At 64.5% G+C, this 110,294-nt stretch carries 114 protein-coding genes and 2 pseudogenes (2 of these 116 only partly in view); 63 read left to right on the forward strand and 53 right to left on the reverse strand.

What is annotated here, in order from left to right:
- Together shn_RS12690 and shn_RS12695 are read left to right on the forward strand one after the other, a co-directional pair.
- Positions 1-287 carry the 3' portion of a helix-turn-helix transcriptional regulator gene (locus tag shn_RS12690; protein WP_064330728.1) on the forward strand. The gene continues 19 nt to the left of window position 1, outside the view, so the window shows 287 of its 306 coding nt (coding positions 20-306); the start codon falls outside the window, past its left edge; its stop codon occupies positions 285-287.
- An 86-nt stretch (positions 288-373) separates the two neighbouring features.
- Positions 374-1,495, forward strand: coding sequence for an alkene reductase (locus shn_RS12695; RefSeq protein ID WP_064330729.1), 1,122 nt, complete (start codon positions 374-376; stop codon positions 1,493-1,495).
- Positions 1,496-1,625: 130 nt separating this feature from the next.
- Here shn_RS12695 and shn_RS12700 read toward each other — a convergent pair whose 3' ends face one another.
- Both shn_RS12700 and shn_RS12705 read right to left on the reverse strand, forming a co-directional pair.
- Positions 1,626-1,871, reverse strand: coding sequence for a hypothetical protein (locus tag shn_RS12700; RefSeq protein WP_064330730.1), 246 nt, complete (start codon positions 1,869-1,871; stop codon positions 1,626-1,628).
- A 252-nt stretch (positions 1,872-2,123) separates the two neighbouring features.
- Positions 2,124-3,326, reverse strand: coding sequence for a pyridoxal phosphate-dependent aminotransferase (locus tag shn_RS12705; protein ID WP_064332583.1), 1,203 nt, complete (start codon positions 3,324-3,326; stop codon positions 2,124-2,126).
- 325 nt (positions 3,327-3,651) lie between these two features.
- On the opposite strand from shn_RS12705, the gene shn_RS12710 reads away from it, so the two are divergent.
- The 5 genes from shn_RS12710 (at position 3,652) to shn_RS12730 (ending at position 7,436) form a co-directional block, all read left to right on the forward strand.
- Positions 3,652-4,560, forward strand: coding sequence for an EAL domain-containing protein (locus tag shn_RS12710; protein ID WP_064330731.1), 909 nt, complete (start codon positions 3,652-3,654; stop codon positions 4,558-4,560).
- Positions 4,561-4,732: 172 nt separating this feature from the next.
- Positions 4,733-4,933: a hypothetical protein gene (locus shn_RS12715; protein WP_064330732.1), complete on the forward strand. Its 201-nt coding sequence runs from the start codon at positions 4,733-4,735 to the stop codon at positions 4,931-4,933.
- A 74-nt stretch (positions 4,934-5,007) separates the two neighbouring features.
- Positions 5,008-6,180, forward strand: coding sequence for a PQQ-dependent sugar dehydrogenase (locus shn_RS12720; protein ID WP_064330733.1), 1,173 nt, complete (start codon positions 5,008-5,010; stop codon positions 6,178-6,180).
- A gap of 445 nt (positions 6,181-6,625) precedes the next feature.
- Entirely contained in the window at positions 6,626-6,841 is a 216-nt protein-coding gene (locus shn_RS12725) for a cold-shock protein (protein ID WP_064330734.1), read from the forward strand.
- Between the two features lie 133 nt (positions 6,842-6,974).
- Positions 6,975-7,436, forward strand: a complete 462-nt coding sequence (locus shn_RS12730) for a BA14K family protein (protein WP_084437969.1) — start codon at positions 6,975-6,977, stop codon at positions 7,434-7,436.
- A gap of 58 nt (positions 7,437-7,494) precedes the next feature.
- Here the strand turns inward: shn_RS12730 and shn_RS12735 are convergent, their stop codons facing one another.
- The 3 genes from shn_RS12735 to shn_RS12740 all read right to left on the reverse strand — a co-directional run bounded on the left by shn_RS12735 (position 7,495) and on the right by shn_RS12740 (position 9,054).
- Positions 7,495-8,136, reverse strand: a complete 642-nt coding sequence (locus shn_RS12735; RefSeq protein WP_145926009.1) for an MBL fold metallo-hydrolase — start codon at positions 8,134-8,136, stop codon at positions 7,495-7,497.
- A 157-nt stretch (positions 8,137-8,293) separates the two neighbouring features.
- A complete protein-coding gene (locus shn_RS36400; protein ID WP_162852931.1) occupies positions 8,294-8,458 on the reverse strand; it encodes a hypothetical protein in 165 nt (54 codons plus the stop codon).
- Positions 8,459-8,595: 137 nt separating this feature from the next.
- Positions 8,596-9,054 carry an Lrp/AsnC family transcriptional regulator gene (locus shn_RS12740; protein WP_064330736.1) on the reverse strand — a complete coding sequence of 153 codons (459 nt, stop codon included), beginning with the start codon at positions 9,052-9,054 and terminating at the stop codon, positions 8,596-8,598.
- A 129-nt stretch (positions 9,055-9,183) separates the two neighbouring features.
- Here shn_RS12740 and hppD point away from each other — a divergent pair, with 129 nt between their 5' ends.
- Positions 9,184-10,287, forward strand: coding sequence for a 4-hydroxyphenylpyruvate dioxygenase (gene hppD, locus shn_RS12745; protein WP_064330737.1), 1,104 nt, complete (start codon positions 9,184-9,186; stop codon positions 10,285-10,287).
- A gap of 246 nt (positions 10,288-10,533) precedes the next feature.
- Complete coding sequence (locus shn_RS12750; protein WP_064330738.1) at positions 10,534-10,803, forward strand: hypothetical protein; 270 nt, start codon at positions 10,534-10,536, stop codon at positions 10,801-10,803.
- A gap of 54 nt (positions 10,804-10,857) precedes the next feature.
- Here the strand turns inward: shn_RS12750 and shn_RS12755 are convergent, their stop codons facing one another.
- On the reverse strand, positions 10,858-11,745 hold the full coding sequence (locus tag shn_RS12755; RefSeq protein WP_064330739.1) for a branched-chain amino acid aminotransferase: 888 nt from the start codon (positions 11,743-11,745) through the stop codon (positions 10,858-10,860).
- A gap of 270 nt (positions 11,746-12,015) precedes the next feature.
- On the opposite strand from shn_RS12755, the gene shn_RS12760 reads away from it, so the two are divergent.
- The 4 genes from shn_RS12760 (at position 12,016) to shn_RS12775 (ending at position 15,409) form a co-directional block, all read left to right on the forward strand.
- On the forward strand, positions 12,016-12,492 hold the full coding sequence (locus shn_RS12760) for a MarR family winged helix-turn-helix transcriptional regulator (RefSeq protein ID WP_245337409.1): 477 nt from the start codon (positions 12,016-12,018) through the stop codon (positions 12,490-12,492).
- Between the two features lie 32 nt (positions 12,493-12,524).
- Positions 12,525-13,232 (forward strand): response regulator, encoded by a 708-nt coding sequence (locus shn_RS12765; RefSeq protein WP_064330740.1) that lies wholly within the window; start codon positions 12,525-12,527, stop codon positions 13,230-13,232.
- A gap of 133 nt (positions 13,233-13,365) precedes the next feature.
- On the forward strand, positions 13,366-14,748 hold the full coding sequence (locus tag shn_RS12770) for an ATP-binding protein (RefSeq protein WP_064330741.1): 1,383 nt from the start codon (positions 13,366-13,368) through the stop codon (positions 14,746-14,748).
- Positions 14,749-14,824: 76 nt separating this feature from the next.
- Entirely contained in the window at positions 14,825-15,409 is a 585-nt protein-coding gene (locus shn_RS12775) for a DUF1349 domain-containing protein (RefSeq protein ID WP_064330742.1), read from the forward strand.
- A gap of 151 nt (positions 15,410-15,560) precedes the next feature.
- Here the strand turns inward: shn_RS12775 and shn_RS35800 are convergent, their stop codons facing one another.
- From shn_RS35800 to shn_RS35810, 3 genes and pseudogenes are all read right to left on the reverse strand, one after another.
- Positions 15,561-16,175: a hypothetical protein gene (locus shn_RS35800; RefSeq protein ID WP_145925916.1), complete on the reverse strand. Its 615-nt coding sequence runs from the start codon at positions 16,173-16,175 to the stop codon at positions 15,561-15,563.
- Between the two features lie 62 nt (positions 16,176-16,237).
- A pseudogene (locus shn_RS35805) lies at positions 16,238-16,995 on the reverse strand (IS5 family transposase).
- Positions 16,925-18,589: a hypothetical protein gene (locus shn_RS35810; protein WP_145925917.1), complete on the reverse strand. Its 1,665-nt coding sequence runs from the start codon at positions 18,587-18,589 to the stop codon at positions 16,925-16,927. The pseudogene shn_RS35805 and the gene shn_RS35810 overlap by 71 nt, the downstream one beginning before the upstream one ends.
- Positions 18,590-18,608: 19 nt before the next feature.
- Here shn_RS35810 and shn_RS12800 point away from each other — a divergent pair, with 19 nt between their 5' ends.
- Entirely contained in the window at positions 18,609-19,820 is a 1,212-nt protein-coding gene (locus shn_RS12800; protein WP_064332381.1) for an IS256 family transposase, read from the forward strand.
- 52 nt (positions 19,821-19,872) lie between these two features.
- Here shn_RS12800 and shn_RS35005 read toward each other — a convergent pair whose 3' ends face one another.
- From shn_RS35005 to shn_RS12815, 4 genes are all read right to left on the reverse strand, one after another.
- On the reverse strand, positions 19,873-21,633 hold the full coding sequence (locus shn_RS35005) for a hypothetical protein (protein WP_206362173.1): 1,761 nt from the start codon (positions 21,631-21,633) through the stop codon (positions 19,873-19,875).
- Between the two features lie 120 nt (positions 21,634-21,753).
- A protein-coding gene (locus shn_RS12805; RefSeq protein WP_145925869.1) for an IS3 family transposase occupies positions 21,754-22,973 on the reverse strand; the annotation gives its coding sequence in 2 pieces (ribosomal slippage) (positions 21,754-22,637 and positions 22,637-22,973; 1,221 coding nt in all).
- A gap of 135 nt (positions 22,974-23,108) precedes the next feature.
- Entirely contained in the window at positions 23,109-23,396 is a 288-nt protein-coding gene (locus tag shn_RS35815) for a hypothetical protein (RefSeq protein WP_145925918.1), read from the reverse strand.
- Between the two features lie 442 nt (positions 23,397-23,838).
- On the reverse strand, positions 23,839-24,315 hold the full coding sequence (locus shn_RS12815) for a helix-turn-helix domain-containing protein (RefSeq protein WP_064330745.1): 477 nt from the start codon (positions 24,313-24,315) through the stop codon (positions 23,839-23,841).
- Between the two features lie 75 nt (positions 24,316-24,390).
- Between shn_RS12815 and shn_RS12820 the strand changes: the two genes are divergently transcribed.
- From shn_RS12820 to shn_RS37030, 6 genes are all read left to right on the forward strand, one after another.
- A complete protein-coding gene (locus shn_RS12820) occupies positions 24,391-25,725 on the forward strand; it encodes a YbfB/YjiJ family MFS transporter (protein WP_245337288.1) in 1,335 nt (444 codons plus the stop codon).
- Between the two features lie 20 nt (positions 25,726-25,745).
- Positions 25,746-26,678 (forward strand): LysR family transcriptional regulator, encoded by a 933-nt coding sequence (locus tag shn_RS12825; protein ID WP_371328562.1) that lies wholly within the window; start codon positions 25,746-25,748, stop codon positions 26,676-26,678.
- A gap of 319 nt (positions 26,679-26,997) precedes the next feature.
- Entirely contained in the window at positions 26,998-27,231 is a 234-nt protein-coding gene (locus tag shn_RS12830; protein WP_064330747.1) for a hypothetical protein, read from the forward strand.
- A 12-nt stretch (positions 27,232-27,243) separates the two neighbouring features.
- Positions 27,244-28,113 (forward strand): recombinase family protein, encoded by an 870-nt coding sequence (locus shn_RS37020; RefSeq protein WP_245337289.1) that lies wholly within the window; start codon positions 27,244-27,246, stop codon positions 28,111-28,113.
- Positions 28,095-28,499 carry a zinc ribbon domain-containing protein gene (locus shn_RS37025; protein ID WP_245337290.1) on the forward strand — a complete coding sequence of 135 codons (405 nt, stop codon included), beginning with the start codon at positions 28,095-28,097 and terminating at the stop codon, positions 28,497-28,499. Before shn_RS37020 ends, shn_RS37025 begins: the two co-directional genes overlap by 19 nt.
- 16 nt (positions 28,500-28,515) lie before the next feature.
- Positions 28,516-28,917: a hypothetical protein gene (locus shn_RS37030; RefSeq protein ID WP_245337291.1), complete on the forward strand. Its 402-nt coding sequence runs from the start codon at positions 28,516-28,518 to the stop codon at positions 28,915-28,917.
- An 88-nt stretch (positions 28,918-29,005) separates the two neighbouring features.
- Here shn_RS37030 and shn_RS12840 read toward each other — a convergent pair whose 3' ends face one another.
- The 4 genes from shn_RS12840 to shn_RS12855 form a co-directional block, all read right to left on the reverse strand.
- Positions 29,006-29,347, reverse strand: a complete 342-nt coding sequence (locus shn_RS12840; RefSeq protein ID WP_064330748.1) for a tRNA-binding protein — start codon at positions 29,345-29,347, stop codon at positions 29,006-29,008.
- Between the two features lie 189 nt (positions 29,348-29,536).
- Positions 29,537-30,355, reverse strand: coding sequence for a pyrroline-5-carboxylate reductase (gene proC / locus shn_RS12845; protein WP_064330749.1), 819 nt, complete (start codon positions 30,353-30,355; stop codon positions 29,537-29,539).
- A gap of 2 nt (positions 30,356-30,357) precedes the next feature.
- Entirely contained in the window at positions 30,358-30,858 is a 501-nt protein-coding gene (locus shn_RS12850; protein WP_064330750.1) for a YbjN domain-containing protein, read from the reverse strand.
- 391 nt (positions 30,859-31,249) lie between these two features.
- The gene (locus shn_RS12855) at positions 31,250-31,507 is read right to left on the reverse strand and encodes an accessory factor UbiK family protein (protein WP_064330751.1); all 258 of its coding nucleotides are present in this window, start codon (positions 31,505-31,507) and stop codon (positions 31,250-31,252) included.
- 241 nt (positions 31,508-31,748) lie between these two features.
- Here shn_RS12855 and lgt point away from each other — a divergent pair, with 241 nt between their 5' ends.
- The 7 genes from lgt to shn_RS12890 all read left to right on the forward strand — a co-directional run bounded on the left by lgt (position 31,749) and on the right by shn_RS12890 (position 38,318).
- Entirely contained in the window at positions 31,749-32,561 is an 813-nt protein-coding gene (gene lgt / locus shn_RS12860) for a prolipoprotein diacylglyceryl transferase (RefSeq protein WP_064332586.1), read from the forward strand.
- Positions 32,562-32,573: 12 nt separating this feature from the next.
- Entirely contained in the window at positions 32,574-33,674 is a 1,101-nt protein-coding gene (locus shn_RS12865; protein ID WP_064330752.1) for a class I SAM-dependent methyltransferase, read from the forward strand.
- Between the two features lie 103 nt (positions 33,675-33,777).
- Positions 33,778-34,569 (forward strand): peptidoglycan editing factor PgeF, encoded by a 792-nt coding sequence (gene pgeF, locus shn_RS12870; RefSeq protein WP_064330753.1) that lies wholly within the window; start codon positions 33,778-33,780, stop codon positions 34,567-34,569.
- 35 nt (positions 34,570-34,604) lie between these two features.
- Positions 34,605-35,756: a Xaa-Pro peptidase family protein gene (locus tag shn_RS12875; protein WP_064330754.1), complete on the forward strand. Its 1,152-nt coding sequence runs from the start codon at positions 34,605-34,607 to the stop codon at positions 35,754-35,756.
- A 115-nt stretch (positions 35,757-35,871) separates the two neighbouring features.
- Positions 35,872-36,630, forward strand: a complete 759-nt coding sequence (locus shn_RS12880) for a hypothetical protein (RefSeq protein WP_064330755.1) — start codon at positions 35,872-35,874, stop codon at positions 36,628-36,630.
- A gap of 125 nt (positions 36,631-36,755) precedes the next feature.
- Positions 36,756-37,688, forward strand: a complete 933-nt coding sequence (locus tag shn_RS12885; RefSeq protein ID WP_064330756.1) for a ribose-phosphate pyrophosphokinase — start codon at positions 36,756-36,758, stop codon at positions 37,686-37,688.
- A gap of 75 nt (positions 37,689-37,763) precedes the next feature.
- Complete coding sequence (locus shn_RS12890; protein ID WP_084437971.1) at positions 37,764-38,318, forward strand: Kazal-type serine protease inhibitor; 555 nt, start codon at positions 37,764-37,766, stop codon at positions 38,316-38,318.
- A gap of 173 nt (positions 38,319-38,491) precedes the next feature.
- Here shn_RS12890 and shn_RS12895 read toward each other — a convergent pair whose 3' ends face one another.
- The 3 genes and pseudogenes from shn_RS12895 to shn_RS12905 form a co-directional block, all read right to left on the reverse strand.
- Positions 38,492-38,866: a DUF779 domain-containing protein gene (locus tag shn_RS12895; protein WP_064330757.1), complete on the reverse strand. Its 375-nt coding sequence runs from the start codon at positions 38,864-38,866 to the stop codon at positions 38,492-38,494.
- Positions 38,867-38,993: 127 nt separating this feature from the next.
- Positions 38,994-40,502, reverse strand: coding sequence for an aldehyde dehydrogenase (gene adh / locus shn_RS12900; protein ID WP_064330758.1), 1,509 nt, complete (start codon positions 40,500-40,502; stop codon positions 38,994-38,996).
- A 150-nt stretch (positions 40,503-40,652) separates the two neighbouring features.
- A pseudogene (locus tag shn_RS12905) lies at positions 40,653-41,611 on the reverse strand (helix-turn-helix domain-containing protein).
- Between the two features lie 235 nt (positions 41,612-41,846).
- Between shn_RS12905 and shn_RS12910 the strand changes: the two are divergent.
- Positions 41,847-43,037, forward strand: a complete 1,191-nt coding sequence (locus tag shn_RS12910; protein ID WP_064330759.1) for a benzoate/H(+) symporter BenE family transporter — start codon at positions 41,847-41,849, stop codon at positions 43,035-43,037.
- 3 nt (positions 43,038-43,040) lie between these two features.
- Here shn_RS12910 and shn_RS12915 read toward each other — a convergent pair whose 3' ends face one another.
- On the reverse strand, positions 43,041-44,495 hold the full coding sequence (locus tag shn_RS12915) for a hypothetical protein (protein ID WP_145925919.1): 1,455 nt from the start codon (positions 44,493-44,495) through the stop codon (positions 43,041-43,043).
- Between the two features lie 247 nt (positions 44,496-44,742).
- On the opposite strand from shn_RS12915, the gene shn_RS12920 reads away from it, so the two are divergent.
- The 4 genes from shn_RS12920 (at position 44,743) to pth (ending at position 49,533) form a co-directional block, all read left to right on the forward strand.
- Positions 44,743-45,351 carry a 50S ribosomal protein L25/general stress protein Ctc gene (locus shn_RS12920; protein ID WP_064330761.1) on the forward strand — a complete coding sequence of 203 codons (609 nt, stop codon included), beginning with the start codon at positions 44,743-44,745 and terminating at the stop codon, positions 45,349-45,351.
- 234 nt (positions 45,352-45,585) lie between these two features.
- Positions 45,586-47,973, forward strand: a complete 2,388-nt coding sequence (locus tag shn_RS12925; RefSeq protein WP_064332588.1) for an EAL domain-containing protein — start codon at positions 45,586-45,588, stop codon at positions 47,971-47,973.
- Positions 47,974-47,995: 22 nt separating this feature from the next.
- The gene (locus tag shn_RS12930; RefSeq protein WP_064330762.1) at positions 47,996-48,745 is read left to right on the forward strand and encodes an ABC transporter substrate-binding protein; all 750 of its coding nucleotides are present in this window, start codon (positions 47,996-47,998) and stop codon (positions 48,743-48,745) included.
- Between the two features lie 71 nt (positions 48,746-48,816).
- The gene (gene pth / locus shn_RS12935; RefSeq protein ID WP_064332589.1) at positions 48,817-49,533 is read left to right on the forward strand and encodes an aminoacyl-tRNA hydrolase; all 717 of its coding nucleotides are present in this window, start codon (positions 48,817-48,819) and stop codon (positions 49,531-49,533) included.
- A 2-nt stretch (positions 49,534-49,535) separates the two neighbouring features.
- On the opposite strand, the gene shn_RS12940 is transcribed toward pth, so the two are convergent.
- A complete protein-coding gene (locus shn_RS12940) occupies positions 49,536-49,919 on the reverse strand; it encodes a hypothetical protein (RefSeq protein ID WP_064330763.1) in 384 nt (127 codons plus the stop codon).
- Positions 49,920-49,959: 40 nt separating this feature from the next.
- A complete protein-coding gene (gene clpS, locus shn_RS12945; RefSeq protein WP_064330764.1) occupies positions 49,960-50,271 on the reverse strand; it encodes an ATP-dependent Clp protease adapter ClpS in 312 nt (103 codons plus the stop codon).
- A 159-nt stretch (positions 50,272-50,430) separates the two neighbouring features.
- Here clpS and ychF point away from each other — a divergent pair, with 159 nt between their 5' ends.
- The 3 genes from ychF to shn_RS12960 are packed head-to-tail and all read left to right on the forward strand — an operon-like array spanning position 50,431 to position 52,471.
- Positions 50,431-51,534: a redox-regulated ATPase YchF gene (ychF, locus tag shn_RS12950; RefSeq protein WP_064330765.1), complete on the forward strand. Its 1,104-nt coding sequence runs from the start codon at positions 50,431-50,433 to the stop codon at positions 51,532-51,534.
- A 6-nt stretch (positions 51,535-51,540) separates the two neighbouring features.
- On the forward strand, positions 51,541-52,017 hold the full coding sequence (locus tag shn_RS12955; RefSeq protein ID WP_064330766.1) for a MaoC family dehydratase: 477 nt from the start codon (positions 51,541-51,543) through the stop codon (positions 52,015-52,017).
- Positions 52,004-52,471, forward strand: a complete 468-nt coding sequence (locus shn_RS12960; RefSeq protein ID WP_064330767.1) for a MaoC family dehydratase — start codon at positions 52,004-52,006, stop codon at positions 52,469-52,471. Before shn_RS12955 ends, shn_RS12960 begins: the two co-directional genes overlap by 14 nt.
- A gap of 207 nt (positions 52,472-52,678) precedes the next feature.
- Here shn_RS12960 and shn_RS12965 read toward each other — a convergent pair whose 3' ends face one another.
- The 5 genes from shn_RS12965 to shn_RS12985 form a co-directional block, all read right to left on the reverse strand.
- Entirely contained in the window at positions 52,679-53,221 is a 543-nt protein-coding gene (locus shn_RS12965) for an adenine phosphoribosyltransferase (RefSeq protein ID WP_064330768.1), read from the reverse strand.
- 107 nt (positions 53,222-53,328) lie between these two features.
- On the reverse strand, positions 53,329-54,210 hold the full coding sequence (locus shn_RS12970; RefSeq protein ID WP_064330769.1) for a cytochrome c1: 882 nt from the start codon (positions 54,208-54,210) through the stop codon (positions 53,329-53,331).
- A 27-nt stretch (positions 54,211-54,237) separates the two neighbouring features.
- Complete coding sequence (locus shn_RS12975) at positions 54,238-55,506, reverse strand: cytochrome b N-terminal domain-containing protein (protein ID WP_064330770.1); 1,269 nt, start codon at positions 55,504-55,506, stop codon at positions 54,238-54,240.
- A 14-nt stretch (positions 55,507-55,520) separates the two neighbouring features.
- Positions 55,521-56,099, reverse strand: coding sequence for a ubiquinol-cytochrome c reductase iron-sulfur subunit (petA, locus tag shn_RS12980; protein WP_084437973.1), 579 nt, complete (start codon positions 56,097-56,099; stop codon positions 55,521-55,523).
- Positions 56,100-56,363: 264 nt separating this feature from the next.
- Positions 56,364-58,232 carry an ABC transporter ATP-binding protein gene (locus tag shn_RS12985; RefSeq protein ID WP_064330772.1) on the reverse strand — a complete coding sequence of 623 codons (1,869 nt, stop codon included), beginning with the start codon at positions 58,230-58,232 and terminating at the stop codon, positions 56,364-56,366.
- Between the two features lie 111 nt (positions 58,233-58,343).
- On the opposite strand from shn_RS12985, the gene shn_RS12990 reads away from it, so the two are divergent.
- Both shn_RS12990 and shn_RS12995 read left to right on the forward strand, forming a co-directional pair.
- Positions 58,344-58,643 carry a type II toxin-antitoxin system RelE/ParE family toxin gene (locus shn_RS12990; protein ID WP_064330773.1) on the forward strand — a complete coding sequence of 100 codons (300 nt, stop codon included), beginning with the start codon at positions 58,344-58,346 and terminating at the stop codon, positions 58,641-58,643.
- Position 58,644: 1 nt separating this feature from the next.
- A complete protein-coding gene (locus tag shn_RS12995) occupies positions 58,645-58,935 on the forward strand; it encodes an addiction module antidote protein (RefSeq protein ID WP_064330774.1) in 291 nt (96 codons plus the stop codon).
- Between the two features lie 39 nt (positions 58,936-58,974).
- Here the strand turns inward: shn_RS12995 and shn_RS13000 are convergent, their stop codons facing one another.
- Positions 58,975-60,828, reverse strand: a complete 1,854-nt coding sequence (locus shn_RS13000) for an ABC transporter ATP-binding protein (RefSeq protein WP_064330775.1) — start codon at positions 60,826-60,828, stop codon at positions 58,975-58,977.
- 451 nt (positions 60,829-61,279) lie between these two features.
- Here shn_RS13000 and shn_RS13005 point away from each other — a divergent pair, with 451 nt between their 5' ends.
- A complete protein-coding gene (locus shn_RS13005; RefSeq protein ID WP_064330776.1) occupies positions 61,280-61,741 on the forward strand; it encodes a tRNA (cytidine(34)-2'-O)-methyltransferase in 462 nt (153 codons plus the stop codon).
- A 76-nt stretch (positions 61,742-61,817) separates the two neighbouring features.
- Here the strand turns inward: shn_RS13005 and shn_RS13010 are convergent, their stop codons facing one another.
- Both shn_RS13010 and shn_RS13015 read right to left on the reverse strand, forming a co-directional pair.
- The gene (locus shn_RS13010; protein ID WP_084437978.1) at positions 61,818-63,026 is read right to left on the reverse strand and encodes an MFS transporter; all 1,209 of its coding nucleotides are present in this window, start codon (positions 63,024-63,026) and stop codon (positions 61,818-61,820) included.
- Positions 63,023-63,595 (reverse strand): NADPH-dependent FMN reductase, encoded by a 573-nt coding sequence (locus shn_RS13015; protein ID WP_064330777.1) that lies wholly within the window; start codon positions 63,593-63,595, stop codon positions 63,023-63,025. The genes shn_RS13010 and shn_RS13015 overlap by 4 nt, the downstream gene beginning before the upstream one ends.
- Before the next feature lie 71 nt (positions 63,596-63,666).
- On the opposite strand from shn_RS13015, the gene soxR reads away from it, so the two are divergent.
- Positions 63,667-64,128, forward strand: coding sequence for a redox-sensitive transcriptional activator SoxR (gene soxR / locus shn_RS13020; RefSeq protein ID WP_064330778.1), 462 nt, complete (start codon positions 63,667-63,669; stop codon positions 64,126-64,128).
- A gap of 37 nt (positions 64,129-64,165) precedes the next feature.
- On the opposite strand, the gene shn_RS13025 is transcribed toward soxR, so the two are convergent.
- The gene (locus shn_RS13025; RefSeq protein WP_064330779.1) at positions 64,166-65,446 is read right to left on the reverse strand and encodes a hemolysin family protein; all 1,281 of its coding nucleotides are present in this window, start codon (positions 65,444-65,446) and stop codon (positions 64,166-64,168) included.
- A 112-nt stretch (positions 65,447-65,558) separates the two neighbouring features.
- A complete protein-coding gene (locus shn_RS13030) occupies positions 65,559-66,431 on the reverse strand; it encodes a LysR substrate-binding domain-containing protein (protein WP_064330780.1) in 873 nt (290 codons plus the stop codon).
- Positions 66,432-66,526: 95 nt separating this feature from the next.
- On the opposite strand from shn_RS13030, the gene shn_RS13035 reads away from it, so the two are divergent.
- On the forward strand, positions 66,527-66,919 hold the full coding sequence (locus shn_RS13035) for a tautomerase family protein (protein WP_064330781.1): 393 nt from the start codon (positions 66,527-66,529) through the stop codon (positions 66,917-66,919).
- A gap of 6 nt (positions 66,920-66,925) precedes the next feature.
- Here shn_RS13035 and shn_RS13040 read toward each other — a convergent pair whose 3' ends face one another.
- Positions 66,926-67,183 (reverse strand): hypothetical protein, encoded by a 258-nt coding sequence (locus shn_RS13040; protein ID WP_064332591.1) that lies wholly within the window; start codon positions 67,181-67,183, stop codon positions 66,926-66,928.
- A gap of 172 nt (positions 67,184-67,355) precedes the next feature.
- On the opposite strand from shn_RS13040, the gene hemF reads away from it, so the two are divergent.
- From hemF to shn_RS13055, 3 genes are all read left to right on the forward strand, one after another.
- Entirely contained in the window at positions 67,356-68,267 is a 912-nt protein-coding gene (hemF, locus tag shn_RS13045) for an oxygen-dependent coproporphyrinogen oxidase (RefSeq protein ID WP_064330782.1), read from the forward strand.
- Positions 68,268-68,351: 84 nt separating this feature from the next.
- Positions 68,352-68,600 carry a hypothetical protein gene (locus tag shn_RS13050; protein ID WP_064330783.1) on the forward strand — a complete coding sequence of 83 codons (249 nt, stop codon included), beginning with the start codon at positions 68,352-68,354 and terminating at the stop codon, positions 68,598-68,600.
- Positions 68,601-68,765: 165 nt separating this feature from the next.
- Positions 68,766-68,957 (forward strand): DUF1059 domain-containing protein, encoded by a 192-nt coding sequence (locus shn_RS13055; protein ID WP_023516291.1) that lies wholly within the window; start codon positions 68,766-68,768, stop codon positions 68,955-68,957.
- Positions 68,958-69,091: 134 nt separating this feature from the next.
- On the opposite strand, the gene shn_RS13060 is transcribed toward shn_RS13055, so the two are convergent.
- The 3 genes from shn_RS13060 to shn_RS13070 are packed head-to-tail and all read right to left on the reverse strand — an operon-like array spanning position 69,092 to position 71,594.
- Positions 69,092-70,351 (reverse strand): CCA tRNA nucleotidyltransferase, encoded by a 1,260-nt coding sequence (locus tag shn_RS13060; protein WP_064330784.1) that lies wholly within the window; start codon positions 70,349-70,351, stop codon positions 69,092-69,094.
- The gene (locus shn_RS13065) at positions 70,348-70,980 is read right to left on the reverse strand and encodes a CoA pyrophosphatase (protein ID WP_064330785.1); all 633 of its coding nucleotides are present in this window, start codon (positions 70,978-70,980) and stop codon (positions 70,348-70,350) included. Before shn_RS13065 ends, shn_RS13060 begins: the two co-directional genes overlap by 4 nt.
- Complete coding sequence (locus shn_RS13070) at positions 70,977-71,594, reverse strand: DUF1285 domain-containing protein (RefSeq protein WP_064330786.1); 618 nt, start codon at positions 71,592-71,594, stop codon at positions 70,977-70,979. Before shn_RS13070 ends, shn_RS13065 begins: the two co-directional genes overlap by 4 nt.
- Positions 71,595-71,788: 194 nt before the next feature.
- Between shn_RS13070 and shn_RS13075 the strand changes: the two genes are divergently transcribed.
- The 5 genes from shn_RS13075 (at position 71,789) to shn_RS13095 (ending at position 79,332) form a co-directional block, all read left to right on the forward strand.
- Positions 71,789-72,802 (forward strand): MoxR family ATPase, encoded by a 1,014-nt coding sequence (locus tag shn_RS13075; protein WP_064330787.1) that lies wholly within the window; start codon positions 71,789-71,791, stop codon positions 72,800-72,802.
- A gap of 14 nt (positions 72,803-72,816) precedes the next feature.
- A complete protein-coding gene (locus shn_RS13080) occupies positions 72,817-73,734 on the forward strand; it encodes a DUF58 domain-containing protein (RefSeq protein ID WP_064330788.1) in 918 nt (305 codons plus the stop codon).
- Positions 73,731-76,538, forward strand: a complete 2,808-nt coding sequence (locus shn_RS13085) for a DUF4159 domain-containing protein (RefSeq protein ID WP_064330789.1) — start codon at positions 73,731-73,733, stop codon at positions 76,536-76,538. Before shn_RS13080 ends, shn_RS13085 begins: the two co-directional genes overlap by 4 nt.
- 1 nt (position 76,539) lies before the next feature.
- Positions 76,540-78,612, forward strand: a complete 2,073-nt coding sequence (locus tag shn_RS13090; RefSeq protein ID WP_064330790.1) for a hypothetical protein — start codon at positions 76,540-76,542, stop codon at positions 78,610-78,612.
- Positions 78,613-78,798: 186 nt separating this feature from the next.
- A complete protein-coding gene (locus tag shn_RS13095; RefSeq protein ID WP_064330791.1) occupies positions 78,799-79,332 on the forward strand; it encodes a glyoxalase superfamily protein in 534 nt (177 codons plus the stop codon).
- A 9-nt stretch (positions 79,333-79,341) separates the two neighbouring features.
- On the opposite strand, the gene shn_RS13100 is transcribed toward shn_RS13095, so the two are convergent.
- Positions 79,342-79,866 (reverse strand): GNAT family N-acetyltransferase, encoded by a 525-nt coding sequence (locus shn_RS13100; RefSeq protein ID WP_064330792.1) that lies wholly within the window; start codon positions 79,864-79,866, stop codon positions 79,342-79,344.
- A gap of 288 nt (positions 79,867-80,154) precedes the next feature.
- On the opposite strand from shn_RS13100, the gene shn_RS13105 reads away from it, so the two are divergent.
- Positions 80,155-81,141 carry a glutathione S-transferase family protein gene (locus shn_RS13105; protein WP_064330793.1) on the forward strand — a complete coding sequence of 329 codons (987 nt, stop codon included), beginning with the start codon at positions 80,155-80,157 and terminating at the stop codon, positions 81,139-81,141.
- Positions 81,142-81,143: 2 nt separating this feature from the next.
- Here the strand turns inward: shn_RS13105 and shn_RS13110 are convergent, their stop codons facing one another.
- Entirely contained in the window at positions 81,144-81,641 is a 498-nt protein-coding gene (locus tag shn_RS13110; protein WP_064330794.1) for an NUDIX domain-containing protein, read from the reverse strand.
- Between the two features lie 110 nt (positions 81,642-81,751).
- Between shn_RS13110 and shn_RS13115 the strand changes: the two genes are divergently transcribed.
- From shn_RS13115 to shn_RS13130, 4 genes are all read left to right on the forward strand, one after another.
- A complete protein-coding gene (locus tag shn_RS13115) occupies positions 81,752-82,654 on the forward strand; it encodes a metallophosphoesterase (protein WP_064330795.1) in 903 nt (300 codons plus the stop codon).
- 225 nt (positions 82,655-82,879) lie between these two features.
- Positions 82,880-83,497 carry a tetratricopeptide repeat protein gene (locus shn_RS13120; RefSeq protein WP_064330796.1) on the forward strand — a complete coding sequence of 206 codons (618 nt, stop codon included), beginning with the start codon at positions 82,880-82,882 and terminating at the stop codon, positions 83,495-83,497.
- A 197-nt stretch (positions 83,498-83,694) separates the two neighbouring features.
- The gene (locus shn_RS13125) at positions 83,695-84,213 is read left to right on the forward strand and encodes an RNA polymerase sigma factor (protein ID WP_024270476.1); all 519 of its coding nucleotides are present in this window, start codon (positions 83,695-83,697) and stop codon (positions 84,211-84,213) included.
- Positions 84,213-85,070, forward strand: a complete 858-nt coding sequence (locus tag shn_RS13130) for an anti-sigma factor (RefSeq protein ID WP_064330797.1) — start codon at positions 84,213-84,215, stop codon at positions 85,068-85,070. The genes shn_RS13125 and shn_RS13130 overlap by 1 nt, the downstream gene beginning before the upstream one ends.
- 94 nt (positions 85,071-85,164) lie before the next feature.
- Here shn_RS13130 and leuA read toward each other — a convergent pair whose 3' ends face one another.
- Positions 85,165-86,874: a 2-isopropylmalate synthase gene (gene leuA, locus shn_RS13135; protein WP_064330798.1), complete on the reverse strand. Its 1,710-nt coding sequence runs from the start codon at positions 86,872-86,874 to the stop codon at positions 85,165-85,167.
- A 426-nt stretch (positions 86,875-87,300) separates the two neighbouring features.
- Entirely contained in the window at positions 87,301-87,879 is a 579-nt protein-coding gene (locus tag shn_RS13140; RefSeq protein WP_064330799.1) for an ATP-dependent Clp protease proteolytic subunit, read from the reverse strand.
- A gap of 265 nt (positions 87,880-88,144) precedes the next feature.
- On the opposite strand from shn_RS13140, the gene shn_RS13145 reads away from it, so the two are divergent.
- Entirely contained in the window at positions 88,145-88,723 is a 579-nt protein-coding gene (locus tag shn_RS13145) for a HupE/UreJ family protein (protein ID WP_064330800.1), read from the forward strand.
- Positions 88,724-88,754: 31 nt separating this feature from the next.
- On the opposite strand, the gene queF is transcribed toward shn_RS13145, so the two are convergent.
- The 3 genes from queF to shn_RS13160 all read right to left on the reverse strand — a co-directional run bounded on the left by queF (position 88,755) and on the right by shn_RS13160 (position 92,447).
- Positions 88,755-89,219 (reverse strand): preQ(1) synthase, encoded by a 465-nt coding sequence (gene queF, locus shn_RS13150; RefSeq protein ID WP_064330801.1) that lies wholly within the window; start codon positions 89,217-89,219, stop codon positions 88,755-88,757.
- Positions 89,206-90,126 (reverse strand): cation diffusion facilitator family transporter, encoded by a 921-nt coding sequence (locus tag shn_RS13155; RefSeq protein WP_371328563.1) that lies wholly within the window; start codon positions 90,124-90,126, stop codon positions 89,206-89,208. Before shn_RS13155 ends, queF begins: the two co-directional genes overlap by 14 nt.
- 131 nt (positions 90,127-90,257) lie before the next feature.
- Complete coding sequence (locus shn_RS13160; RefSeq protein WP_064330803.1) at positions 90,258-92,447, reverse strand: anthranilate synthase; 2,190 nt, start codon at positions 92,445-92,447, stop codon at positions 90,258-90,260.
- A gap of 392 nt (positions 92,448-92,839) precedes the next feature.
- Between shn_RS13160 and shn_RS13165 the strand changes: the two genes are divergently transcribed.
- The 3 genes from shn_RS13165 (at position 92,840) to shn_RS13175 (ending at position 94,591) form a co-directional block, all read left to right on the forward strand.
- The gene (locus shn_RS13165) at positions 92,840-93,148 is read left to right on the forward strand and encodes a hypothetical protein (RefSeq protein WP_064330804.1); all 309 of its coding nucleotides are present in this window, start codon (positions 92,840-92,842) and stop codon (positions 93,146-93,148) included.
- Between the two features lie 316 nt (positions 93,149-93,464).
- On the forward strand, positions 93,465-93,980 hold the full coding sequence (locus shn_RS13170; protein ID WP_245337410.1) for an extensin family protein: 516 nt from the start codon (positions 93,465-93,467) through the stop codon (positions 93,978-93,980).
- Between the two features lie 104 nt (positions 93,981-94,084).
- On the forward strand, positions 94,085-94,591 hold the full coding sequence (locus tag shn_RS13175) for a DUF1993 family protein (protein ID WP_064330806.1): 507 nt from the start codon (positions 94,085-94,087) through the stop codon (positions 94,589-94,591).
- Positions 94,592-94,791: 200 nt separating this feature from the next.
- Here shn_RS13175 and shn_RS13180 read toward each other — a convergent pair whose 3' ends face one another.
- From shn_RS13180 to shn_RS13220, 9 genes are all read right to left on the reverse strand, one after another.
- Positions 94,792-96,471: a formate--tetrahydrofolate ligase gene (locus shn_RS13180; protein WP_064330807.1), complete on the reverse strand. Its 1,680-nt coding sequence runs from the start codon at positions 96,469-96,471 to the stop codon at positions 94,792-94,794.
- 244 nt (positions 96,472-96,715) lie between these two features.
- Positions 96,716-97,864: a DUF2333 family protein gene (locus tag shn_RS13185; protein WP_064330808.1), complete on the reverse strand. Its 1,149-nt coding sequence runs from the start codon at positions 97,862-97,864 to the stop codon at positions 96,716-96,718.
- Positions 97,857-99,158, reverse strand: a complete 1,302-nt coding sequence (locus tag shn_RS13190; RefSeq protein ID WP_064330809.1) for a DUF6638 family protein — start codon at positions 99,156-99,158, stop codon at positions 97,857-97,859. Before shn_RS13190 ends, shn_RS13185 begins: the two co-directional genes overlap by 8 nt.
- Positions 99,155-99,559, reverse strand: a complete 405-nt coding sequence (locus shn_RS13195; RefSeq protein ID WP_064330810.1) for an endonuclease domain-containing protein — start codon at positions 99,557-99,559, stop codon at positions 99,155-99,157. Before shn_RS13195 ends, shn_RS13190 begins: the two co-directional genes overlap by 4 nt.
- Before the next feature lie 156 nt (positions 99,560-99,715).
- Entirely contained in the window at positions 99,716-101,626 is a 1,911-nt protein-coding gene (locus shn_RS13200) for an AAA family ATPase (protein ID WP_064330811.1), read from the reverse strand.
- A 165-nt stretch (positions 101,627-101,791) separates the two neighbouring features.
- A complete protein-coding gene (locus shn_RS13205; RefSeq protein ID WP_064330812.1) occupies positions 101,792-102,940 on the reverse strand; it encodes a hypothetical protein in 1,149 nt (382 codons plus the stop codon).
- Positions 102,941-103,129: 189 nt separating this feature from the next.
- On the reverse strand, positions 103,130-104,218 hold the full coding sequence (locus tag shn_RS13210) for a hypothetical protein (protein WP_064330813.1): 1,089 nt from the start codon (positions 104,216-104,218) through the stop codon (positions 103,130-103,132).
- 173 nt (positions 104,219-104,391) lie between these two features.
- Positions 104,392-104,769 carry a cytochrome c family protein gene (locus shn_RS13215; protein WP_064330814.1) on the reverse strand — a complete coding sequence of 126 codons (378 nt, stop codon included), beginning with the start codon at positions 104,767-104,769 and terminating at the stop codon, positions 104,392-104,394.
- Between the two features lie 29 nt (positions 104,770-104,798).
- Positions 104,799-105,386: a thymidine kinase gene (locus shn_RS13220; protein ID WP_064330815.1), complete on the reverse strand. Its 588-nt coding sequence runs from the start codon at positions 105,384-105,386 to the stop codon at positions 104,799-104,801.
- A gap of 229 nt (positions 105,387-105,615) precedes the next feature.
- On the opposite strand from shn_RS13220, the gene shn_RS13225 reads away from it, so the two are divergent.
- From shn_RS13225 to shn_RS13250, 6 genes are all read left to right on the forward strand, one after another.
- Complete coding sequence (locus shn_RS13225) at positions 105,616-106,575, forward strand: choline ABC transporter substrate-binding protein (RefSeq protein WP_064330816.1); 960 nt, start codon at positions 105,616-105,618, stop codon at positions 106,573-106,575.
- Positions 106,576-106,725: 150 nt separating this feature from the next.
- Positions 106,726-107,598 (forward strand): choline ABC transporter permease subunit, encoded by an 873-nt coding sequence (gene choW, locus shn_RS13230; RefSeq protein WP_064330817.1) that lies wholly within the window; start codon positions 106,726-106,728, stop codon positions 107,596-107,598.
- Positions 107,595-108,635: a choline ABC transporter ATP-binding protein gene (gene choV, locus shn_RS13235; RefSeq protein ID WP_064330818.1), complete on the forward strand. Its 1,041-nt coding sequence runs from the start codon at positions 107,595-107,597 to the stop codon at positions 108,633-108,635. Before choW ends, choV begins: the two co-directional genes overlap by 4 nt.
- Positions 108,636-108,714: 79 nt before the next feature.
- On the forward strand, positions 108,715-109,479 hold the full coding sequence (locus shn_RS13240; RefSeq protein ID WP_064330819.1) for a HugZ family protein: 765 nt from the start codon (positions 108,715-108,717) through the stop codon (positions 109,477-109,479).
- A gap of 184 nt (positions 109,480-109,663) precedes the next feature.
- Positions 109,664-110,002 carry a helix-turn-helix transcriptional regulator gene (locus tag shn_RS13245; RefSeq protein ID WP_064330820.1) on the forward strand — a complete coding sequence of 113 codons (339 nt, stop codon included), beginning with the start codon at positions 109,664-109,666 and terminating at the stop codon, positions 110,000-110,002.
- A 178-nt stretch (positions 110,003-110,180) separates the two neighbouring features.
- On the forward strand, positions 110,181-110,294 hold the 5' end (the start) of the coding sequence (locus tag shn_RS13250) for an aspartate aminotransferase family protein (protein ID WP_064330821.1). The gene runs 1,212 nt beyond the window's last position; only the first 114 of its 1,326 coding nucleotides appear in the window; it begins with the start codon at positions 110,181-110,183; its stop codon lies off the right edge, out of view.

Genomic DNA, 110,294 nt, shown 5'->3' on the forward strand with positions numbered 1-110,294 from the left:
ACGAAATCCTCAAGGCCCTCGCCCATCCCAAGCGGCTGGAGATTCTCGCCTGGCTGAAGGAGCCGCAGAGCCATTTTCCCGGCCAGGAGCACCCGCTGGACTTCGGCGTCTGCGCCGGTCAGATCGAAAAGCGCTGCGACCTCTCGCAGTCCACCGTCTCCGCCCATCTTGCCACCCTGCAGCGCGCCGGCCTCGTGACGACGCGCAAGGTCGGCCAGTGGGTGTTCTTCAAACGCGACGAAGACAAGATCGCGGCCTTTCTCCACCACATCAACGGCGCTCTCTGAGCAATTCCAGGAAAAGCGTGAAACGGTTTTCCGTCCGGAATTGCGAAAGACAAAGAGCGCTTCCCAAGCCAGAAGAAGGACTATCCATGACCTCGCTCTTCGACCCTCTCAAGATCGGCGACATCCAGCTTGCCAACCGCATCGTCATGGCGCCGCTGACGCGCAACCGTTCGCCGGGCGCCGTGCCGAACACGCTGAACGCCGCCTATTACGAGCAGCGCGCCAGCGCCGGCCTGCTCATCACCGAAGCGACCGCCATCAGCCACCAGGGCCAGGGCTATGCCGACGTGCCGGGCCTCTACAAGCCGGAAGCGCTGGAAGGCTGGAAGGAAGTCACCGATGCCGTGCACAAGGCCGGCGGCAAGATCGTCGTGCAGATGTGGCATGTCGGCCGCATCTCCCATGACACGCTGCAGCCGGGCGGCGGCAAGCCGGTCGCCCCCTCGGCGATCCGCGCCAAGTCGAAGACCTATCTCGTCAATGCCGACGGCAGCGGCAGCTTCGCCGAGACCTCCGAGCCGCGCGCGCTGGAGAAGGCCGAGCTTCCGGGCATCGTGGAAGACTATCGCCGCGCCGCCCGCGCCGCCATCGATGCCGGTTTCGACGGCGTCGAGATCCACGCCGCCAACGGCTACCTGCTCGACCAGTTCCTGCGCTCGGGCAGCAACGTCCGCACGGACGAATATGGCGGCTCGATCGAGAACCGCGCCCGCCTGCTCTTCGAGGTCGTCGATGCCATCACCGGGGAGATCGGCGCGGGCCGCACCGCGATCCGCATCTCGCCGGTGACACCCGCCAACGATGCCTTCGACCCGAACCCGCAGCCGCTCTTCACCCATGTGGTCGAAGGTCTGGCCAAGCATGACCTTGCCTATATCCACATCATCGAAGGCGCGACGGGCGGGGCGCGGGACCACCAGCAGGGCGACAAGCCCTTCGACTATGCGGCGCTACGCGCGGCCTATCACGCCGCCGGCGGCAAGGCGGCCTGGATGGTCAACAACGGCTACGACCGGGCGCTCGCCATCGACGCCGTGGAAAGCGGCAAGGCCGACCTCGTCGCCTTCGGCAAGCTGTTCATCGCCAACCCGGACCTCGTCGAGCGGCTGAAGAACGACACCGTGCTGAACGCGCCGGACAAGGACACGTTCTACGGCGGCGGCGCCAAGGGCTACACGGACTATCCGATCCTCGAAAACGTCGCCTGACATTCGCACCGGGGCGCTGCGCAATCCAGCACCCCGGCGCCGCCTCCCCGAGGGAGGACAGAAACGCCCGCGGCTTCCTCCCCGCGGGCGTTTTCCTTTTGCATGGCCTTCCGCCCCTGATGACCGGGTTTCAGGGGCGGTCGTATTCGCGGGTCAGGCCCTTGTAATACTCGCCGGGATCATAGCGCAGGGTGCGGGACTTGCCCGGATTGTTGAAGAAATAGTCGTAGAACGACATGTACTGCGCCCGCTCGCTGACGACGATGCTGCCGCGCGGCGCCCGCTCGTCGCCGTTCTTGTAACCGTCCGCAGCAAGGGCGGGCCCAGCAACGACAAGGATCGCCAGGACGGCGACGGCAAGTGACTTCCTTTTCATGGTCCTGCTCCAGGATTGGCTTTCCCCCCAATATCGGCAACGAAAGCGGAAATTTCACGGGGGGCGGCAATAAAAAACCCGCCGTCGCCGGCGGGCCGGATTGCTGAACGTTGGCCTCGCCGGACCTGAGCCGGCCATCCATGCCCCGGATGCGGCACCGGGTCCTCGGCTCTAGGCCGAGGATGGCGGCGGCGGGTGGGGGCAAGGTTTGTCGTCCCTGCCTCCCCCTCGCCGGCGGGCTTTGCCCGCCGCTTACTTGCAGGCCGCGCAGAAGCGCTGGATGCGCTTGCAGGCTTCCTCGAGCTGGGCTTCCGACGTCGCATAGGAAATGCGGAAGTTCGGGCCGAGGCCGAAGGCCGAGCCATGCACGACGGCGACGCCTTCGGCTTCCAGAAGCTCCGAAACGAAATCCTCGTCCGTCTCGATGACCTTGCCCGAGGGGGCGGTCTTGCCGATCAGCCCCTTGCAGGACGGATAGACATAGAAGGCGCCTTCCGGCGAGGGGCACTCGATGCCCGTGGCCTGGTTGAGCATGGAGACGACGAGGTCGCGGCGGCCTTCGAAGATCTTCTTGTTTTCCGGGATGAAATCCTGCGTGCCGTTCAGCGCCTCGACGGCCGCCCACTGGGCGATCGAGCAGGCGCCGGAGGTCTGCTGGCCCTGGATCATGTCCATCGCCTTGATGAGGGCGAGCGGGCCGGCCGCATAGCCGATACGCCAGCCGGTCATCGCATAGGCCTTGGAGACGCCGTTCATCGTCAGCGTGCGGTCGTAAAGGCCGGGCTCGACCTCGACCGGGGTCGCGAACTTGAAATCGCCATAGGTCAGGTGCTCGTACATGTCGTCCGTCAGCACCCAGACATGCGGGTGGCGCATCAGGACGTCGGTCAGCGCCTTCAGCTCGTCATGGCTATAGGCGGCGCCCGACGGATTGGACGGCGAGTTGAAGATGAACCACTTGGTCTTCGGCGTGATCGCCTTTTCCAGGTCCTCGGCCTTCAGCTTGAACTTGTTTTCCTGCGTCGTGGCGACGAAGACCGGCGTGCCGCCGCACAGCGACACCATTTCCGGATAGGACACCCAGTAGGGCGTCGGGATGACGACTTCATCGCCCGGATTCATCGTCGCCATGAAGGCGTTGAAAAGAATCTGCTTTCCGCCCGTGCCGACGATCGTCTGCGCGGCCGTGTAGTCGAGACCGTTCTCGCGCTTGAATTTTTTCACGATCGCTTCGCGCAGTTCGGGAATGCCGGAGACCGGCGTGTACTTCGTCTCGCCGCGGTTGATCGCGTCGATGGCGGCCTTCTTGATATTGTCCGGCGTATCGAAATCCGGCTCGCCAGCGCCAAGCCCGATGACGTCACGGCCTTTGGCTTTCAGTTCACGCGCTTTCTGGGAAACGGCGATGGTGGCGGAAGGCTTCACACGGGAAAGGGCGTCGGCAAGAAAGGCCATGATGGAGATGTCCTCATCGGGTTCAAAGACGGCTTGGCGCCATGGACCCGGAGCGCCGGGCTCCATAGCGGTTAGGTCTATGTCGAATGTGGGCGGGTCTTGCAAGCGCGAAGGCGGAAAAAAGCGGGAAAACCAGGCTTCGGCGCAAAAAATCATGAACCCCATCAGCGGAGGGAATGGATTGAAAGCCCGCCCGGAAGAAAATACACTAAATGGTTGAATCGAAGGGAAACACCGAAGATTTTTACGCGAAGGATTAAGCCAACATTAACAGGTGTCGTCTATAGTAACGCGGATCGGGACGTTCCAGCGGATGGTACGCTGCATGAGCGAAAGAAGCATCTTCTCCAATCTCGTCCGGCAGCCGGACGGCGCCTTCGGCGCAGTCTATGGCTCCTTTTTCCTGCAAACCGCCCTCCAGCCGATCTTTCGCGAAGGCGCGGACGGCCGCTTGCAGATCGCCGCCTTCAAGGGGCTGATCCGGGCCAGCGCGGGAAACATGCCCTGCTCCCCGGCGGAATTCTTCGAGCGCGTGCCGGAAGAAGAGCGCATGGCGGTGGACGGCCTTTGCCGCAGCCTGCACATCCTCAATACCGGCGCGCTCGGCCGGCGCGAGGCCGCGCTCGTCATCAATTTCCACGCCGGCCTCTACACGACGCCCCAGGCGATCCGCCAGGAGGTGGAATGGCTGCGGCTTGCCGCACACGAGGCAGGCCTGCCGCCGGCACGCATCGCCTGCGAGATCCGGGAGCACCCGCGGGACGACCTCGATACGCTCGTGCCCTTCGCCGCGCGCCTGCATGACAGCGGCTTTGCCATCGCCATCGACAACTATACCGGCGAAGACCGCGACCTCGAGCGGCTGGAGCGCCTGAAACCGCAATTCGTGACCTTCGATACCGCCTGGCTGCGCAGTTTCGTCGAAAATTCCGCCGGCCTCGCCCTCCTGCGCGTCGTCATCGGCCAGTTCGCGGCAAAGGGCATCCGCGCCATCGTCGGCGGCATCGAGGAACCGGAGATGATCGCGCTGTGCCGCGACATGGGTGGACCATTGATGCAGGGCTACCTGCTCGCCCGGCCGGAACCGGCCCCGACGAGCTTCAACGTCACTTTCCCCGAAGGCGACGACGCGCCGGCACAGACGCCTGCCGCCACGGCCGCAACGGCGGGTTCCGTGCCCGCGGAAAGCCGCGCCGCACGCCCCGTCCGCCAGTTCGGCCGCAGAGGGATCTAGGACGGCGGAACCGTGCGGTCTATTCGGCCGAATGCACTGGAAATCCAGCTTTTTTACCTTGCCATCTTTTTGCCACAATAAATGCCGGGCCTTGCCGCAATTCGGTCCTTCTCGCGCCGATTTCGGCGGGCTTTTTCGTTGCCAAGGCAAGCGAGGGACCGGAGGGAAAACGATGTTTCTGGATGAGGACAAGATCGGCAGGAAGCCCAAGGCACGCGAGTCCCGTGCGATGTTCCTGATCGCGATGACGGCGCTCGCCGCCTGCGTCGCCATGGTGATCAGCCTGATGTCGCCGCCCGCCGTCGCGCTCGACACGATCAAGACCTCCGGCATCGAAAAGACGACCTCTCACATCGGGCCCACGCAAAAGTGAGCCGCCGTCCCGGGCGCCGCCCTTGAAAGCCGCTCGCCTGTGGGCCAGTTAACGGCAGAAGACAGGAGACGGCGATGCGACAGGACAATCGGCCCTTGAAAGACATTCTGGCGGGCGCTGCCGCGACGCTCCTCCTGGCCGCGACGCTGCCGGCCTCCCCCGCATCCGCCGCCGAAACCCGCGAAATCCCCAGCAAGAAGGCCGCGCTCGTCGTCGAGACGCTGGCGACGGGCCTGAAGCAGCCATGGTCCGTCGAGGTCCTGCCCGACGGCGCCCATCTCGTTTCCGAAAAGGGCGGCACGCTCCGCCTGATACGCGACGGCAAGGTATCCGCCCCTCTTCGCGGCGTGCCGGAAGTCTCCACCACCGGCCAGGGCGGCCTGCTCGACATCGCACTCGCCCCGGATTTCGCCACCAGCCGCACGCTCTACCTGACCTACAGCGCCCGCGGCAATGGCGGCTCCGGTACGGCAGTGGCCAAAGCGAGGCTTTCGGCGGACGGCACGGCCCTGGAAGAAACGACGCGCATCTTCCTCATGAACCGCCTCACCTCGCGCGGCCAGCATTTCGGTTCGCGCATCGCCATCGCCAGGGACGGCAGCCTGTTCTTCGGCATCGGCGACCGCGGCGACGGCCCGCGCGCGCAGGATCCGCGCGACCATGCCGGCGCCATCCTGCACATCAACCCGGACGGCAGCCCGCATGCCGACAACCCCTTCCTCGGCAGCAGCGAGGGACTGGCGGAGATCTGGTCGAAGGGCCACCGCAATCCGCAGGGCCTCGCCATCGACCCGAAGGACGGCACGCTGCTCACCGTCGAGCATGGCGCGCGCGGCGGCGACGAGATCAACGTCCCGCAGCCCGGCCGCAACTACGGCTGGCCGCTCGTCTCCTTCGGCCGCCATTATTCGGGTGCGGAGTTCGACCTCGGTTCGGCGGCGAAAGGGTACGAACAGCCACTCTATTATTGGGACCCCTCCATCGCGCCGGGCGCCATCGCCGTCTATCACGGCGACATGTTCCCGGAATGGGAGGGCAACCTGATCGTCGCCGCGCTCAAGTACCAGCTCATCACCCGGCTGGAGCGCGATGAGAGCGGCGCTATCGTTTCGGAAGAGCGGATGTTCGATGGCGAATTCGGCCGCATCCGGGACGTGATCGTGGCGCCCGATGGCGCGCTGTTGCTGCTGACGGACGATACGAACGGCGCGCTGCTGCGCGTCTCGCGCTCGACCACGATGGACTGACGCCACGCGGCCGCGGCCGCCGAAGTATGACGGCCTCCCGCGCGCACCGCGCTTCCTTCGGCAGCGCAATATAAATCATACGAAAACTGCAAAGCCCCGCAAAGCCTGCGGGTTTTTTCGGCAATCGCCCGGAATTTGACCAAAGTGAGGCGCATCAAACCCGCGCCAAAACTTTTGCTTGCCAATTTAACGCAAACACATCACTCTTGCGCCGTTCGGGCAATTTGCGAACACGGGAAGACCTTGAATAAAAGCGCGCCGGAGACGCGAAACAATTCCGGGCAGCCAAGATCCGGACAGTCCACGGGACTATCTGGCTGGCTGGCTGCGGTGAAAACAGGACCCTTTCCTCAACCTCGAGAACTGCCTGCCTAACGCCCCTCGGGGCAAAACTGATATGCTGCCCGCCGCCAAATATACGGGCAGAGAGAAAAGGACCTGACGTATGGCCGAAACTGGCACCGTAAAATTCTTCAACACCGAGAAGGGCTTTGGCTTCATCAAGCCCGACAACGGTGGTGCGGATATCTTCGTACACATTTCCGCTGTGCAGGCTTCCGGCCTGAACGGCCTTTCCGAGAACCAGAAGGTAAGCTTCGACACGGAACCCGATCGCCGCGGCAAAGGCCCGAAGGCGGTTAACCTGCAGATCGCCGGCTGATCCGGCGCCTTACAGGATTTTCAGTTGGAGCCCGGCAGAGATGCCGGGTTTTTTCGTTCAGCCACCGTTCAGCCGCGTTTGTCTAGTTTCCTCGCCATCAGCCGGTATTGGACCGGAACCTGGGAAAGACGCCATGAACAAAGTCCTGAAAACCCTTGTCTTGTCTGCCGCCGTCGCTGCGACGACCCTCACCGCCACGGCCGGCGTCGTTGAAGCGCGTGATCGCAACCGCGATGGCTACTGGCGCGAAGGCGATACCTACGAGTACCGCAAGCCGCGCCGCCATCACCGCGACCGCGACCATGGCCGCGACGCCGTCGTCGGCGGAGCGCTCGGCCTTGCCACCGGCCTGATCATCGGCGGCGCCATCGCCAGCCAGCCGCGCTATGAGGAACGCCGCGTCTATGTCGAGCCGGACTACTATCCGGAACCCGAGCCGCGCGTGATCTACCGCCAGCCCATCGTCGTGCCGAGCTACGAGCCCTGGACCCAGTCCTGGTACGATTACTGCGCGCGGCGCTACCGCTCGTTCAACCCGAACAGCGGCACCTTCATCGGCTATGACGGCCGCGAGCACTTCTGCACCGCAGGCTGAGAGCTATCCGGACCGACATCGAGAGGCGGGCGTCACGCGGCGCCCGCCTCTCTTGCGTTTACAGACCGCGCAGGAACGGATTGGTACGCCGCTCCTCGCCGATCTTGCCGCCCGGACCGTGACCGCAGAGGAAGCCGACCTCGTCGCCGAGCGGGAACACCTTGTCGCGGATGGAGTCGAGAAGCTGCTGGTGGTTGCCGCCCGGCAGGTCCGTGCGGCCGATCGAGCCCTGGAAGAGCACGTCGCCGAGATGGGCGAAGCCCTGGCCGCGGTGGAAATAGATGACGTGGCCGGGCGCGTGGCCGGGCGTGTGATAGACCTCGAACGTATGGTCGCCGAAAGACACCGTGTCGCCGTCCTCCAGCCAGCGGTCCGGCACGACATTGCTCACCTTCATCGGCACGCCGAACATCGAGGCCTGCGCCTCCAGCCGCTGCAGCAGCGACAAGTCGTCCTTGTGCGGCCCGATGATGTCGACGCCGAGCGCCTCCTTCAGTTCCCTGGCGCCGCCGGCATGATCGATATGGCCATGCGTCAGCCAGATCGCCTTCACCGTGATGCCGTTCTCCTGGAGCGTGTTGAGGATCGCCTCGACATCGCCGCCGGGATCGACGACCACGCCCTCCTTCGTCTCGCTGTCGAAGAGAATGGTGCAGTTCTGCTGGAAGGGGGTGACGGGGATGATGCCCGCCTGAAGCATGCCCATGGGGGTCCTCGCTCGAAATGCCGCGTTGCGCCTGATATAGCCATTCCAGCGCCGCGCGCAAAGCATGCTGCAGGACATCAGCTCTTCCGTATAAGCCCTTCAACCGACTCCGGGATTTCTGCGACGAACCACGCGAAGACCGGATGCCGGCTCAGCGCAGGCTGGCGATCTCCTGTGCGGGACCGGTCGCCAGTGTCGGCGAGACGGTGGAAAAAAGCAGCGCCACGACGGCGATGTTGACCGCGGCATAGAGGTAGACGACCGGACGAAGGCGGTTGGCGACCGGGTTATCCTGTTTCGGGCTGTTCGTCTGCATGATCCTGTTTCCTGACTGTCGGCCGCGTTCGGCGCTGTCTCATCCGTTGTGATCGCTTTCTACAACGGCGGCAGAGTCGGGCGTGTTCCTGCGGGAACAGGGCAACGGGGATGACTGTTGCGCGCCGGCAACAGTGCTCAGAGCGGCAGCGCCATCGTCTCCTTCAGCGTATCGAGCACGATGGCGGTCTTCACATGCGAAACGGATTCGTGCGGCAACAGCACGTCGTTGACGAAGGCCGAGAGCGCCTTGAGGTTCGGGACGACGACCTTGATGATGTAGTCCATCTCCCCCGTCAGCGAGAACGCTTCCAGCACTTCCGGCAGGTTGGAGATCAGCCGCGCGAAGCGCACCGCATTGTCGCGGTTGTGCGTCGAGAGCGTCACCGTGACAACGATGACGATGCCGAGATCGAGCTTTTCCCGGTCGAGTTCCGCCCGGTAGGCGCGGATGATACCCTCCTCCTCCAGCCGGATGCGCCGGCGCGAGCATTGCGAGGGCGAAAGATGGATGCGCTCGGACAGTTCGTTGTTGGTCAGGCGCGCATCCTCCTGCAAATGCGCGAGCAGTTTACGGTCGAAGTCGTCCAGTTGCACGGATTAGCCTCCAAATCCCAACATGATGCACGAACATCGCATGAAATTACCAAAGCGCAAGCACTATGCACGCACATTGCATGGAAGACGCGTCATACTTCCCGCCATCACCATCGAGGAGGACGAAGGATGGGCCCTTTCCCGCATGACGCACCGCCGGCGCTGATCACCGCCGACAACCCGGCCGGGACCGACGGGTTCGAGTTCGTCGAATTCGCCCATCCCGAGCCGGAAAAGCTGGAAGAGCTGTTCGCCCGCATGGGCTACAGCAAGGTCGCGACCCACCGCACGAAGGCGATCTCCGTCTGGCGCCAGGGCGACATCAACTATGTCGTCAATGCCGAGCCCGGCTCGCACGCCATGACATTCGCCGGCCTGCACGGCCCGTGCGCCGCCTCCATGGCCTGGCGCGTGGTCGATGCGAACCATGCCTTCGCCCATGCCGTCTCCAAGGGCGCGACGCCCTATGAAGGCAATGACAAGGCGCTCGACGTGCCCGCCATCGTCGGCATCGGCGGCTCGCTGCTCTACTTCGTCGAGAAATACGGCGCCAAGGGCTCCGCCTATGACGCGGAATTCGACTGGACGGGCGAACGCGACCCGAAACCGGTTGGCGTCGGCTTCTATTATCTCGATCACCTCACCCACAATGTCTATCGCGGCAACATGGACAAGTGGTGGGACTTCTACCGCGAGCTGTTCGGCTTCAAGCAGATCCATTTCTTCGACATTGACGGCCGCATCACCGGCCTCGTCTCGCGCGCCATAACCTCGCCCTGCGGCAAGATCCGCATTCCGCTCAACGAATCGAAGGACGAGACGAGCCAGATCGTCGAATACCTGAAGAAGTACAAGGGCGAAGGCATCCAGCACATCGCCGTCGGCACGGACGCGATCTACGACGCCACCGACAGGCTGGCCGACAACGGCGTCAAGTTCATGCCCGGCCCGCCGGACAATTACTACGACCGCTCCTATGTGCGCGTCGTCGGCCATGAAGAGCCGGTCGAGCGCATGAAGAAGCACGGCATCCTGATCGACGGCGAGGGCGTCGTCGACGGCGGCATGACGAAGATCCTGCTCCAGATCTTCTCGAAGACCGTGATCGGCCCGATCTTCTTCGAATTCATCCAGCGCAAAGGCGACGAAGGCTTTGGCGAGGGCAATTTCCGGGCGCTCTTCGAATCGATCGAGGAAGACCAGATCCGCCGGGGCGTCATCGCAGCAGAATAACAACCGCGGCAACCAAGCCACTGCGGGGAAGGAAGAGGCGGTCGCATTGCGGCCGCCTCTTTACGTTCCAAAACTCCGGTGCAGGACGCACACGGGCAAATTGACTTATCCCAATTTTGTCCGCACGTTGCGGATGCCGAGTCTTTCGGCAACGGGCGCGCGGGCTTCAAGCCGCGCCCCGGTAGCGAGGCAAGTGTCCGGCTCGGATCACTCTCCATTCCGGGCGGACCTTTCGGAGGGGAAGTCATGGAAGCATTGATGCCCATCATCACGCAGCTCATCGCCGGTGCCATCGGCGGCAACGTGGCCGGCGCCGCCCTGAAACAGGCGGCCGTGAGCGCGGTCGTCCGCACCATCGTCGGCGCCATCGGCGGTGTCGGCGGCGGCTTTCTCCTGCAGATGCTGGGCGGGGAAGCCGGCCTCTCGGGCCTTGTTGCCGACGGCATCGGCGGCCTCGTCGGCGGCGGCGTGCTGACGGCGATCGTCGGCGCGGTGCTGGGCAAGAAGCCCGCCTGAGCAAACGAAAGGCGGCCCGAAAGGGCCGCCCGGTTCATCACCCGGATTTGCCGCTCACTCCGCAGCGGCGGCGACGGGGTAAACTTCCTTCATGTAGTCGTTCATCAGCGTTTCGCAGATCGTGCCCGGCGTGAAGCGGTAGGGGCCGATTTCCGAGACCGGCGTCACTTCCGCCGCCGAGCCCGTCAGGAAGCATTCGGAGAAGTCCGACAGCTCTTCGGGCAGGATCGCCCGCTCGACCACCTCATAACCGCGGCGCTTGGCAAGCTCGATGACCGTGCGGCGCGTGATGCCGTCGAGGAAGCAGTCCGGCACCGGCGTATGGATGACGCCGTCCTTGACGAAGAAGATGTTGGCGCCCGTGGCTTCCGCCACCCGGCCGCGATAGTCGAGCATCATCGCATCCGCATAGCCCTTGGCTTCGGCGGCGTGCTTGGAGATCGTGCAGATCATGTAGAGGCCGGCAGCCTTCGACTTCGAGGGCGCGGTCTTCGGGTCGGGACGGCGGTACTCGGCGATGTCGAGGCGGATGCCCTTCAGCTTCTCGGCCGGGTTGAAATAGCTGCCCCATTGCCAGATGGCGATGGCAACGTTGATGCGGTTGTTCTGCGCCGAAACGCCCATCATCTCCGAGCCGCGCCAGGCGATCGGCCGCACATAGGCTTCGGAAAAGCCCTGGCGCTTCAGGAGCTCGATGCTCGCCGCGTCCAGCTCTTCCACGGAATAGGGGATCTTGAAGCCGAGAATCTCGGCGGACGTGTGCAGGCGCTGGTTATGCTCGGTCAGCTTGAAGATGCGCCCGCCATAGGCACGCTCGCCTTCGAACACGGCGCTCGCATAGTGCAGGCCGTGCGTCAGCACGTGGATCTTCGCGTCCTTCCAGTCGACGAATTCGCCGTTGAACCAGATTTGCCCATCCAGTTGATCGAAAGGAACTGCCATCGTCTCATCCTCCGGCGCGTCCGCGCCATTCTTTCAAGTTGATTGTTTCGCCTGTTACGGTCTAACCAGAAACGGGCCTGGAGTATCCAACCACGATCGTAATCCGGATTGGGGATCGGAAAAACACCGGATTTCTTCGGCGCCCGGGAACCGCACATTGCGCGGGACCCTAACAAGGGTGGAAAAATATGTCAACAAAGCTGACATATCTTGCTATAAATTACGCGGGGACGGCAAGGCATGAAAGGAAATGACAACGTGGCGCGACAGATGCCGGACAGGAACGGCGTGAGCGAGCTGCACCACGACGCCATGACGGGCGACGGCCGCATCGATTTCGAGATCATCGAGGGCTTCTTCTTCGCCTATCGCGACTTCATTTCCGATCCCGACGCGATCCTGGAAAAGAGCGGCTTCGGCCGCGCCCATCACCGGGTCGTGCACTTCGTCAACCGCGAGCCCGGCATGACGGTCGCCGACCTGCTCGACACGTTGAAGATCACCAAGCAGAGCCTGGCGCGCGTCTTGAAGCAGCTCATCGATTCCGGCTATATCCAGCAGGTGGCCGGCCCCGAGGACCGCCGCCAGCGCAAGCTCTATCCGACGCGGGCCGGACGGGAGCTGGCACTGGCGCTCGCCGAGCCGCAATCCCGCCGCATCGCCCGTGCATTTGAGGCGATGAGCGCGGACGAGCGCCAGGTGGTGATCCAGTTCCTCACCGGCATGCAGAACACCAAGAGCGAATGAACGACTGACAAGCAGAAAAGGCAGGACAGACGATGACCGCTGCCGGCACGCCCTCCGACGACGCATCCCATCTCCTCGTCGTCGACGACGACACCCGCATCCGCGATCTCCTCAACCGCTACCTGATGGGCGAGGGTTTTCGCGTCACCGTGGCCGGCGATGCGGACGAGGCGCGGCGCAAGCTGCGCGGGCTCGACTTCGACCTCATCATCATGGACGTGATGATGCCGGGCGAGAGCGGCCTGTCGCTGACGAAGAGCCTGCGCGAAATCCGCCCCGTGCCGATCCTGATGCTGACGGCGCTCGCCGAATCGAAGGCCCGCATCGAGGGCCTGGAGGCCGGCGCCGACGACTATCTCTCCAAGCCCTTCGAGCCGCGCGAACTGGTGCTGCGCATCAACAACATCCTGAAGCGCAACGCCGCGCCGGTGACGCCGAAGATCGAACAGGTCATGTTCGGGCCCTACACCTTCTCCATCGTGCGCAAGGAACTGAAGCGCGGCAGCGACGCCATCCGCCTCACCGACCGCGAGCAGGAGATCATGCTGCTCTTCTCGCTGCGCGCCGGCGAGACCATTCCGCGCCACGAGCTGATCGGCGAAGAAACAGAAGTGGGGGAACGCACAATCGACGTGCAGATCAATCGCTTGAGGCGTAAGATCGAGGACGACCCGTCCAACCCGGTGTGGCTGCAGACCGTACGCGGCATCGGCTATCGATTGAGCGTGGAGCAAGGCTGACCGTGCGCTGCCAGGTGCAATTCAAGCAGAGGTTCAACACGGGTTTCCGTGCGCATCCGCATGAAGGTCTTGCGGCAAGGTCTTGGCGCGACTCGCACAATCGCGGCTGCACCTTCGCGGAAAATCCGCTCCCATGACCACGTTCGAGACCTTCAAGCGGGATATCGAGCGCGCGCCGGTGGCCGGCTGGAAGCGCCTTGCCCGCTGGCTGCGCCGGCAGATGCCGACGGGTCTCTATGCCCGCTCGCTGCTCATCATCATCATCCCGATGGTGCTGCTCCAGTCGGTCGTCGCCTTCGTCTTCATGGAGCGCCACTGGCAGCTCGTCACCCAGCGCCTTTCGACGGCCGTCACCCGCGACATCGCCGCCATCATCGATCTCATCGACACCTATCCGCAGGATGCCAACTATTCCGAGATCACGCGCATCGCGCGCGAGCGGCTGGAGCTCAACATCGCCATCGAGCCGGGCACGGAACTGCCCGCCCCGCGCAGCAAGCCCTTCTTCAACATCCTCGACGAGATCCTGAGCGAGGAAATCGTGCGGCAGATCCGCCGTCCGTTCTGGATCGATACGGTCGGCGAAAGCAACCTCGTCGAAATCCGCATCCTGCTCGACAACAAGATCCTGCGCGTCTATGCGCGGCGCAACCAGGCCTATGCCTCGAACACGCATATCTTCCTGCTCTGGATGGTCGGCACCTCGCTGGTGCTGATCACCATCTCGATCCTCTTCCTGCGCGGCCAGATCCGGCCGATCCTGGCGCTGGCGCAGGCGGCGGAGAGCTTCGGCAAGGGCCAGAAGATGCCCGAGGACTTCGCGCCGCGCGGAGCGGACGAGGTGCGCCGCGCCGGCCTTGCCTTCATCCTCATGCGCGAGCGCATCGAGCGGCAGATGGAGCAGCGCACGGCCATGCTGACCGGCGTCAGCCACGACCTGCGTACCATCCTCACCCGCTTCAAGCTGCAGCTCGCGCTTGCCGGCGACAATCCCGACCTGCAGGGCCTCAACAAGGATGTTGCGGACATGCAGACCATGCTCGAAGGATACCTCTCCTTCGCGCGCGGCGACGTGGAGGAGGACGTCGGCCGGCTGCGGCTCACCGACCTCTTCGACAAGTTCGCCATGGAAGCGGAGTTGCACGAACGCGCCTTCTCCAGCGAGATCGACGGCGAGGACGAGGTCATGGTGCGGCCGAACGCCTTCAGCCGCCTCGTCGGAAACCTCGTCTCCAATTCCATGCGCTATGCCAAGACCGTGCATGTCGAGGCGCGCCACCGCTCCAAATGGCTGACCATCACCGTCGACGACGACGGCCCCGGCATTCCCGAACGCTCGCGCGACGATGTCTTCAAGCCCTTCTTCCGGCTCGACGAGGCGCGCAATCTCGATGCATCGGGCACCGGCCTCGGCCTTGCCATCGCCCGCGACATCGCCCGCAGCCACGGCGGCAATGTCACGCTGTCGGACAGCCCGATGGGCGGCCTTCGCGCGACGATCCGCATTCCCGCATAGGGCATTTCCAGCGGAGGTGACGCCGCTTCAGCGCCGAACAATGCGGTAAGAACAGGAACCGAGAAGAGCCAAGCCTATGAGCATATCCACTTTCGACGGCCTGACCTGGCTCAACCCGCCGGCCGAAAGCGCGATCCGCGACGGCCGCCTCCACGTCCGCACCGGTCTTGAGAGCGATTTCTGGCAGCGCACCTACTACGGCTTCCAGCCGGACAGCGGCCATTTCCTGCACCGCCCCTGGACCGGCGACTTCACGCTGGAGACGGCCTTTTCCGGCCGCTACGAGACGCTCTACGACCAGGCCGGCCTGATGATCCGCCACGACGAGACGACCTGGATGAAATGCGGCATCGAGTTTACCGATGGCGCGAAACATTTCAGCGTGGTGGTGACGCGCGGCCATTCCGACTGGTCCGCCTTCCGCATCGATCACGACTTCAAGGCGATGTCCGTGCGCGTGACGCGCAACGCCGACGCACTTTTCATTCAGTACAAGACGGATGCCATGACCGAATGGCGCATGGCGCGCCTTGCCTATTTCCCGCCGGAGCTTTCGGACCTTTCGGTCGGCCTGATGGCCTGCTCGCCGCAGCGCGAGGGCTTCGAGGCGGAATTCACGGAATTCCGGCTGGGCCCGCCCCTGTCGCGGGACATCCACTAGGTCGGAGGCTGCCGCTTAGGGTTCCGGCCTGTCCTGGGCCAAGTCTCCGAACCGCCCGCTAGACCAAAGGCCTCCAGCCTCTCCTCCGTCATGCTCGGGCAGGTTTTGACCGAGATAGACATTTGTTGGAGGTGGAGATTTGAAGCCTCATTTATGGATGCCAACGCTCTCCTACCGCCGCCCGCTCGTCCTCGCGGCGAGCGTCCCATTCGTAGCCTTTGGCAATCGAGATGAGCTGTACTGAAACACGCGGATGAGAGTTCCCGTATCGTGCAGCAAGTTCGCGATATCGCCCCGCTAGTTTTCGCTCCTGCTCTCCGCCGTCATATGGCCCGCGAGTCGTAACACCACGCGCATTCCGAACGCCCAGATCAAACTTCTCGCGAAGCCCGCCGTTTTCAGCGCGATCCAAGAAATCCAGTATCGTTAGCGGCAGCCAGTCCTCCCAAGGACGACGGCGCGCAAAGCGTGCTAAGAGAGCGCCGAAATGTGTTTCGGCCACTTCTTTGCGATCTGCTGCAGTTGCTTGTCGCATGGCCTCTTCAGCCCACGCTATGAAATCCTTCTCAATAACATCCCCATCTTTGCTCAGTCCGGGAAGTTTGTTCCACGCCGCAAGCGCATGATATGCAAGTTCGGCTAGGAACTTCTGGCGCTCTGGCGGCACCTCCTGCTGCCCTGGATCGTCTCTTCCGTCTCTACGACGGTAGTGCCAACAAAGCAGTTGGACAAACAGAGATGGATCGCGGGCCAGTTCCCTATGCATCGCAAGGGTTCTTTTATGGTGGCGATGCCCATAGCTGCAAAGAAGCGGAACGAAGGGGAGTTCTAGGTCCTGTTGACAAAGTATGGCAGCCATATCTTTGCGGCTGCCAGGGCGAGGAATGCCGAGAAGGATTTTCGTGTCTTGTCGTATCGGGTCGCGACGCGCCGGAACTGCTTGAGACGGTTGAACATCCGCTCGATGCGGTTTCGATCTTTGTAAACCCGAAAGTCGCAGGCAGGCGGGTTCTTTCGGTTGGTTTTTGGCGGAATGACCGGCCTGATACCGTGGATCAGGAGTTCTTCACGCAGGAAGTCACCGTCGTAGCCTTTGTCGGCGAGGAACAACCTCGGCTTGCCGACCGGTATCGCCAGCAAGTCAGGAACGGCGTTGTAGTCCGAAGCCTCGCCGCCTGTCAGGACGAAGCCAAGAGGGCGGCCCTGACCGTCTGCTCGGGCGTGGATTTTCGTCGTAAAGCCGCCGCGTGATCGACCAAAAGCCTCCTGATAAGTCCCCCTTTTGCGCCCGCCGCCTGCGAATGGCCGCGAACAGTGGTGCTGTCGATCATGTGCTGCCAGTCATCCGTCAGCCCCAGTTCGACGAGGGTCTCAAGCAGGGCGTCCCAAACGCCTTGTTCGGCCCAACGGCGGAAGCGCACATAGACCGAATTCCACTTTCCGTATCGCTCATGCATGTCGCGCCACGGGCATCCGACCCGAAGGACATGCAGCATACCGTTCAGATATTGCCGATTATCGTGCGACGGTCGGGACTTCCTGCCGCGTTCGGTGGGCAACAACCCCTCGATGATCCGCCATTCCATATCTGTCAGGTCGCCGCGAGCCAAAACTGCCTCCTAAAAAGCAGTCTTGAATCACGCTTCTGCTGATTTGGGAATCCACTTTGTCAACAGGACCTAGCGTTGCAATTCGCTCATCGGAGATGCTGTCAGCTTCATCTAGGAGCTTGAGAACTTCGTCCAATTGATACGCAGATGGCAGCACTCCATCGGGCTCTTGACCGTATGCAATGGCTTGAAGAATCCGCTCCCATTGCCCCGGAGATAGTCTATTTGGCCATAGGCCGGTGGCAGCAAAGGCTGAACGCGGACGCTGCGCATCAAGCAGCGTTCCTATGGCATATTCGATTTCTTCCAATGGTGTGTCGTCCCATATTCTGATCGACACGGTGCTCCAATAGGTGGCAGCGATGTCATTCCCTAGCTCTTCAGCAGTTGTCCAACCTGGGGTGCGGCCAGGAAGATGCTCAGCGAGCCGATGCTGAATGGCGGCATTCTTCAAAGTGCCATTCTTGCGAAGAATAGAAAGGACGGCCCGAAGGTCGTTCCATCCCGCTGTCCAAAGTACCTGTCGAAGGAAAGTGTTGGCCGCTTCGGTTGGTTGATGTTCAAGAGCGCGAGCAATCCATTTGGCTCCAATCTCAGGAGAAGCGTCTGGCGGCACCAACATCTGGGCAACGAGATCGGGCTGCTTGACGTTAAGGCTAAACTCGAAGACTTGGTCCTCTCCCAACTCCTCTCGAATTTCCGTGATGGCCTCTTCACGCTTCTGTCGCACACGAGCTTCCCGCTCCTGCCACGATAGGCGGCCTTCTCCCTCATCTTCAACAAGCGATCGCCATTCGACGTATGCGCTTTCGAACAGCCAGCGATGGCGGGCGGTCGCAGTTACCGGCTCCAGTGCAGTTTCTATCCTACGAAGGGAAACGACCAACTCGTCTCCGTCTTTACCGTCTTGGTAGGCACGCATTACCTCACGACGACGGAAATCGTGGCGGAGTTCTGCCTTCTCTTCCTCCTCAGCATCCACTACCCACCGCTCAATCTCCCCAACCAAGCGGCTCAAATCGTCCGGGTGCAAGCGAGGCGCGATTTCCAGCAGTTTTTCCAGTTCGGCCTTGTTGAAGGGAGCCAAATCTAGCAAAAGGCGACTGGCTTCAATCGCGGCATCCCGCACGTCAATGTTCGTCGGGACAGGCACTTCCTGCTCCAGCGCGCGCCACTGAGGTCTTGCGGGCTTTATGGCGAAGCCTTGGCCTTCGTCCGGAAGCAGCGAGATGCAGACATTAATTGCCGCGCTTCGGAACTGTTTAGCCAAGTTCCGCAACACACGCATTCGCTCCGGAACGCTTAGTGAAGTTGCCGGGAGCCAGGCGCGAAACAGTGAGCGCGCGGTGGATATAGGGGAATTCGACCAATTATCCTTTATGTCAAACCGCTGAAGGTCAAACACAATTCCAGCAGCGCGCGAGAAATACATCGGAGGTAGCGTCCACGTTCGTGGTGTAATTTCGGGGGCGCATTGAGTGGAAATTGCGGTGGAGAATGCGCTGCCGCTTTTGCCGAGCGCCGGGTGGTCACCGGGCCTGTCGGATAAGGTGGAGTTGTTCGACTTCAACCTGCCGAAAGGAACTCCGATGACCGACGATAGATTACCCCTTGCCGAGCTTGCCGCGAAGAGTGGCGACAGCGATTTTCTGCGGGCCATTGCCGAAAGCGTGCTGCAACTGATCATGGAGGCCGACGTGGACGGCCTGATCGGCGCTGGCCGCTATGAGCGGGGCGATGGCCGCCAGACCTGGCGCAACGGCTACCGCGACCGCTCGCTCGACACCCGGCTCGGCACGCTGAACCTGAAGATACCGAAGATGCGGCAAGGGGCCTATTTCCCCGGCTTTCTGGAGCCGAGGAAGATGGTGGAGAAGGCACTGGTGGCCGTGATCCAGGAGGCATGGATCAACGGCGTTTCGACGCGCAAGGTCGATGAGCTGGTGCAGGCGATGGGCATGACGGGGATTTCCAAATCCTCCGTTTCCAAGCTCTGCAAGGACATCGATGAGCGGGTGAACGCCTTCCTCAAGCGCCCGCTTTCGGGCGACTGGCCTTATCTCTGGCTCGACGCGACCTATCTGAAGGTGCGCGAGGGCGGGCGCATCGTCTCGGTGGCGGCGATAATCGCGGTGGCCGTCAATACGGACGGAAAGAGGGAGATCGTCGGCCTGCACATCGGCCCTTCCGAAGCCGAGCCGTTCTGGACGAGCTTCCTGCGCGATCTGGTGCGCCGGGGTCTCACCGGCGTCAAGCTGGTCATCTCCGACGCTCATGAGGGGCTGAAGGCCGCCATCACCCGCATCCTCAGCGCGACATGGCAGAGGTGCCGCGTTCATGCGATGCGCAACGCGCTTGCCTACGTTCCCAAGGGCCAGCACACCATGGTCGCCGCCGCGATCCGGCAGGCTTTCATCCAGCCCGACCACGACAGCGCCGTGCAGACATGGCGGCATGTCGCCGACCAACTCCGCGCCAGATGGCCCAAGCTCGGCACCTTCATGGACAATGCCGAGGCCGATGTGTTGGCCTACATGGCCTTCCCGGCGCAGCACCGTACCAAATTGCATTCCACCAACCCGCTGGAGCGGCTGAACAAGGAAGTGAAGCGTCGCGCCGATGTCGTCGGCATCTTCCCCAACGAGGACAGCATCGTCCGCCTCATCGGCGCGGTCCTGCTCGAAGCCAACGACGAATGGCAACTCCTCAGCCGATACATGCAGGTCGAGGCGATGGCCGAGATAAATCCACCAACAATCGAGGAGGAAACCACACTTCAGATTACACCCAGAGCCGCCTGATCATGACAGCCCGGGGCCACACCCGAAATTACACCATCTTGACGGACGCTATCTACATCGGATGCCAAGCTAGCAGTTCAAGGGCCCAAAGCAGATTGGTGCGAAGGCACTCTCCGCTGCTTTGTCCTCCTGTCGTTCCCATGATTGCGTGGATAGCCGGTTCAGGCCGTCGAAGTTCTTCTTCCAAGCAATCAAGAAACGTATTTGGCGAAGCTTCCGCAAGCGTTCGCAAATGCCCCCGAATTGAAAGCCAGCGCTCCTCATTGGCATTCTGCATAAGGGCACGCACGACCTGACTGGCGCGGTACGCTAAATCTATTTGCAGCCTATTCCCGCAAATTTCCGCCCCATGGATCGCTAAAATACACAGAGTATCGCCAAGCCCTGATAGAAGCGCCCCGGAATAGCTGCGTCCTTTACCCAGAACATTTGCCATCCACCATTGATCTTGGGGTAGATCCAAGGCCGGATCCCGTTCGCCGAGCAATTCGGGCACGAGCTGAAAGAAACGATCCAAATCGGTTCGCTCGATATAAGGCCCTATAGCGAAGAGAGCATCAAGTTGAGAAACAACAACATTGACGTTGCCATATTTCGCGATCGGCGCGTCGTCGAGCGTTAGCAAGGCATCTCGAACGCGTTCTGTTTCGCCATCGGCGAACTCACCGAGAAGCTGGAGGACTGTGTCGTCATGGAAGTGCTCCCGTTCAACCCAAGACCCTGCCGGAGCGAAAGGGAGAAGCTGTTTGGCTGATACCCTATCGCGGGCCCACACTGGGCGCCGCACTTCGGGATCAGGGGAGAGTTGGCGCCTCAGCACAGGAACGGAATGTCCCGTCTTGCGGGCAAGAATCTCTGCCTCATCTTCCGCCAGCCCCATAGCCTCAAGCTCAGAACGAAAGGTTTGGGACGGCACATGAGAAAGCTGCACGGAGTCCTGAACGTCCACGCGACCTCTAGAATATGCCCTAACAATTGTGACATTACGCCTGTCCCCGAAATCGGATTCCTGCCCTTCCGGAACATCTGCTATTGCGATCAAACGGGAAGCACCAGCTGTCGGGATTTTTACTCCGCCGGAGGTCACGACCAATGTACGGTCGAGCAGATCAAGCGCATCTGCTTCGATTAGAGCTGCGACAACAAATGCGATCGCTTCACTTCGATCGTCGGCTTGGACTGGTACGACGTGGTCGCCGTCTCTGAGCTTTTTTAGGAGCGTGTTGGTTTCGTTATACCTCCGAGTGGCGACTAGGCGCATAGATATCGGTGGTACGGAGGCCGTTGACCACTTTCGCCACCACTCTTGAGGCGTCAACAAGCCTGGGCTGGCTATTCCAAGGAGTTCACCCAGCCAGCGAGATGTTGCAGGTGCTTCTTCGAGCCAAGTTTCGAGATCGATAGCATCGTAGGCATGAACTGCCGACCAAAAACCTTCCCGGCGGCGTTCCTCTAGCCATTCATCTTTCGTGTTCCAGCGTCTGGGGGTAACAAAAACAAAACTGCTTTCCTCTAGCTCATCCTGAGAAGTTTCCGCAGTTCGTTTCTTATAATCGCCGTCTGCCTTACCGCGCGGCTCTTGGTTGCATCCCATTTCCCAAACGCTTCGTCCCTGCGGGACCCAAGCTGTCGCATGTTCGGCTTCGCACTGACCATCAAGACCTGGTAGATCGATGGCTTCGTTGCCTGGAAAGCGCAGCGATGACAGAGATGGCGTAGTCTCGCGTATCAGCCGACGGACAAGGAGCGGCAAATTCCTTCTGCACTCGTGGCGATCTGCCCATTGACGAATGGCTGTTTCATCGACCGGCATAAGAATCCTCGGTTCAAACTTTTCTTCGGCACAGATATGCGTTCACATCGCATTTCCTATCGCATATTGAACAACTGCCGAGCGTTCCCCCTGGAGTTGCCCCCAAAAGACCGGACATGCTCAGGTTTGAGATTGCGAGCTGATGAACTCGCGCGGTGATTGATATCCTAAAGCACTGTGCGGGTGAAGATTGTTGTAGTGCTCGAACCAGAGCGGCAGTTGCGCGATGACGGTTTCGGCATCCGGGGTGGGGTTCACCGCGACGTAGTCGCGCTTGAAGGTTTTGACGAAGGCCTCGGCCATGCCGTTCGATTGCGGGCTGCGCACGGGCGTCGTGCACGGCTCCATGCCGATGTCGCGGAGCAAGGATGCGGTATCCCTGGCGACGAAGCACGAACCGTTGTCGGTGAGCCATTCGATGGGCTCGGACAACATGTTGATGCGACCGAAGCGGTTCTCGACGGCGGTGATCACGAGGTCCTGCACGTCCTGGCTCTTGATGCCCTCCGTGGTGGCGACATGGGCGATTGCCTCACGGTCGCAGCAGTCGAGGGCGAAGGCGACACGGACCTTCTCCTTGTTGTCGCAGCCGATCTCGAAGCCGTCCGAGCACCATCGGATGTTGGAGCGTTCGACAGCGACCTGACCATCGTGGCGGCGATCATCGACCGCTCCGGTGTGGCGCACCAGAAGCAGGTTGTGCAGCTTCATGACCCGATAGACGCGCTTGGCGTTGGGCCACGAACGCCCGTCTTTCCGGGCATTCCGGCGCAGGATGGCATGGACCCGCCGATAGCCGTAGGTGGGCATGTCGGCAATGACGGCCCTGATTTCTTCCACCAGCTCCCGATCCGGGAGTGGCGGCCGTCCTCTGGCTCTGGAAGGGGAACCCGTGGCACGCGCAGCGATATTCGAGCGGGCGACACCCAAGGTTTCGCAGATGGTCTTCATTCCAAAATCCCTCTCGGCAGAGAGATCGAGCGCAACATCCGTTTTTTTGGGCCACCGGCGATTTCGAGGGCTTCCTTGAGGATTTCGCTCTCCATCGTCTTCTTGCCCAGCAGGCGTTGCAACTCCTTAACCTGGGCCTGAAGCGCCCGGTATTCGGATGCCGGAACGACCTCCTCTTCGGCGGCCGTCGCCGTCAGTGCTCCCTGGGATGCCAGCTTGCGCCAGGCGAACAACTGGTTCGGCTGGATGCCGTGCCGACGCGCGACGATGCTCACCGTTGCGTCCGCCTCGTAGGTCTCTTGAATGATCGCCAGCTTCTCTGCCGTGCTCCAGCGCCGCCGACGTTCCGGCCCGGAGAGAACTTCCATCTTAAAATTGCTACCAGTCATATTACCAACATTACTCCTACCCACTTAGCTAAGTGGGGGAGCATGTCCGGGCCTTTCGGGGGCTAATTCACCCCCTCCCTTCGTTGCTTTAAAATCTGACACCAACCAAGCACTGTCTCCGTAGCAGCTTGGCGGTCAGCCGACTGCATGTCCGTTGCATCTCAACGGCACGTTGACGTGATTTCCACCATCGTTGACCGTATGTCGCATCGCCAATTTCGATGTGTCGAATGCCACCAGGCCATCATTCCAAGGGCGCATTCCAGCAGCTATCTTGCAGGCCGGCGGTCGTCGTTGTGGGCGTTCGGTGGCGGATTTCTTTGCAGCGTTCATACAGGAGATCGGCGCGTTCAGTGCAAAACCGGGAATTGGCGTTTTGGGCGAAAGGGGGCGAGTTTTTCGGAGGGCAAGATAAAAGAACATGGCACTATGCCGCCCATGTTCTGGAAATTATCTTTGTCTGCACACTGTTTAGGTGGTGCGCGAGCGGTACCCCATTTTTTACCCTCTTAGTGCCGCGATTTCGCGTAAAGCCTTGGCGTTGCTGGTTTTCGGCCGGCACCATGGCCGCCGAACGTGCGATTTTCGGCAGCTTCGGCCGAGACGCGACCATGAGCGGCAGCGGCAAAATTGCTTCTAGCCAGAGCCTAATTTTTCCTGCTCGATACGGGAATGGCGATGTAGTTCGACCGGCAGTTAACCCTCCGGCAAGACGGACGATATTGCACCGACCGACTTTGGCCGGCAGATGCGCGAGGCGATGAACCAGCGCGGCAGATGCTTGCTGTGGATCAGGGAGACGCCAGCGCCTGTCATTAAGCGGCGCGGGGAGATCTTCCTCCGCATCAATTGGTAAATCGCGCAGCTATTCCGGCGTGGCTACTGCGACGATCTCGGTGGGGTCAGCCAGCACTGAACCATCGGCACGCATGAGGCGGGTGGCGACCTCTTGGCCGTCCTGGGTTTGCAGGCGCAATCGCGAGGGGCCACCGGGCAGATGGGCTTCCGACCATTCGCGCAAGGCGACCAGCGCCGGCGTGAGCGCGCGGCCTTTCTCCGTCAGCCCATAGCCGTTGCGTTGCCGCCGGCCCGGCTCCCGGTAGGGTCGCTGTTCGAGGATGCCTTCCACGACCAGCTTTGACAGCCGTTCTGCGAGCACCGAGCGCGGAATGCCGAGATCGTCGTGCATCGCGTCGAACCGCTCTACCCCGCACAACGCCTCGCGAAGAATCAGCAGCGTCCAGCCGTCGCCGATGGCGCGGATGGCCCGCGCGAGCGCGCATTCTGCAAGCGGCACCGGGGCATGGCAGGCGGAAACGATCTTGGAGGCGTGGTCGGTCATGTGATCAGCATAACAGAGTTTGATTTTCATACCCAGAGCGGATAGTCTGAGTATGAAAAATGGACTCAGATTGCAATGACGCATCCGACCATTACGCCCGAGCTGATCGACCATCATCGCCGTCGTGCGCACCGGAGCCGAAACGTAGCGATGCGCCTCGCATTTGCCTGCGCCGTTCACTCCCTCTGGAACCTTTTGCCCCAGCCCCGACGCGACCGCACCGACAGACTGACCAGCCCTGAACCGGAGCACGCCCGCCGCGATATTGCGGTTGTTGCGGCACTGGCGCTCGCGCCTGCAATCGGCCTCGGCGTTGCCCGCTTCGCCTATGCGCTGGTCCTGCCCGACATGCGCGCCGATCTTGGCTGGTCCTATGCGGATGCGGGCTGGATGAACACCACCAATGCCGCCGGCTATTTGCTCGGCGCTTTGGTCGCCGCGCGGGCAATCGCGTCGGTAGGCGCATATCGTGTCATGGTGGCCGGCGCATGGGCCTGCGTCGTGGCGCTTATGCTCTGCGCCCTGTTCCGTCACGCCATACCGCTCAACGCCGCCAGGGTGCTGGCCGGACTTGGCGGCGGCTTCGCCTTCGTGTCGGGCGGCGTGTTGGCTGCCGGCGTGGCGCAGCGCAACCCGGAACGGGCGGCTTTCCTGCTCGGCCTGTTCTATGCGGGACCGGGCCTTGGCATTCTGCTGTCAGGCGTCGCGGTTCCGTTCACCCTCGAATGGTTCGGCGCGGGATCGTGGGGCACGGCATGGGCTGCGCTTGCGGTCCTTTCGCTGCCGCTGGCTGTGGGTTTGCATCTGGCGCGAGGCGAGAACACCGCCGCGCCGCCATCTGCGCAGACGAGTCCGCGTTATGCGGATATGCGCTGGCTTCTCTGCGGCTATCTGTTCTTCGGCGCGGGCTATATCGCCTACATGACTTTCATGATCGCCTGGGTTCAAGGCAGCGGCGGCAGGGTCGGTTTCCAGGCTGTATTTTGGGCGATTATCGGACTGGCGACGATGGCCTCGCCGTGGCTGTGGACGGTGATCCTCAAGCGGTTCCTGCACGGGCACGCCTTTGCAGTCCTGACCGGCATCACCGCCATCGGGGCCATGCTACCGCTCATATCGAATACAGTGCCCATGCTGCTCGCATCGGCGGCATTGTTCGGCAGCGCATTTTTCGCGGTGGTGGCTGCAACGACCGCCTTCGTGAGACGCAACTTCCTGCAAGCGGAATGGGCGTCTGCCATCGGCATTCTCACCGTCGTCTTCGGGATCGGCCAGATGCTCGGGCCGGTCGCTATCGGCTTCGTCAACGATGTGATGCAGAACCTCGAAAGCGGTCTGTGGACGTCCGTGGTGCTGCTGTTTATCGCCGCGATGCTTGGCGCGTTGCAGCGGGATCGTGTGGCGACATGAGACGGCGGCAGGGTAGATTCTTGGATCACGACCAATCATCCAAGCTGTTGGGCGGCCGCGTTCCAATGGCCGCTCTGATACAGACATGCGCTGTCGCCGAACATCTAAACTTCCGTCATGCCGCCAAAGCGCTGGGTGTCAGCCTGTCCAGCGTCAGCGCCCGCGTGAAGACATTGGAGGGGGATCTTGGCGTTCTCCTATTTGAGCGTCACGCGCGAGGCGTCCGGCTTACGGAGGCCGGACGCCAATTTGTCGCGAGCGTATCCGCCGGCATCGACCAACTTGACCACGCCGTGAAGACGGCCGGCGCACTGGCGCGCGGCGAGGAAGGATGTTTGCGGATCGGACTGCATGTGCCGCCCTTGGCTGGATTCCTCGCCGATATGCTTGCCCGCCATCGCGAACAACATCCACGCATCGGCATCGACGTGACCGAAGGCCGATCCGCTGACATCTTGCAATTGGTCCGGCAAGGTCAACTCGACATCGCCTTCGTCATCGGCGCACTGAAGGCCGAGGACTGCCACTCTCGCTTGCTATGGTCGGAGTCGTTGATCGCCGTCATCCCGGTTGACCATCCCCTCGCGGATCGTCCGGTGCTCAAATGGGCAGACCTCGCCGCCGAAACCTTTCTTGTCCGGTATGGCGGAACCGGACCACAGGCGCATGACCATGTGACGCGGCGGATTGCGGAGTTGGGTCATCATCCCCGGATTCTGCGTTGGGATGTGGGTCGTGAGACATTGTTTCACATGGTCGCCAAAGGCTGGGGCGTGACGATCACCACGGAGTCGACGGCATCCGTTCCCGTTTCCGGACTCGTCTTCCGCTCCATCGCTGACGAGCCGGAACGAGCGGAGTTTCATGCCGTATGGTCGCCCTACAACCGCAGTCAGACGCTTCGGAACTTGCTCGACCTCGCAGAGCGGATGAGGCGTAAGTTGGGCCAATGATCTGCGGGAAAGCCTTATTGCTTCTAAGAGGAGGCCGGAGGGCCGTCATCCAGTCAAGGCCAAGCCGCTGCGCGGTGGCGCTACGCGCCAGCCTTGACCGGATGCCGCCGCCCCGGCAGGGGCTTGGGAAGCAGATAAGGCGAGGGGTGAACGCTGGCGCTCCCCTTCCTACAGCAAAAGCGGAGGCGAGGATAAATCGTAACCTGTCCTATTTGCCGCCGATGGCCGCCTATAGCCGCACGGCGTTCGATTTCGTCTTCGGTTCTTCTCTGCGAGCTGCTTCATGCCTGTTTGACTTCAATTGCAAACAGGCGGTTGCATGGAAGACGACACCGAGCCGAGGCCGGAGCGGTTCAGACCGGCCAACGACAATACCGGCCCTCAGGGCGAGCCGGACGCCAAGACGTGGCGCAGGATCGACCACGTAGCCCTAACGCTGGCCCGCATCATTGGCCGCCGCATGGCGCGTGAAGATTTCGAGCGGCTGACCGCCGCAAACGACAACAGGCCCTTGGAAGCCGGCAACACGGAGGACGGGGCCGATACCGATTGAAAGGATCGCCCCATGAGTGTTGCCCGTCCGAAACCCCGCGTCGCCCTCTACGCCCGTTATTCCTCCGACAATCAGCGTGACGCCTCCATCGAGGACCAGTTGCGCCAGTGCCGCGAACGCGCCGCCCGCGAGGGTTGGACCATCGTGGAGAGCTATTCCGACCGCGCTATTTCCGGCGCATCGCTCATCCGCGCCGGCATCCAGTCCTTGCTTGCCGATGCGCAGGCGGGCCGCTTCGATATGGTGCTGTCCGAGGCGCTGGACCGCATCAGCCGCGATCAGGAGGACGTGGCGGGCGTGTTCAAACGCCTGCGCTTCGCGGGCGTCACCATCGTCACCCTGTCCGAAGGCGAGATCAACGAACTTCATGTCGGCCTGAAAGGCACGATGAACGCCCTGTTCCTGAAAGACCTCGCCATCAAGACCCATCGCGATATTCGGGGCCGTGTGGAGGCCGGCAAGATCGGCGGCGGCAACGCCTATGGCTATCGCGTTGTCCACCAGCTCGACGCGCGCGGTGAGCCGATCCGGGGCGAACGCGAGATCATCGAGGAACAAGCCGAGGTGGTCCGCCGCATCTTCCGCGAATATGTCGCCGGCAAGGGACCGCAGCGCATCGCGGCAGACTTGAACCGCGATGGCATCCCCAGCCCGACCGGCAAGCGCTGGAACGACACCACCATTCGGGGCAACCGGATCATCAGTTCCGGCATCCTGAATTGCGAACTCTATGTCGGCGTCATCCGCTGGAACCGCCAGAAGCCGGCCACTTCGCCTATCGGCTCAACCCTAAGAGCGAATGGATACGCGCGGAGGCTCCCGAGCTTCGCATTGTGCCGCAGGAGCTATGGGATGCGGCCAAGGTGCGGCAGGACGAGCTGACTGCGATCTACAAGAAGCAGATCGAGGCGTCGCGCGAGGGCATGAAGCGCAGCCTTGCCAAGAATGGCGCGCTCAATGCCACCCATCGCCCACGCACGCTGCTGTCCGGCCTGTTGTTTTGCGGCTGCTGCGGAGGCTCATACGCACGACGCGGGCAGGATCGCTATGCCTGCACCAACCATGTGCTCGGAAACGGCTGTGACAATGCCCGCACCATCGCTCGCGAGGCGCTGGAAGCTCGTGTGCTAACCGGCCTACGCGAGCGTATGATGGCCCCGGACATGGCGGCAGAAGCCATGCGCCTATGCGGAAGAAACCAACCGCCTCAACCGCGAACGCCGCCAGACAGAGGACGCGAACCGCCGCGATCTGGCAGACACGATTAAGGCCATTGCCGAAATCGTGCGCGTCATCGAGCAAGGCGGATGGCATCGAGCGCTGTCCGACCGGCTCACCGAGTTGGAGGCGAAACAAGACAGCCTTACCGCCCGCCTGTCGGACGTGCCGCAGGTCGTTCCCGACATTCATCCCGGCATCGCCGAAACCTACCGGCGCAGGATCGAGCGTCTGACCGCCGCGCTCGACCATCCCGACGACGCGGCGGAGGCGGCCGAGGCCATCCGCGAGATTATCGACCGTGTGGTCACCACCCCCGGTGCAACACGCCGCGACCTTTCCGTCACCCTGCAAGGCGAGCTTGGCACAATCCTCGACTGGATCGACCGAACCGGAAAACCCGGCTACAAGCCCGCAGGCGACACAACTTCAACCCATTTGTCAGTCTCGGTCAAAGCTCGGGCCTGACCCGAGCATCCACGCCACACCCGCAGGATCCTCGGCTCAAGGCCGAGGATCCTGCGGGTGTGGGGAGAGGTTTGACTACGAGAACGGATCAGCACATCTTCTTGCCGTTCGGCACCGGCCGTTCGACGCCGGCAAGGACGATGGCGCCGGTCTCGTCCTCGAAGCCGAGCGTCAGCACTTCCGAGCGCACCGGGCCGATCTGGCGCGGCGGGAAGTTGACGACGGCCAGCACCTGGCGACCGACGAGGTCTTCCAGCGTATAATGCACGGTGATCTGCGCCGAGGACTTCTTGATGCCGATCTCGGGGCCGAAGTCGATCGACAGCTTGTAGGCGGGCTTGCGCGCCTCCGGGAACGGCAGCGCCTCGATGATGGTGCCGGCGCGGATGTCGACCCGTTCGAAATCGGCGTAGGTAATGGTCTCGGTCATGGAAATTCCCTTGTCTTGTCCCGGCCCCTCATCCGGCCTGCAGTCACCTTCTCCCCGCAAGCGGGGCGAAGGGAACATGCGGGACCGGTTTCCCCAACCAATAATATCGGATGAGGCGAGTCCCCTCTCCCCGCTTGCAGGGAGAAGGTTAGGGTGAGGGGCAAACTCGAAAGCAGGCGCTCGAAAAGATCAGCCCGCCAGTTCCTCGGCGCGCTTGCGGGCGGCGGCGATCGCCTTGTCGAAGAGCGGCTGCATGCCGTCCTCGGCCATGAGGACGGCGAGCGCCGCGGCGGTTGTGCCGCCGGGCGAGGTGACGTTCTGGCGCAGGCGCGCGGCGTCGTCGGGGGACTGGTGAAGCAGTTCACCAGCCCCCGCGACGGTTTCCCGTGCGAGTCGCATGGCGAGGTCCGCCGGCAGGCCCGCTTTGCGTCCTGCCTCCGCCATGCACTCGACGAGATAGAAGACATAGGCCGGGCCGCTGCCCGAGACCGCCGTGACGGCGTCGATATCTCCCTCGGCTGCGACCCATTCGACGGGACCGCTCACCTTGAGAAGGGCATGCACGAAATCGCGCTGTCCCGCGGAAACGCGGGCATTGGCATAGGCGCCCGTCACGCCGCGGCCGATCATGGCCGGCGTGTTCGGCATGGCGCGCACCGTGGCGGCCGCGCCGAGATGGCTTTCGAGATTGGCGATGGTCTTGCCGGCGGCGACCGAAACGATGACCGTCTCCGGCCCGACGAGCCCCTTCAGCGGCGGCAGCACCTGGTCGATGACCTGCGGCTTGACCGCGACGAAGAGCACGCCGGCCTTGACACCCTCGGGCGCCGCCGTCTCGTGGCGCACGCCGTTATCGGCGATCAGCTTGGCCATGGCGGGCTGCGGGCCGGGATCGATGACGATGACGGAGGAACCGGCAATGCCGCTCTTCAGCCAGCCGGCCAGCATGGCGCCGCCCATGTTTCCGGCACCGATGAGAACGATGGGGCCCGAACCTGCAACCGCCATCCCTACGCTTCCCCGACCGTCTCGAACAGGACGGCATCGACGGCCGACTGGGCGTCCATGCCGGACCAGACGACGAACTGGAAGGCCTGGAAATAGGCCTCGCAGGCTTCGAGCGCGCTGGACAGCAGCACCTCGACCTGCCTGTTGGTGGGCTCCGCCCCGCCGGCGAGCAGCAGCGACTGGCGGAAGATCACCACATCCTCGCGGCGCCACAGGTCGAAATGGCCCATCAGCACCTGGCCGTTCACATGCGAGAGCAGGCAATGCACCTCGTTGACGCGGCTTTCGGGAACCTTGATGTCGAAGGCGCAGGCAAGGTGCAGCGCCTCGAACTCCTCCATCCACGAGAAGGAGACGTGGTAATCCGTCCACTTGCCTTCGACCGTCATCGCGATCTCGTCTTCGCCGGATCGCTCGAACGTCCAGTCATTGTTGGCTGCGACGAACTCGATCATGTCGACCGGGTTGGACTGACGCCCGATATCCAATTCCATAAGGCTCATGCATCACCTTCAAGGCCGGAAGGCATGCGACATCGCGCTCACACACACGACGCGGCAAACCGTACTCCGGATACAACACTGAATGATTGCTCGGCACTCTGCGCAATCTGGACGACTTACCCTGCCCGAAGCTTGCGCTGCCCGTCTCGAATCATCATTTAAAATCAGTGTATAACGCCGGAGTCACGACGCCAGCCCCTGGCTCGCCATTTTCTCCGTCCGGTTGTGGACAGAGGTTGTGAAAAAGATTCAGGTCAAAGGCTTAAGAGACTCTTCGAAAAGGGCTTTTCGCAAGTGTCCACAGGGGTAAAAATTTTATTAAAAAAAACGGTTGGCGCGGGGTGAATCACGCCAACCGAGTCCTGTCGGTCAAAACCCGTGCCGGAACGGCTCAGCCGCCCGCGCTGAGGCGGGCTTCCAGCGCCTCGATGCGCTTCAAGAGCGCGTCGTTTTCGTCCCGCGCCTTGATCGCCATCTCGCGCACCGCCTCGAATTCCTCGCGCTTGACGAGGTCCATGCCGTTGATGAAGCGCTCGGCCTGGGCGCGGAACATCGTCTCGGCCTCCTTGCGCACGCCCTGCGCGGCGCCGGCGGCATCGGTCATCAGCTTGGCGAAATCGTCGAGAATGCGGTTCGCACCGGTGGTCATGGTCTGCCCTCCCTGAGGTGTCGATGGTCCTTTCGGGCGCCAGCGCCCGCGTCTTGGGACTGAGGTAGGGTCTGAGGCCGCCGCTTGCAAGCGGATTCCGGTGGATCGCCGCCGGTTCACGCCGTCACGCCGCCCCCGATCACGATTTATCGCCTTGACCCTGCCCCAAGGCGCCGCCATCTTCCGCCCGAAAACGCAGAAGAGCTTCATCTTGACCAACCTTGCCCAACTCCTCGCCATCATGCCCTATCCGGAGATCGACCCGATCGCCTTCTCCGTCGGCCCGGTCGCCGTGCACTGGTACGGCATCGCCTATGTCGTGGGCATCCTGCTGGGCTGGGTCTATGCGCGCCGGCTGATCGAGACGCCGCGCCTGTGGGCGGGCGCGGCGCCGATGAGCCGCACCCAGCTCGACGACTTCCTCGTCTGGGCCGCCGTCGGCATCATTCTCGGCGGCCGCATCGGCTATATCCTGTTCTACGATTTCCCGAACGTCGCCGCCGATCCGCTGCGCGCCCTGCAGGTGTGGAACGGCGGCATGTCCTTCCACGGGGGCCTTGCCGGCACGACGCTCGCCATGATCCTCTTCGCCCGGCGCAACGCCGTCCCGGTCTGGAGCCTCTTCGACATCGTCGCCGCCGTCGTGCCGATCGGCCTGTTCTTCGGCCGCATCGCCAATTTCGTCAACGGCGAGCTCTGGGGCCGCCTCTCCGATGCGCCCTGGGCCGTGATCTTCCCGGAGGCCGGCCCCTTCGCCCGCCATCCGAGCCAGCTCTATGAGGCTGGCCTCGAAGGCATCGTGCTGCTCGTCGTGCTCGCCCTCGCCATCTATCGCTTCGCCGCGCTGAAACGGCCCGGCCTCGTCAGCGGCCTTTTCGTGGCGGGTTACGCATTGTCGCGCATCACGGTCGAGTTCTTCCGCGAGCCGGACCCCCAGCTCGGCTATCTCCTCGGCGGCTGGCTCACCATGGGCATGCTGCTCTCGCTGCCGATGCTCGCCCTCGGCCTCTGGGCGATCTTCCGCGCCCGGCCGGCCGCAGCGGCCAGTGCCTGAGCGAACGCGCCCATGCCGACACCCCTCGCCCGCAAGATCAAGGCGCTGATCCGCACCAACGGCCCGATCAGCGTCACCGACTATTTCGCCCTGTGCCTGGCCGATCCCGAGCATGGCTACTACCGCACCCGCGACCCCTTCGGCGCCGCCGGCGACTTCGTCACCGCGCCGGAGGTCAGCCAGCTCTTCGGCGAGATGCTCGGCATCTTCCTCGTCCATGCCTGGCAGAAGCACGGCGGTCCGGCGGACGTGCGCATCGCCGAGATCGGCCCCGGCCGCGGCACGATGATGGCCGACATGCTGCGCGTCGTGGCAAGGATCGCCCCGCAGCTCTACGAGAACGCGACGATCCACCTGATCGAGACCAGCCCGAAGCTGCGCGCCGTCCAGCACGAGACGCTCGGCACCCATGCCGCGCGCGTCACCTGGCACGATAGTTTCGAGGAGCTGCCGGACGGCTTCGTGCTGCTCGCCGCCAACGAGCTCTTCGACGCCATCCCGATCCGCCAGTTCATCAAGACCGCGTCCGGCTTCCGCGAGCGCCTCGTCGGCCTCGATGCGCATGACGCACTGACCTTTGCCGCCGGCGTCGCGGGGCTCGATCCCGCGCTCTTGCCGGAAAACCACAAGGCGGTGCCGAACGGCACGATCTTCGAGATCGCGCCGGCCCGCGAAGCCGTCATGGCGACGATCGGCGAGCGCATCGCCCGCTTCGGCGGCACCGCGCTCATCATCGACTACGGCCATTTCGTCACCGGCTTCGGCGATACGCTGCAGGCGGTGCTGAAGCACGACTTCGACCCGCCGCTCGCCCATCCCGGCGAGGCGGACCTGACGAGCCATGTGGATTTCGAGCGCCTGGCCGGTGCGGCGGCAAGCGTGGGCCTGCATGTGCACGGCATGCTGCACCAGGGCGATTTCCTCGTCGGCCTCGGCATCGGCGAGCGGGCCTCCGCCCTCGGCCGAAACCGCGACGCAGCGACGCAGCAATCGATTCTTGCCGATGTCGACCGGCTCGCCGGCGCAGGCGTCGGCAAAATGGGTGATCTTTTCAAGGTCTTGGCCGTTGGCAGCACGCCGCTTGCGCTCTTTCCCTTCCGCCAGCCGGATTGACACCGGGCGTCAGGCCGGACAACATCCGGCCCGATTTGCACCCCGCATGCCCCGGCCGAAATCCTTGGCCCGACGGGCCGCCCAAAGCCCAGCCGAGAGACCGATGAAGGACGACGCGCTCCCCTCCCCGATCGAAAGCCCGCTTCTGACGGAGCGTGCCGGAAAGACCGCGCAGCACGGCTTCTTCACGCGTGCCGGCGGGGTTTCCGACGGCATCTATCGCGGCCTCAATGTCGGCCTCGGCTCGAAGGACGAGCGCGAGAAGGTCGACGAGAATCGCGCCCGCGTCGCGCGCTGGTTCTCCGCCACGCCCGACCGGCTTGCCACCGTGCACCAGGTCCATTCGCCCGATGTCGTCTTGGTCGACGGCGACTATGACGGCGCGCGGCCGCAGGCCGACGCGCTGGTCAGCGCGACGCCCGGCATGGTGCTCGGCGTTCTCGCCGCCGATTGCGGCCCGATCCTCTTCTGCGACCCCGAAGCCCGCGTCGTCGGTGCCGCCCATGCCGGCTGGAAGGGTGCGCTCTACGGCGTGCTCGAAAGCACCGTCGCGGCAATGGAACGGCTCGGCGCCAACAGGCGGAACATCGTCGCCAGCCTCGGCCCCTCGATCAGCCGGCGGAACTACGAGGTCGGGCCCGAATTCGTGGAACGCTTCCTCGGTGTCGACAGGGCATACGAGCGCTATTTCACGCCATCGGAAAAACCGGGCCATGCCCTGTTCGACCTGCCGGGCCTCACGACGCAGCGGCTGGCCGACGCCGGGGTGACGGCGGAAAACCTCGACATCTGCACCTATCCGGACGAAGACCGCTTCTTCTCCTACCGGCGCACCACGCACCGCCAGGAGCCCGACTACGGCCGCCAGATTTCGGCGATCATGCTACGGGGCTGAGGCCCCCAACGACACAGGACGAGGGAGACACCGCCATGGCACTTCACTTCGACAGCGAGGAATACGCCAACCGGCTCCAGCGCCTCACCGCCCGCATGCGGGAGGAGAAGATCGACGCCATGCTGCTCTTCGCGCAGGAGAGCATGTACTGGCTGACCGGCTACGACACCTTCGGCTACTGCTTCTTCCAGACGCTTATCGTGAAGGCGACCGGCGAGATGGTGCTGCTCACCCGCTCGGCGGACCTGCGCCAGGCGCGCCACACCTCCAACATCGAGAAGATCGAGATCTGGATCGACCGCGTCAACGCCGATCCGACGATGGACCTGAAGAACCTCTTGTCCGATCTCGACCTGCTCGGCTGCCGCATCGGCATCGAATACGACACGCATGGCCTCACCGGTCGCAATGCGCGCCTTCTCGACAACCAGCTCCAGAGTTTCGGCCAGATCGTCGATGCGTCGAACCTCGTCAGCCGCCTGCGCCTCATCAAGAGCCCGGCCGAGATCGCCTATGTCGAGCGCGCCGCCGCCCTCTCCGACGATGCGCTGGCCGCCGCGCTGCCGCTCATCGTGCCGGGCGGCGACGAGGCGGCGATCCTCGCGGCGCTGCAGAACGCGGTGCTGGCCGCCGGCGGCGACTATGCCGCCAACGAATTCGTCATCGGCTCGGGCGCCGACGCCCTGCTCTGCCGCTCCAAGTCCGGCCGGCGCAAGCTGGATGCCGAGGACCAGCTCACCCTCGAATGGTCGGGCGTCAGCGCGCGCTACCATGCGCCGATGATGCGCACCGCGATCATCGGCGAGCCGACCAACCGCCACCGCGAACTCTACAGCGCCTGCCGCGAGGCGATGCAGGCGATGGAGATGGTGCTGCGCCCCGGCAACACCTTCGGCACCGTCTTCGAGACCTTCGCCCGCATCATCGACGAGCGCGGCCTTGCCCGCCACAGGCTGAACACCTGCGGCTATTCCGTCGGCGCGCGCTTTGCCCCATCCTGGATGGACCAGCAGATGTTCCTGATGGGCAATCCGCAGGAGATCCAGCCGAACATGTCGCTCTTCGTTCACACGATCGTGCTCGATTCCGAAAGCGGCACGGCCATGACGCTCGGCCAGACCTACCTGACGACGACCGACACGCCGAAGGCACTGTCGCGCTACGGGCTCGATTTCATCGAGGTCTGACGGGATCGACCGCAGGCCCCAATATCCCGCGATTGACACGCCTTCGGGCGCCACCCATAAATCGTTGCGGGGAACGGAGGAGGCGAAAGCCTTCCGCAGGACACGGACGACGACGATGCAAGAGCTGATGAAGCGGCTGGCACTGATCGGCCTCATTGCCACCCTTGCCGGCTGCAACAGCACCGACGCGCTGACGCCGCAGGTCGATGTGGGCGGCGGCACCTTCAACTCGCCGCCCGTCACCCAGAACGACCTCGACCAGATGAGCGCCCAGACGACGCCCGTCACGCGCACGACCCAGGAAACGGCCTTCACGCCGTCATCCGGCACGACGACCGGTGCCGACACCGCCGGCACGCTGCAGGGCCAGGCCGACGCGCTCACCCGCAACACGGGGCGCCGGACGACGGATACCGAGCTTGCCCGCACCAACGCCCAGCGCTCGCTCGCGGCGGAAACGTCGAGCGGGGCGGAAGAGGTCGCCGCCGTTTCGCCGGCCGCCGCAGCCGGCGAGACCGTGCGCTTCCTGCCGATCATCGGCGCGCCGGTCGAGGCCGTGACGCCGCTCTCCAGGCGGCTCGGCGCGGAGGCGCGCTCCAACGGGCTGACGATCCGCAGCGCGTCGGACACGTCGAGCAAGTACATCCTGAAGGGCTACTTCTCCGCCATGAACGACAACGGCAAGACCACCGTCGTCTATGTCTGGGACGTGCTCGACGGCGGCGGCGCACGGCTGCACCGCATCCAGGGCCAGGAAAGCGTCCCGGGCACGGCCTCCGACCCCTGGGCCGCCGTGCCGGCGCGCACGATGGAAGGCATCGCCCAGAAGACCATCCGCCAGTATCTCGACTGGCGCGGCGCCACACACGGTTAAGCACGCCGCAGGGTTAATCACAGCGAAATGCGAAGAAACGCTTTTCGGACATCGCAAAGCCCTTGCATTCACGGATTTTGCCGCTTAAAGCCCCCCCATCAGCATAATCCACAGGCGGACCATAGATGAAGGTTTTCGCGGGCAATTCGAACCGGCTCCTGGCCGAAGCGATCTGCAATTATCTGAATGTTCCGCTCGGCCGGGCCACGGTCAGACGCTTCGCAGACCAGGAAATCTTCGTTGAAATCCAGGAGAACGTGCGCGGCGAGGACGTCTTCGTCGTCCAGTCGACCTCGTTCCCGACCAACGACCACCTGATGGAAATGCTCATCATGATCGATGCGATGCGCCGCTCCTCGGCACGCCGCATCACGGCCGTGATCCCCTATTTCGGCTATGCCCGCCAGGACCGCAAGCCCGGCCCGCGCACGCCGATCTCGGCAAAGCTCGTCGCCAACCTCATCACCGAGGCCGGCGCCGACCGCGTGCTGACGCTGGACCTGCATGCCGGCCAGATCCAGGGCTTCTTCGACATCCCGACCGACAACCTCTACGCCGTGCCGATCCTGGCGCGCGACGTGAAGGAAAACTACAATCTCGAAAACGTCATGGTCGTCTCGCCCGACGTCGGCGGCGTGGTGCGCGCCCGCGCGCTGGCCAAGCGCCTCGACTGTCTGCTCGCCATCGTCGACAAGCGTCGCGACCGGCCGGGCGAGTCCGAGGTGATGAACGTCATCGGCGACGTCTCCGGCAAGGACTGCCTGCTGATCGACGATATCGTGGATTCGGGCGGCACGCTCTGCAACGCGGCCGAAGCGCTGCTGAAGAACGGCGCGACCAGCGTCACCGCCTATATCACGCACGGCGTCCTGTCGGGCGGCGCCGTCGCGCGCGTCACCTCCTCCAAGCTCAAGGAGCTTGTCATCACCGACACGATCCAGCCGACCACGGCCGTCCAGTCGGCGCACAACATCCGCGTCATCTCGACGGCCAACCTGCTCGGCGAGGCGATCAACCGCACCAGCGCCGAGGAATCGGTGTCGAGCCTGTTCGACTGACGGATTTTTGCCGGGGCCGATATCGGCCCCGCGATTTCTGCGCTAAGTTCCCCTCAGATTCGACAGGGGAAATCCATGATCTCGATGCCATTTCTGTCCCGGCTCGCAGGGCCTATCGTCCTCCTTCTTACAGTCGGCACCCTGACGGCCTGCTCGGTCGAGGTTGACGAGCGCCCCGGCGGCTACAATCCGCGCCCGCCGCAACTATGCACCCGTGAATATGCGCCGGTCTGCGGCGAGCGCGGCCGCGACCGCCAGACCTTCGCCAATGCCTGCGAAGCGCGCTCCAGCGGCTACGGCATCATCGGCCGCGGCGAATGCCAGTTCCGCCGCCCGGATCGCGACCAGGTCGGCTGGCAGGACCAGGGCCGCGACGGCTGGAGCAATGACGGCCGCAATCGCCCGGACAGGGACCGCAATCGCAACGACAGGGACCGCCGGGATCGCGACCGCGATGACCGGGGCGATCGTGGAGACCGCGAGCGCCCGCGCGACCAGCGCGCCTGCACGATGGAGTACAACCCGGTCTGCGGGCGCCGCGGCACCGACTTCAAGGAATTCGGCAATGCCTGCTCGGCGCAGGCAGCCGGTTTCAGTGTCTACCGCGCGGGCCAGTGCCCGGTGCGCTGAGCCCGTCCTGACACGCAGAAAATCCGCCCGACTTCTCCCTCGTCGGGATCGGGCTTGACCCGGCCACCCACAAGCCCTTGAGAAATAGGGATCCTCGGCCCAAGGCCGAGGATGACGTCATGGGCAGCCGGGTGGTTCCCGGAAAATGCCGGGCCACGTGCCGTGGGCCTCGGTCAGCGCCCCGGCAGCGGGCAGGCCTCGCCGCCGGAAAAGAGGCGCGAGCGGGTGAGGAAGCGTTTCTCCCGGCCATTGTCGAGCGAGAACATGCCGCCGCGGCCGGGCACCACGTCGATGATCAACTGCGTGTGCTTCCACACGTCGAACTGGCTCTCGCTGATATAGACCGGCACGCCGCCGATCTCGCCGAGCTTCACGTCCCGGTCGCCGACGATGTAGTCGTCCGCCGGATAGCACATGGGCGAGGACCCGTCGCAGCAACCGCCGGACTGATGGAACAGGATTTCCGGATGATCCGCCTGGATCTCCCGGATGAGCGCGAGCGCGGCATCGGTCGCCACCACGCGCGGCTGGGTCGTGACTTCGGACATGACGGCTCTCCTCCAAACGATTTTCCCTCCCCCGAACGGGGAGAGGGATGGAGCGGGGAGCGACGGCGGACAGGGCTCCCGCGCCCGTTGCACGCCTTCTCCGGGGGGTGGAGAAGGAGGCGGTCGCTCAGAAGAAACCGAGCGCCTTGGGAGAGTAGCTGACCAGCATGTTCTTGGTCTGCTGGTAGTGGTCGAGCATCATCTTGTGCGTCTCGCGGCCGATGCCCGACTGCTTGTAGCCGCCGAAGGCCGCATGGGCCGGGTAGGCGTGGTAGCAATTGGTCCAGACGCGGCCGGCCTGGATGTCGCGGCCGAAATGGTAGCAGCGGTTCGCATCGCGGCTCCACACGCCCGCGCCGAGGCCGTAGAGCGTGTCGTTGGCGATGGAAAGCGCCTCCGCATCGTCCTTGAAGGTCGTGACCGAGACGACCGGCCCGAAGATCTCCTCCTGGAAGATGCGCATCTTGTTGTGGCCGCGGAAGACGGTCGGCTTGACGTAGTAGCCGCCCGACAGATCGCCGCCCAGATCGTTGCGCCCGCCGCCGGTCAGCACTTCCGCGCCTTCCTGCTTGCCGATGTCGATATAGGAGAGGATCTTCTCCAGTTGCTCGGAGGACGCCTGCGCGCCAATCATCGTCGCCGTGTCGAGCGGGTTGCCCTGCACGATCTTCTCGACACGCTTGACGGCCTTCTCCATGAAGCGGTCGTAGATCTTCTCGTGCACCAGCGCGCGGCTCGGGCAGGTGCAGACCTCGCCCTGGTTCAGCGCGAACATCGCAAAACCTTCGAGCGCCTTGTCGAGATAGTCGTCATCCTCGTTCATCACGTCGGCGAAGAAGATGTTCGGCGACTTGCCGCCCAGCTCCAGCGTCACCGGAATGAGGTTCTGGCTGGCATATTGCATGATCAGGCGGCCGGTGGTCGTCTCGCCGGTGAAGGCGATCTTGGCAATGCGCGGGTTGGAGGCGAGCGGCTTGCCGGCTTCGAGGCCGAAACCGTTGACGATGTTGAGCACGCCGGCGGGCAGGAGGTCGCCGATGAGTTCCGCCCAGACGAGGATCGAGGACGGCGTCTGTTCGGCCGGCTTCAGCACCACGCAGTTGCCGGCAGCGAGCGCCGGAGCGAGCTTCCAGGCGGCCATCAGGATCGGGAAGTTCCACGGGATGATCTGGCCGACGACGCCGAGCGGCTCGTGGAAGTGATAGGCGATCGTGTCATGGTCGACCTCGCCGATCGTGCCTTCCTGGGCCCGGACGCACGAGGCGAAGTAGCGGAAATGGTCGATGGCGAGCGGAATGTCGGCCGCCATGGTCTCGCGCAGCGGCTTGCCGTTGTCCCAGGTCTCGGCCTTGGCGAGGAGTTCGAGATTGTCCTCCATGCGCTGGGCGATCTTCATCAGGATGTTGGAACGCTCGGTGGTGGATGTGCGGCCCCACTTGTCCTTGGCGGCGTGGGCGGCGTCGAGGGCGAGCTCGATGTCGGCGGCGTCGGAACGGGCGATCTCGCAGAGCTTGCCGCCGGTGATCGGCGTGATGTTGTCGAAGTAGCGGCCCGCGACCGGCTCCTTCCACTCGCCGCCGATGAAGTTGCCGTACTTTGCCTTGTACGGATTTTCGACGATCTTCTGGTGCAACATGTCATTCCTCCCATATAGGCCCCGGATGGGCCGTCGGAGAGGATGGTGCTGCGCTTCGGCTGATTGCGGTAGAGGGTGAAGGACGATGGCAGCGGCGACTGTTTCAGAATTGAGACAGGCCGGTGCGACAGCCTGTGCTGCGCTGCAATATCAGTTGATCGAGAGCTTCTTCATCTTTCGGTACAGCGTCGCCCGGCTGATGCCGAGCAGGTCGGCGGCCTGGCTGACATTGCCCCCGGCGCGCGTCAGCACGCGGCGCAGCGCCGCGCGCTCCGCATCGTCGAGATCGCGCCCGTCCTCCGCCCGGTCCTCGTGCAGGAGATCGGAGGCGGCAACGCCCATGGCGATGCGCCGGTCGTCGAGGCCGAGCACCTGGCGCGCGGCGCGTGTTGCGCCCAGCACAAGGTCGTCGCGGTCGACGGCGAGCAGCGCCGGCGCGGTGCGGCCCTCGACGGGCACGAGCAGGATGCGGGCGGCCGCGAAGGCGCGACGGAAGAGGCCCGCCTCTATGCGCGCGGCGGCATCGCGGACGGCCTGCGAGAGGATCGACATGGTCATCTCGCCCGCATCGTCGCGGCAGGTGGAGATGTCGATGGCGGCGGCAATGCGCCCGGTATGGTCACGAATCGGCGCGGTGGTGCAGGACAGGCCCGTGTTCTGCGAGAGGAAATGCTGGTCGCGCAGGATGAGCACCGGCCGCTCGTCGGCGAGCGCCGTGCCGATGCCGTTGGTGCCGACACTCGCCTCGCTCCACACCGTGCCGGACCAGAGCCCGACACCGCGGAAGTCCCGATCGTCGCCTGCCGCCCCGCGCCGCTCGAGCGCGATGCCGTTCTCGTCCGTCAGAAGCAGGCAGCAGCCCGCCTTGCCGACCGTGGCGAACAGCCGGTCGATCTCGCCCCGCGCCTCCTCAATCAGCACGCTGGAGCGCGCTCGCGCCTGCCGGAATTCCGGTTCGCTCAGCCGCCAGGGCGTGCGCACCTCCTCGGGGAAAGGCCGTGCAGCATGAGGCAGCGGCGCCAGGAGGCGGCCACAGGCGAACTTGCCGCAGCCGACGCATGGGCCACCACGGTCTGCACATGATCTGCGTGATCGAAACGCATGGGCATCCGCTCTCCTCCCCGAAAGCTTCGACCGTTCGTCGCGCCAGAATACAACGCTCAATGACTATACTCACGTTTGCGCCTGCGGGTCCAGCAGGACAAAGGTCCAAGACGCGGCAGCTCGACTGCGCTGGAGCAGAAAACTCCCCCGACGTACCGGCCCTGCCCGCGTCGAAACCCTGTTCCCAAGCCGCCCGGCGCCTGTTACCAGTGCCCATTCCTTTCCAGTATCGATCTTGCCATGTTTCGTGATTTTTCCGCCCAAGCCCTGTTCATGGGCCTGCTCACCGCCTTCGTCGGTTTCGCCAGTTCCTTCGCCGTCGTGCTGCACGGGCTGACGGGCGTCGGCGCAACGGAAGCGCAGGCGGCCTCCGGCCTGATGGCGCTCTCCGTGTCGATGGGCCTGTGCGCCATCGTTCTCAGCGCCGCAACGCGGCTTCCCATCTCCATCGCCTGGTCGACGCCGGGCGCGGCGCTGCTGGCCAGCTCCGGCGCGGTGGAAGGCGGCTTTGCGACGGCGGTCGGCGGCTTTCTCGTCTGCGCGGTGCTGATCGTCATCGCAGGTCTCTGGAAGCCGCTCGGCCGCATGGTCGCGGCAATCCCGGCAACGCTCGCCAATGCGATGCTGTCGGGCGTCCTCATCGGCCTCTGCTTCGCCCCGGTGAAGGCCATCGCCTTCGATCCGCTGCTCGGCCTGCCGATCGTTCTTGCCTGGGTGGTCGTCGGCAGCATCAACCGGCTTTATGCCGTGCCCGCGGCGCTTGCCGCCTTCGTCATGGTGCTCGCCTTCGGCATCGACATTCCCGAAGGTGCCCTTTCCGGCCTTGCCGACGCCCTGCTGCCGCGGCCGGAGATCGTCGCGCCCACCTTCAACGTCGCCGGGCTCGTCGGCATCGCACTGCCGCTCTTCATCGTCACCATGGCCTCCCAGAACATTCCGGGCATCGCCGTGCTGAAGGTCAACCACTACGAGCCCAGCCCCGGCCCGCTCTTTGCCGTCACCGGCGTCTTCTCGCTGCTGTCGGCCCCCTTCGGCGGCCATGCGGTCAACCTGGCCGCCATCACCGCCGCCATGTGTGCCGGCAGCGACGCACATCCCGACCCCGCCAGGCGCTACTGGTCGGCGATCAATGCCGGCGTCTTCTACGTGATCTTCGGGCTTGCCGCGGGCGCCGTCACGGCCTTCGTCAGCCTCGCCCCGCCGATCCTCATCCAGGCCGTCGCCGGCCTTGCGCTGATCAGCGCCTTCGCCGGCTCGGCGCTCAACGCCTTCCACGCCGTGGAAGGGCGCGAGGCGGCGGCGGTGACCTTCCTCGTCACCGCCTCGGGCGTCTCCTTCGCCGGCATTTCCGGCGCCTTCTGGGGGCTGATCGCCGGCGGGCTGATGCTGGCGCTCGCCCGCCTCACCGCAAGGCGCCGCGCAAGACCCTGATCCCTACTGCTGGAACGGCAGCGGCTGGCCGTTGATCAGCACCTTGCCGTCCTCGCCGACCTTGACGTCCCAGGCCTGCGCGCCGCCGCCGGCATCGCGCGCAAGGCCCTTCATCATCAGCAGGCCGAAGGCCGCCTGGCCGAACTGCGGCACGGTGGCGGCGTTCTTCTGGAGATAGGCGACCGTCTTGTCGAAGTTGCGCATGGTCAGCGTCACCTCGGCGCTGTGCCGGTCCTTCTGCTCGGGATAGACCAGCATGTTGCCGGCAAGGTGCACGTCGTAGATCGGCGAGACGGCGGAAACCTCCTCGAATTGCACGGTCATCGCGCCACCCGGCAGGATGATTCGGCCGATTTCCTTGTTCTGCTCTTCCGTCAGCGGCTCGGACCTGGTGAAGTCCGCATGATCGATGAGGTAGTTGACCGCGCCGGCAAGATCGAGATTGGCAACTGCCGCCTTGAAGGTCGCGCGCTCCGGCACCGCCTCCGCGAAGGCCGCGGGCAGGATGCCGGCGGGCGGCCTGGGTTTCTCCACGCCGAACCCGAAGCCGACGCGGGTGGAATGGGCAATGCCGTTCATGTCGATGACATAGCTGACGCTCTCGGCGCCGAACGTGCCCTGCTCCGTGCCAACAGTGACATTGGAGGCCTTGATCGTCTCGGTGAGATTGTCGAAGACCGGCAGAGCACCCCGCAGCAGGTCCTTCAGCCGCGCCGCATCCGCCGCCTCCAGCCTGTCCTTGTGCATGTTGTCGAGCACGAAGAAGACGAGGTCCTGCACCACCCTGTTGCGCGCGCCGTCCATGCTGACATCGATGTCGACCGTATCGGCGCCGATATCGATCCGGCCGTTCGCCCCGCCGGTGATCGTCTCGGCAAAGGCCTTCATCACGCCGGTGCTGGATATGTCGAGGATGCCCTCGCCCTTCTTCTCGGCGGCAAGGCGCATCGCCATCCCGCCGAAGCTCGCCGTGATGCTCTCCTGCGGCGAGGTGCTGGTGAAGGCGATCTTCTCGGCCGTCCAGTCGGCGGAGGTGAAATAGAGGATGTCGGGGTCGTAGATGCCGTCGAGCTTCATCGAGGCGATGATATAGGAGAAGGAATTCTTGCCCGGCGCGACATCGACGGACCCCTTGATGTCGAAACTGTCGCTTGCCTCGACGCGGTAGGTGCCTTCGGGCATGGGCCGCAGATAGGCCGTCATCGGCTTGAGCCCTTCGACCGTCACCGCCCTGGACGTGTTCTTTTCCAGGAGCACCGCCGGGTTGAAGCGCAGCTCGTAAAACGAGGTCGCCGCCTTGACGGTGACGAGACCGGCCTCGATCATGTCCTGCGGCAGGTAGCGCGTGAGCTTCTGCTGGATGCTGTCGGCCTCGGCCGGCGAAACCGCCTGGGCGAAGACCGGGCTTGCGGATGCCAGCGCGAACGCGGCCGAGGCCATCAGGATCTGTCGTCTCATCGTGGCCTCCTTCGCCGAACCGGATCCATGCGAACATCCAATCGCGGCGACGTTGTGTCAATCCGGCCGCGCGATCCGGTCGCGGGGCCTTGCATTTCCGGGCGTTCTCGTTTATCGAGCCCCCGTCCGCGTAGACACCCTTGGAGGCAACGTGGATGAGGCTTTCACGAAATCCTCAAGCTTTTTGCGGCAGCAGGGCGATCCCTGCCTGCGAAGGGCTCTCCAGTAACACATGAAAGGTAAAGCCATGAGCCACGACACTTACGAGCTCAAGGCCGAGACGCGCGAACGGGTTGGTAAGGGGTCCTCCCGTGAACTTCGCCGCAACGGCCTTATTCCCGCAGTCATTTACGGCGACAAGCAGGCCCCGCTCTCCATCGCCGTCTCGACCAAGGACGTCACCCAGCGCATCCACGCCGGCGGCTTCAAGACGACCGTCGCGACGATCGACGTCAACGGCGAGAAGATCAAGGTCCTGCCGAAGGACTACCAGCTGGATCCGGTCCGCGACTTCACGATGCATGTCGACTTCCTCCGCGTTTCGGGCGACACCCACGTCGTGGTCGAAGTTCCGGTTCACTTCGTCAACGAAGAGAAGTCCCCGGGCATCAAGGCCGGCGGCGTCCTGAACATTGTTCGCCACGCTGTCGAACTGCACGTCCTGGCCGGCAACATTCCGGAATTCATCACGGCTGATCTCGCTGGCCTGAAGGTCGGCGACGGCATCCACATCTCGAACGTCAAGCTGCCGAAGGGCACGAGCCCGGTCATCGCCGACCGCGACTTCACGATCGCCACGATCGCTGTCCCGGCTGCCGGCGTGAAGGAAGAAGAAGTAACGGAAGCCTCCGAGTAATCGGTTCCGTTCTGAAGACGTCAAAAACCCCGCATCCCACCGGATGCGGGGTTTTTCTTTGCCCGCCTCCCGCCGCTTCCGTTGCGGGAAGCCTGAATTATCAGCACTTTTCCGAATTGCGATTTCAGCAACATTTAAGACTTTGATGAAAGTCTAGGCCTCAAGCTGACGAAAGCCAAAGAGGGGCGTTATGGGCGGGCTTGGCATCATGGCAGGGGGGCAACCGGCATGAAAATGCATTCGGTGGAGAGCCGCTTCATCGCCATCGTCATCGGCGCCCTGCTCATCTTCGTCGCCCCGCTTTTCGCCCTCTTCCTGATCCTTTCGTCCGACCGCGTCGCGCGCGAGCGCCTGCAGAACACCGAAGTGCTGCTTGCGGCCAATGTCCAGGCGCTAGGCAAGCCGTTGTGGGATTTCGACAAGGAAAGCGTCGACCAGATCGTCGGCGCGCTGCAGGCCGATGCCGACATCGCCTTCGTGCATGTGCGCGACACGTCCGATGTCATCGACATCCAAAAGCCTGCCGCCCGTCCCGACCCGGATGACGCCCGCTCGATCGTCAAGGCCGACATCCTCTACAAGGCGAATGACGGCATCAAGAAGGTCGGCACGGCGGAGATCTGGATCCGCAAGGAGGGCCTGCTCTCGCGCTTTTCGAAGGACGAGATGAGCATCTTCGCCATCTTCTTCTTCGCCGTGGCGACGCTCTTCACCGCCGCCATCATCGGCAACCGCATCACCATCATCCGCCCCCTGATGCGGCTGACGGCGGCCATCGAGGCGACGCGCCGGCTCGGCTCGCGCCACCATGTCGACTGGACGTCGAACGACGAGATGGGCGCGCTCGCCCATAATTTCAACGAGATGCAGAGCAAGCTGGAGCGCGAGGAGAAGGAGCTGAAGCTCGCCCATGCCCGCGCCACCGACATCTACAACCTCACGCCGGCCATGCTCTTCTCCATCGACGCGGACAACCGCATCACCGCCGTTAGCGACTACTGGCTGACGGCGACCGGCTATCGCCGCGCCGCGGTGATCGGCCAGGAGTTCACCGATTTCGTCGCCGAGGACTGGCGCGAGACCTATCGCAGGCGCCACGACGAGAACAGCGCGGACGGCGGCATCTGCGAGGCGACGGTGCGCTTCCGCTGCGCCGACGACAGCATGATCGACGTGCTGATCCTGGAAACCGGCGTTGCGGCCAGCAGCAGCCGCCAGGCGCTGTCGCTGTCCGTCATGACCGATGTCACCGACCTCAAGGAGGCGGAGAACCGCAACCACCGCCAGGCGATCACCGATCACCTGACGGGCCTGCTCAACCGGCAGGGTTTCGAATCGGTGCTCGACGAGCTGATCGGCGATGTCGACAAGCTCGGCCAGCAGCTCGCCTGCCTCTTCGTCGACCTCGACCGCTTCAAGTGGATCAATGACAATCTCGGCCATGCCGCCGGCGACGAGGTGCTCTGCCAGGTGGCTGCGCGCCTGCGCCGGCAGCTTCGCGCGGGCGACCGCATCGCCCGTCTCGGCGGCGACGAATTCGCCATCCTGCTCGCCGCGCCCGATGCCCGCCAGCTCGCCATGGATGTCAGCGAGCGGCTGGTCGCAAGCCTGCGCTCGCCGCTCACCGTCAATGGCGCCGAGCTCAATGTCAGCGCCAGCATCGGCGTTGCCGTCTATCCCGACCACGCCGAGACGGCGGCCTGCCTGCTGCAGAAGTCGGACATGGCCATGTTTGCGCGCAAGCGCAGCGGCAAGAACGGCGTACAGCTCTTCGACAACAACATGGTGGACATTGCCCGCAAGCGGCTGGAAACCGAACAGTTCATCGACCAGGGCCTGCGTGACGACTGGTTCACCGCCCATCTCCAGCCGATCGTCTCGCTTGCCGACGGGCGCGTGGCCGGCTTCGAGGCGCTGATGCGCCTCAACCATCCCGAACGCGGCCTGCTGCCGCCGGCCGAGATCATCGGCATTGCCGAGGAGAACGGCTCGATCGGCCGCATCGGCGATTGCATCCTGTCGAAGTCGATCGCAAGCCTCGCCATCATCTCCCGGCTGGAGGGGCTCGCCGACAGCTATCTCGCGGTGAACTTCTCGCCCCTGCAGTTCGAGCCCGCCCTGCCCACCCGCCTTGCCGCCCTGCTGCTGGAGCACGGCATCACGCCGTCGCGCATCGTGGTGGAAATCACCGAGGCCGTGCTGATGCTCGACAATCCCGTCGTGCGCGAGGTGCTCGACGCGCTCTCCGACCTCGGCTGCCGCATCGCGCTCGACGATTTCGGCACCGGCTATTCCTCGCTGTCCTATCTCAACCGCTTCCCCGTCGATATCGTCAAGGTCGACCAGTCCTTCACCCGTTCGCTCTCCTCCGACCAGCCGGATGTGCGCCGCAAGAGCCGCATGCTGGTGGAGGGCATCCGCACCATCTCGCACCAGATGGGCTGCGCCGTCGTGGCGGAGGGCATCGAGACGACGGAACAGTGGGACATCCTCCAGGCGATGCAGGTGGAATTCGGCCAGGGCTATCTCCTGAGCCGTCCTCTCCCGCTTGACGCACTCCTGGAAAAGCTGGACGAATTCACGATGGCGGAAAAGCCGGAACGCCGGGCCGCCGCCTCCTGACGAAGGACAGAGGGACGAGACGATGAAGACGCTGCTCTTGACGCTTTGCCTGTCGCTCGCTCCCCTTTCCGCACCGCTTGCCGAAACCCTGCATTTCGTGACGGAGGAATACGCGCCCTTCAACTATTCCAAGGACGGCAGGATCACCGGCATCGCCGTCGAGCAGGTCGAGGCGATCGCCAAGGCGGTCGGCATCGACTACACGATCGAGATCATGCCCTGGGCCCGCGCCTTCGCCATGGCGGAAAACCAGCCGATGAACTGCGTCTTCACGACCGGCTACAACCGCGACCGCGCCGACCGCTTCGCCTGGGTCAATCCGCTCCTGAAGGACGAGATGGTGCTCCTGAAACGCAAGGACGGCAGCAAGGGGCCGGCAAGCACGCGCGAGGCGCTCGCCATGAAGGTCGGTTCGCAGCGCGGCGACTTCGCCGTGGAAGCGCTCGAAGAGCTCGGCTTCAAGGACATCGACCTTGCCACCGACATCGACATCTCCGTACGCAAGCTGCTCTCCGGCCGCATCGACCTGATGCCGACCTCGATCAAGACCTATGAGAACCTGGTCAACCAGGGCCAGCCAGTCGAAAAAGCCATGCTGATGGCCGGCCAGATCTACGGCCTCGCCTGCCACAAGGACACGCCGCCCGACCTCATCGAGCGGCTGCAGGCGGCGCTCGACCAGCTCATCGTCAGCGGCGAGCAGGATCGCATCTTCACCGCCTACGGCCTGCCGCCGAACACGCGCACGGCCGATGGCGGCGCGAAGAAATGAACGCGGACGGTTGACTTCCGGCCGCTTTCGCGGTGGTGAAGGCCGGACAGATCCTTTTGACGGACCATTCCATGCAGATCATCGCGGGGCTCGGCAATCCGGGCGCAAAATATGCGGGCAACCGCCACAATATCGGCTTCATGGCGCTGGACGCGATCCACCGCAAGAACCCGTTCTCGCCCTGGTCGAAGAAGTTCAAGGCGGAAATCTCGGAGGGCGAGCTTGCCGGCGAGAAGGTGCTGCTCGTCAAGCCGCAGACCTTCATGAACCTTTCGGGCGAATCCGTCGGCGAGGCGATGCGCTTCTACAAGCTCGCCCCGAAGGACATCGTCGCGATCTACGACGAACTGGACCTCGCCCCCGGCAAGGCGCGCATCAAGGTCGGCGGCGGCCATGGCGGGCACAACGGCATCAAGTCGATCGACGCCCATTGCGGCAAGGACTACCGGCGCCTGCGCCTCGGCATCGGCCATCCGGGCGTGAAGGAGCTCGTCACCAACCATGTGCTCGGCGATTTCGCCAAGGCCGATCACGCCTGGCTCGACCCGCTGCTCGACGAACTCGCCCTCAATGCCGACATGCTGGTGCGGGGAGAGGATTCGCAACTGATGAACAAGCTGGCGCTCGCCACCGGCAGCAAGCCGGACGCGGAAAAGGCGCCCGCGCAGAAGCCGGCCGGTCAATCCCATATCCGCCAGGCGCGCAACCACGCCCAGCCGAAGATCCTGCCGACGACGGGGCCGATGGCGGAGATGCTGAAGAAGCTGCTCGGCAACAAGGGCGAGTAGGCCTACAGCCAGCGGATCGTTTCGAGCCGGTAGAGGAAAAGGTCCCACAGCCAGGCGAGCGCCGTCTCGATGCCCTGCGCGACGAGGCCCGAGGCACCGTCGGAAAACAGCATGACGGCGAGGCCGGCAAGGCCGCAACCGACCGTCGCGTTCCGGAAATTCCGCCACGAATCGAGCCGGTAGTAGCCGGCATCGTCATATTCGGTGCCGAAGATCCGGTCGTTCCAGCCATAGCCGTCGCTGATGGCGAGATCGAGCATCGGCCGGTCGGAAAGCCGGTCGGGAAAGACATTGAAGACCGCGCGGCAGACGTGCCCGATCGCCCCCACAAGAAGGAAGAACACGAAGGCGACGGCATAGTGCCAGGTGGCGGCTTCTTCGATCATGGCGGCACCATAAACAGAAACCGCTAATATCCGATGAAGCCTATTCCTCCGGCTCGGTCTGGAAGAGCAGCGGGAAGCCCGCCTCCTTGGCAAGGTCCGTCGCTTCCTTCGCCTTGGTCTCGGCAATGTCGCGGGCGCAGACGACGACCACGGCCGTGCCCAACTTGTGTGCGGTCATCATGACGCGATAGCTCGTCTCCTCCGCCATGCGGAAGACGGCCTTCAGCACCAGCGTCACGAATTCCCGCGGCGTATAGTCGTCGTTGACGAGAATGACCTTGTAGAGCTTCGGCCGCTCCAGCTTCGGCTCCGTCACGGTTTTTGGGGTCAGGGTCGTGTCACCATTGCTCATGGGAAGCTCCTCGTACTCCGGCTTCGAGCGGTGTGGGGCCCATTGTGCACGGCAGGAGGGGTGACTTCAAGGCCCCGCGCGGCCGAAGCCCTTGACCCTGCCCCCGCCATCCCCCATAGCGATGGCAACGATTTTCTTAAGACGAATGGACCACCTTCCATGGGCTTCAAATGCGGTATCGTCGGTCTGCCGAATGTCGGCAAGTCGACCCTCTTCAACGCGCTGACCAAGACGGCGGCGGCGCAAGCGGCCAACTATCCCTTCTGCACCATCGAGCCGAACACCGGCGAAGTGGCGGTTCCCGATCCGCGCATGAAGGCGCTCGCTGCCATCGCCGGTTCCAAGGAGATCATCCCGACCCGCATCTCCTTCGTCGACATTGCCGGCCTCGTGCGCGGCGCGTCCAAGGGCGAAGGCCTCGGCAACAAGTTCCTCGCCAACATCCGCGAGGTCGACGCGGTCGTGCATGTGCTGCGCTGCTTCGAGGACGATGACATCACCCATGTCGAGGGCCGCATCAACCCGGTGGGCGACGCCGACACGATCGAGACCGAGCTGATGCTCGCCGACCTCGAAAGCCTGGAGCGCCGGCTTGAGCAGACGCGCAAGCGCGCCACCGGCAAGGACAAGGATTCGCTCGCGCAGTTGCCGATCATGGAAGCCGTGGTCAAGCTGCTCAACGAAGGCAAGCCGGCCCGCCTTCTCCTGAAGACGCTGGCGCCCGAGGAGATCGAGGTCCTGAAGGGCCTCAACCTCCTCACCTCGCACCCGGTCCTCTATGTCTGCAACGTCGCGGAGGCCGACGCCTCGACCGGCAACAAGCACACCGAGGCCGTCGCCGCCATGGCGAAGGAACAGGGCGCCGAATGCGTCATCATCTCGGCGGCGATCGAATCCGAGGTGGCGCAGCTTCCCGAGGAGGAAGCGGCCGAATTCCTCTCCGCGCTCGGCCTCGAGGAAGCGGGCCTCGACCGGCTCATCCGCGCCGGCTACCACCTGCTCGACCTCATCACCTATTTCACCGTCGGCCCGAAGGAGACCCGCGCCTGGACCATCGTGCGCGGCACCAAGGCCCCGCAGGCCGCCGGCGTCATCCATACGGATTTCGAACGCGGCTTCATCCGCGCCTTCACCATCTCCTATGACGACTACATCGCCTACAAGGGCGAAGTCGGCGCCAAGGAAGCCGGCAAGGGCCGCGACGAAGGCAAGGAATACGTGGTTGAGGACGGCGACGTCATCCACTTCCGCTTCAACACGTAAGCGACCATGACGGACGCGCGACTGACCTTCGAGGATTTCACGCCCAGCCGCCGCTTCGACCTCGCGGAGCGGACGCTGACGGCGGACGAGATCGTCGCCTTCGCGCGGGAATTCGATCCCCAGCCCATGCATCTCGACGAGGAAGCCGGCCGCGCCAGCATCCTCGGCGGGCTCGCCGCGTCCGGCTGGCACACCAGCGCCGTCATGATGCGCATGCTCTACGAGGCCTATATCCGCGGCTCGACCTCGGAAGGCTCGCCCGGCGTTGACCGGATGGAATGGAAGCGCCCGGTGCTTGCGGGGGACACGCTCGGCGGCCATTGCGAGGTGCTGGATGCGCGCGCCTCGCGCTCGCGGCCGGAGATCGGCATCGTGCGCATGCGCGCCACGGTGACGAACCAGCGCGGGGAAACCGTCGCGCTCTGCGAATATAGCAACATGATGCGCCTTGCCGAAAAGGGAGCCGACCATGCGCATGGCTGAGCTCTACGCCTTCGGCGAGGCCATCGAGATCGGCAGCCTCACCTTCACGGCCGAGGACATCATCCGCTTCGCCAGGGATTTCGACCCGCAGCCCTTCCATCTCGACGCGGAACTGGCCAGGCACGCGCTGTTCGGCGGCCTCTGCGCCTCCGGCTGGCATTCCTCTGCCGGATGGATGAAATGCTTCGTGCCCTTCTGGCTCGGTGAATGCAAACGGCTCGCCGCCGAGGGCCACACGCCCCCGCAACTCGGCCCCTCCCCGGGCTTCACGAACCTGCGCTGGCTGAAGCCGGTCTTCGCCGGCGACACGATTACCTATTCGGTGACGCTGACCGCCTCGCGCGAGCTTGCCTCGCGGCCGGGCCGGCTGGTCAATACGATACTCTGCGCGGGAAAGAACCAGAATGGCGAACCGGTCATCCGGTTCGAGAGCACGGTTCTGGAATTCGTCTGAACCGCACGGTTCCGTTACCTATTCGGTCTGCCCCTCACCCTAACCCTCTCCCCGCAAGCGGGGAGAGGGGACGTGCCAAACGAACGGTATTGGTTGGGGAAAGCGGCGCGGCATATCCCTTCGCCCCGCTTGCGGGGAGAAGGGGACCGGCAGGCCGGATGAGGGGCGAGACCGCCACCACAGATGATAGATCGCGGGCGACCGCCCTCAATGCCCGTCGAACGCCACCAGCGTCCGAACTTCCACGCCCAACGCCTCCAGCTTCTTCCGCCCGCCGAGCTCCGGCAGGTCGATGACGAAACAGGCCGCGACGATATCCGCCCCGATCTGGCGCAGCAGCTTCACCGCCGCCTCCGCCGTGCCGCCGGTGGCGATCAGGTCGTCGACGAGGATGACCTTCTCGCCCGGCTTGATGGCGTCCTTGTGCATCTCCATCTCGTCCACGCCGTATTCCAGGCTATAGGCGATGCGCACGGTCTCGTGCGGCAGCTTGCCCTTCTTGCGGATCGGCACGAAACCGGTCGAGAGCTGGTGCGCCATGGCGCCGCCGAGGATGAAGCCGCGCGCCTCGATGCCGGCGACCTTGGAGATGCCGATGCCCGCATAGGGATGCACCAGCTCGTCCACCGCGCGGCGGAAGGCCCGCGGATTGCCGAGCAGCGTGGTGATGTCGCGGAACATGACGCCGGGCTTGGGATAGTCCGGGATGTTGCGGATCGCGGCGACGAGTTCGTTTTCGAGTGTGGACATGGGAATTCCGACTGCGGAGGGCTTTTTCCGGTTATTGCAGGTGCGCCACCGCCCCACAACAAAAAAGGCGGCCCGAAGGCCGCCTTTCGACAGAGCGGTGAGACCGCTCAGTGTTCCTTGTTCGCGTAGACGGACTTCTTCGTCAGGTAGATCAGGCCGGTGAAGATCACCAGGAAGACCATGACCATGAAGCCGGTACGCTTGCGGTCCTCCAGGTGCGGCTCGGCGGCCCACATCAGGAAGGCGGAAACGTCATGCGCATACTGGTCGACCGTCTGCGGCGAACCGTCGTCATAGGTGACCTGGTCGTCGGAGATCGGCTTGGCCATGGCGAGCGCCGCGGCATTGGCGAAGTACGGGTTGTAGTGCGTGCCTTCGGCGACCTCGACATGCGCCGGCGGCTCTTCGTCGTAGCCGGTCAGCAGCGAGTAGATGTAGTCCGGGCCGCCTTCCTGGTACTGGGTGAAGATGTCGAAGACGAACTGCGGGAAGCCGCGGGTGATGCCGCGCGCCTTGGCGATCAGCGAGAAGTCCGGCGGGGCTGCGCCATTGTTCGAAGCGGCAGCCGCCTCGTGGTTGGCGTAGGGCGACGGGAAGTAGTCGGACGGAACGGCCTTGCGGGTGAACATCTCACCGTCGCTGTTCGGGCCGTCCTCGACCTCGTAGTTCGCCGCGAATGCCTTCACCTGGGCTTCCGAGTAGCCGAGGCCTTCCAGCGTGCGGAAGGAGACGAGGCTCATCGAGTGGCAGGCAGAACAGACTTCGGTATAGACCTTCAGGCCGCGCTGGAGCTGGCCCTTGTCATACTTGCCGAACGGGCCTGCGAAGCTCCAGTCCTGCTCCTTGGGCTTGTGGATCGGGTAGTGCGGCGTGGCGTGCTCCGCCTCCGCACCGCCGGCAGCGGCATGGTCTTCCTGCGCCGTGGCGAAGGAGATGCCGAGACCGGCGACGAGCGCGAGCGACAGAATGCCTGCAACAAGCTTTTTCATTGTCATGGTTCCTTTCGTCGCTCGCTATCAGGCCTTGGCCGCCTTGGCGTTCTTCTTTTCCAGAACCGCTTCCGTGATTGAATTCGGAATGCGCTTCGGGGTTTCGATCAGGCCGAGAACCGGCATGAGGACGATGAAGAAGCCAAAGTAGTAGACCGTGCCAAGCTGCGAGAGGATGACGTAGATGCCTTCGGCGGGCATGGCGCCGAGCCAGCCGAGCATGATGGCATTGGCCACGAACAGCCAGAAGAACAGCTTGTACCACGGACGGTAGACGGCAGAGCGAACCTTGGAGGTGTCGAGCCACGGCAGGAAGAAGAGGATGATGATCGAGCCGAACATCACCAGGACGCCGCCCAGCTTGGAATCGATCGGGCCGATGTTGAAGGTGATGGCGCGCAGCATCGCGTAGAACGGCAGGTAGTACCATTCCGGAACGATGTGGGCGGGGGTCTTCAGCGGGTCGGCCGGGATATAGTTGTCCGGGTGGCCGAGGTAGTTCGGCATGTAGAAGATGAACCAGGCGAAGACGATCAGGAAGACCGAGACGCCGAGGGCGTCCTTCAGCGTCGCATAGGGCGTGAAGGCGACCGTGTCGGTCTTGGACTTCACCTCGACGCCGGTCGGGTTCGTCTGGCCGGTGACATGCAGCGCCCAGATGTGCAGGACGACGACGCCGGCGATCATGAACGGCAGCAGGTAGTGCAGCGCGAAGAAGCGGTTCAGCGTCGGGTTGTCGACCGCGAAGCCGCCGAGCAGGAACTGCTGGATCCACTCGCCGACCCACGGGAAGGCCGAGAAGAAGCCGGTGATCACCGTCGCGCCCCAGAAGGACATCTGGCCCCAGGGCAGAACGTAGCCCATGAAGCCCGTCGCCATCATCAGGAGGTAGATGACCACGCCGAGGATCCAGAGGATTTCACGCGGCGCCTTGTAGGAGCCGTAGTAGAGGCCGCGGGCGATGTGGAGATAGACCGCGATGAAGAAGAAGGACGCGCCGTTGGCGTGCATGTAGCGCAGCAGCCAGCCGTGGTTCACGTCGCGCATGATCTTCTCGACCGAGTTGAACGCGACGGTGGTTTCGGCGGCGTAGTGCATGGCCAGCACGATCCCGGTCAGGATCTGCACGATCAGCATCACCGACAGCATGGCGCCGAAGGTGTAGGCATAGTTCAGGTTGCGCGGGACCGGGTAGGACACGAAGCTGTCATGGATCATGCGCGGCAGAGGCAGGCGCGAATCGACCCATTTTTCGATGCCAGTCGTCGGCTGGTAGGTGGAATGTTCAGCACTCATTATCAGGTGTCCCCTCAACCGATCTTGATGACTGTGTCGGATACGAACGAGAAGGTCGGCACGGGCAGGTTCTCGGGGGCCGGACCCTTACGAATGCGACCGGCGGTATCGTAGTGAGAACCATGGCAGGGACAGAACCATCCGCCGAAATCGCCGGCCTGGCCGAGCGGAACACAGCCGAGATGGGTGCAGGAGCCGATCATGACGATCCAGTTCTCCTTGCCCTCGCCGGCGGAGCGGTCGAGGTCCGTCGCCTGGGCATCGGATGCGATATTGGCGTTACGCGCGACCGGATCCTTGAGGTCGGAAAGCTGAACGGCTTTCGCCTCTTCGACTTCCTTGTCCGTGCGGTTGCGGATGAAGACCGGCTTGCCGCGCCACTTGGCCGTCAGCGACATGCCGGGCGTCAGGCTGGAGACATCGACCTCGATGGAGGCGAGCGCCAGCGTGGACGCGTCCGGACGCATCTGGTCGATGAACGGCCAGGCAACCGCAACGCCGCCCACGACGCCCGCCATACCGGTGGTCAGGTAAAGAAAATCGCGGCGAGTGGGCTCGCCCAGGGATTCGCTTGTTGTCTCGTGTTCGCTCACGGCTAAACCATCCTCTCACGCAAAGTCTGCGGAAAACCGCAACGCCCCTTTGGAAACCGGCAAGATCCGGACACAATACGGCCATAGATTCCCCGTCAATCCGGCGCGTTCTATGCTTGATCGCAAATTATGTCCAGCCTTGGCAAGGGGAGGTGGGCACATTGTCGCGGGAAAAACGGGGCATCTTGACAAGGCGCAGGCATCGCCTTGAACCTCCAGCGCTTCCCGGCTCAAAAAGCGTGTGAGAAACGACGCTTTGCGGCCCTATTGCGCCGCTTCCTCATGGCCGAGGAACCCGCCCGACTGGCGCGACCAGAGATCCGCATAGAGCCCGCCGCGCGCGACGAGTTCCGCATGGGTCCCCTCCTCCACGATATGGCCGCGATCCATGACGATCAGCCGGTCGAGCGCGGCGATGGTGGACAGGCGATGGGCGATGGCGAGCACGGTCTTGCCGCGCATGAGGCGTTCGAGATTGGACTGGATCGCCGCCTCGACCTCCGAATCGAGCGCGGACGTCGCCTCGTCGAGCACGAGGATCGGCGCGTCCTTCAGCATGACGCGGGCAATGGCGATGCGCTGGCGCTGGCCGCCCGACAGCTTGACGCCGCGCTCGCCGACATGGGCGTCGTAGCCCTTGCGGCCGCGCTGGTCTTCCAGGGCGAGGATGAAGTCGTGCGCCTCGGCCTTCCGCGCCGCCTCGATCATCTCGGCCTCGCTGGCGTCCGGATTGCCGAAGAGGATGTTGTCGCGGATCGAGCGGTGCAGCAGCGCGGTGTCCTGGCTGACCATGCCGATATTGGCGCGCAGGCTCTCCTGCGTGACCGCGGCAATATCCTCGCCGCCGACCAGGATGCGCCCGCCTTCGAGGTCGTAGAAACGCAACAGCAGGTTGACCAGCGTCGACTTGCCGGCGCCGGAGCGGCCGACGATGCCGACCTTCTCGCCGGGGCGGATCGACAGCGTCAGGTCGTCGATGACGCCGGACGGACGGCCGTAGTGGAAGCGGACGGCTTCGAAGCGGATTTCGGGGCGGGCGACCTTCATCTCGACCGCATCCGGCCTGTCGACAAGGCCGATCGGCTGGGAGATGAGGTCGGCGGAATTCTGGATCGTGCCGATGTTGCGCATGATGCTGTTGAGCTGCGTCATCAGACGGTTGAGCAGGAAATTCAGCCTGAGCACCAGCGCCATGGTGAAGGCGACGGCGCCGGAACTGGCGATGCCGCCGAGCCACAGATGGATGGAGAGCACCGCCATGGCGACGATCATCAGGCCCGAGACGAAGGCCATCGAGGCGCGCACGCCCGTCAGGAAGCGGGTGAAATCGAGCGTGGTCTTCTGGAAGATGTCGAAGCCGCTGCGCATGTAGCGGTCGTTCGCCTCGTCGCGCCCGAACAGTTTTAGCGTCTGGATGTTGGAATAGGCATCGACCATGCGGCCGCTGAGCATGGACGCGGCTTCGGCGGTCTGGCGCGAATGTTCGCGGATGCGCGGCACGAAGTAGCGCGCCAGCACGGAGAAGACCACGAGCCACACGCCGAGCACGGCGGCAAGCCGCCAGTCGAGCCCGCCGAGCAATACCAGCGTCGAGGCCGTGTAGATCGTCACGAACCAGACGCTTTCCATGAAGGAGGTGATGACGTCGCCGGTCGCCTGCCCCGCCGACCAGACCTTCGTGACGATGCGGCCGGAGAAATCGTTCTGGAAGAAGGAGAGCGACTGGCGCGCGACATGCACATAGGACTGCCAGCGCACCAGGTTGTAGAAGCCGGGCGTGATGACCTGCTGGTCGACGAGCGCCGTGAGGAACGTGACGAGGAAGCGCACGAGGCCGATCAGCCCGAGCATCATCAAAAGCTCCGGCCCGTGGGCGGCCATGAGCCCACTCCACCCGTCCGCGGGCTTCACCGTCGCCAGGATATCGACCAGCCGCCCGACGAACCAGAAGGTCGCCGCCTCGATGCCCGCCGTGACGCCGCCGAGCACCAGCATCGCCGCAAACGGCGCCTTCGCCTGCCCGACATAGAACCAGATGAAGGCGAGAAGACCCTGCGGCGGGCGAAGGTCATCCCGCCGCGCGAAGGGCTGAATCCAGTTCTCGAACCAGGAGAAGAGCGGGCGGAAGATCATGCCTCCGATATAGGCGGTTTTTGACGGGGGACAAATTAAAGATTGGAAAGGTGGGAGCATATTGAAGCACCCTTGATATTCGGCGATTGTAATATTAAAGTTACTATCTCAATGACGCTCCTGATCAAGCAGACGGATACATTTCGCAAATGGGAGCGGGCGCTCGGTGATCGCAAAGCACGCGCGCTGATCGCCGCCCGGCTGAACCGGATCGCCTACGGCCTTATCGGCGACGTCAAATCCGTCGGTGACGGCGTCAGCGAAATCCGCATCCACCATGGACCCGGATATCGCATCTATTTCACGCGAAGGGGCGAAGAAATCATCGTGCTGCTCTGCGGCGGCGACAAGGGTTCCCAGAAACGGGATATCGCCGCCGCCAAGACCCTGGCAGCCCAACTGGACAGCTGAGATGAACAAAACATTGCACACCTATGATCCGGCAGAGGCTTTGACCTCCGACGAAGCCGTCGATGTCTTCATGAAGGATGCGTTCGAGACGGGCGATGCGGGTTATATCGCGCATGCCCTCGGCGTCGTCGCGCGGGCCAGGGGCATGAGCAAGGTCGCGGAAGAAACCGGCCTCGCCCGGGAAGCGCTCTACCGCTCGCTTGCCAGCGACGGCAATCCGACCCTCAAGTCCATGCTGACGGTCATGCGCGCCCTCGGACTTGAGCTGACGTCAAAGCGCGCCGGCACTTGATAGAAGCATCCCCGCCCATCAGGCGGGGATGCGCTTTGCCTACTCCGCCGCCACTTCCGCCTCGGCATCATCGGCGATGAAGCCGCCGGACTGGCGGGTCCACAGGTCGGCATAAATGCCGCCCTTCGCGACGAGTTCGGCGTGGGTGCCGGTCTCGTGCAGGCGGCCCTTGTCGAGAACGACGAGTCGGTCCATCTCGGTCAGCGTCGACAGGCGGTGGGCGATCGCGATCACCGTCTTGCCCTGCATCAGGGCGAAGAGGTTTTCCTGGATCGCCGCCTCGACCTCCGAATCGAGCGCCGAGGTCGCCTCGTCCAGCACCAGGATCGGCGCGTCCTTGAGGAAGACGCGGGCGATCGCGATGCGCTGGCGCTGGCCGCCGGAGAGCTTGACGCCGCGCTCGCCGACCTGGGCATCGAGGCCCGTGCGGCCGTGCTGGTCGGCGAGACCCTCGATGAACTCCCAGGCATTGGCGCGCTTCGCCGCCTCGATGATCTCCGCATCGCTCGCCTCCGGCTTGCCGTAGGCGATGTTCTCGCGGATCGAACGGTGCAGCAGGGAGGTATCCTGCGTGACGACGCCGATCTGCGAGCGCAGGCTGTCCTGCGTCACCGTCGCGATGTCCTTGCCGTCGATGGTGATCTTGCCGGATTCGAGGTCGTAGAAGCGCAGCAGCACGTTCATCAGCGTCGTCTTGCCGGCGCCGGAGCGGCCGACGAGGCCGACCTTCTCCCCTGCCCCGATCCTGAGCGACAGGTCCTCGATCACGCCCTTGTTCTTGCCGTAGTGGAAGCGGACATGATCGAAGTCGATCGCCCCCCTGGCGGCCGGCAGGGCCGGCGCCTGCGGCGCATCCTTGATGTCGTGCGGGCGCGTCATCATGCCCATGCCGTCATAAACCGTGCCGATATTCTCGAAGAGCGCGGTCACTTCCCACATCACCCACTGCGACATGCCGTTGATGCGCATGGCAAGGCCGATGGCCACCGCAACGGCGCCGACCGAGACATCGCCCGTCATCCAGAAATAGATGCCGATGGCCGCCGTGAAGAACATCGTGACGACGTTGTTGATGTCGATCGTGATGTTGAACAGCGTGATCAGCCGCATCTGCTTGTGCACGGTGACCAGGAACTCGTCCATGCCTTCGCGGGCATAGGTCTCCTCCCGGCCGGCATGCGAGAACAGTTTTACCGTCGCGATGTTGGTGTAGCTGTCGACGATCCGGCCCGTCATCATCGAGCGCGCATCGGCCTGCTCGCGGGAGATCACCATGAGCTTCGGCACGAAGTGGCGCAGGATGCAGACATAGATGACGAACCATACGAGCAGCGGCACGACGAGGCGCAGGTCCGCCGAGGCGATGACCGCGATCATCGAGATGAAGTAGCTCACCACATAGATGAAGACGTCGATGATCTTCATCACCGTCTCGCGCACGGCAAGCGAGGTCTGCATGACCTTCGTCGAGACGCGGCCGGCGAACTCATTGGAGAAGAAGGTCATGCTCTGGCGGATCAGGTAGCGATGCATCTGCCAGCGGGCGATCATCGGGAAATTGCCCGCGAGCGCCTGGTGCATGGTCAGCGTGTGCAGCGCGCCGAAACCCGGAATGACGATAAGCAGCAGCACCGCCATCCAGATCAGCGTGCCGCCCTCGCGGGCAAGGAACGTGTTCGGATCGCTGTTGGACAGCCAGTCGATGATGTTGCCGAGGAACTGGAACAGCACGACTTCCGCAATCCCGAGCAGCATGGAGCAGAAGCCGAGCAGCGCCAGCCAAGGCGCGGCCGGGCGCGTATAATGCCACAGGAAGGCGAAAAGGCCCTTCGGAGGCAGCGAGGGCGCCTCGGGAGGATAAGGATTCAAACGTCTTTCGAACCAGCCGAACATGGCTTTCTCCGTAATAGAAAGACGGAACCGGCACGGACGGCGCAAAACGGGCGCGGTCGGGAACGGGGTTCCGGTAGGATTGCCGTGGGGCGACGAAAAGCGTCACACGACGAAGTAAAATGAAGAGACGATGGGAATTTGGTGGCGAAACGCCTACGCGAGAAGAGGCGTCAATCCAGCCGGGAGGCGTGGTCGATACATGGTATCCATAATGATCCTCCCTTTTCTCGTGTTGAAGATGCACCTTGGTTAACCCGGAACGACGCAATTTGCCAGCCGCTTTGTCGCAATTTCGTCTTTCCGGCCAATTCTGTTGCCCTCCCGCCACATCCGCGATGGCACCTTGCCGCTTTTCGCCGAAAGGCGGGGCGACACCATCTTTTTGTCTTTCCGCAATTTTTAAGACAAAACCGCTTCGCACCTTGGCCGGAATTGCTGTAGGCGAGGCCGCATGTCCGCACTTCGCATCGCCCTCTACCAGCCAGACATTGCCGGCAATACCGGCACGATCCTGCGTTTCGCCGCCTGCCTCGGCCTTTTCGTCGACATCATCGAACCGGCCGGCTTCGATATTTCCGACCGCAGCCTCAAGCGGGCCGGCATGGATTACCTCGCCGCCGTGACGCTGACGCGACATGTCAACTGGGAGCGATACGAGGAATGGCGCAGGACGAGCGGCCGCCGCCTCGTGCTCGCCTCGACCAAGGCCGCCGAACGCTACACGGATTTCGCCTACCGGCCGACCGACATCCTGCTCTTCGGCCGCGAAAGCGCCGGTGTGCCGGACCATGTGCATGACAGGGCGGACGGCCGGGTGCTCATTCCCATGGTCGAGGGACAGCGCTCCATCAATGTCGCGCTCGCCGCCGCGATGATCTGCGGCGAGGCCCTGCGCCAGACGGGTTTTGCCTGACCGCACGCATTTCCGCTCCGTCCCGAATCGCAAAAGCGCTCCGCGCTTCTGGCTTCGCTCGGCTACGGGAATCGCCCTAGCCATCACCCGGCCACAACCAGCGCAGGGCGAAGGCCACGATGCCGAAGACCAGCACGACGGCACCGACAAGGGCGTAGGCACCATCATAGCCCGACGCGGCGATCAGCGGCTGCGAGACGATGGGCGAGAGGAACTGGCCGGCGAAGATGCTGGACACCAGGAGGCCCGAAACGCGGCCGCGCCGGGCCGGCGGCGCGAGCAGCATCGCGGCGGCCGCGAAATTCGGCATGATCGTGCCCATGCAGACACCGGAGACGGCCATGGCGGCGAGCACGCCGGCATAGCTTTCCGCACCCGAGAGCAGCAGGAACGACAGGCCGGCCGAGACGAAGCCGAGGCCGAAGACGCCCATGATGCCGGCAAGGCGCCGGAACGGCGCGAAGGCAAGCGCGCTCACCACGCCGACGAGCTGGCCCGCGCCGATCGCCGTGCCGGCAAGGCTCGGGGCGGCAAAGCCGAGCGTTTCGAGGTAGAAGGGAAGCTGCGTCGGGATCATGTAGAAGGCGATCATGTTGACCGCGGCCGCGAGGAACAGCAGGGCAAGCAGCGCGGCGGCGCGCCCGCCGAGCCTGCCCTCCCCCGTGGCGGGACCGGCCGGCCGCGCGCGGCGCGGCTCGGGCAGGAAGGCGAGCGCCGCCGGCACCAGCAGGACCGCCACCGTGTAGATGAGGAACGGTCCGCGCCAGTGGACCTCCGCAAGGAAGCCGCCGCCGGTGAGGAAAAGCGTGCCGCCGACCCCGACGAAGGCCTGCTGCAGGCCCATGTAGCGATCGCGCGCCGCGCCCTGGAAGAAATCGCCGACCAGCGCCGTCGTCGCCGTCATGATGCCGCCGACGGCGATGCCGAGCGCGGCGCGCCCGACCAGAAGGCCGGGCAGCGTATCGAGGACGAGGCCGGAAGCACCCGCGATGGCGAACAGTCCGAGCGAGGCGACGAGCAGCGGCTTGCGGCCGAACCGATCGACGAGAAACCCCGCCGCAGGCGAAAAGAGGGCGATGAACACCGCAGGCAGCGTCAGCACCAGCCGGCTGAGCAGCGCGACATTCTCGACATCGGCAAACCGCGCCGCAATGCCCGGCAGCGAGGCGGAAATCGTAGCGCCGGACATGATGGTGAGCGTGCTGATGAAGAGCAGCGTCGCATTGCGCCGGGTCTCCGCCGGGGAGCGGGCGATCTCCGCTGTCGCATAGTGTTCCGGCCTCATGCTGCGGCCTCGTCATAGCGGGTCGCGATGCGCGCCGCCTTCAGCGCGTTGGCCCACCAGGTCAGCCGCTTCATCAGGACGGCAAGCTGGCCGTTGAGCTGGCCGGGACGGAAAGGGTTGCCGACCGGGTCGAACTGCGTCCAGGCATGGGCAAGGCTCACCGTTTCGCGGATCGCCACCGCATGCAGCTCTGCAAAGACCAACCGCAATTGCTCGACGGCGCGCAGGCCGCCGGAAACGCCGCCATAGGCGATGAAGGCGATCGGCTTGGCATGCCAGGGGCGGAAGCAGCAATCGATGATCGCCTTCAGCGCGGCCGGATAGGCATGGTTGTATTCCGGCGTGACGATCAGGAAGGCGTCCGCCTGCGAGATCCGGCTTTCGACCAGCTCTGCCGAGGCCTCGTCGAGGCCGCCGGGCGTGAAGGCCAGCTCCATCGGGTCGATGCGCACGATGTTGAACTGGCCGAAGCCGGCGAGTTCAGGCTCCAGCCATCCCGCGATCGTATCGGCAAAGCGCCCTTCGCGGCCGCTGCCATAGATGAGGGCGATGGTCAGTCTGTCAGTCATGCGTCGGCTCCGTCTTGGAAATGCAAGGAGCCGCTGGTATAAAACCTCAACTTAAGTTGAGGTCAACAGCCATGACGGAAAAATGTCCGAGGACCGGCGTGCCCCGGGAACTCAGCGTCGGCGAGGTCGCCGAGCGCAGCGGCATCGCGGTCTCCACCTTGCATTTCTACGAGACGAAAGGGCTGATCCGCAGCCAGCGCAACCGCGGCAACCAGCGGCGCTATCCGCGCAGCATCCTGCGCCGCGTGGCGGTGATCAAGGTGGCGCAACGCACCGGCATTCCGCTTTCGGAGATCGCCGACGCCCTCGCGGTGCTGCCGCACGACCGGCCGCTGACGGCCCTGGACTGGCGCAGGCTCTCGGAAACCTGGCGCGGCCAGCTCGACGAGCGCATCGCCCGCCTCACCAAGCTGCGCAACCAGCTCGACGGCTGCATCGGCTGCGGCTGCCTGTCGATGCAGGAGTGCCCCTTGCGCAACCCGCTGGACGAACTGGCCGCCGAAGGACCAGGCCCGAGACTGCTCGAACCCTGACCTTCAGGAGCGCACAACCGCATCTGACGGGATTGGCTCAGTCCAGCCGCGTGGCGAGCAGCTTGTCGACGCGGCGGCCGTCCATGTCGACGACCTCGAAGCGCCAGCCCTGGGTTTCCGTGGCCTCGCCGGTCTTCGGCAGCTTCTGCAGCGATTCGATGACGAGGCCGGCGGCGGTCTGGTAGCTGCGGCGGGCCGGCAGTTGCAAGCCGAGGCGGTCGGCCATCTCGTCGATCGGCATGGCGCCGGCGATCAGCCAGGAGCCGTCCTCGCGCTGCACGGCATAGTCGTCGTCACCGTCCTCGATATCGGCGCGGAACACGCCGGCAATCGCCTCCAGCACGTCGGCGGGCGTGATGACGCCCTCGAAGTGGCCGTATTCGTCGTGGACCAGCATCATCGGCACTTCGGAAGTGCGCAGCTTGTCGAGCACGCGCATCGCATCCATCGTGTCCGGCACGATCGGCGCGGGGCGGATGAAGGCACGGATGTCGAGCGGCTGGCCGGCCAGCACGGCCGAGAGCAGCTCGCGCTTCTGCACGATGCCGACGATCGTCTCCGGCCCGCCGTCGGCGACCGGCAGACGGGAATGCTGGCTCTCGTTGAGGGTCTGGTGGATTTCCTCCATCGTGTCGCCGAGGTCGATCCAGTCGACATCGTTGCGCGGCGTCATGAGACCGCGCGCCTCGCGGTCGGAAAAGCGCATGACGCCGGCGATCATCAGCTTTTCGCCGCCCTCGATGACGCCGGCAGCTTCCGCTTCGGCGACGATCGTCTTGATTTCCTCGTCGGTGACGACGCTTTCTGGGACCTCGTGCTGGCCGGTGAGGCGGAAGATCAGCCGCGTCGAGGCATCGAGGATCCAGACCGCCGGGGCGCCGATCCTGGACAGCAGCGACATGGAGGGCGCGACGAGCGCGGCGAAACGCTCCGGGTTCTTCAGCGCGATCTGCTTGGGCACCAGTTCGCCGACCACCACCGACAGATAGGTGATGATGAAGATGACGATGCCGTAGCCGAGCGGATCGGCCAGCCAGTCCGGCACGCCCTCGGCATAGAGGATGTCCCGCAGGCGCCCACCGAGCGCGGCGCCGGAAAAGGCACCGGCGAGAATGCCGATGAGTGTGATGCCGATCTGGACGGTGGAGAGGAATTTTCCGGGGTGTTCCGCCAGCTTCAGCGCCGCGGCGGCGCCGCGCGAGCCCTGCGCGGCCATGGTCTTCAGGCGCGGTTTGCGGGCGGAGACGATGGAAAGTTCGGAAAGGGCAAAGACCCCGTTGAAGAGGATAAGGAAGACAGCAATCGCGAGTTCGAACAAGGACTGTGAGCCGTGCTTCTGAACCGCAACGGCGCCTTTCTGTTGATGACGATGGCCGCAAGATAGGGGCGCGGCGGGCCGCCGTCAATCGAACTTGCCGATCACGGTCGTGTCAGGTGGGGCTCACGAGCATGTCGAGGAGGATGTCGCGCAGGCGCGCGACCGGTGCGGAGGGTGTCGCTTCGGCCGTGTGCAGCATCAGGTCGACGCTGCCGAGCGCCGGCAATCCGGCCCGTTGCGGATCGAGCACGCGCAGATGCGCCGGCATGCCGGTCGTGGTGCGGATCGTCACGCCGAGCCCGGCCGTCACCGCCGCCCAGAGCCCGGCAAGGCCGGGGCTGGCAAAGACCTGCCGCCATTCCCGCCCCGCCGCCGAAAGCGCGTCGACGGCGGCCGCCCGGAACGAGCAGGGCGGATCGAAGGCGATGAGCGGCACCGGTTCGCCGGCCGGAACCGCATCCTCGCTGGCCGCGATCCAGACGATGGGATGGGTGGCGATGTGCTGGCAATGCGCGCTCTTCTGCCCGCCCCAGGTGACGGCCATGTCGAGGTCGCCGCGCTCCACCGCCGCCACCAGCTTGGCGCCGCGATCGACCCGCGCCTCGACGCGCAGCTTCGGATGCGCCCGCGAAAAGCGGCCGAGCACCGGCGGCAGCGACGTCTCGGCGAAATCCTGCGGGATGCCGAGCCGCAGCCAGCCGTCAAGCGCCCGGCTGGAGCCGAGCATCATCATCGCCTCATCGTTCAGTTCGAGAATGCGCACCGCATAGTCGTGCAGCGCCTCGCCGGCATCGGTGAGCGCAAGGCCCCGGCCCTGCTTGATGAAAAGCGTCTGGCCGCTGAGATCGGCAAGCTTCTTCAGTTGCAGGCTGACGGCCGGCGGCGTTCGCCCCAGCGCCTCCGCGGCCTTCGCAAAGCTGCCGAGCCGCACCCCCGTGACGAAGGTGCGCAGCACGTCCATGTCGAAGTTGCGGGGCGAAACCATTCAGTTTTCCAAAACTGTTTCTGCAATGCTTCTCAATTTTAAAAACGATAGTCGCGCAATAGGCTCATCCCGTCAACGAAAGACAGGAGACGACCATGCCCTTCCTCCACATCCGCCTTGCCGGCAGGACCCTGACCGACGGCGAGCGCCTGCACCTCCAGGACGAGGCGACCCGCCTTGCCGTCACGCTGCTCGGCAAGCGTGCCGAAGCGACCGCCGTCCTCGTCGAGGGAACGCCGATCGCCGACTGGACCATCGGCGCGCGCCGGCAGAAGGTGGCCGGCCATTTCGAGATCCTGATCAGCGAGGGCACGAACACGGCGGAGGAGAAGGCCCGCTTCATCACCGCCGCCTATGCCCTTCTGGAGGAAACGCTGGGCGCGCATCTCGATCCGGTGACCTATGTGGTCATCCGCGACATCGCGATGGATAGCTGGGGCTATGGCGGCCAAACGCAGGAAAGCCGGCGCGTTGCCGTTGCGGCATGAAGCGCGTCAGTCGGCGCTCGGCAGGCGGCGCATGGTGAACTCGATGCGGTCGCCCTCCATGGCGCGCCAGCTCTCGACCTCGGTCCAGTAGGCGGCCTTCGGCCAGAGGTCGAACCATTCGCGCGCCTTCTCCCGCGCCGCCTGCCGCTCGAGGCAGAAGGTCTCACGGACGAAATGGCCCTCGCCGGCGGGTTTTTCGCGACGGCGACGCTCGATATGGCGCCGGAGCCCTTCGAGAGGGGGTGGACCGGGAACACGCGCCATGCAGATTTCCTCCTGGCAGCACATTCAACGGAAGAAACATAAGCCGCTCCCGCGCGTTTTGCGAGTCCCGCCATCCCCAGCCGATGGCCTGCGCGCGGTTGCCAAACGGCGCAAAGTTTTGGACTGTGGCCAAAATGTGATTCGGCGGGACGGCCCGTCAGCGGGAAGCACCATGGAACGACCAGACCTGCCGCAAGGCCTGCCCGAGGACATCGAAGAGAAGAAGAACGCCGCTCGCGCCTGGTTCGAGCAGTTGCGCGACGCGATCTGCGCCAGCTTCGAGGCGATCGAGGACGACCTGCAGGGCCCGCTCTCCGACATGCAGCCCGGCCGCTTCGTCGGCAAGGACTGGCTGCGCGACGGCGGCGAAGGCGGCGGCGGACGCATGTCGATGATGGAAGGCCGCGTCTTCGAGAAGGTCGGCGTGCACACATCCACCGTCTACGGCGAATTCTCGCCCGAATTCCGCGGCCAGATCCCGGGCGCCAGCGAGGACCCGCGCTTCTGGGCCTCCGGCATCTCGCTCATCGCCCACCCGGTGAACCCGAACGTGCCGGCCGTGCACATGAACACGCGCATGGTCGTGACCACCAGCCGCTGGTTCGGCGGCGGAGCGGACCTGACGCCGGTGCTCGACCGCCGCCGCGTGATGGACGACCCGGACACCACGCTCTTCCACAAGGCGATGGAGATCGCCTGCAACCGCCATCCCGTCGCCGACCACCGGAAATTCAAGGAATGGTGCGACGACTACTTCTTCCTGAAGCACCGGGGCGAACCGCGCGGAACCGGCGGCATCTTCTACGACTGGCTGCATTCGCCGGAAGAGCTCGGCGGCTGGGACGCCGACTTCGCCTTCACGCAGGATGTCGGCCGCGCCTTCGCCATGGTCTATCCGCGCATCGTGCGTTCGAACTTTAACAAGGGCTGGACCGAGGAGGATCGCGACGAACAGCTCGTGCGGCGCGGCCGCTATGTCGAGTTCAACCTGCTCTACGACCGCGGCACCATCTTCGGCCTCAAGACCGGCGGCAATGTCGAATCGATCCTCTCCTCACTGCCCCCCGTGGTGCGCTGGCCCTAAGAGGCCGCCTCCCCGCCTTGTGATTACAGATCTACGCCTTCCGTGGTATGATGCCGCCTGCATGAGTCCATGGAGGAGGCAGTCATGAAGATTGCGGTACAAGAGGCAATGCAGACGGGTCGTGACCCGAAATCCCCTGAATTTCTCGATCATTTCGCCGAAACCATCCGTGCCGAGAGCGGCCTGGATCTGCCGCATGCCTATTTCGTCGAGGAAGCCCGGCTGCGGCTTGCCAGCGGCGTGGTGCACCACCTCGTCGACCACCACACGACACCGGCGCAGTTCCAGTCGTCCTGCTGCTTCGACGCCTGGGCAAAGGACGACGCGGCCTGAAAAAGCGCCTGCGGAACATCGATGAAGCCGCGCACCGGAGATGGAACTCCGGGCGGCCTTCGTCGTTTTCCGAGACGGCGCCCGGAAACCCCGCGCCCGGCCTCGATTTGGCCGATCGGGCCCCATCTGCTACACTGGTTCCCTTGAAACGACAGGAGATAGGTCATGAGACTTTTTGAATGCGGTTCACTCGTCCCCGGATGCGACTGGCATACGCGGGCCAATGACGACGCCGAAGTCGTCCGCCGCGCGGTCGAGCACATGCGCACCGCCCATGGCGAGGCGATCATCCGGGAAAGCATGGTCGACCACATCAAGGAACGCATCGTCGACGAGAAGGCGGCCGACGCCGCCTGACGGCCTGTCATTCCCCGGAAAACCGGTCCCGTCCTGCCGGCATGGTTTCCGCCGGCAGGGCCCCTGTGTCGACATTCCCCTTGAGAAGGAGGTATCGGCAGGGCCTAAAGCTGCAGCAACCACGCGCCGCGGCCTCAGCGTTCTCCGGCTTCGGCCGTCAGCCGGGCAAGCAGCGCCGTCCGCCCTTCATTGAAGTTCCCCTTCACCCATTCCTCCTCGATCGCCCCCAGCACCGCGCCCACCTTCGGCCCGGCCGGAATGCCTGCGGCGAGCACATCCGCTCCCGTCAGCGGAAAGGACGGCCGTTGCCACTTTTCCGCCCGGGCCAGGAGCCGCTGGCAGAGGCCGGCGAAGGCAAGCGCCTCGCCATCGCCAAGCCCGCGCGCCCGCGCGCCGGCAAGGGCGAGCTTCAGCCGCGCAATCAACCCTTGCGGCCCGTTGCGGTAGAGCAGCCGGTCGAAGGCCGTTTCGGCAAGTTTCGGGGCAATGTCCGGCGCGGCCGCCCAATGGTCGAGGCCGGCCGCCTCCGCCTTCGACAGGCGCAGGCGCCCGGCAAGGGCCTTCAACCGCTCGCGATCCGGCGGCACCATGGCGGCAAGGCGCAGCATGGCCTCCTGCTGCCAGCCGAACGCCTTTTCCGCGTCGATCAGGCCGGGGATCGCGTCGATGCCCCATTTTTCCGTCTCCGGCAGGATTGCGGTGAGCACGCCGGCCTGCCGCATCCAGAGCAGCGCCCGGCCGGGATCGGGCGCGGCGAGCAGTTTCTTCGTCTCGGACCAGACCCGCTCCGCCGAAAGCCTGCCGAGCTTGTCCTTCGCGCGCGCGCAGGCCTTCAGCCCCTCCGCATCCGGCCGCCCGCTGCCATAGAGCGCGAAGAAGCGGAAGAAACGCAGGATGCGCAGGTGGTCTTCCGCAATGCGCGTCGCCGCGTCGCCGATGAAGCGCACCGTGCGGCTCTCGATATCCGGCAGGCCATCGACCAGATCGATCACCGTCCCCTCCGCATCGGCATAGAGCGCATTGATCGTCAGGTCGCGCCGCTCGGCATCCGCCCGCCAGTCCGTGCCGAAGGCGACATCCGCGCGGCGGCCGTCGGTGGCGACGTCGCGGCGCAGCGTCGTCACCTCGAAGGGCTTGCCGTCGAGGACCAGCGTCACCGTGCCGTGCTCGATGCCCGTCGGCACCGCCTTGATGCCGGCACCCTTCGCCCGCTCGACAACCGCTTCCGGCCGCAACGTCGTCGCGATGTCGATATCGGCGACCGGCAGGCCCATCAGGCTGTTGCGCACGGCCCCGCCGGCGATGCGCGCCTCCCCGCCGTCGCTGTTGAGCAGCGCCAGCACGCGAACGAGCGCCGGATCGGCAAACCACGCCTCGCCCGAAACAGACGTCATGCATAAAGCCTTTCATAGATCACCCGCACGATGCCGGCGGTGATGCCCCAGATATTATGCCCCTCATAGGGCATGCGATAATAATGCCGTTCACCGCCGAGCCAGATGCCGCTGCCCTGCTCGTGGTTGCGCGGATCCATCAGGAACGACAGCGGGACGTCGAAGACCTTTTCAACCTCCACCGGATTGGGCATCAGCTCGAACCCCGGCTGCACCACGGCCAGGACGGGCGTGATGGCAAAGCCTGACAGCGCCTTGTACTGCGGCAGCCGCCCGACCGGCTCGACGAAGCGGCGGTCGAGGCTGATCTCTTCCTCGGCTTCACGCATCGCCGCCGCCTCGACGTCTTCGTCCTCGTCATCGACCGCGCCGCCCGGAAAGGCGATCTGGCCGGAATGTTTCCGCATGGTGGCGGTGCGCTGGGTGAAGATGACCCGCGCCTCGTCGCCATCGTCGACGACGGGGATCAGCACCGCCGCATCGCGCAGCTTCATGCCTTCGAGATGCGGAATGACGGTCGGATTGAGCAGGCTGTCGCCATGCTCGCGCCAGGTCTCCTCGCCGAGCGTCAGCATCTGTTCCAATGCCCGGCGACGGAACTCGGCGGCGCTGTAGGGCGGAAAACTCATCGGGAGAGCGCATCCAGTTCGGCGGCCGGCATGACCGGGAAGATCACACCGCCGGAGCGCACCGCGAACATGTCTACGCCTCCGATCTCGATCGTCTCGCCAAGACCGACCAACTCGTACATCATCGCCCGCGAGACCAGGGCCTCCAGCCGTCCGCGCACGAGGAGATAGGGTTTCAGCTCGCTGTTTCCGCCCGCGATGACGAAGCGCAGCGGATGCTCCGGCCCCGCCTCAACCACATCGCCGACATTGGTGCGGAAGGTGAGCTTTTGCACCTCCCCCTCGCCCGACGCATTCATCTCGACGGCGAGGAACGGCGCATCGACGACGCGGATGCCGACCTTCTCGACGGGCGTCACCAGATAGGTCCTGCCGTCCTCGTCCTTGCGCAGCACTGTGGAGAAGAGCCGCACCAGCGGCGCGCGGCCGATCGGCGTTCCCAGATAGAACCAGGTGCCGTCGGCGCGGATCTCCATGTCGATGTCGCCGCAGAACGGCGGGTTCCAGCGCTCCACCGGCGGCAGGCCGCGCCCGCCGGTTTCCGCACCGGCCCGTGCGATCAGTGCGGCCAGTCCCGCCGCATCGCTGCTTTCGCGAATTTCGCCCGTTGCCATTGTTCCGTCCCGGTTGAACCCTATCTCCGCGAGAGGCCCTTCTTCACGAAGAGGAAAGGGTGGATACACTCACGAGATAGTCATTTCGTGGCCGCTTGTCAGCCACGGGTGAGCTAATAAGCTTTCTATCTATGCAGCGGACGCGGCAAGACCACGATTCGCCAAACATTTTAGGATCGGTAGTGGAGAGACCCATGGGCGTTCAGAATTCCTCCGAGGCAGGCCTGGACGAAAAGGCGGTGGTCGCTGCCGCCGAACGGGCGCTCTCCGACATCGCGCTGATCCGCAAGGAGGTCGCCAAGGTGATCTTCGGCCAGGAAAGCGTGGTCGAGCAGACGATGCTCGCAGTGCTCTCCGGCGGCCATGCGCTGCTCGTCGGCGTGCCGGGCCTTGCCAAGACCAAGCTGGTCGTCACCCTCGGCACCGTGCTCGGCCTTTCCTCCAGCCGCATCCAGTTCACGCCGGACCTGATGCCTTCCGATATCCTCGGCTCGGAGGTGATGGACCAGGACGAGAACGGCAAGCGCTCCTTCCGCTTCGTGCCCGGCCCCATCTTCACCCAGCTCCTGATGGCCGACGAGATCAACCGCGCCTCGCCGCGCACCCAGTCCGCCCTGCTGCAGGCCATGCAGGAATACCATGTCACGGTCGCCGGCCGGCCCAACGACCTGCCGAAACCCTTCCACGTGCTGGCGACGCAGAACCCGCTGGAGCAGGAAGGCACCTATCCGCTGCCGGAAGCCCAGCTCGACCGTTTCCTGCTCCAGGTCGACGTCGACTATCCGGAGCTTGCCGCCGAGCGCCAGATCCTGCTGGAAACCACCGGCGTGCACGAGGCCGAGGCGAGCGCCGCCATCTCCGCCGCGCGGCTGATGGAGATCCAGACCCTCATCCGCCAGATGCCGGTCAGCGAAAAGGTGCTCGACGCCATCCTCTCGCTGGTGCGCTCCGCCCGCCCCGGCAACGGCGTCGCCTCCACCGACAAGCATGTCGCCTGGGGCCCCGGCCCGCGCGCCGGCCAGGCCATGATGCTCTGCGCCAGGGCCCGCGCGCTCTATGAAGGCCGCCTCGCCCCCTCGGTCGACGACGTGCTCGCCCTTGCCGAACCCGTGCTGCAACACCGCATGGCGCTCACCTTCGGTGCACGCGCGGAAGGCATGTCGGTGCGCGACGTCATCGCGGGCCTCGTCCGCCAGGCCGGCGGCTGAGCGGGGCTGATCGCATGGCGCCCGTCGGCCAGATCGTCCAACCGACCCCGACCCGCGAGGTGCTCTCGCGGGCGCAGGCCCGCGCCGCCCTCATTCCCGATTGCATGGTGGAGGCCCGGCGCCTCGCCAACACCGTCATCGCCGGCTGGCACGGCCGCCGCAAGCGCGGCATCGGCGAGAATTTCTGGCAGTTCCGTCCCTATGTCGACGGCGAAAGCCTGTCGCGCATCGACTGGCGGCGCTCGGCCCGCGACGACCACACCTATGTGCGCGACCGCGAATGGGAGGCCGCCCACACCGTCTGGGTCTGGGCCGACCTCTCCCCCTCGATGATGTACAAATCCACCTTCGGCGCCGTCTCGAAGGAAAGCCGCGCGCTCGTGCTCATGCTGGCGCTCGCCGAAATCCTCGCCCGTTCCGGCGAGCGCATCGGCTGCCCCGGCATCATGGAGCCGATCGCCGCGCGCAACGCCGCCGAACGCCTCGCCGCCGCCCTCATGCACAACGGCGCGACGGGCGGCCTGCCGGACACCGGCATGATCCGCGGCAACAGCGACATCGTGCTGATTGGCGATTTCCTCGACCCCGTCGAGGATGTCATGGACCGCCTCGCCCCCCTCGCCCGCCGGGGCCTCACCGGCCATGTGGTGGAAATCGCCGACCCGGCGGAGGAGATTTTCCCCTATGTCGGCCGCACCGAATTCACCGACCCGGAAAGCGGCCAGAAACTCACCGCGGGCCGCGCCGAGACGCTGAAGGACGACTATGCCCGCGCCTATGTCGCGCGGCGCGAGGCGCTGGCCGACAACCTGCGCCATCTCGGCTGGAGCTTCGTGCCCCACCGCACCGACCGCCTCGCCTCCGAGGCGCTGGTCGCCGTGCACATGTATCTCTCCGGCATGCCGGCCATGAAGGCGGAGGGCCGCCGATGAGTGCCTTCGCCTTCGCGTTCCCCGCCGTGCTGACGACGCTGGTGCTGCTGCCGGTCATCTGGTGGCTCTTGCGCCTGACGCCGCCGAAGCCGCTGACCGAGGTCTTCCCGCCCTTCGCCATCCTCGCCGCGATCATGAAGCGCGAGGAAACCCCGGCGCAAAGCCCCTGGTGGCTGACGCTGCTGCGCATGCTGATGGCGGCCGCGATCATCTTCGCCATCGCCGATCCGGTCTTCAACCCGCGCACCAACACGCTCGCCAGCAGCGGCCCCCTCGTGCTCGTGATCGACAACAGCTGGGCCTCCGCCACCGACTGGCAGCAGCGTATCGATACCGCCTCGACGCTGATCGACGACGCGGAAAGCCGCGACGTGCCGATCGCGCTGGTGCTGACCGCCGACCGCCAGCACGACGCCGTGCCGGTCGATGCCGCGACGGCCCGCAACCGCCTCGCCGCCGCCGAAGCCCGGCCGCTGCCGGCAGACCGCGCCGCCGCCGTCGCCTCGCTGCGCACCGCGCTCGACGGAACCGCGCCGGGCACCCTCGCCTTCATCAGCGACGGCATGGCAAGCGGCGAGACGGACGAAACGGTCACCGCATTGCAATCCCTTGTCCCCGCCGATTTCCGCCTGATCGCAAGCGACGGAGCATCCGCCGTCGCCATCACCGCGGCCACCAATGGCGCGGACGCGCTTTCCGTCACCCTCACCCGCCTCGACGGCGGCCCGGCGCGCAGCCTGCCGCTGACGGCGCACGATTCGCGCGGGCGGCCGATCGCGACAGGCACCGCCGATTTCGCCGCAGGCAGCACCACGACATCAGGCACCATCACCGCGCCCTTCGAGCTGCGAAACGACTTCGCCCGCATCGCCGTGGACGGCCTCGCCAATGCCGGCGGCACGTATCTGCTCGACGACGGCTTCCGCCGCCGCCGCGTCGCCTTCCTCTCCGGCGAGGTGGTGGATGCCAGCCAGCCGCTGCTCTCGCCGCTGCACTATATCAACCGCGCGCTCGCCCCCTATGCCGACCTGGTCGAGCCGAGCGTCGCCGACCTCTCGGTCGCCATCCCCGAGCTTCTGGAGCAGAACCCCTCCGTGCTGATCATGGCCGATATCGGCCGCCTGCCGGAGGATGTGCAGGGTGCGGTGCGCCGCTGGATCGAGGCCGGCGGCATGCTGATCCGCTTCGCCGGCCCGCGCCTCGCCGCCGCCCCGGCCGATGACCCGCTCGTGCCCGTCCTGCTGCGCAAGGGCGAACGGGCGCTCGGCGGCGCGCTGTCCTGGTCCGAGCCGCAGCCGCTCTCCGCCTATCCCGCAAACAGCCCGTTCTTCGGCATGCGCGCGCCGGAAGACATCCTGATCAAGCGCCAGGTGCTCGCCGAACCGACGCCGGACCTTGCCGAGCGCACCTGGGCAAGCCTTGCCGACGGCACGCCGCTGGTGACGACCGGCCCGCTCGGCTCCGGCCGCATCGTGCTCTTCCACGTCAGCGCGGAAACCGGCTGGTCCAACCTGCCGCTGTCAGGCGATTTCGTCGAAATGCTCCGCCGCACCGTGCAGCTTTCGCGCGGCGGCGGCGTTTCGACGGGCAATGGGGTCGAGACGCAGGGCCTGCCGCCCTACCGGCTGATGACGGCGAACGGCACGCTCGCCGCCGCCACCGGCGAAGCCAAGCCGCTCGCCGCCGCCAACGCGACCAGGGCCATCGCCAGCTTCGACAACCCGCCCGGCCTCTACGGCACGGAGGACGGCTATGTCGCCCACAACCTCTTTCCACCGGGCCACGAGATCCGTCCGCTCGCCGTCGCCGAAGGCGCGGCCGTCCGCGAGCCGCTCGCCGGCAAGGAGACCTGGTCGCTGAAACCGCATCTCTTCACCCTTGCCGCCCTGTTGCTGCTCGCCGACTGCGCCATCGTGCTCTTCATGGGCGGGGCCTTCGCCGCCGCCGTCCGCCGCGCGCCCCGGCGCGGCGCGACCGCCGCCCTGCTGCTGGCCCTCATGGCCGGCGCGCTGGCGGCGCTGCCGTCCGAAAGCCGCGCGGATGACGCAAAACCGGGTGACGAAAACATCCTCTCGCGGCTCGACACGACGCATCTCGCCTATGTCGTCACCGGCGAGGGCGAGGTGGACCGCATTTCCGAGCGTGGCCTTGCGGGGCTTACGGAATTCCTCACCTACCGCACCACGCTGGAGCCCGGCGAGCCGGTCGGCATCGACATCTCCAGGGACGAGCTGTCGCTCTACCCGATCATCTACTGGCCGGTGAGCGCCAGCGCCGAAATGCCCACCAGCGCCGCGATCAGCCGCATCGATGCCTATATGCGCAACGGCGGCACGGTGCTGTTCGATACCCGCGACCAGTTCGTCTCGCTGGACGGCAATGCGACGAGCCCGAACACCGAACGCCTCCAGGCGATCCTCGCCAATCTCGACATTCCGCCGCTGGAACCGGTGCCGGCCGATCACGTCCTGACCAAGGCCTTCTACCTGCTCGCCAATTTCCCTGGCCGCTATGCCGGAAGCCCGCTGTGGATCGAGGCGGAACTGGACCGCGCCGAGGACCCGAGCCGCCCGGCCCGGGCGGGCGACGGCGTCTCGCCGATCATGATCACCGGCAACGATTTCGCCGGCGCCTGGGCGGTGGATGCCAACGGCATGGCGCTCTTGCCGACCGTGCCGCCGGACGAGGTGCAGCGCGACCACGCCTTCCGCGCCGGCGTCAACATCATGATGTACATGCTGACAGGCAACTACAAGGCGGACCAGGTGCACGTCCCCGCCCTCCTCGAACGGCTGGGGCAATGACATGACCATCCAGTTCTCCCCCTTCCTGCCCTGGATCGCCATCGCCGTGATCGGCCTTGCCGGTCTCGCGCTCGCCGCGCTCGGTTTCTGGCGCGGCCTGCGCGGGTCGTTCATCCGTGCGGTGGCCCTCGCCCTGCTGGTCCTCGCCCTCGCCAACCCGGTCTTCCTGCAGGAGGACCGCGAGGCGCTGTCGACCGTCGTGCCCGTCATCGTCGACCGCAGCCAGAGCCAGGGCAACGAGCAGCGCACCGCCCAGACCGACGCCGCGCTGGAAGGCCTGAAGGAGCGTTTCGCCCGCTATCCCCGCATCGAGCCGCGCATCGTGGAAACCGGCGACGACGGCACGTCGGACACGCCTTCCACCCGCCTCTTCGACGCGCTCAACGCGGCGATCGCCGATGTGCCGCGCTCGCGCGTCGGCGGGGCGATTCTCATCACCGACGGCCAGGTGCATGACATTCCGGAAGCCTCCGCCTTCTCCGGCTTCGAGGCGCCGGTGCACGCGCTCGTCACCGGCCGGCCGGATGAGTTCGACCGCCGCATCGAGATCGTCAGCGCGCCGCGCTTCGGCATCGTCGGCGAGCCGCAGGAGCTGAAATTCCGCGTGGTGGACGACGGCGCAGGCCCGGGCGATGCCGCCCGCGTAAAAGTGCGCCTCAACGGCAACGAGATCGCCTCGGAGATCACCCAGCCGGGCACCGAACAGCCGCTCGGCTTCACCGTGCCGCGCGGCGGCAACAATATTCTGGAGTTCGAGGTGGAGCCCGTCGAGGGCGAGATCACCACGGCGAACAACCGCGCCGTCCATGTCATCGAGGGCATTCGCGAGAACCTGCGCGTGCTGCTGGTCTCCGGCGAGCCGCATGCCGGCGAACGCGCCTGGCGCAACCTTTTGAAGTCCGACACCGCCATTGACCTCGTGCACTTCACCATCCTGCGCCCGCCGGAAAAGCAGGACGGCACGCCGATCAACGAACTGTCGCTGATCGCCTTCCCGACGCGCGAACTGTTCGTCGACAAGATCAACGAGTTCGACCTCATCATCTTCGACCGCTACCAGCACCGCGGCGTGCTGCCGATCCTCTACTACGACAACATCGCGCAATATGTCGAAAACGGCGGCGCGCTGCTGATCGCCGCGGGGCCGGAACATGCGGGCAACGATTCCATCGCCGGCACGCCGCTCTCCGTCGTGCTGCCGGCAAACCCGACCGGCGCGATGAACGAGGCCTCCTTCTATCCCCGCCTTTCGGAACAGGGCAAGAAGCATCCCGTCACGCGCGGGCTCGAAGGTGCGGACCAGGAGCCGCCCCATTGGGGCCGGTGGTTCCGCACCGTCGACGTGCAGCGCCCGGACGGCAATGTCGTGATGGAGGCCAATGACGGCAAGCCGCTGCTGGTGCTGAACCGCGCCGGCAAGGGCCGCGTCGCCATGTTGCTTTCCGACCAGGGCTGGCTCTGGGCGCGCGGCTTCGAGGGCGGCGGCCCGCATGTCTCGCTCTACCGGCGCACCGCCCACTGGCTGATGCAGGAGCCGGCGCTGGAGGAGGAAGCGCTGACCGCCCGCACCTTCGGCCGCACGCTCCAGATCAACCGCCAGACGATCGGCGATGCACCGGGCGAAGCGACGGTGAAGCTGCCTTCCGGCGAAATGCTGAAGGTGGCGTTGAGCGAGGCCGAGCCCGGCCTCTACCGCGCGGAAGTCCAGACGACGGAAACCGGCCTTTACGAGATCACCAACGACGACCTGAGTGCGCTCGTCCATGTCGGCGCCGTGGATGCGCCGGAATTCAAGGCGACGATCTCGACGGCGGAAAGCCTGAAGCCGCTCGCCGACGCCACGAAGGGCACGGTGCGCCGGCTGGTGGATGCCGAAGGCGAGGCCATTTCGCTGCCGCCGCTGCTGCCGGTTTCGGGGCAGGTACGCACCGTCGACGAAAACCGCCTGTCGCTGCGCATGACGGACGAGACGGTGCTGAAGGGCATCAATTCGCTGCCGCTCTTCGCCGGCTTTGCCGGCGTCGGCCTCTTGCTGCTCGCCTTCTCGGCCATGTGGTATCGCGAAGGGCGATAGGTCCTCTGGCGTCGTGCCCGCCATTCGGCTAGTGTCTCGGCACGGCCGGAGGCGGCCGGCAGACCCGCGTCTTTTCCGAAGACATGGCGAACGCCTCCCAAAAAAACCTTTCTCCACCGTTCATCGTGGCGAAGGCGTCGGCAATGCGGGCACTGACGAAGACTTCGCCTGAGACGAGGAACGGACATGCGCGATTTTCGCGACGCCAAAGCCATGGCCAAGACCCTGCGGGAGGTGCTTGCCACCCGCAATATCGACATCACCCACAGCGAAGCCCTCGAAACCGTCGCCCGCCAGTTCGGCGTGGAGACGTGGAACATTCTCTCCGCACGGATCGAGGCGAAGCCGGAAAATGGTATCGCCTTCGAGCAGGCGGTGCCGATCGTGCGCATCTTCGACGTGCCCAAGGCGCACGAATTCTACCTCGGCTTCCTCGGCTTTTCCGTCGACTGGGAGCACCGCTACGGCGAGAATTTTCCGCTCTATACGCAGGTCTCGCGCGCCGGGCTGCGGCTGCACCTTTCCGAACATGCCGGCGACGCCACGCCCGGCGGCAACATGGTCGTCTACATGAAGGGCATCCGCGCCTTCCAGAAGGAGCTGATCGGCAAGGACTATCGCTACATGAAGCCAGGGCTGGAAGATGAGGGCACGCGGCTGGAGGTGACGGTCACCGATCCCTTCAACAACCACATCCGCTTCATGGAGTTGAAGGACTGAGATCGCCCCTCAAACGCCGGAATTGGCCCCCTCGTCATTCCGCCACGCAATCACCCCCTTCAGCCGCTCATGCGTATCCGCCGCAAAGGGCATGACCAGCACGCGGGCGGGATCGACGGGGCCGGGGAAAGTCAGCGCGTTCCAGGCGACCTTCTCGAAGCCGAGCGGGCCGTAATAGGGCGGATCACCGACGAGCACGACGGCTTCCGAGCCCTTGCGCTTTGCGGCGGCGCAGGCGATGCGCAGGAGTTCCCGGCCGATGCCGCGGTTCTTGTGCGAGGGCCGCACGGCGAGCGGGCCGAGCAGATGCCCCTTCACGCCGCCCGCCAGGACCGGCGTCATGCGCACGGAGGCGATGGTCTCGCCGTCATCGGTGCAGATGAAGGATAGCGACAGGTCGTGCGGCCCCTGCTCGCGGATGCGCGCAGCCGCGCGGACATGCCGGCCGGGGCCGAAGGCTTCTTCGTTGATGTGTTCGATGGCCGCGTCGTGGGAGGCATCTTCCGTCAGGTAGACGAGGTCGTGCTTGAGCATGTTCATGGATCAGGGAACCGGAGACGAAACGAGGGATGCGGGTGATCGCGCCGCCGTCAGGGGGCGCAGCAGGAGCATCAGCGTCGTCGTGGGGTTCCGGTGTAGAACATGCGCGTTTCGTCTTCCTTGCCGGCGTGAGCGCCGGTGCTGGTCTGCGCGGATAGCAGAAATTTCGTGTCTGTCAAAGAGCAAAACGCACTGTTCATCAAAATGCACCTATCCACGCCCCGCCCATGCGCTCACTATGGTGGCACGTTTTGGCCGCAAGGGCGGCGGAAGGAGACCATCATGGGCATGCTCGTGGACGGCGTCTGGCAGGACGTCTGGTATGACACGAAATCGACGAAGGGCCATTTCAAGCGCGCCGCCTCGCAGTTCCGCAACTGGGTCACGCCGGACGGCGCCCCTGGCCCGACCGGCGAGGGCGGTTTTGCGGCGGAGGCCGGGCGCTACCACCTCTATGTCTCCTATGCCTGCCCCTGGGCGCATCGCACGCTGATCTTCCGCAGGCTGAAGAAACTGGAGGACCTGATCACCGTCTCCGTCGTCGACCCGTTGATGCTGTCGAAGGGCTGGGAGTTCAAGGGCGAGAACGGCGGCACGCTCGATCCGCTGTTCGGCGCCGCCGCGCTCTATGAAATCTACCAGAAGGCCGATCCGCACTATTCCGGCCGCGTCACCGTGCCCGTGCTGTGGGACAAGAAGCAGAACCGCCTGGTCTCGAACGAATCGGCCGAGATCATCCGCATGTTCAATTCCGCCTTCGACGGCCTCACCGGTTCGCGCGACGACTATTATCCCGAACCGCTGCGCGCCGAGATCGACGCGCTCAACGAGACGATCTACGACAGCGTCAACAACGGCGTCTACAAGGCCGGCTTCGCGACGACGCAGGAAGCCTACGAGGGCGCCGTGCAAAAGCTCTTCGAGATGCTGGACAGCCTCGACGACCGGCTTTCGACGAAGCGCTATCTCACCGGCGACCGGCTGACGGAGGCCGACTGGCGCCTCTTCACCACGCTGGTGCGCTTCGATCCGGTCTATGTCGGCCACTTCAAGTGCAATATCCGCCGCATCGCGGATTATCCGAACCTTTCGGGATATCTGCGCGACCTGTACCAGGTGCCGGGCGTCGCCGGCACCGTGAACATGCGCCACATCAAGGAGCATTATTACCGCAGCCACACGACGATCAACCCGACGGGCATCGTGCCGGTCGGCCCGGACCTCGACCTGACCGTGCCGCATGGCCGGGATCGGCTCAAAGCGGCCTGAACCTACCAGACATCCGCAAAAGGCACCCGGCCGGCGAGTTCCTCCAGCCGCCGTCGGGTGGCAGCGGTCGTGGCAGCCGGCAACGCATCGAGCGCGAAGAAGCCGGCCTCGACGATCTCCCGGTCCTTCAGGCGCGGCGCGGACTGGGTGACGCCTTCGCAGCGATAGAGCAGGACGTGATCGCGCTTGCTGGTCTGCCGGTTGAAATAGACGTGCACGAGCCGTGGCGGCGTACCCAAAACGAGGTTGCCCTCCTCCCGCATCTCCTTGGCAAGCGCCTCCAGCGCCGTCTCGCCGCGCTCGATGCCGCCGCCCGGCAGGTGCCAGCCGGGCACATAGCTGTGGCGCACCAGGAAGAGACGGCCCGCCTCGTCGAAACAGGCGGCGCGCACGCCCATCGTCATGCCGCGGGAAAACGCGAAATAGCCGTGCAGCACGCGCGTCGCGAGCCGCGTGAGGCGGCGGCGGGGCGGCGGGGCGGCGGGCTTGTCCTGGTCCATGGCGGCACTTGGTCGGAAGCTTTTGGCCAAATCAAGTCTCACCGCGTCAAAGGCCAGGGAATATCCACGCCTTGCGTTTCCCTTCCGCATCTTATGCTCTAAGGAAGGATATGTTCAGACTTGCCCATATATCGGACGTCCACCTCGGCCCGCTCCCCGCCCTCACCTTCCTGGAGCTTTTTTCCAAGCGTATCACCGGCTTCGTCAACTGGCACCGCAACCGCCGTCGACACCTCTTCGCCAACACGCTGGACATCGTGCTCGACGATATCGAGCGGCGCGACCCCGATCATCTGGCGATCACCGGCGACCTCGTGAACCTTGCCTCCTCGCTGGAAATCACCGCCGTCAAAAACTGGCTGGCGGAGGCGGGCGTGCCGGAAAACGTCTCGGTCGTGCCGGGCAACCACGACGCCTATGTGCCGGGCGCCTACGAAAAATCGACCAGGGCCTGGTATCCCTATATGCGCGGCGACAGCGGGCCGACCGAGTGGAACGAGGATTTCCACGTCTTTCCCTATATGCGCATTCGCGGCCAGGTGGCGATCATCGGCTGCTCGACGGCGGTCGCCACGCCGCCCTTCGCCGCCTCGGGCTATTTCGGCAGCCGCCAGGCGCGCGAGACCGTCAACCTCCTGCGCGCGGCCGAGGACGCCGGCCTCTTCCGCATCGTGCTGATCCATCATCCGCCGATCCGCGGCGCGACCTCGTTCCACAAGCGCATGATCGGCATCCGCCGCTTCGCCGCGACCGTCTCGACCGGCGGGGCCGATCTCGTGCTGCACGGCCACACCCACCTCAACACCGTGCATTGGCTTCCAGGGCATATGAAGCAGATCCCGGTCGTCGGCATCGCTTCCGCCTCGCAGGGCCCGGGCGGCCACAAGCCGCCGGCCGGCTACAACCTGTTCTCCATTTCCGGCGCTCCGGGGAACTGGATCGTCATGCGCGAGCGCTACGCGCTGACGACGGACGGCCTTGCGCTGGTGCTGGCGGAAACCACGCGTTTCTAAGGGCGCGTCGCGATCCTCCAGGTCGCGCCTTGCGCTTCGGATGCCAGGTGTCGTCCTCGAAACCGCTGCACATTTTCGCGCGGCATGCCGGCGCTCCCGTGCGAATAAAACCCGTCCCTCAGCCGTACCATCTCTTCAGAGCGATCCGCCCTGGAGACACCAAAAAAGGGCCGGGCCGCTCCCGGACGGCCAGTGCCCGACAGGCGAACGATCGAGAGGGAACCCATGACCATGCTCCGCCACACCATGCTGCTATCATTCTGCGCCGCCGTTTCGCTGACGGCGCTGTCGGCCGCGCGCGCCGCCGATTCCGACACCACCACGCCGCCGGTCGCGACCGAAACGACGACGACCTGCACCGACGGCAAGATCTGGGACGAGGACAAGAAGGAATGCGTCGCGCCGGAAGATCTGAAGCCGGCCGAAGGCACGCCCGCCGAGGACGAGGCGACGGAGGAAGAGCAGAAGAAGACCGAGCGCACCATCGACGACAAGCTCTACGAGGCAGCCCGCGAATTCGCCTATGCCGGCCAGCACGAGAACGCGCTGCGGGCGCTGCGCGCGGCCTATGACCAGGAGGATCCGCGCATCCTCAACTATATGGGCTACAACACCCGCAAGCTCGGCGACATGGCGCTGGGCATGAGCTACTACAGGCGGGCGCTGCAGAAGGACGAGAACTATATCCTCGCCCGCTCCTATATGGGCCAGGCGCTGATCGAGCAGGGCGACATCGAGGGCGCCCGCGTCCAGCTCGTCGAAATCCGCGATCGCGGCGGCGAGAACACCTGGGCCTATCGCGCGCTGCTCCAGTCGCTCGGCGGCGAGCGCACCACTTACTGACATAGCGCCGGCGGCGCCGTCCGGAAACGGCACGGCGCCGGCCGCCACAAAGATCAATCGTTGAGGGAACGCGGGAAACTGCGCTCCGGGTTGCCGTTCATGCTTGCAGACCTTAGGAAGAATGTTTCATATCAGACGCTCGTCGCCCGCCCGGCAGCGAATAGAGTTTTGATCCCGAACGTTTCCTTGGAAAAGCAATGCGTCCGACGGCAGAATCGAATGAGTTCCGGCGAGAATTGGTCAATTTGTTGCCGAAGTTGCGCCGTTTTGCGATGACGCTGACGCGCAATGGCAGCGATGCCGACGACCTCGTGCAGGAGGCCTGCGAGAGAGCCATCACGCGGAGCCATCTATGGAACGGGGAAGGCCGGCTGGAAAGCTGGGTTTATGCCATGACGCGCAATCTCTGGGTGGACGAGATCCGCAAGCGAAAGGTCCGCACAGGGTCCGGTACGGTAGATGTTGCCGAGCAGGATAGCCTGCATATCGAAGCGTCGGCCGACAAGGCGGTCTATGCCAAGCAGTTGCACAAGTTGATCATGACCATGCCGGAAGGTCTCTCGAGTGTCTTTCTCCTCGTCAATGTCGAAGGTCACAGCTATCGGGAGGCGGCGGATATTCTGGGCATACCGATCGGGACCGTGATGAGCCGGCTTTCGGCGGCCCGCATCCGGCTTGCGGCCATGATCTCGGAACAGATGGAAAGGAGGGCCTGATGGTGGAGAGCACACAGGGTCTTCCGCTCGAAGTACGCTTGTCGGCCTATCTCGATGGCCAGCTGCCGGAAGCGGAAATGCACGAGATCAACGCGATCCTCGCCGAGGACGACGATGCGCGCATGGTCTTCGAGAAGCTGAAGCTCGGCAGCGAATTCGGCGCCCGCGCCTTCGAAAAACTGTTGCAGGAGCCCATTCCGCTCGATCTGGTGCGCAACATCAAGGAAGCCGGCAAGAAGGACGACGAACCGCCGAAGGCGGACTTTGCCGCCATTCCGGTTTCCGCTGCCGCGCCGCGCCGCCCCTCTGCCTTATGGCCGAAGGCGCTCGCCGCGTCCCTCGTGCTGTTCCTTGCCGGCGGCGCCGCCGGCTATCTCGTCGGCGAGCGTCAGGACGGCGCGTCCCAGCTTGCCTCCACCCGGTTCGCCCCGGCCCGCACCTGGCTCGACGATATTGCCGACTATCATCGCATCTATGCCCGCCAGACGCGCCATCTCGTGGAAGTGCCGGCGAGCGACAAGGAACATATCGTCGAATGGCTCTCGGCCAGCACCGGCGTGCCCTTCAAGCTGCCCGACCTTTCCGACCAGAACCTGACCTTCGAGGGCGCACGCCTGCTGGTCGCCGGCGGCAAGCCGGCCGCCCAGCTCCTCTATCGCAATGCCCAGAACGAGGTCTTCGCCATCTGTTTCGTCCAGAGCGATCCGATCGAAACCGTTACGGCCCTGTCCGAAAGCATGCGCAACGATATCGGCCTCGTCTCCTGGCAGAAGGGCAGCGCGTCCTATGTCGTGGTCGGCCCCTCAGCCGATCCATCGCTGGAACGCATCGCCGAGACGGTGTCCTCGACGATCTGAGCCTCCGTGCAAAGCGTCCCGTCGCGGATTTCGGACAGCAAAAAGCCCGGCAGCATCGCTGCCGGGCTTTTATAATATTCAGCATCCTCGCCGCTCAGCCGCGGACGGCGAGCACGCGGTTGGCGGCCGAGACGATGGCTTCGAGCGAGGCCGTCACGATGTTCGTGTTGATGCCGACGCCGAACAGTTTTCCGCCCGGATGCTCGACTTCCACATAGGCGATGGCCGCCGCGTTGGAGCCGTGCTGGAGCGAATGCTCGGAATAGTCCGCCACCGACATGGGGATGCCGAGATAGATCGACAGCGCATTGATGAAGCCGTCGATCGGGCCGGTGCCCTTGCCTTCGATACGCTTCGTCTCGCCGCCATCGGTAATCTCCGCGGCAACGATGCGCGTGCCCTTCTGGCCGGCGTCGTCGGGATAGGTGTGGTGGTCGACGAAGCGTAGGCGCGTGCCGGGCTGCGTGACGTAGCGCTGCATGAAGCTTTCATGGATGCGCTTCGACGGCAGTTCCACGCCCTCTTCGTCGGTGATGCGCTGGATCTCCTCGCGGAACTCCACCTGGAGGCTCCGCGGCAGGTTGATGCCGTAGTCTTCCTGCAGGATATAGGCGATGCCGCCCTTGCCGGACTGCGAGTTGATGCGGATGATCGCCTCGTAGGAGCGGCCGACGTCCTGCGGATCGATCGGCAGGTATGGCACTTCCCAGATCGGCTTGTTGGCCTTCTTGATGGCCTTCATGCCCTTGTTGATCGCGTCCTGGTGCGAGCCGGAGAAGGCGGTGTAGACCAGTTCGCCGACATAGGGATGGCGCTCGGGAATGGTCATCTCGTTGGAATATTCGTAGACGGCCTTGATGCGCTCGATATCGGAGCAGTCGAGCTTGGGATCGATGCCCTGCGTGTACATGTTGAGCGCCAGCGTGACGACGTCGACATTGCCCGTGCGCTCGCCATTGCCGAACAGCGTGCCTTCGACGCGGTCCGCGCCGGCCATCAGCGCCAGTTCCGTCGCGGCGATGCCGGTGCCGCGGTCGTTGTGCGGGTGCAGCGAGATGAGGACGTTCTCGCGGTTGTCGATGTTGCGGCACATCCATTCGATCTGGTCGGCATAGATGTTCGGCGTCGCCATCTCGACGGTGGACGGCAGGTTGAGGATCAGCTTGTTGTCCGCCGTCGGCCTGACGATCTCGACGACCGCGTTGCAGATCTCCAGCGCCACTTCCAGCTCGGTGCCGGTGAAGCTCTCCGGCGAATATTCGAAGCGATAGCCGCCGCCGGCCTTGGCGGCCATGTCGGTGATCATCTTGGCGGCATCGGTGGCGATCTGCTTGATGCCGGCGACGTCCTTGCCGAACACCACGCGGCGCTGCAATTCGCTGGTGGAGTTATAGAAGTGGATGATCGGCTTGTGCGCACCTTCCAGGGCTTCGAAGGTGCGGGTGATCAGCTCCGGCCGGCACTGCACCAGCACCTGCAGGGACACATCCTGCGGCACATTGCCCTCTTCGACGCACCAGCGGGCGAAGTCGAAATCGGTCTGCGAGGCGGAGGGGAAACCGATCTCGATTTCCTTGAAGCCCATGTCGAGCAGCAGCTGGAACATGCGGGCCTTGCGGTCGTGGCCCATCGGGTTGATCAGCGACTGGTTGCCGTCGCGCAGGTCCACCGAACACCAGATCGGCGCCTCGGTGATGGTCTTGCTGGGCCAGGTCCGGTCCGCAATGTTGATCGTCGGATAGGCCTGGTACTTGACGGGCGCCTCGGGCATGCCCTGCTTGGGGGAATGGGTCTTCAAAATCATCGTCTTCGTCTCTTCGTCGTCCCGGCATTCGCGAAAGCGTCATAGCGCCTAACGAGGGCGAATGCACCGGAATTCATGCATGGGGTGAAGCGAGGAGCTATTGCCGGACGGGCTTTTCGGCCGCCGGGCGCTCCTCAGCGAACCCGGCAACCGCGCGTAAGGCCGAGAAGAAGAAGCGAGGAGAAGCCGCGCGAACGCTCGCGAACAGCAGCGCTGCCGCGGGAAACTCGTTCGATGATCTGTGCGCTGGTCTTCAACATGAGGCGTCTATAGCCGCGGCCGGGCGAAAGCGCAACCCACCCCATGGAAAAAGCCCTCCGCGATGGGAGGGCTTCGTGTGTTCACGAGGTCCGCAAACCCCTCCTTCGCCATGCTCGGGCCTGACCCGAGGATGACGGAGAGGGTGGAGCAAGGGACCGGAAAGCCTCAGATATCCGCCTGCGAGGTCACGATGCGCGAGACGAGGCCGTAGCCCTTGGCCTCTTCGGCCGAGAGCCAGTAGTCGCGGTCCGTGTCCCTGGCGATCTTCTCGATCGGCTGGCCGGTGGCGTCGGCGAAGATCTTGTTCAGGCGCTCGTTCATCTTGATGATCTCGCGGGCCTGGATCTCGATGTCCGACGCCATGCCGCGGGTGCCGCCCGACGGTTGGTGCAGGAGGAAGCGCGTGTTCGGCAGGCAGAGGCGCTGCTCCTTCGGCGCGGCGACATAGATCAGCGCGCCGGCGGAGGCGACCCAGCCGGTGCCGATCATCCAGACCTTCGGCTTGATGAACTTGATCATGTCATGGATCGAATCGCCCGATTCGACATGGCCGCCCGGCGAATTCACGTAGATGCGGATGTCCTCGTCGCTGGCGGCGGCGAGCGCCACGAGCTGCGAGCAGACCTTCTGCGCCAGTTCCTGGTTGATCGGCCCATAGATGAAGATCGAACGCGACTTGAAAAGGTTCGCCTCCGTTTCCTTGCCCAGGGGCAGTTCCGTCTTCTTGTCGTCTTCGTCGCTCATCCAAAGTCTCCGGATTGCTCGTCAATAGTCCTGTCGCTGTCAGATAATGCGACTCACCGGCCAAGACAATGCAACAAAACCGATAGGCGGCGATAGAGCCTCGCCGCGCCACCGGAAAACAGGGTAAATGCGACAGGTCCGATGCGGCCCCGGCGGGTCGCCTGCGCACTTTGCGTATGGACTTGGCGCCGGCATCGCCCCTACGATGCCGTCCTTACCGATCAAAGGCGCCGGCCGTCCCCAGGCCGGCGGAACAGGGGACACCATGATCAGACGCATTCCGCTGGCGCTGGCCGCGCTCGCCATCACGGCCGCACCGGCCTTCGCCCACCTCGACCCGGAAGAACACGGCTCCTTCATGGCCGGGGTCTCGCATCCGCTCTTCGGCCTCGACCATATCCTCGTCATGGTCGCCGTCGGTCTCTGGGCGGCGCAGATCGGCGGCAAGGCGCTCTGGGGCGTGCCGGCCGCCTTCGTCGCCACGATGGCGATCGGCTTCGGCCTTGCGCTTGCGGGGGTCGACCTGCCCTTCGTCGAGCCGGCGATCCTCGCCTCGGTCGTCGCCCTCGGCCTGCTCGTGGCGATGGCGGTGAAACTCGACACGGCGGCCTCGGCCGCGATCGTCGCCGTCTTCGCGCTCTTCCACGGCCATGCCCATGGCGGCGAACTCGGCAGCGCCGGCGCCCTAGAATTCGGCATCGGCTTCGTCGTCGCGACGGCGCTGCTGCACGTTGCCGGCATCGGGCTCGGCCTTAGCATCGCGCGCCTTTCGGGCGGCGCCATCGCGGCCCGCCTCCTCGGGGCCATCACGGCGCTCGCCGGCCTCGTGCTCGCCTTCGGCTGATGCCTTGCGGCGGCGGGAAAACCCGCCGCCTTCACCCGCGTCCGCGATAGGGCTGCACCCCCTGGTCCGGGATCCACACGCCCTTCGGCGCATCGCCCGTCTGCCAGAACACATCGATCGGAATGCCGCCGCGCGGATACCAGTAGGCGCCGATGCGCAACCATTTCGGCTCCAGCAGCCCGACGAGGCGCTTGGCGATGTCGATGGTGCAATCCTCGTGGAAGGCGCCGTGGTTGCGGAAGGAATGCAGGTAGAGCTTCAGCGATTTCGATTCGACCAGCCAGCCGTCCGGGATGTAGTCGATGACGATATGCGCGAAATCCGGCTGGCCGGTCATCGGGCAGAGCGAGGTGAATTCCGGCGCCGTGAAGCGCACGACGAAATCCGTGCCGGCGTGATTGCTCGGCACCTTTTCCAGAACGGCGGTCTCCGGGCCCGCCGGCAGGTCGACCGCCTGGCCGAGTTGCGACAGTCCCGATACGTCAGTCTTGCTCATTGTGAACCTCTTCGATCTTCACCCTGATTCCATGGGCCTTTTCCGTCTCCGGCTCGACATGGATGGCGATCTGCGCGCCGGGCTGCACGGCGCGGATGGCATCTTCCAGCCGGTCGCAGATGTCATGCGCCTCGCCGACAGGCATCCGCGCCGGCACGACGAGATGAAAGTCGACGAATGTCGCGGCCCCTGCCCTGCGCGTCTTCAGGTCGTGCACGCCGAGGGAGCCCGCGCCGCTGGCGGCGATCGCCGCCTGGATAGCCTCCGCCTCCTCCGGTTCCACCGCATGGTCCATCAGGCCGTCGACCGAATGGGCGATGACCTTCCAGCCCTGATAAAGGATGTTGAGCGCGACGAGCACCGCAAGCAGCGGATCGAGCACCGCATAACCGGTGGCGATGGCGAGAACGAGGCCGACGAGCACGCCGACCGAGGTCACGACGTCCGACAGGATATGCTGCCCATCCGCCGAAAGCGCCGGCGAACGATAGCGTTTTCCCGCCCGGATGAGCGTATAGGCCCAGGCCGCGTTGATGACGCCCGCAAGGAAGTTGATGGCAAGACCCAGCGCCGGCGCCTCCATGGGCGCGGGCGCCAGCACCGCCGGCAGCGCCTCGGCGACGATGAGCAGCGCCGCCACGACGATCAGCACGCCCTCCAGGACCGCCGACAGGTACTCCGCCTTGTGGTGGCCGAAAGGATGCGTCTTGTCCGCGGGCTTGGCCGCATAGGTGATCGCCGCGAAGGCGACGATGGCGGCGACCACGTTGACGCTCGATTCCAGCCCGTCCGACAGCAGCGCCACGGACCCCGTCACCCACCAGGCGACCAGCTTCAGCCCCATCACGAAAAACGCCAGCGGGATGCCCCAGAGCGCCAGCCGCTTGACCCTGTCGGAATTTTCCATGCCACTCTCCATGCGCATGCAACCGAGTTGCAAAAAGCCTGGCCCATCAACGCAAAACCGCGCGCACGGGGACGTGCACGCGGTTTTCTCTTGGGGTCGATATCGGCCAGTTCGGCCGTTTTGTCAAAGCCTCAGGCGGCTTTTACCTTCGCTTTTTTCGAAAGATGCGCCACCACGTTCTCGATCATGCGCATGCCGGCATCCTGGCCGAGCGTCATGATCGATTCGGGGTGGAACTGCACGGCCGCGACCGGCTCGCTGGCATGCTCGATGCCCATGATCGTACCGTCCTCGCTCTCCGCCGTGATGATAAAATCGCGCGGCAGCGTGGCGGGGTCGGCGAAGATCGAATGGTAGCGGCCGACCGTCACCTCGCGGCCGAGGCCGGAAAAGACGATGCCCGGCTCCAGCACGCGGATGCGCGAGGGCTTGCCGTGCATGGGGATGGCGAGCTGGCGCAGCTCCCCGCCATAGGCCTCGGCGAGCGCCTGCAGGCCGAGGCAGACGCCGAAGATCGGCAGGTTGCGCGCCCGCGCCTTCTTGATCGTCGCCTTGCAGTCGAAATCCTTCGGATTGCCCGGGCCGGGCGAGAGCACGACGAGATCCGGCTTGATGCGGTCGAACACCTCTTCGGGAACCGGCGTGCGCACGGTGGTGACCGTCGCGCCCGTCTGGCGGAAATAGTTGGCAAGCGTGTGGACGAAACTGTCCTCGTGGTCTACGAGCAGGATGTTCACCCCGGCGCCCACGGCGGCGACGTCGCGCTGCACCTTGGCGGAATTGCCGGACTTGGCGTCGCGGATGGCTGCGATCATGGCGGAGGCCTTCAGTTCGGTTTCGGCTTCTTCTTCCTGCGGGTTGGAATCGTAGAGCAGCGTCGCCCCGGCGCGCACCTCAGCAATGCCGTCCTTGATGCGGATGGTGCGCAGCGTGAGGCCCGTATTCATGTCGCCGTTGAAGCCGACCATGCCGATCGCCCCACCATACCATGCGCGCGGGCTCTTCTCATGCGCCTCGATGAAGCGCATCGCCCAGAGTTTCGGCGCGCCGGTGACGGTGACGGCCCAGGCATGCGAGAGGAAGCCGTCGAAGGCGTCCATGTCGTCGCGCAGGCGCCCCTCGATATGGTCGACCGTGTGGATGAGGCGCGAATACATCTCGATCTGCCGGCGGCCGATGACCTTGACCGAGCCCGGCTCGCAGACGCGGCTCTTGTCGTTGCGGTCGACGTCCGAGCACATGGTGAGCTCGGATTCGTCCTTCTTGGAGTTGAGCAGCTTCAGGATCTGTTCCGAATCGGCGATCGGGTCGTCGCCGCGCTTGATCGTACCGGAGATCGGGCAGGTCTCGATGCGCCGGCCGGAAACGCGCACGAACATTTCCGGCGAGGCGCCGACGAGATATTCCTGGTTGCCGAGATTGATGAAGAAGGAATAGGGCGACGGGTTGATCGCCTTGAGACGGTGGGAGATTTCCGACGGCTTGCTCTCGCAGCGCTCGAAGAACTTCTGGCCGGGCACCACCTCGAAAAGGTCGCCGCGGCGAAAACTCTCCTTGGCCTTGACCACCAGCTCGGCATATTCGCCGGGACGATGGTCTCCATGCGGCGGGATCACGTCGACGGTCTGGAACGGCTCTGGCGCGATCGCCTCGCCCTTGCCCTCCGTCGAAAGCCCCCCCTTGGCGAAGTCGTAGCGGTCGATCCAGGCCTTGGCGGCGTAGTGGTCCACGACAAGGATCTCGTCCGGCAGGAACAGCACCATGTCGCGCTGGTCGTCCGGCCGCTTGAGCTTCAGGTCGATCGCATCGAACTGGAAGGCGAGGTCGTAGCCGAAGGCGCCGTAGAGGCCGAGGCTGGCATCCTCCGCGGAATGGAAGAGGTCGGTGACGGCGCGCAGCACCGTGAAGACCGTCGGCATCTTGGAGCGCTCTTCCTCGGTGAAGACCCGATCGGGAAGCTTCACCTCGAGATCGAGGCGGCTTTCCGTGCGGGCGCCGAGCGCCAGTTCCGGCACCTCCGCCAGACGGTCGGCGATGAGGGAGAGCAGCACCGCGCCGCGGCCGTTGTAGGCCTCGATCCAGACGGCGCGGCCGAAGGAGGAGATGCCGAGCGGTGGATCGACGACGGCGGTATCCCAGCGGGTATAGCGGCCGGGATATTCATAGTTCGACGAGAAGACCGCGCCGCGCCGTTCGTCCAGCTTGTCGACATAGGCGGAAATCGCGTGCGCATAGTCGGCGGCGCGGCGGCGGCGCGTGACGGTCACCCCGCCCTTCGTCTCGTAGGCTTCGGCGCCGTCTTCCAGAATTTTCGTGGCCATTCCCCAACTCCGTTTCAGGCCCGGTCCCGTGACGACGGCCCAAAAGAAAAAGCCGCCTCGAAGGTTCCGGGCGGCTTGTCGTCTCAATCACGCATGACTGGTCAAGGCCGCCTCAGCGAGCCCACCACCAGCCAGCGATGATGATCATCTTTTCCATGAGCGGAGTGTTAGCGTGAAGTGCGGGCGCGCGCAAGGCCGTTTGCAGCCCGCGCAACACGGCTTTCGGGATGTTGCGCGCCCGCATCACCCGCCATTGCACTTGCTGCGCCCGGAGCCGGAACCGTGAAACAATCCGTCAATATGGCGAAAATTCGCCATGCCCGGAAGTTTGCCGCTTCCGTGAGCATATGCTAATTGCGCACGGCAAAACATCGACATCAAGGCAAGAATCCATGGTCTCCATCATGGTGGAACAGTTCCGCAAGATGCAGATCCTGCTCGCGGAAACGATCGCAGATTACGAAACGCCGGAGTTCAAGAAGCTGGACGGCAGGATCGCCCGTGCCTTCGACACCCTCTATCGGCACGAACCGTGCGACGCCGACGAGGCCCGCACCCTGATCGGCCTCTTCCTCGACATCATCGAAGACAATGACGGTGGCGACAGTGTCCACCTCATCCAGCGCGTGCGCGCGATCGTGGACGACTTCATCGGCCAGTGCCGCCCGGCGATGGAAATCACCCACGGCGCGGGCATCTGACCGCACCACCGGCAACCAAATCCGTTTTCCGGCGTTTCCCCGCTGATCGTGTCAGCCGGGAGACGAAACCATCGTCACGCTCCATCGACCAGCCCTTCTTGCCGCCCTCCTCGTTCTGGCCGGCGCCGCCGACCTGCCGAAGGAAGGCCCCCTGCCGGTTGCAAGGCCGGAACGGAAGACCGAAGAGGAAACCGGAAAGGCGCCGGCCGAAACCACCGAAGCCGAACGCAAGGCAAAGGACGACGCGGAGAAGGCCAGGGAGCGACCGCAGGAGGACGACAAGCAGGATGCCGCCTGCCGGACGGCGCTGAAGGCCATCGGCGCCCGTTTCGAAGAGGCGCCCGCCGTCAACGACGGCAAGGCCTGCGGCATAGACAGGCCCGTCCTGCTCGACAGCCTGCCTGGCGACATCAAGGTCGAACCCGCCGCGACCATCCGCTGCGAGACCGCACTGCAGCTTGCCCGCTGGATGGAGGGATCGGTGAAACCCTCGCTCGAGGCCGCCATGCCCGGCGAGACCATCACGGTGCTCTCCCAGGCCTCGGCCTATATATGCCGCAACCGCAACGGCGCCGAGGAAGGCAGGATCTCAGAGCATGCCTTTGGCAATGCCGTCGACATTGCCGGCTTTGCGCTGAAAAGCGGCAAGACCGTCACGATCCGCCCAGCCGACAAGGAACCGACCCTCGACGGCGCGTTCCAGCGCGCGATCACGGAAGCCGCCTGCCTCTACTTCACCACGGTGCTCGACCCCGGCAGCGACGCGGCGCACCAGAACCACCTGCATCTCGACGTGAAGGCGCGGCGTGGCGGCTACCGCTATTGCTGGTAGGGCGGATTATATTTCGCCCTGCTCCTGAAAAGACCGGCGGCAGCCCCTATGTCAGGCATGGCCCCGCGGCCTTCCGACATTTCCGCCCAACAAGGTTCCCGTCCATGTCTATTCCCCCCTACGACCTCGCCATCCCGGCCTTCCAGCGCGGATTTACCGTGCTCACCAAGCTGCTCGACAAGGCCGAGGCCTTTGCGGAGGAAAGGAAGATCAAGCCGGAGGTCCTGGTCAACGCCCGCCTTGCGCCGGACATGCTTTCGCTCGCCGGCCAGATCCAGCGCATGAGCGACACGGCCAAGGGCGCCGCCGCCCGCCTGACCAGCTCCGACGCCCCGAGCTTTCCCGATGACGAAACCACGCTGGCCGATCTGCGCGTGCGCATCGCGAACACGGTGTCCTATCTCGCCACCGTGCCGGAAACCGCCTTCGAGGGCGCGGCGGAACGCACCGTCGTGCTGAAGACGCGGGGCGGCGAGACGAGCTATACCGGCAAGGACTATCTCCTCACCTTCGCCCTGCCGAATTTCTACTTCCACCTGACCACCGCCTACGCGATCCTGCGCCACAACGGCGTTCCCGTCGGCAAGCTGGACTATCTCGGGAGGACGTAAGACCACCTGCCAGATCGTCTTGAACGATCCGGCTCTCTCTCTCTCTCTCTCTCTCTCTCCGTCATCCTCCTCCCTCCCCTCCGTCATCCTCGGGCTTGACCCGAGGATCCATGCGGCGGGTGTGGCGTGGATGGTCGGGTCAAGCCCGGCCATGACGGAGGGAAGGTTTGCGAGAGCGCCGACACGCCCGCCTCCCCGCCTCAGAACAACCCCTCGATATACCCCTCCTCGTTGAGGAAGATCTTCTCCGACGACGGCACCTTCGGCAGGCCCGGCATGGTCATGATCTCGCCGGTGATGACGACGACGAAGCCGGCGCCGGCCGAAAGGCGCACCTCGCGCACCGGTACGGTGTGGCCCGAGGGCGCGCCGCGCAGGTTCGGATCGGTCGAGAAGGAATATTGCGTCTTGGCCATGCAGACCGGCAGGTTGCCGTAGCCCTGCTCCTCCCAGATGCGCAACTGGTCGCGCACCGACTTGTCGGCGATCACCTCGCCGGCGTGGTAGATGTCCTTGGCGATGGTCTCGATCTTCTGGAACAGCGGCATCTCGTCCGGATAGAGCGGCGAGAACTGCGACAGTCCGGATTCGGCAAGCTCCACCACCTTGTGCGCCAGGTCCTCGATGCCCGCCGAGCCGAGCGCCCAGTGCCGGCAGAGGATCGCCTCGGCCCCGAGCGTCGCGACATAGTCCTTCACCGCCTGGATTTCCGCATCCGTATCCGAGATGAAGTGGTTGATGGCGACCACGACGGGCACGCCGAACTTCTTGACGTTCTGCACATGGCGGCCGAGATTCGCGCAGCCCTTCTTCACCGCGTCGATGTTCTCCCGGCCGAGGTCGTCCTTCTTCACCCCGCCGTTCATCTTCATGGCGCGCACGGTGGCGACGATGACCGCCGCATCCGGCTTCAGCCCGGCCTTGCGGCACTTGATGTCGAAGAATTTCTCCGCCCCGAGATCGGCGCCGAAGCCGGCTTCCGTCACCACATAGTCCGCAAGCTTCAGCGCCGTCGTGGTGGCGACGACCGAGTTGCAGCCATGGGCGATGTTGGCGAAGGGACCGCCATGCACGAAGGCCGGATTGTTCTCCAGCGTCTGCACGAGGTTCGGCTGCATGGCGTCCTTCAGGAGCACCGTCATCGCGCCATCCGCCTTGATGTCGCGGGCAAAGACCGGCGACTTGTCGCGGCGATAGCCGACGATGATGCTACCGAGCCGCTTTTCGAGGTCCTTCAGGTCGGTCGCAAGGCAGAGGATCGCCATGACCTCCGAGGCCACCGTGATGTCGAAACCCGTTTCGCGCGGATAGCCGTTGGCGACGCCGCCGAGCGAGGCGACGATGTGGCGCAGCGCCCGGTCGTTCATGTCCATGACGCGCCGCCAGGCGATGCGGCGAATATCGATGTTCTGCTCGTTGCCCCAGTAGATGTGGTTGTCGATAAGGGCGGAAAGCAGGTTGTGCGCCGAGGTGATGGCGTGGAAATCGCCGGTGAAATGGAGGTTCATGTCCTCCATCGGCACGACCTGCGCATAACCGCCGCCGGCCGCCCCGCCCTTCACGCCGAAGCAGGGGCCGAGCGAGGCCTCGCGGATACAGGTGATCGCCTTCTTGCCGATGCGATTGAGGCCGTCGCCGAGGCCGACCGTCGTCGTCGTCTTGCCTTCGCCCGCCGGCGTCGGATTGATCGCGGTGACGAGGATCAGCCTGCCGTTCTTCCTGCCCCTCTGCGCGGCGATGAATTCGGCGCTGATCTTCGCCTTGTCATGGCCGTAGGGCAGCAGGTGCTCCGGCGGAATGCCGAGCTTTTCGCCGATCTCCAGGATCGGCCTCTTCTTCGCGGCGCGGGCAATTTCGATATCGGATTTCACGTCGGCCATGCGGTGTCGCTCCCTCTCGGCACAGCTACCGCAACCGGGTCTCCTCCCCTGACGGCGGTGCTTCCTTCTTTATTTGCCGCGCCATTTCATCGTGAAGCCGGGGGCAATGCCACACCGGGTTTTGCCGCCCGCTAGACCAGAAACGACATGGGGAGATAAATTTGCGGCGAATAGCGAATAGCGAATAGCGAATAGCGAAAGAGATCTTGCCCCTATTCGCTATTCGCAACGCCCTATTCGCTCACTACCGCGCCAGCACGTCGCGCATCTCGACGAGATTGGACCGCACGCGCAGGACATAGAAGCCCATCGTGGCGAGATGCGTCGGCATGATCCAGCCGTCCTCGCGGCCGTTGGAGATGATCGCCGGCTGGATGTTGAGGGCGGACCGCAACTGCTTGATGCTTTCCGTCCAGATCGGCTCGATGCCGCGCAGCTTGATGACCGCATCGAAATCGGCGCCGGCAGCCGAAAGGATGCCGTAATAGCCGTAGAGCTGGCCGTAGGCGAACCAGTAGCGGTCGTCCGCACGCGTGTCGAACCAGCCGCCATTGTGGAACTCCGACCGTTCGCGAATGATGGCGGAGGTCGAGCCGATGTCGTTGGCGATGCGGTCGAGGAATTCGATCAGGTTGTCCGAACGGCCGTCGAAGATCGCCTCGCAGGCTTCCAGCGCAGCGTTGAACTTGCGCAGATCCGCCATCGCCGTGCGGTAATAGGTCGGCGTCGGCGTCTTCGGCAGAAGCGAATCCGAGCCGAAATACCAGGTCTCCTCATCGAACTGGATATTGCCGCGGGCCCGCTGGAGATCGGCATTGATGCCCGAGGTGCCACGCACGCGGCCGAGCGAATCGACGAGCTCGACCGCCGTGCGGCGGACCGCCTGGTTGATGCCGCGCTGGAACGAGGCCTTGTTGTCGAACCAGGGCGTGCGGTCCCAGTCGAGCCCGAAGAGGCCGAGCTTGTAGAGCAGCATGGACGAAATCCACGCATTCTGGTTGACGTTGTAGTCGATGAGATCGGCCGTCACATCGACGATGGCCGAGCGCACGCAGGTCTTCGGCTCCGGCTCGGCGACCTCGCCCGCTGCCGGCGTGGTCGCCTGCCCGCTCGATGCGCTGCCGGCATCCTGCTTGCGCTGGGCGAGATTGTAGCTGTTCACGTAATCCGGGCTGAAGCCGCTCCACATCTGGGTCTGCCAGATGAAATAGGCATAGAAGCCGACGAGCAGCACAAGGCCGATGCCGATCGGCCCCTTGATGATCCAGCCGCGGGCCCGATACCAGTTCGCCACCGTGAGGAACGGCCAGAGAACCCAGGCGATCACGAGGCCGATGCCCCGGCCGATGGCCGCGAAGATGCGCTGGAAGAACGCGACGATCGGGTCAAGCATGGGCGTCGTCCTCTCTGATACCGAAAAGTTTCCTGCGGAAGGCAGCCTTGTCCTGCAGATAGGTTCGCGTCAACGTGGCGACAACGTATTCGCGGAACTTTTCGCTGTAGTGCTCGTAGGCGGCGTAGAACCCCTGCTTGTCGAAGACGAAGCGCGAGACGAAATCATAGGGAACCATCTGTGAAATCAGGCGGTTGACCAGCCACTGGTCCGGATGCTCGGGCGCTGCGCGCACCAGCATGAAGCGCCGCTCCGGCGGCACGTCGGCGATCTTGATCTCCCCCGTCGACGCAAGCGTTCGGATCGCCTCCTGCAGGAAGGGATAGGTGCCGTCGCGCGCCATGAGCTCGGCATTGCGATGCATCCAGGTCTGCAGCCAGATGCGGTCTGCCTTTTCGAGATCGGCGGTCGGATCACCCCGGTTGACGAGGCCGACCACCGTCATCTCCGCCCGGTGCTGGAAGAGGCCCGACGGCTCCACCCAGGAGGCGCGCGGCAGCTCCAGTCGCCTGGTGGAGGCGAGGAAATCGAAGATGCGCTTGTGGTCGTCGAGCGCGATATAGCTCACCTGCCAGGGCCGGGAGCGACGGAAGCCCGGCACGGTCGGATCGCAGATGACCGTCGTCGTCTTGTCGTCGAGGAAGACGTAGACGCCGCCGAAATGGTTCGCCCAATAGGCCTCGTGGCGGAAGACGAGCTGGTCGGGCACCAGCGCGTTCTGGCGGATGTCGCCGGTCTGTTTCGCCAGTTCCACCATGCGGTTGAGCATGGCGTCGTCCGCCCAGGCATTCGGCACGGTCTTCAGCCGGTCGACGAGGCCGCGCAGCTCCCCCGCCTTGCCGAGCATGTCCTCCGCCGACAGCACCTTGAAGCGCACCTCGTTGATCGAGAGCAGGTCGTCGATGTCGTTGACGACGGAGACGGAGTCCTCGATCTCGCCATAGAGCGCGTCGCGGATGGTGATGGCGTTGATCGCCCGGGCGTTGGCCGAGAAGAACTCGTGCATCAGCGCCGCGGTGTTGGAAAAGCTCGTATGCACGACCGGCAGGTTTACCTGCTCCGGCGTCATGATGATGAAGCGACGGTTGACGCGGTTCGGATCGAGATAGTCCCGATCGCCGAGCTCGTCGGCGATTTCGGGCGAAAAACCGGTCATGTCGATGCGGAAACTGGTGAGCTCCGTGCGGCGCATGCCGAACCCGTCGAGCGCCTTGTTGTAGCGCTCGACCAGATGCGGCTCATCGATCGGCAGCAGCCGTCCATAGATCAATTCGGCTTCGAGGAGGCGTTTCATGCGCTCTCCGGCGCGGGCAGGAACGTAAAGTCTGTCCCAGACGTGCGCTCCGCCAGCCGGCCCTCGCATATCGCCACGATCGTCTCCAACACAGCCTCGCGCTCCGTTATCACGTCCATGTTCCAGAAACGGGCAACGGACCAGCCATTCATGCCCATGAATTCATTTCGCTTCCGGTCATATTCACTACCCGCATGCTGGCTTCCGTCAACCTCGACCACCAGCATTTTCTCCCGACAGGCGAAATCTGCGAAATAGGGGCCGATCGCAAGCTGCCGCACGAACTTGAAACCGTTCAGGCGCCGCCCGCGCAGGTCCGACCAAAGCAATGTTTCCGCATCATTGTCGACTTGGCGCAATTGCCGTGCTCTTTCGGTCTTTTTACCGTCCGCGCCGCGCATTTGCCCCTCACCCTAACCCTCTCCCCGCAAGCGGGGAGAGGGGACTTGCCTCACGAACGGATATTGGCTGGGGAAACCGGCCCGACATATCCCCTTCGCCCCGTTTACGGGGAGAAGGTGGCCGGCAGGCCGGATGAGGGGCAAATGCCGCACTCACTACCACCGACCCTCCGCCTTCATCGTCTCGATCTCGCGGATCGCCTTCTCGCGCTGGCGTTCGCGGCGGATGATGTCGGAAACCGCCGCGTCGTCGGATTTGTCCGTATAGCGGAATTCGCTGTCGGCGTAGCGGTTGATCTCCTGGAGGACCATTTCCATGGTGATCGGGCCGCGCAGTTCCTCGATCATCGCCTTCTTCTCGTCGTAGCCCTTGTGCATGAAGGCGCCGGCTGTGGCGAACCAGTCGTCCGGCAGGTCCACGTCCATGGCGCGCATCTTGATCGCGTCGGTGATGTTCTTGATGGCGCGGCCGGTGAAGCGGGGCTCGGCGATCTTGATGCGATGGAGATAGGCGCCGACATCGGCGAGCGACTTGATGGCGCCATGCTCCTTCTCGTGCATCTCCCACACGGCCAGAAGGCCCTCTTCCTTTGGTTTTGCATGTTGTTCGTAGGAGGTGGAGACGGCACGCTTGATCTCCTGGCCCTCGAAGAGCGTGTGCGCGCCGAGCGGGATCGAGTGGTTCCTGCCGACCAGCATGGCGAAGATGTCGATATAGTCGTCCTCGGTCTGCGGCCCGTCGACCAGCCAGCGGGCGCCGGCGCGCTGGCGCAGCGCATCGTCGACATTTTCCGGATAGTTGGAGAACATGCCGAAGGTGCAGTTGCCGCGCACCACGGTCGAGGCGCCGGCAAAACTCTCCATCAGCACCGCGGTCACCTCGTGCTGGCCGGCCGAGGCCCGGTCGTCCGAACGTTTCGCGGCGACCTGGTCGACGTCGTCGATCGTGCCGAAGCCGATCGCCTTGGGGTTGATGACGTTGTTGACGAATTCCTTGCAGTTCTGGCCGGATTTGCCCTGGTAGGAGGAAATCTGGTCGACGCCGAAATTCTCGTAATGGAAGGCGTAGCCGGCGGTCTGGCAGTAATCGTTGACGAGGCCGGCGAGCATCTGGATGAGGATCGTCTTGCCGGTGCCGGGCATGCCGTCGCCGATGAAGGTGAAGAGGAAACCGCCGAGTTCGACGAAGGGGTTGAGCTGGCGCTCGAAATCATAGGCGACGAGCATCTTGGCGAGCTTCATCGCCTGGTATTTGGCGATGTGGTTGCCGATGATCTCCTCCGGCTTCTTGAAGGTCATCGTGAGCGGCTTGCGCTTCTGGCCGGGCGCAACGTCGAAGCCGGAGAGGGTGAAATCGTCCTGCTCGATGCGGATATGGGCATTCTCGAAGCCGGCAAGGCCGGTAAAGCGCGCGCGGCGGCTGATCAACCCCTCGATGGCGACGCGAGCGAAGGCGCGGGCGCGGGAAACGAGCGCCGCATCGTCCGGCGCACCGGCAATCGTCCGGTCGAGGCCGGCGACCATGCTCTTCAGCGCGTCCTGCGGCGTGTCGAAGAGATAGTCCGGCTCGCCGCCGTCCTCCACCGGTTCGCCCTCGCCCGGCAGCGTCGCGCCGAGATAGGCGGCGAAGGTGAAGGCGGCGATGTAGGCGGAGCCGGCAAGCAGCGCCTTGAACTGGTTCGCCTCGTCGCCCGTCAGGGGCGAGGCGAGATTGCGCGATTGCAGGCCTTCGAGATTGGTCTGGCGGGAAAAGGCATCCGTCACCGCCAGGGCGACCTGAAGACCACGGCGGGAGCGGAAGAGCACGGCATGCTGTTGCGGCGAGAGCAGCGGGTCGGCGGCGCGCACGGACTGGATGGTCCTTGCCAGCTCCACCTCGCGCGTGCGCCGCGCGCCGGCGGTCGAGACCGTCGACACGAAACGCCGGCCGGTGCCGGCAAGCGCGGTGCCCTGTCTGCCGTCGTCGCTTTCGAGGATGACGAGTTTGGTGACGAGGCTCTGCGCCGTCGCCTGGTGCTTGGCAATATCGTCTTCGTGGATCGTCGTCAGTCCGGCATTGAGGCTCATCGGTCTCAGTCCTTCTGAAAGTTCGGCGGTGAACAGGCGCCGAGGGATTTCTGGCTCCCCAAGGAGCGGTTTGCAGCCAATCTCCCGGGAGATCGGCAAGACGCGCGACACGGCGAAGGTGAAGGCGAGCCGGCAGGCCGGCCCGCCGATCGTTCCAGAATAGCCCTACCCTTCGCTGATCACCTGGTTTCCCGAGATCACATGCACCTTGTAGGCGCCGAAAATGCCGGCGGTCTCGCCCGCGGCATAGAGCGCCTGATAGGCATCGTGCGGCACCAGCGCGTGTTTCTCATAGGCGCTGACGCCCATGCGGGCCGCTTCGAGATCGTCGGTCTCGATATGGAACTCCTCCTGCGCCGGGGTCGAGCTCCAGAAACCCTTCTTCGCCGGGCGCTCGGCCTTGGAGAAGACCTCCTGCACCGTCCAGGTCAGCAGCCAGGCGTTTTCCGGCTTCCGAACCTTGGAAAGGATCTCGTTGACCCGCTCGTTGTTCTCGGTGATGCCAGCCGAATAGAACGGCCCCAGCACGATGCGGCGCAGTTGCTTGGGATGGAGCGTCGGAAAATCCCGGTCGAGATTGGTGGCGATCGTCGCGGGGGTGAGCGAATAGGCGCTGTTCTTCAGCGCGAAATCGTCGAAGCGGCTGGCAAGCTCGGGATTGAGCAGGCCGCCGACCGGCAGCGGGATGTCCACGTCAGGATTGAGCTTGCCGTCCTTGGTCACGAGCATCTTGATGACGTTCTCGCTCGAATCCTCGATCGTCGCCATGTAGACCATCGGCAGCGTCGCCGTGCCGTCGAAGGCGCCCCAGCAGACGACGTAATAGGGCCGCATGGTCTTCGGATTGACGGCGACGCGGATCGTCTCCGGCAGCACGAAAGGCGAGAAGATGTCGCCCTTGCCGATCTGCTCCAGATAGAGCCGCTCGGCCATGCGCGCCTGGAGATCGCCCGGAAACGCCTTGTGACGCAGGATGAAATCCGCCATCTCGCCGCGCAACTGGTCGGCATTCGGAATCGCCGCGAGCCGCTTTTCCGCACTCTGCCGGTCGTTCTCCAGTTCCAGCACGTTCTGGAACACCGGAAAGCCGCTCTCGGCGCGCGAGACGCGGAACTGCTGGACGAAACCGATGCGGTTCTCCCAGCAGGCGAAGGAGGCCTTCAGCCGGGCAAGATAGGGCACGACGATCTCGCCCACCACGCTGTTGCGGTAGAGCGGCGAGTTGCGGTCGGCAAGGAAGATCTCAAGGCCGCCGAGGGCGGCGCGGATGGTGGAGAAATATTGCGCGACGGCGCTGTCGGCGGGGGCGTTCATGGCGCAGTATCCTGGCGGTCAGCCCGAGACTGCCCCTCATCCGGCCTGCCGGCCACCTTCTCCCCGTAAACGGGGCGAAGGGGATATGCCGATCGGGTTTCCCCAAACAATACCGGTTCGCGGGGCACGTCCCCTCTCCCCGCTTGCGGGAGAGGGTTAGGGTGAGGGGCAATGGCATGCCTGCAACCATCACGGCTTCACGTAGTTCGCGGTGTTGTGCTTGTCCATCACGGCCTGGAAGCGCCGGGCGAAGGCGTCGTCGGCAAGTTTCTTGCGGCGCTGGATGTCCTGCGTCGCCAGCATGTTCTTCTCGTGCATTTCGAGGAGATCGCCGATATGGCGCTGGGCGGCCGAGCCGATGCCGGCCATGGTCTCTTCCGCGGCCGTGTCGACCTGCGAGCCGAGCGTGTTGATCTTGTGCGCCACGTCCTGCTGGGCGGCCGTCTTCAACGAATCCTCGAGCGCCTTGTAGAGCACGATGCGCTGCTCGGTATCGATGGTCAGCTTGTTGATCAGCGTGTTCTGCGCGGCGATCTGGTTGTTGAGCGAATCGACGAAGGTCTGGAACATCGAGGTGTAGCGTTCCAGCGTCTGGCTTTCGGCGAGCAGCTCCTGCTCCTTCGCCTGCATCAGGTTGTATTCCGTCGCCAGCGCGGAGCGCTCGCCTTCAAGGTCCGTGCGGGTCTTCTGGTCGGTGGAGGCGGCGATGCGGTTCTCGAGGTCCATCAGCAGCGGATTCAGTTCCTCGATGCGCTTCTGCGTTGCTTCGAGGTTGACCATCGTGCCCTTGCGCCGCTCGATCACCTGCACGAGGCTCGCCTCGGAGGTCTTGTAGCGCTGGTCGAGAATCGACTTCTGTTCCTTGAGGATGCCGACGATCGTGTCGGACTTGGAGAGCAGTTCCTGGAGGTTGCCGGCGAGCGACATGTTGCGCACGCGGTCGGTGCGCATGCGCTGCATCTTCTGCTTGGAGAAGATGCCGATGAACTTCTCATAGCCCGTATAGCTCTTCATGCTCTCGAATTCGGTGCCGAAGATGTTCGTCGCGTCCTCCAGCCCGATGATGAGGTCGGCAATATTGCCTTCCATCACGCGCTGCTGGGCGATGACGTCCTGGATGCGGGCGTTCTCGATGTCGAAATTGACGTCGCCGAGCTTGGTGTCCGCCTTGGCGAACTGGTCGAGCACGGTGCTCGACTGCTCCAGCTTGCTGCGCATCTGGTTGACGACACTGCGGGTCTTCTCGATTTCCGCGTCGAAGTTCTGAAGTGTGGCCATGCTTGTCCCCTTGAAACTCTCCACGGCAGACGTCTGCGCCGCCCGATTTATTCCATCGCGGCAACACTATACGATTTCAGGCAGATAGGAACCTGCCCGCCGCCTTTACCGAACAAGATGTGGGACGGCACGGACCGCCCGCAAGACCGGCGCCGAAAATTTCCGGCACACGGCTAGTAGCCTGCCGGCGCCTTCAGATAGGCGATGAGGTTGGCGATATCCTCGATCTTCTTCAGTCCCGCAAAGGCCATGGCGGTGCCCGGCACCATGGCCTTGGGCGACATCAGGTATTCGGCGATCAGGGCTTCGTTCCACACCCTGCCGCCCTCGGCGAAAGCCTGCATCCTCGCGGAATATCTGTAGTCCGCGACGGAGGCGACCGGCCGGCCGACAATGCCGGCGAGCGTCGGCCCGACGCGGTTGACCGGCTCGACGGAATGGCAGGGCGCGCATTTCTTGAAGACCGTCTTTCCCGCGATCGCATCGCCCTCCGCAAGGGCGGGGGCGGCAAGACAGAGGAAGGCGGCCGTGACGAGAGAAAGCTGTTTCATCGTGTGTCCCCTCGCCGCCCCTTCCGCCGTCAATCGGCGTTCATGATGTCGTCCCAATGGCGGCGGCAATAGGAAACGTACTTGTCATTGCCGCCGATTTCCACCTGCGCGCCTTCCCGCGCCACCTTGCCGTCCGCCCCGAGCCGGACGACCATCGTCGCCTTGCGGCCGCAATGGCAGATGGTGCGCACCTCGCGCAGCTCGTCGGCGATGGCGAGCAGCGCTTTCGAGCCGGGAAAGAGCTTGCCCTGGAAATCGGTGCGCAGGCCGTAGGCCATGACGGGGATGTGCAGCCGGTCGGCGACGCGGGCGAGCTGCCAGACCTGCTCCTCGGAGAGGAACTGCGCCTCATCGACGAAGACGCAGGCGATCTCGCCGCTGCCGTCGCCATTCAGTTCCTCGACATGCTTGTAGAGGTCGTCGGCATGGTCGAAGGCGATGGCTTCCGAGGTCAGGCCGATACGCGAGGAGATGCGGCCCTGGCCGGCGCGGTCGTCGAAGGAGGCGATCAGGATCGCCGTGCGCATGCCGCGTTCGCGGTAGTTGTAGGACGCCTGCAGGAGCAGCGTCGACTTGCCCGCGTTCATCGTCGCGTAACTGAAATAGAGCTTGGCCATGGTTTTCTCCGTCCCCGCCTCATGGCCCGGCAAGGCGCGATTTTCCAGTCGAAAAGGCCGGAAAACCACAGAAAACCGCGCGGCCCGCCTTCTGCGACATCCATGTGCAAAATTGCGAACAGGTCCGAAATTTATTGGACCTTTCAGGGGCTTCCAGCTACGCCAAGGTGCTTGAAAGCATGTCGTTTTGATGATTGGCTAAACCATCAGTTATAAGGGGAGCAATAAAATGAAGTCTGCATCGCCATTCAAGACCCTTCTTGCCGCGGCCGTGTCCGTCCTCGCGCTTGGCGCCGCCAATGTCTCGGCCGCCGAAGCCGAAAGCTGTGGCAAGGTTCGCTTCTCGGACGTGGGCTGGACGGACATCACCGCCACGACCGCCACCGCGACCGTTCTGCTGAAGAGCCTCGGCTACGAGACGGAAGTGACGGTCCTGTCCGTTCCGGTCACCTATACCTCGCTGAAGAACAAGGACATTGACGTCTTCCTCGGCAACTGGATGCCGACCATGGAAGCCGACATCGCGCCCTTCCGCGAGGACGGCTCGGTCGAGACCGTGCGCGAGAACCTGGAGGGCGCGAAATACACGCTGGCGACCAATGCCAAGGGCGCCGAACTCGGCATCAAGGATTTCGCCGACATCGCCAAGCAGAAGGATGCGCTCGGCGCCAAGATCTACGGCATCGAGCCGGGCAATGACGGCAACCGCCTGATCATCGACATGGTCTCGAACAACAAGTTCGATCTGTCGGGCTTCGAAGTGGTCGAATCCTCCGAGCAGGGCATGCTGGCCGAAGTCGCCCGCGCCGAGCAGGAAGGCACCCCGGTCGTCTTCCTCGGCTGGGAGCCGCACCCGATGAACGCCAACTTCAAGCTGACTTATCTCACCGGCGGCGACGACGTCTTCGGCCCGGACTTCGGCGGCGCGACGGTCTATACCAACGTGCGCCAGGGCTATGTCGGCGAATGCCCGAATGTCGGCAAGCTCCTGCAGAACCTCAAGTTCACGCTGGAAATGGAAAACCAGATCATGGGCAAGATCCTGAACGACGGCCAGGATCCGGAAGCGGCCGCGACCGACTGGCTGAAGGCCAACCCGGCCGCCATCGAGCCGTGGCTTGCCGGCGTGACGACCAAGGACGGCAGCGGCGAGGCCCTGCCGGCCGCAAAAACGGCACTCGGTCTCTAACGGACCAGAACGGGGCGGGAAGGAAACTTTCCCGCCCTTCTTGCCTCCGGATACTGCGATTGCCGCAAGAGTGCGCGAGCGGTCTTGCGTTGCGGACCGCGCAGGTGTTCCGGCTGCGCATCGTCAACCTCCAGACGAAGGCTTACTGCCGTGGATTGGCTTACCGTTTCCAAAATTCCGATCGGCCCGATCGCCAAGGACGCCGTCAGTTGGCTGACGACGAACGGCAAGGGATTGTTCGACTTCCTGAAGGTCTTCCTGCAGGCCGGCATCGATGCCGTGCTCTTCCTGCTGCAGGGACCGTTTTCCAGCGCCGGCGGCAGGTTCGGCTATGCGCTGTTCCTCATCCTGCTCGTGACGGGTCTGAGCTGGTGGTTCCGCCGCTCGATCGGCGTCGCCGCCTTCACCTTCCTCGGCCTCCTGCTCATCGTGAACCAGGGCTACTGGAAGGAGACGACGGAGACGTTGGCGCTCGTGCTGGCGGCGACCGGCGTCAGCATGGTCGTCGGCGTGCCGCTCGGCATCGCCGCCGCGCGCCGGCCGTGGTTCTATTCGATCCTCCGGCCGATCCTCGATCTCATGCAGACGATCCCCACCTTCGTCTATCTCATCCCGGCCCTTATCCTCTTCGGCCTCGGCATGGTGCCCGGCCTCATCGCCACGGTCATCTTCGCCATCCCCGCACCGATCCGCCTCACCCGGCTCGGCATCATCTCGACGCCGCCCTCGCTGGTGGAAGCGGCCCAGGCCTTCGGCGCGACGCCCGGCCAGGTGCTGCGCAAGGTGGAACTGCCCTTCGCCACGCCGCAGATCATGGCCGGCCTCACCCAGACCATCATGCTCTCGCTGTCGATGGTGGTCATCGCCGCGCTCGTCGGCGCCAAGGGGCTCGGCGTTCCCGTGGTGCGCGCGCTCAACACCGTGAACATCTCCATGGGCTTCGAGGCGGGCCTGTGCATCGTGATCCTCGCGATCATCCTCGACCGTCTCTTCCGCGCCGCCGATGATGGAGACGCCAAATGACCGAAGCCGTCGTCTTCAAGAACGTTTCCATCATCTTCGGCGACAGCCCGCAGAAGGCCCTCGCCATGGTCGATGCGGGCAAGACCCGCGACGAGATCGGCGCGGAGACCGGCCTCGTGCTCGGCGTGGCGGATGCCACGCTGTCGATCACCGAGGGCGAGATCCTCGTGCTGATGGGCCTTTCCGGCTCCGGCAAGTCGACACTGCTGCGCGCGGTCAACGGGCTCGCCCCCGTGGTGCGCGGCGATGTGCAGGTGAAGGCCGCAAGCGGTTCGGTGAACCCCTATACGGCAACGCCGAAGGCGCTGCGAGACTTCCGCATGCACACCGTCTCGATGGTGTTCCAGCAGTTCGCGCTGCTGCCCTGGCGGACCGTCGCCGACAATGTCGGCTTCGGCCTGGAGCTTGCCGGCGTGCCGGATCGCGAGCGCAAGGCGCGCGTCGCCGAACAGCTCGAACTCGTCAATCTCGCCAAATGGGCGGACCGCAAGGTGAACGAGCTGTCGGGCGGCATGCAGCAGCGTGTCGGGCTTGCCCGCGCTTTTGCCACCGGCGCGCCGATCCTGCTCATGGACGAGCCGTTCTCCGCGCTCGACCCGCTGATCCGCACGCGCCTGCAGGACGAGCTGCTGGAATTCCAGCGCCGGCTGAAGAAGACCATCCTTTTCGTCAGCCACGACCTCGACGAGGCCTTCCGCATCGGCAACCGCATCGCCATCATGGAAGGCGGGCGCATCATCCAGTGCGGCACGCCGCAGGAGATCGTCAAGAACCCGGCCAACCAGTATGTCGCGGACTTCGTGCAGAACATGAACCCGATCAACATGCTGACGGCCGGGGACGTGATGCAGCACGGCCCCTCCGCCGACGGCGGCGTGACGGCGACCGCGGCACCGCAGACCCCGCTCGTCGACATCCTCGACGCCATGGCCCGCACGCCGGGCAATGTTGGCGTCGTCGACAACGGCACGGTCGTCGGCACGATCAACGCGCAGGACATCGTGAACGGATTGACGCGGCACCGCCGGCGCGGCTGACAGAGCGCCCCGAACGGATTAGATAGAGCAGCGCCCCGGAACGGGCGCTGCTTTTTCATGGAAGGACGGGAGCAAGACCATGACAGAGAAGGACAAGCCGAGCGTCCTGCGCGAAACCGACGACGACGCCCGGCGCCTTGCCCGCACGCTGCTGCGCTCCGCCCGGAGCTGCGCGCTTGCCGTCATCGAGCCGGAAAGCGGCGCGCCCTTCGCCAGCCGCACGCTGACGGGCACCGATACGGATGGCACGCCGGTCATCCTCGTCTCGGCGCTTTCCGTCCACACCCAGGCGCTCCGGCGCGATCCGCGCGCCTCGCTGCTGGCAGGCGAGCCCGGCAAGGGCGATCCCCTCGCCCATCCCCGCCTGACGGTGCTCTGCGAGGCAGAGGAAGTTGCCCGCGACAGCGCCGCCCATGCCGGGCTGCGCGAACGCTTCGTCCGCCGCCATCCCAAGGCGAAGCTCTATGTCGATTTCCCCGACTTCGCCTTCTTCCGCCTCGTGCCGTTGCGCGCCCATCTCAACGGCGGCTTCGGCAAGGCCTTCGTGCTAACGGCGGACGACCTCATGATTCGCTCCCCGGCCCGCGGCGCGCTTGCCGAGATGGAAACCGGCGCCGTCGCGCACATGAACAGCGACCATGCGGAAGCGGCCGACATCTATGCCCGCCACTATTGCGGCGCGAAGGACGGCGACTGGATCATCGTGGGGATCGACGCCGCCGGCATCGACCTTGCCAGCGGCGACAAACTGAAGCGCCTGGAATTTTCACGGGAACTTGATCAGGCCGTGGAACTTCGTGGCGAGCTTGCGCGTTTGCTTCAGGAAGCAAGGGCGGCGGGCTGAACCGCCTGCATTTGCGCGAAATCCGCTTTCGGCACCGTTCTCCGATTGGAAGAGGTGCCTATCGCTATGCGTGCAGCATACCCCCATTTCTGGCTCTTGATGAGGGGTATTTTGTTTATATGCTAACAAGCGGATTCAAATAAAATCACATAATTTGAAGCGGAAACGCCCAAAGGAGTTTCAGATGGACAAGATTTCAGACGCAGAACATGCGCAGGCCGAGGTTGCATCCGACTTTCTGTCCGCCATGGCAAACCCGAAACGCCTGCTCATCCTGAAGGTCCTGGTCGAGGGCGAAATCGCCGTGGGCGCCCTTGCAAACCAGGTGGGACTCAGCCAGTCGGCCCTGTCGCAGCACCTGTCGAAGCTGCGCGCGCAGAATCTCGTCACCACCCGCCGCGATGCCCAGACGATCTACTATTCCAGCAAGTCGGATGCCGTGCTGACGATCCTCGACGCGCTCGAGCGCATCTACCGGGCCTCCGGCAATGGCGCGACGGAAAAGAAGCTGCGCATCGCCTGAACGACCCCGATAGACCCCGATTGCAACGCCCCGGCCAAATCCGGGGCGTTTTGCATGGAACCATCCGCTTGACGGCCCCGGGCGCCTTGATAATTTGACCAGCGGGTAAAAATCCCACCCGCCGGGACGGCCACCGCTTTCAAAGGCCCCAGCATTTCAAGGATCACGGAGAGACCGCATGTCCAACCGCCTCAACACACCCAACGATCTGCGTGCCTTCTGGATGCCATTCACGGCAAACCGGCAGTTCAAGAAGGAGCCGCGCCTCTTCGTCGGCGCCAAGGACATGTAC

It is taken from the genome of Shinella sp. HZN7 (assembly GCF_001652565.1).
GTDB lineage: Bacteria > Pseudomonadota > Alphaproteobacteria > Rhizobiales > Rhizobiaceae > Shinella > Shinella granuli.

Bases quoted from the DNA above. Each gene is read 5' to 3' on its own strand.
- shn_RS12985 (WP_064330772.1), bottom strand. From the start codon at position 58,232: ATGATCTTCCGCCCGCTCTTCTCCTGGTTCGAGAACTGGATTCAGCCC.
- shn_RS12855 (WP_064330751.1), bottom strand. From the start codon at position 31,507: ATGACCACCGGTGCGAACCGCATTCTCGACGATTTCGCCAAGCTGATG.
- clpS (WP_064330764.1), bottom strand. From the start codon at position 50,271: ATGAGCAATGGTGACACGACCCTGACCCCAAAAACCGTGACGGAGCCG.
- shn_RS12765 (WP_064330740.1), top strand. From the start codon at position 12,525: ATGACCGCTGCCGGCACGCCCTCCGACGACGCATCCCATCTCCTCGTC.
- shn_RS35005 (WP_206362173.1), bottom strand. From the start codon at position 21,633: ATGCCGGTCGATGAAACAGCCATTCGTCAATGGGCAGATCGCCACGAG.
- shn_RS12910 (WP_064330759.1), top strand. From the start codon at position 41,847: ATGTTTCGTGATTTTTCCGCCCAAGCCCTGTTCATGGGCCTGCTCACC.
- shn_RS12920 (WP_064330761.1), top strand. From the start codon at position 44,743: ATGAGCCACGACACTTACGAGCTCAAGGCCGAGACGCGCGAACGGGTT.
- shn_RS35800 (WP_145925916.1), bottom strand. From the start codon at position 16,175: ATGCATAGGGAACTGGCCCGCGATCCATCTCTGTTTGTCCAACTGCTT.
- shn_RS12840 (WP_064330748.1), bottom strand. From the start codon at position 29,347: ATGACCGAGACCATTACCTACGCCGATTTCGAACGGGTCGACATCCGC.
- shn_RS13210 (WP_064330813.1), bottom strand. From the start codon at position 104,218: ATGGCCACACTTCAGAACTTCGACGCGGAAATCGAGAAGACCCGCAGT.
- shn_RS12830 (WP_064330747.1), top strand. From the start codon at position 26,998: ATGGAAGACGACACCGAGCCGAGGCCGGAGCGGTTCAGACCGGCCAAC.
- shn_RS12885 (WP_064330756.1), top strand. From the start codon at position 36,756: ATGAAGGTTTTCGCGGGCAATTCGAACCGGCTCCTGGCCGAAGCGATC.
- shn_RS13000 (WP_064330775.1), bottom strand. From the start codon at position 60,828: ATGTTCGGCTGGTTCGAAAGACGTTTGAATCCTTATCCTCCCGAGGCG.
- shn_RS37020 (WP_245337289.1), top strand. From the start codon at position 27,244: ATGAGTGTTGCCCGTCCGAAACCCCGCGTCGCCCTCTACGCCCGTTAT.
- shn_RS13015 (WP_064330777.1), bottom strand. From the start codon at position 63,595: ATGACTGACAGACTGACCATCGCCCTCATCTATGGCAGCGGCCGCGAA.
- shn_RS13080 (WP_064330788.1), top strand. From the start codon at position 72,817: ATGGCGCCCGTCGGCCAGATCGTCCAACCGACCCCGACCCGCGAGGTG.
- shn_RS12990 (WP_064330773.1), top strand. From the start codon at position 58,344: ATGACGCTCCTGATCAAGCAGACGGATACATTTCGCAAATGGGAGCGG.
- shn_RS13200 (WP_064330811.1), bottom strand. From the start codon at position 101,626: ATGAGCCTCAATGCCGGACTGACGACGATCCACGAAGACGATATTGCC.
- hppD (WP_064330737.1), top strand. From the start codon at position 9,184: ATGGGCCCTTTCCCGCATGACGCACCGCCGGCGCTGATCACCGCCGAC.
- shn_RS12820 (WP_245337288.1), top strand. From the start codon at position 24,391: ATGACGCATCCGACCATTACGCCCGAGCTGATCGACCATCATCGCCGT.
- shn_RS12880 (WP_064330755.1), top strand. From the start codon at position 35,872: ATGCAAGAGCTGATGAAGCGGCTGGCACTGATCGGCCTCATTGCCACC.
- shn_RS12815 (WP_064330745.1), bottom strand. From the start codon at position 24,315: ATGACCGACCACGCCTCCAAGATCGTTTCCGCCTGCCATGCCCCGGTG.
- ychF (WP_064330765.1), top strand. From the start codon at position 50,431: ATGGGCTTCAAATGCGGTATCGTCGGTCTGCCGAATGTCGGCAAGTCG.
- shn_RS13005 (WP_064330776.1), top strand. From the start codon at position 61,280: ATGTCCGCACTTCGCATCGCCCTCTACCAGCCAGACATTGCCGGCAAT.
- shn_RS12705 (WP_064332583.1), bottom strand. From the start codon at position 3,326: ATGGCCTTTCTTGCCGACGCCCTTTCCCGTGTGAAGCCTTCCGCCACC.
- shn_RS12850 (WP_064330750.1), bottom strand. From the start codon at position 30,858: ATGAGCCTTATGGAATTGGATATCGGGCGTCAGTCCAACCCGGTCGAC.
- shn_RS13175 (WP_064330806.1), top strand. From the start codon at position 94,085: ATGTCTATTCCCCCCTACGACCTCGCCATCCCGGCCTTCCAGCGCGGA.
- shn_RS12865 (WP_064330752.1), top strand. From the start codon at position 32,574: ATGCCGACACCCCTCGCCCGCAAGATCAAGGCGCTGATCCGCACCAAC.
- shn_RS12890 (WP_084437971.1), top strand. From the start codon at position 37,764: ATGATCTCGATGCCATTTCTGTCCCGGCTCGCAGGGCCTATCGTCCTC.
- shn_RS13205 (WP_064330812.1), bottom strand. From the start codon at position 102,940: ATGAACGCCCCCGCCGACAGCGCCGTCGCGCAATATTTCTCCACCATC.
- proC (WP_064330749.1), bottom strand. From the start codon at position 30,355: ATGGCGGTTGCAGGTTCGGGCCCCATCGTTCTCATCGGTGCCGGAAAC.
- shn_RS13160 (WP_064330803.1), bottom strand. From the start codon at position 92,447: ATGGCCACGAAAATTCTGGAAGACGGCGCCGAAGCCTACGAGACGAAG.
- shn_RS13245 (WP_064330820.1), top strand. From the start codon at position 109,664: ATGGACAAGATTTCAGACGCAGAACATGCGCAGGCCGAGGTTGCATCC.
- leuA (WP_064330798.1), bottom strand. From the start codon at position 86,874: ATGATTTTGAAGACCCATTCCCCCAAGCAGGGCATGCCCGAGGCGCCC.
- shn_RS13035 (WP_064330781.1), top strand. From the start codon at position 66,527: ATGCCCTTCCTCCACATCCGCCTTGCCGGCAGGACCCTGACCGACGGC.
- shn_RS12755 (WP_064330739.1), bottom strand. From the start codon at position 11,745: ATGGCAGTTCCTTTCGATCAACTGGATGGGCAAATCTGGTTCAACGGC.
- shn_RS13190 (WP_064330809.1), bottom strand. From the start codon at position 99,158: ATGAAACGCCTCCTCGAAGCCGAATTGATCTATGGACGGCTGCTGCCG.
- shn_RS13090 (WP_064330790.1), top strand. From the start codon at position 76,540: ATGACCATCCAGTTCTCCCCCTTCCTGCCCTGGATCGCCATCGCCGTG.
- queF (WP_064330801.1), bottom strand. From the start codon at position 89,219: ATGAGCAAGACTGACGTATCGGGACTGTCGCAACTCGGCCAGGCGGTC.
- shn_RS12775 (WP_064330742.1), top strand. From the start codon at position 14,825: ATGAGCATATCCACTTTCGACGGCCTGACCTGGCTCAACCCGCCGGCC.
- shn_RS13010 (WP_084437978.1), bottom strand. From the start codon at position 63,026: ATGAGGCCGGAACACTATGCGACAGCGGAGATCGCCCGCTCCCCGGCG.
- shn_RS12715 (WP_064330732.1), top strand. From the start codon at position 4,733: ATGTTTCTGGATGAGGACAAGATCGGCAGGAAGCCCAAGGCACGCGAG.
- shn_RS13055 (WP_023516291.1), top strand. From the start codon at position 68,766: ATGAGACTTTTTGAATGCGGTTCACTCGTCCCCGGATGCGACTGGCAT.
- shn_RS13130 (WP_064330797.1), top strand. From the start codon at position 84,213: ATGGTGGAGAGCACACAGGGTCTTCCGCTCGAAGTACGCTTGTCGGCC.
- shn_RS36400 (WP_162852931.1), bottom strand. From the start codon at position 8,458: ATGCAGACGAACAGCCCGAAACAGGATAACCCGGTCGCCAACCGCCTT.
- shn_RS12725 (WP_064330734.1), top strand. From the start codon at position 6,626: ATGGCCGAAACTGGCACCGTAAAATTCTTCAACACCGAGAAGGGCTTT.
- shn_RS13145 (WP_064330800.1), top strand. From the start codon at position 88,145: ATGATCAGACGCATTCCGCTGGCGCTGGCCGCGCTCGCCATCACGGCC.
- shn_RS13115 (WP_064330795.1), top strand. From the start codon at position 81,752: ATGTTCAGACTTGCCCATATATCGGACGTCCACCTCGGCCCGCTCCCC.
- shn_RS13220 (WP_064330815.1), bottom strand. From the start codon at position 105,386: ATGGCCAAGCTCTATTTCAGTTACGCGACGATGAACGCGGGCAAGTCG.
- pth (WP_064332589.1), top strand. From the start codon at position 48,817: ATGCAGATCATCGCGGGGCTCGGCAATCCGGGCGCAAAATATGCGGGC.
- shn_RS12940 (WP_064330763.1), bottom strand. From the start codon at position 49,919: ATGATCGAAGAAGCCGCCACCTGGCACTATGCCGTCGCCTTCGTGTTC.
- shn_RS13120 (WP_064330796.1), top strand. From the start codon at position 82,880: ATGACCATGCTCCGCCACACCATGCTGCTATCATTCTGCGCCGCCGTT.
- shn_RS12730 (WP_084437969.1), top strand. From the start codon at position 6,975: ATGAACAAAGTCCTGAAAACCCTTGTCTTGTCTGCCGCCGTCGCTGCG.
- shn_RS12955 (WP_064330766.1), top strand. From the start codon at position 51,541: ATGACGGACGCGCGACTGACCTTCGAGGATTTCACGCCCAGCCGCCGC.
- shn_RS13070 (WP_064330786.1), bottom strand. From the start codon at position 71,594: ATGGCAACGGGCGAAATTCGCGAAAGCAGCGATGCGGCGGGACTGGCC.
- shn_RS12915 (WP_145925919.1), bottom strand. From the start codon at position 44,495: ATGAGACGACAGATCCTGATGGCCTCGGCCGCGTTCGCGCTGGCATCC.
- shn_RS12960 (WP_064330767.1), top strand. From the start codon at position 52,004: ATGCGCATGGCTGAGCTCTACGCCTTCGGCGAGGCCATCGAGATCGGC.
- shn_RS12770 (WP_064330741.1), top strand. From the start codon at position 13,366: ATGACCACGTTCGAGACCTTCAAGCGGGATATCGAGCGCGCGCCGGTG.
- shn_RS13085 (WP_064330789.1), top strand. From the start codon at position 73,731: ATGAGTGCCTTCGCCTTCGCGTTCCCCGCCGTGCTGACGACGCTGGTG.
- shn_RS13225 (WP_064330816.1), top strand. From the start codon at position 105,616: ATGAAGTCTGCATCGCCATTCAAGACCCTTCTTGCCGCGGCCGTGTCC.
- shn_RS13125 (WP_024270476.1), top strand. From the start codon at position 83,695: ATGCGTCCGACGGCAGAATCGAATGAGTTCCGGCGAGAATTGGTCAAT.
- shn_RS12710 (WP_064330731.1), top strand. From the start codon at position 3,652: ATGAGCGAAAGAAGCATCTTCTCCAATCTCGTCCGGCAGCCGGACGGC.
- shn_RS13100 (WP_064330792.1), bottom strand. From the start codon at position 79,866: ATGCTCAAGCACGACCTCGTCTACCTGACGGAAGATGCCTCCCACGAC.
- shn_RS13110 (WP_064330794.1), bottom strand. From the start codon at position 81,641: ATGGACCAGGACAAGCCCGCCGCCCCGCCGCCCCGCCGCCGCCTCACG.
- shn_RS12700 (WP_064330730.1), bottom strand. From the start codon at position 1,871: ATGAAAAGGAAGTCACTTGCCGTCGCCGTCCTGGCGATCCTTGTCGTT.
- shn_RS35815 (WP_145925918.1), bottom strand. From the start codon at position 23,396: ATGTTCTTTTATCTTGCCCTCCGAAAAACTCGCCCCCTTTCGCCCAAA.
- shn_RS13195 (WP_064330810.1), bottom strand. From the start codon at position 99,559: ATGCGCGGCGCGGACGGTAAAAAGACCGAAAGAGCACGGCAATTGCGC.
- shn_RS12800 (WP_064332381.1), top strand. From the start codon at position 18,609: ATGACCGACGATAGATTACCCCTTGCCGAGCTTGCCGCGAAGAGTGGC.
- lgt (WP_064332586.1), top strand. From the start codon at position 31,749: ATGCCCTATCCGGAGATCGACCCGATCGCCTTCTCCGTCGGCCCGGTC.
- shn_RS12925 (WP_064332588.1), top strand. From the start codon at position 45,586: ATGCATTCGGTGGAGAGCCGCTTCATCGCCATCGTCATCGGCGCCCTG.
- shn_RS13050 (WP_064330783.1), top strand. From the start codon at position 68,352: ATGAAGATTGCGGTACAAGAGGCAATGCAGACGGGTCGTGACCCGAAA.
- shn_RS13040 (WP_064332591.1), bottom strand. From the start codon at position 67,183: ATGGCGCGTGTTCCCGGTCCACCCCCTCTCGAAGGGCTCCGGCGCCAT.
- shn_RS13140 (WP_064330799.1), bottom strand. From the start codon at position 87,879: ATGAGCGACGAAGACGACAAGAAGACGGAACTGCCCCTGGGCAAGGAA.
- shn_RS12995 (WP_064330774.1), top strand. From the start codon at position 58,645: ATGAACAAAACATTGCACACCTATGATCCGGCAGAGGCTTTGACCTCC.
- shn_RS13065 (WP_064330785.1), bottom strand. From the start codon at position 70,980: ATGAGTTTTCCGCCCTACAGCGCCGCCGAGTTCCGTCGCCGGGCATTG.
- shn_RS13240 (WP_064330819.1), top strand. From the start codon at position 108,715: ATGACAGAGAAGGACAAGCCGAGCGTCCTGCGCGAAACCGACGACGAC.
- shn_RS12720 (WP_064330733.1), top strand. From the start codon at position 5,008: ATGCGACAGGACAATCGGCCCTTGAAAGACATTCTGGCGGGCGCTGCC.
- shn_RS13030 (WP_064330780.1), bottom strand. From the start codon at position 66,431: ATGGTTTCGCCCCGCAACTTCGACATGGACGTGCTGCGCACCTTCGTC.
- shn_RS13095 (WP_064330791.1), top strand. From the start codon at position 78,799: ATGCGCGATTTTCGCGACGCCAAAGCCATGGCCAAGACCCTGCGGGAG.
- shn_RS12735 (WP_145926009.1), bottom strand. From the start codon at position 8,136: ATGCTTCAGGCGGGCATCATCCCCGTCACCCCCTTCCAGCAGAACTGC.
- shn_RS13180 (WP_064330807.1), bottom strand. From the start codon at position 96,471: ATGGCCGACGTGAAATCCGATATCGAAATTGCCCGCGCCGCGAAGAAG.
- shn_RS12875 (WP_064330754.1), top strand. From the start codon at position 34,605: ATGGCACTTCACTTCGACAGCGAGGAATACGCCAACCGGCTCCAGCGC.
- adh (WP_064330758.1), bottom strand. From the start codon at position 40,502: ATGTTGCACCAGAAGATCGTCGAAAATCCGTACAAGGCAAAGTACGGC.
- shn_RS13105 (WP_064330793.1), top strand. From the start codon at position 80,155: ATGGGCATGCTCGTGGACGGCGTCTGGCAGGACGTCTGGTATGACACG.
- shn_RS12965 (WP_064330768.1), bottom strand. From the start codon at position 53,221: ATGTCCACACTCGAAAACGAACTCGTCGCCGCGATCCGCAACATCCCG.
- shn_RS13165 (WP_064330804.1), top strand. From the start codon at position 92,840: ATGGTCTCCATCATGGTGGAACAGTTCCGCAAGATGCAGATCCTGCTC.
- pgeF (WP_064330753.1), top strand. From the start codon at position 33,778: ATGAAGGACGACGCGCTCCCCTCCCCGATCGAAAGCCCGCTTCTGACG.
- shn_RS13155 (WP_371328563.1), bottom strand. From the start codon at position 90,126: ATGGAAAATTCCGACAGGGTCAAGCGGCTGGCGCTCTGGGGCATCCCG.
- shn_RS12975 (WP_064330770.1), bottom strand. From the start codon at position 55,506: ATGAGTGCTGAACATTCCACCTACCAGCCGACGACTGGCATCGAAAAA.
- shn_RS12750 (WP_064330738.1), top strand. From the start codon at position 10,534: ATGGAAGCATTGATGCCCATCATCACGCAGCTCATCGCCGGTGCCATC.
- shn_RS13060 (WP_064330784.1), bottom strand. From the start codon at position 70,351: ATGACGTCTGTTTCGGGCGAGGCGTGGTTTGCCGATCCGGCGCTCGTT.
- shn_RS12930 (WP_064330762.1), top strand. From the start codon at position 47,996: ATGAAGACGCTGCTCTTGACGCTTTGCCTGTCGCTCGCTCCCCTTTCC.
- choV (WP_064330818.1), top strand. From the start codon at position 107,595: ATGACCGAAGCCGTCGTCTTCAAGAACGTTTCCATCATCTTCGGCGAC.
- shn_RS13215 (WP_064330814.1), bottom strand. From the start codon at position 104,769: ATGAAACAGCTTTCTCTCGTCACGGCCGCCTTCCTCTGTCTTGCCGCC.
- shn_RS13185 (WP_064330808.1), bottom strand. From the start codon at position 97,864: ATGCTTGACCCGATCGTCGCGTTCTTCCAGCGCATCTTCGCGGCCATC.
- shn_RS13075 (WP_064330787.1), top strand. From the start codon at position 71,789: ATGGGCGTTCAGAATTCCTCCGAGGCAGGCCTGGACGAAAAGGCGGTG.
- shn_RS12895 (WP_064330757.1), bottom strand. From the start codon at position 38,866: ATGTCCGAAGTCACGACCCAGCCGCGCGTGGTGGCGACCGATGCCGCG.
- shn_RS12760 (WP_245337409.1), top strand. From the start codon at position 12,016: ATGCCGGACAGGAACGGCGTGAGCGAGCTGCACCACGACGCCATGACG.
- hemF (WP_064330782.1), top strand. From the start codon at position 67,356: ATGGAACGACCAGACCTGCCGCAAGGCCTGCCCGAGGACATCGAAGAG.
- shn_RS12695 (WP_064330729.1), top strand. From the start codon at position 374: ATGACCTCGCTCTTCGACCCTCTCAAGATCGGCGACATCCAGCTTGCC.
- shn_RS12970 (WP_064330769.1), bottom strand. From the start codon at position 54,210: ATGAAAAAGCTTGTTGCAGGCATTCTGTCGCTCGCGCTCGTCGCCGGT.
- soxR (WP_064330778.1), top strand. From the start codon at position 63,667: ATGACGGAAAAATGTCCGAGGACCGGCGTGCCCCGGGAACTCAGCGTC.